General features: G+C 57.0%; 102 protein-coding genes (2 of these 102 only partly in view). 57 read left to right on the plus strand and 45 right to left on the minus strand.

What is annotated here, in order from left to right; all coding sequences use genetic code 11:
* The 5 genes from JQR90_RS03790 to JQR90_RS03810 form a co-directional block, all read left to right on the plus strand.
* On the plus strand, positions 1-301 hold the final stretch of the coding sequence (locus JQR90_RS03790) for an esterase-like activity of phytase family protein (protein WP_074823045.1). The gene continues 689 nt to the left of window position 1, outside the view; 301 of the gene's 990 nt are visible here — the last part of the coding sequence; the start codon falls outside the window, past its left edge; the stop codon is at positions 299-301.
* Positions 298-825, plus strand: coding sequence for a retropepsin-like aspartic protease family protein (locus JQR90_RS03795; RefSeq protein WP_037030000.1), 528 nt, complete (start codon positions 298-300; stop codon positions 823-825). Before JQR90_RS03790 ends, JQR90_RS03795 begins: the two co-directional genes overlap by 4 nt.
* Before the next feature lie 5 nt (positions 826-830).
* Positions 831-3,083, plus strand: a complete 2,253-nt coding sequence (gene parC / locus JQR90_RS03800) for a DNA topoisomerase IV subunit A (RefSeq protein ID WP_074823041.1) — start codon at positions 831-833, stop codon at positions 3,081-3,083.
* Between the two features lie 104 nt (positions 3,084-3,187).
* Complete coding sequence (locus JQR90_RS03805; protein ID WP_010797088.1) at positions 3,188-3,895, plus strand: PqiC family protein; 708 nt, start codon at positions 3,188-3,190, stop codon at positions 3,893-3,895.
* A gap of 84 nt (positions 3,896-3,979) precedes the next feature.
* The gene (locus tag JQR90_RS03810; RefSeq protein WP_010797089.1) at positions 3,980-4,558 is read left to right on the plus strand and encodes an LON peptidase substrate-binding domain-containing protein; all 579 of its coding nucleotides are present in this window, start codon (positions 3,980-3,982) and stop codon (positions 4,556-4,558) included.
* 9 nt (positions 4,559-4,567) lie between these two features.
* Here JQR90_RS03810 and JQR90_RS03815 read toward each other — a convergent pair whose 3' ends face one another.
* Positions 4,568-5,890, minus strand: coding sequence for a bifunctional DedA family/phosphatase PAP2 family protein (locus tag JQR90_RS03815; protein WP_010797090.1), 1,323 nt, complete (start codon positions 5,888-5,890; stop codon positions 4,568-4,570).
* Positions 5,891-6,131: 241 nt separating this feature from the next.
* On the opposite strand from JQR90_RS03815, the gene JQR90_RS03820 reads away from it, so the two are divergent.
* The 12 genes from JQR90_RS03820 (at position 6,132) to lipA (ending at position 17,184) form a co-directional block, all read left to right on the plus strand.
* Complete coding sequence (locus tag JQR90_RS03820; RefSeq protein ID WP_434140496.1) at positions 6,132-7,391, plus strand: glutamate-5-semialdehyde dehydrogenase; 1,260 nt, start codon at positions 6,132-6,134, stop codon at positions 7,389-7,391.
* Entirely contained in the window at positions 7,391-8,035 is a 645-nt protein-coding gene (gene nadD / locus JQR90_RS03825; RefSeq protein WP_010797092.1) for a nicotinate-nucleotide adenylyltransferase, read from the plus strand. Before JQR90_RS03820 ends, nadD begins: the two co-directional genes overlap by 1 nt.
* Positions 8,036-8,056: 21 nt before the next feature.
* Entirely contained in the window at positions 8,057-8,407 is a 351-nt protein-coding gene (rsfS, locus tag JQR90_RS03830; protein ID WP_010797093.1) for a ribosome silencing factor, read from the plus strand.
* A gap of 8 nt (positions 8,408-8,415) precedes the next feature.
* Complete coding sequence (rlmH, locus tag JQR90_RS03835; RefSeq protein WP_010797094.1) at positions 8,416-8,883, plus strand: 23S rRNA (pseudouridine(1915)-N(3))-methyltransferase RlmH; 468 nt, start codon at positions 8,416-8,418, stop codon at positions 8,881-8,883.
* Between the two features lie 18 nt (positions 8,884-8,901).
* Positions 8,902-10,791, plus strand: a complete 1,890-nt coding sequence (mrdA, locus tag JQR90_RS03840) for a penicillin-binding protein 2 (RefSeq protein WP_286788340.1) — start codon at positions 8,902-8,904, stop codon at positions 10,789-10,791.
* 38 nt (positions 10,792-10,829) lie between these two features.
* Positions 10,830-11,933 carry a rod shape-determining protein RodA gene (rodA, locus tag JQR90_RS03845; protein WP_019364043.1) on the plus strand — a complete coding sequence of 368 codons (1,104 nt, stop codon included), beginning with the start codon at positions 10,830-10,832 and terminating at the stop codon, positions 11,931-11,933.
* Positions 11,934-11,950: 17 nt separating this feature from the next.
* Positions 11,951-12,970, plus strand: coding sequence for a lytic murein transglycosylase B (mltB, locus tag JQR90_RS03850; protein ID WP_073449562.1), 1,020 nt, complete (start codon positions 11,951-11,953; stop codon positions 12,968-12,970).
* Positions 12,967-13,968, plus strand: coding sequence for a septal ring lytic transglycosylase RlpA family protein (locus JQR90_RS03855; protein WP_010797098.1), 1,002 nt, complete (start codon positions 12,967-12,969; stop codon positions 13,966-13,968). Before mltB ends, JQR90_RS03855 begins: the two co-directional genes overlap by 4 nt.
* Before the next feature lie 70 nt (positions 13,969-14,038).
* Positions 14,039-15,199, plus strand: coding sequence for a D-alanyl-D-alanine carboxypeptidase family protein (locus JQR90_RS03860; protein WP_010797099.1), 1,161 nt, complete (start codon positions 14,039-14,041; stop codon positions 15,197-15,199).
* Positions 15,200-15,258: 59 nt separating this feature from the next.
* Positions 15,259-15,537 (plus strand): DUF493 domain-containing protein, encoded by a 279-nt coding sequence (locus JQR90_RS03865; RefSeq protein WP_010797100.1) that lies wholly within the window; start codon positions 15,259-15,261, stop codon positions 15,535-15,537.
* A complete protein-coding gene (lipB, locus tag JQR90_RS03870) occupies positions 15,537-16,178 on the plus strand; it encodes a lipoyl(octanoyl) transferase LipB (RefSeq protein WP_010797101.1) in 642 nt (213 codons plus the stop codon). The genes JQR90_RS03865 and lipB overlap by 1 nt, the downstream gene beginning before the upstream one ends.
* A 73-nt stretch (positions 16,179-16,251) precedes the next feature.
* Positions 16,252-17,184, plus strand: a complete 933-nt coding sequence (gene lipA / locus JQR90_RS03875) for a lipoyl synthase (RefSeq protein WP_085985617.1) — start codon at positions 16,252-16,254, stop codon at positions 17,182-17,184.
* A gap of 47 nt (positions 17,185-17,231) precedes the next feature.
* Here the strand turns inward: lipA and JQR90_RS03880 are convergent, their stop codons facing one another.
* The 5 genes from JQR90_RS03880 to leuS all read right to left on the minus strand — a co-directional run bounded on the left by JQR90_RS03880 (position 17,232) and on the right by leuS (position 23,182).
* Positions 17,232-18,551, minus strand: coding sequence for a lytic murein transglycosylase (locus tag JQR90_RS03880; protein ID WP_010797103.1), 1,320 nt, complete (start codon positions 18,549-18,551; stop codon positions 17,232-17,234).
* 88 nt (positions 18,552-18,639) lie between these two features.
* On the minus strand, positions 18,640-18,798 hold the full coding sequence (arfA, locus tag JQR90_RS03885; RefSeq protein WP_010797104.1) for an alternative ribosome rescue factor ArfA: 159 nt from the start codon (positions 18,796-18,798) through the stop codon (positions 18,640-18,642).
* A 50-nt stretch (positions 18,799-18,848) separates the two neighbouring features.
* Complete coding sequence (gene holA, locus JQR90_RS03890) at positions 18,849-19,907, minus strand: DNA polymerase III subunit delta (protein WP_010797105.1); 1,059 nt, start codon at positions 19,905-19,907, stop codon at positions 18,849-18,851.
* Between the two features lie 36 nt (positions 19,908-19,943).
* Entirely contained in the window at positions 19,944-20,552 is a 609-nt protein-coding gene (lptE, locus tag JQR90_RS03895) for an LPS assembly lipoprotein LptE (protein ID WP_010797106.1), read from the minus strand.
* A gap of 23 nt (positions 20,553-20,575) precedes the next feature.
* The gene (leuS, locus tag JQR90_RS03900) at positions 20,576-23,182 is read right to left on the minus strand and encodes a leucine--tRNA ligase (RefSeq protein WP_010797107.1); all 2,607 of its coding nucleotides are present in this window, start codon (positions 23,180-23,182) and stop codon (positions 20,576-20,578) included.
* A 193-nt stretch (positions 23,183-23,375) separates the two neighbouring features.
* Between leuS and JQR90_RS03905 the strand changes: the two genes are divergently transcribed.
* Together JQR90_RS03905 and JQR90_RS03910 are read left to right on the plus strand one after the other, a co-directional pair.
* The gene (locus JQR90_RS03905) at positions 23,376-23,741 is read left to right on the plus strand and encodes a hypothetical protein (protein WP_073449560.1); all 366 of its coding nucleotides are present in this window, start codon (positions 23,376-23,378) and stop codon (positions 23,739-23,741) included.
* Between the two features lie 106 nt (positions 23,742-23,847).
* Positions 23,848-24,609, plus strand: a complete 762-nt coding sequence (locus tag JQR90_RS03910; protein WP_010797109.1) for a YdcF family protein — start codon at positions 23,848-23,850, stop codon at positions 24,607-24,609.
* 40 nt (positions 24,610-24,649) lie between these two features.
* On the opposite strand, the gene lnt is transcribed toward JQR90_RS03910, so the two are convergent.
* From lnt to miaB, 5 genes are all read right to left on the minus strand, one after another.
* On the minus strand, positions 24,650-26,179 hold the full coding sequence (lnt, locus tag JQR90_RS03915; RefSeq protein ID WP_434140500.1) for an apolipoprotein N-acyltransferase: 1,530 nt from the start codon (positions 26,177-26,179) through the stop codon (positions 24,650-24,652).
* A 129-nt stretch (positions 26,180-26,308) separates the two neighbouring features.
* Positions 26,309-27,148: an HlyC/CorC family transporter gene (locus JQR90_RS03920; RefSeq protein ID WP_019364055.1), complete on the minus strand. Its 840-nt coding sequence runs from the start codon at positions 27,146-27,148 to the stop codon at positions 26,309-26,311.
* A gap of 1 nt (position 27,149) precedes the next feature.
* Positions 27,150-27,614 (minus strand): rRNA maturation RNase YbeY, encoded by a 465-nt coding sequence (ybeY, locus tag JQR90_RS03925; protein WP_019364056.1) that lies wholly within the window; start codon positions 27,612-27,614, stop codon positions 27,150-27,152.
* Complete coding sequence (locus JQR90_RS03930) at positions 27,604-28,611, minus strand: PhoH family protein (protein WP_010797113.1); 1,008 nt, start codon at positions 28,609-28,611, stop codon at positions 27,604-27,606. Before JQR90_RS03930 ends, ybeY begins: the two co-directional genes overlap by 11 nt.
* 88 nt (positions 28,612-28,699) lie before the next feature.
* Positions 28,700-30,073, minus strand: coding sequence for a tRNA (N6-isopentenyl adenosine(37)-C2)-methylthiotransferase MiaB (miaB, locus tag JQR90_RS03935; RefSeq protein WP_073449558.1), 1,374 nt, complete (start codon positions 30,071-30,073; stop codon positions 28,700-28,702).
* Between the two features lie 125 nt (positions 30,074-30,198).
* Between miaB and JQR90_RS03940 the strand changes: the two genes are divergently transcribed.
* Entirely contained in the window at positions 30,199-30,519 is a 321-nt protein-coding gene (locus tag JQR90_RS03940; RefSeq protein ID WP_010797115.1) for a DUF1820 family protein, read from the plus strand.
* A gap of 48 nt (positions 30,520-30,567) precedes the next feature.
* On the opposite strand, the gene JQR90_RS03945 is transcribed toward JQR90_RS03940, so the two are convergent.
* From JQR90_RS03945 to JQR90_RS03960, 4 genes are all read right to left on the minus strand, one after another.
* Positions 30,568-31,110, minus strand: coding sequence for a tetratricopeptide repeat protein (locus JQR90_RS03945; RefSeq protein WP_010797116.1), 543 nt, complete (start codon positions 31,108-31,110; stop codon positions 30,568-30,570).
* A 224-nt stretch (positions 31,111-31,334) separates the two neighbouring features.
* On the minus strand, positions 31,335-32,621 hold the full coding sequence (gene hemL / locus JQR90_RS03950; RefSeq protein ID WP_010797117.1) for a glutamate-1-semialdehyde 2,1-aminomutase: 1,287 nt from the start codon (positions 32,619-32,621) through the stop codon (positions 31,335-31,337).
* 10 nt (positions 32,622-32,631) lie between these two features.
* Positions 32,632-33,267 (minus strand): thiamine phosphate synthase, encoded by a 636-nt coding sequence (gene thiE, locus JQR90_RS03955; protein ID WP_010797118.1) that lies wholly within the window; start codon positions 33,265-33,267, stop codon positions 32,632-32,634.
* Positions 33,264-34,061 carry a hydroxymethylpyrimidine/phosphomethylpyrimidine kinase gene (locus tag JQR90_RS03960; RefSeq protein ID WP_026003714.1) on the minus strand — a complete coding sequence of 266 codons (798 nt, stop codon included), beginning with the start codon at positions 34,059-34,061 and terminating at the stop codon, positions 33,264-33,266. Before JQR90_RS03960 ends, thiE begins: the two co-directional genes overlap by 4 nt.
* 173 nt (positions 34,062-34,234) lie before the next feature.
* Between JQR90_RS03960 and JQR90_RS03965 the strand changes: the two genes are divergently transcribed.
* From JQR90_RS03965 to amn, 4 genes are all read left to right on the plus strand, one after another.
* Positions 34,235-36,634, plus strand: coding sequence for a hybrid sensor histidine kinase/response regulator (locus tag JQR90_RS03965; RefSeq protein WP_037030756.1), 2,400 nt, complete (start codon positions 34,235-34,237; stop codon positions 36,632-36,634).
* Positions 36,635-36,677: 43 nt separating this feature from the next.
* Positions 36,678-38,411 carry an ABC transporter ATP-binding protein gene (locus JQR90_RS03970; RefSeq protein WP_010797121.1) on the plus strand — a complete coding sequence of 578 codons (1,734 nt, stop codon included), beginning with the start codon at positions 36,678-36,680 and terminating at the stop codon, positions 38,409-38,411.
* Positions 38,404-40,182, plus strand: coding sequence for an ABC transporter ATP-binding protein (locus JQR90_RS03975; RefSeq protein WP_010797122.1), 1,779 nt, complete (start codon positions 38,404-38,406; stop codon positions 40,180-40,182). The genes JQR90_RS03970 and JQR90_RS03975 overlap by 8 nt, the downstream gene beginning before the upstream one ends.
* 86 nt (positions 40,183-40,268) lie before the next feature.
* Positions 40,269-41,744, plus strand: coding sequence for an AMP nucleosidase (amn, locus tag JQR90_RS03980; protein WP_010797123.1), 1,476 nt, complete (start codon positions 40,269-40,271; stop codon positions 41,742-41,744).
* Positions 41,745-41,786: 42 nt separating this feature from the next.
* On the opposite strand, the gene nhaD is transcribed toward amn, so the two are convergent.
* From nhaD to JQR90_RS04000, 4 genes are all read right to left on the minus strand, one after another.
* Positions 41,787-43,154: a sodium:proton antiporter NhaD gene (gene nhaD, locus JQR90_RS03985; protein ID WP_010797124.1), complete on the minus strand. Its 1,368-nt coding sequence runs from the start codon at positions 43,152-43,154 to the stop codon at positions 41,787-41,789.
* A 136-nt stretch (positions 43,155-43,290) separates the two neighbouring features.
* Positions 43,291-45,129, minus strand: coding sequence for an ABC transporter ATP-binding protein (locus tag JQR90_RS03990; RefSeq protein WP_051370185.1), 1,839 nt, complete (start codon positions 45,127-45,129; stop codon positions 43,291-43,293).
* A 79-nt stretch (positions 45,130-45,208) separates the two neighbouring features.
* On the minus strand, positions 45,209-46,303 hold the full coding sequence (locus JQR90_RS03995; protein WP_434140506.1) for a glycerol dehydrogenase: 1,095 nt from the start codon (positions 46,301-46,303) through the stop codon (positions 45,209-45,211).
* A gap of 140 nt (positions 46,304-46,443) precedes the next feature.
* Positions 46,444-47,493, minus strand: a complete 1,050-nt coding sequence (locus JQR90_RS04000) for an MBL fold metallo-hydrolase (protein WP_434140508.1) — start codon at positions 47,491-47,493, stop codon at positions 46,444-46,446.
* A 120-nt stretch (positions 47,494-47,613) separates the two neighbouring features.
* Between JQR90_RS04000 and JQR90_RS04005 the strand changes: the two genes are divergently transcribed.
* Positions 47,614-48,225 (plus strand): pseudouridine synthase, encoded by a 612-nt coding sequence (locus tag JQR90_RS04005; protein WP_219650737.1) that lies wholly within the window; start codon positions 47,614-47,616, stop codon positions 48,223-48,225.
* Between the two features lie 26 nt (positions 48,226-48,251).
* Here JQR90_RS04005 and JQR90_RS04010 read toward each other — a convergent pair whose 3' ends face one another.
* The 5 genes from JQR90_RS04010 to JQR90_RS04030 form a co-directional block, all read right to left on the minus strand.
* The gene (locus JQR90_RS04010; RefSeq protein ID WP_010797129.1) at positions 48,252-48,644 is read right to left on the minus strand and encodes a globin; all 393 of its coding nucleotides are present in this window, start codon (positions 48,642-48,644) and stop codon (positions 48,252-48,254) included.
* Between the two features lie 168 nt (positions 48,645-48,812).
* Entirely contained in the window at positions 48,813-50,075 is a 1,263-nt protein-coding gene (locus JQR90_RS04015) for a cytochrome c (RefSeq protein ID WP_010797130.1), read from the minus strand.
* Positions 50,076-50,084: 9 nt separating this feature from the next.
* Positions 50,085-52,286, minus strand: a complete 2,202-nt coding sequence (locus JQR90_RS04020; RefSeq protein ID WP_073449554.1) for a xanthine dehydrogenase family protein molybdopterin-binding subunit — start codon at positions 52,284-52,286, stop codon at positions 50,085-50,087.
* Positions 52,287-52,300: 14 nt separating this feature from the next.
* The gene (locus JQR90_RS04025; RefSeq protein ID WP_010797132.1) at positions 52,301-52,756 is read right to left on the minus strand and encodes a (2Fe-2S)-binding protein; all 456 of its coding nucleotides are present in this window, start codon (positions 52,754-52,756) and stop codon (positions 52,301-52,303) included.
* A gap of 257 nt (positions 52,757-53,013) precedes the next feature.
* Positions 53,014-53,493 carry an Lrp/AsnC family transcriptional regulator gene (locus JQR90_RS04030; RefSeq protein ID WP_010797133.1) on the minus strand — a complete coding sequence of 160 codons (480 nt, stop codon included), beginning with the start codon at positions 53,491-53,493 and terminating at the stop codon, positions 53,014-53,016.
* A 448-nt stretch (positions 53,494-53,941) separates the two neighbouring features.
* On the opposite strand from JQR90_RS04030, the gene JQR90_RS04035 reads away from it, so the two are divergent.
* On the plus strand, positions 53,942-55,045 hold the full coding sequence (locus tag JQR90_RS04035; RefSeq protein ID WP_010797134.1) for a DUF6515 family protein: 1,104 nt from the start codon (positions 53,942-53,944) through the stop codon (positions 55,043-55,045).
* Positions 55,046-55,093: 48 nt separating this feature from the next.
* On the opposite strand, the gene JQR90_RS04040 is transcribed toward JQR90_RS04035, so the two are convergent.
* Positions 55,094-56,005 carry a cation diffusion facilitator family transporter gene (locus JQR90_RS04040; protein ID WP_010797135.1) on the minus strand — a complete coding sequence of 304 codons (912 nt, stop codon included), beginning with the start codon at positions 56,003-56,005 and terminating at the stop codon, positions 55,094-55,096.
* 6 nt (positions 56,006-56,011) lie between these two features.
* The gene (locus JQR90_RS04045; RefSeq protein WP_010797136.1) at positions 56,012-56,431 is read right to left on the minus strand and encodes a hypothetical protein; all 420 of its coding nucleotides are present in this window, start codon (positions 56,429-56,431) and stop codon (positions 56,012-56,014) included.
* 115 nt (positions 56,432-56,546) lie between these two features.
* Here JQR90_RS04045 and hrpB point away from each other — a divergent pair, with 115 nt between their 5' ends.
* Entirely contained in the window at positions 56,547-59,057 is a 2,511-nt protein-coding gene (gene hrpB, locus JQR90_RS04050) for an ATP-dependent helicase HrpB (protein ID WP_010797137.1), read from the plus strand.
* Positions 59,058-59,074: 17 nt separating this feature from the next.
* On the opposite strand, the gene JQR90_RS04055 is transcribed toward hrpB, so the two are convergent.
* The 5 genes from JQR90_RS04055 to JQR90_RS04075 all read right to left on the minus strand — a co-directional run bounded on the left by JQR90_RS04055 (position 59,075) and on the right by JQR90_RS04075 (position 66,747).
* Positions 59,075-60,154, minus strand: a complete 1,080-nt coding sequence (locus JQR90_RS04055; RefSeq protein ID WP_010797138.1) for an AbrB family transcriptional regulator — start codon at positions 60,152-60,154, stop codon at positions 59,075-59,077.
* 352 nt (positions 60,155-60,506) lie between these two features.
* Positions 60,507-62,504 (minus strand): choline BCCT transporter BetT, encoded by a 1,998-nt coding sequence (gene betT, locus JQR90_RS04060; protein WP_010797139.1) that lies wholly within the window; start codon positions 62,502-62,504, stop codon positions 60,507-60,509.
* Positions 62,505-62,789: 285 nt separating this feature from the next.
* Positions 62,790-64,610, minus strand: a complete 1,821-nt coding sequence (locus JQR90_RS04065; RefSeq protein ID WP_112297603.1) for a glycoside hydrolase family 15 protein — start codon at positions 64,608-64,610, stop codon at positions 62,790-62,792.
* Positions 64,603-65,406 (minus strand): SDR family oxidoreductase, encoded by an 804-nt coding sequence (locus tag JQR90_RS04070; protein ID WP_010797141.1) that lies wholly within the window; start codon positions 65,404-65,406, stop codon positions 64,603-64,605. The genes JQR90_RS04065 and JQR90_RS04070 overlap by 8 nt, the downstream gene beginning before the upstream one ends.
* A 114-nt stretch (positions 65,407-65,520) precedes the next feature.
* Positions 65,521-66,747, minus strand: coding sequence for an MFS transporter (locus JQR90_RS04075; protein WP_037030006.1), 1,227 nt, complete (start codon positions 66,745-66,747; stop codon positions 65,521-65,523).
* A gap of 343 nt (positions 66,748-67,090) precedes the next feature.
* On the opposite strand from JQR90_RS04075, the gene JQR90_RS04080 reads away from it, so the two are divergent.
* From JQR90_RS04080 to glsB, 5 genes are all read left to right on the plus strand, one after another.
* Positions 67,091-68,530 (plus strand): cytochrome ubiquinol oxidase subunit I, encoded by a 1,440-nt coding sequence (locus tag JQR90_RS04080; RefSeq protein ID WP_010797143.1) that lies wholly within the window; start codon positions 67,091-67,093, stop codon positions 68,528-68,530.
* A 2-nt stretch (positions 68,531-68,532) separates the two neighbouring features.
* Complete coding sequence (cydB, locus tag JQR90_RS04085; protein WP_010797144.1) at positions 68,533-69,558, plus strand: cytochrome d ubiquinol oxidase subunit II; 1,026 nt, start codon at positions 68,533-68,535, stop codon at positions 69,556-69,558.
* 2 nt (positions 69,559-69,560) lie between these two features.
* Positions 69,561-69,719, plus strand: a complete 159-nt coding sequence (locus JQR90_RS04090; protein WP_010797145.1) for a DUF2474 domain-containing protein — start codon at positions 69,561-69,563, stop codon at positions 69,717-69,719.
* Between the two features lie 118 nt (positions 69,720-69,837).
* Positions 69,838-70,305 (plus strand): DUF1348 family protein, encoded by a 468-nt coding sequence (locus JQR90_RS04095; protein ID WP_010797146.1) that lies wholly within the window; start codon positions 69,838-69,840, stop codon positions 70,303-70,305.
* Between the two features lie 97 nt (positions 70,306-70,402).
* Positions 70,403-71,317, plus strand: a complete 915-nt coding sequence (gene glsB, locus JQR90_RS04100) for a glutaminase B (protein ID WP_371106380.1) — start codon at positions 70,403-70,405, stop codon at positions 71,315-71,317.
* Here the strand turns inward: glsB and cls are convergent.
* Positions 71,314-72,753 (minus strand): cardiolipin synthase, encoded by a 1,440-nt coding sequence (gene cls, locus JQR90_RS04105; RefSeq protein ID WP_037030761.1) that lies wholly within the window; start codon positions 72,751-72,753, stop codon positions 71,314-71,316. The genes glsB and cls overlap by 4 nt on opposite strands.
* Positions 72,754-72,937: 184 nt before the next feature.
* Complete coding sequence (locus JQR90_RS04110; RefSeq protein WP_010797149.1) at positions 72,938-74,065, minus strand: methyltransferase; 1,128 nt, start codon at positions 74,063-74,065, stop codon at positions 72,938-72,940.
* Positions 74,066-74,238: 173 nt separating this feature from the next.
* On the opposite strand from JQR90_RS04110, the gene kduD reads away from it, so the two are divergent.
* Positions 74,239-75,000 carry a 2-dehydro-3-deoxy-D-gluconate 5-dehydrogenase KduD gene (kduD, locus tag JQR90_RS04115; protein WP_010797150.1) on the plus strand — a complete coding sequence of 254 codons (762 nt, stop codon included), beginning with the start codon at positions 74,239-74,241 and terminating at the stop codon, positions 74,998-75,000.
* Between the two features lie 97 nt (positions 75,001-75,097).
* Entirely contained in the window at positions 75,098-75,874 is a 777-nt protein-coding gene (locus JQR90_RS04120) for a ferredoxin--NADP reductase (RefSeq protein WP_122043394.1), read from the plus strand.
* 44 nt (positions 75,875-75,918) lie between these two features.
* Here JQR90_RS04120 and mscL read toward each other — a convergent pair whose 3' ends face one another.
* Positions 75,919-76,365 (minus strand): large-conductance mechanosensitive channel protein MscL, encoded by a 447-nt coding sequence (gene mscL / locus JQR90_RS04125; RefSeq protein WP_010797152.1) that lies wholly within the window; start codon positions 76,363-76,365, stop codon positions 75,919-75,921.
* A 203-nt stretch (positions 76,366-76,568) separates the two neighbouring features.
* Here mscL and JQR90_RS04130 point away from each other — a divergent pair, with 203 nt between their 5' ends.
* The 4 genes from JQR90_RS04130 (at position 76,569) to radA (ending at position 80,761) form a co-directional block, all read left to right on the plus strand.
* A complete protein-coding gene (locus tag JQR90_RS04130) occupies positions 76,569-76,805 on the plus strand; it encodes a YdcH family protein (protein ID WP_010797153.1) in 237 nt (78 codons plus the stop codon).
* 169 nt (positions 76,806-76,974) lie between these two features.
* On the plus strand, positions 76,975-78,516 hold the full coding sequence (locus tag JQR90_RS04135) for a catalase (protein WP_010797154.1): 1,542 nt from the start codon (positions 76,975-76,977) through the stop codon (positions 78,514-78,516).
* A 208-nt stretch (positions 78,517-78,724) separates the two neighbouring features.
* Positions 78,725-79,300 (plus strand): ankyrin repeat domain-containing protein, encoded by a 576-nt coding sequence (locus JQR90_RS04140; protein ID WP_208859636.1) that lies wholly within the window; start codon positions 78,725-78,727, stop codon positions 79,298-79,300.
* Between the two features lie 99 nt (positions 79,301-79,399).
* Positions 79,400-80,761 carry a DNA repair protein RadA gene (gene radA / locus JQR90_RS04145; RefSeq protein ID WP_434140516.1) on the plus strand — a complete coding sequence of 454 codons (1,362 nt, stop codon included), beginning with the start codon at positions 79,400-79,402 and terminating at the stop codon, positions 80,759-80,761.
* Between the two features lie 10 nt (positions 80,762-80,771).
* Here the strand turns inward: radA and JQR90_RS04150 are convergent, their stop codons facing one another.
* Positions 80,772-81,137, minus strand: a complete 366-nt coding sequence (locus JQR90_RS04150; protein ID WP_010797157.1) for a PilZ domain-containing protein — start codon at positions 81,135-81,137, stop codon at positions 80,772-80,774.
* A 308-nt stretch (positions 81,138-81,445) separates the two neighbouring features.
* Between JQR90_RS04150 and JQR90_RS04155 the strand changes: the two genes are divergently transcribed.
* From JQR90_RS04155 to yjiA, 3 genes are all read left to right on the plus strand, one after another.
* The gene (locus JQR90_RS04155; RefSeq protein ID WP_010797158.1) at positions 81,446-83,512 is read left to right on the plus strand and encodes a carbon starvation CstA family protein; all 2,067 of its coding nucleotides are present in this window, start codon (positions 81,446-81,448) and stop codon (positions 83,510-83,512) included.
* A 12-nt stretch (positions 83,513-83,524) separates the two neighbouring features.
* Positions 83,525-83,728, plus strand: a complete 204-nt coding sequence (locus JQR90_RS04160; RefSeq protein ID WP_010797159.1) for a YbdD/YjiX family protein — start codon at positions 83,525-83,527, stop codon at positions 83,726-83,728.
* Positions 83,729-83,796: 68 nt separating this feature from the next.
* Positions 83,797-84,774: a GTPase gene (yjiA, locus tag JQR90_RS04165; protein ID WP_010797160.1), complete on the plus strand. Its 978-nt coding sequence runs from the start codon at positions 83,797-83,799 to the stop codon at positions 84,772-84,774.
* A gap of 49 nt (positions 84,775-84,823) precedes the next feature.
* On the opposite strand, the gene glyA is transcribed toward yjiA, so the two are convergent.
* A complete protein-coding gene (glyA, locus tag JQR90_RS04170) occupies positions 84,824-86,077 on the minus strand; it encodes a serine hydroxymethyltransferase (protein ID WP_010797161.1) in 1,254 nt (417 codons plus the stop codon).
* 110 nt (positions 86,078-86,187) lie between these two features.
* On the minus strand, positions 86,188-90,357 hold the full coding sequence (locus JQR90_RS04175) for an EAL domain-containing protein (protein ID WP_010797162.1): 4,170 nt from the start codon (positions 90,355-90,357) through the stop codon (positions 86,188-86,190).
* Positions 90,358-90,653: 296 nt separating this feature from the next.
* On the opposite strand from JQR90_RS04175, the gene ettA reads away from it, so the two are divergent.
* Positions 90,654-92,318 (plus strand): energy-dependent translational throttle protein EttA, encoded by a 1,665-nt coding sequence (ettA, locus tag JQR90_RS04180; RefSeq protein WP_010797164.1) that lies wholly within the window; start codon positions 90,654-90,656, stop codon positions 92,316-92,318.
* 47 nt (positions 92,319-92,365) lie between these two features.
* Here ettA and JQR90_RS04185 read toward each other — a convergent pair whose 3' ends face one another.
* From JQR90_RS04185 to JQR90_RS04195, 3 genes are all read right to left on the minus strand, one after another.
* Complete coding sequence (locus JQR90_RS04185) at positions 92,366-92,863, minus strand: gluconokinase (RefSeq protein ID WP_010797165.1); 498 nt, start codon at positions 92,861-92,863, stop codon at positions 92,366-92,368.
* Positions 92,864-93,811 carry a threonine/homoserine exporter RhtA gene (gene rhtA, locus JQR90_RS04190; RefSeq protein WP_010797166.1) on the minus strand — a complete coding sequence of 316 codons (948 nt, stop codon included), beginning with the start codon at positions 93,809-93,811 and terminating at the stop codon, positions 92,864-92,866.
* A gap of 107 nt (positions 93,812-93,918) precedes the next feature.
* Complete coding sequence (locus tag JQR90_RS04195) at positions 93,919-94,299, minus strand: hypothetical protein (protein WP_010797167.1); 381 nt, start codon at positions 94,297-94,299, stop codon at positions 93,919-93,921.
* A 283-nt stretch (positions 94,300-94,582) separates the two neighbouring features.
* On the opposite strand from JQR90_RS04195, the gene JQR90_RS04200 reads away from it, so the two are divergent.
* The 5 genes from JQR90_RS04200 to JQR90_RS04220 all read left to right on the plus strand — a co-directional run bounded on the left by JQR90_RS04200 (position 94,583) and on the right by JQR90_RS04220 (position 99,238).
* A complete protein-coding gene (locus tag JQR90_RS04200; protein ID WP_010797168.1) occupies positions 94,583-97,015 on the plus strand; it encodes a Lon protease family protein in 2,433 nt (810 codons plus the stop codon).
* Between the two features lie 156 nt (positions 97,016-97,171).
* Complete coding sequence (locus tag JQR90_RS04205) at positions 97,172-97,513, plus strand: hypothetical protein (RefSeq protein ID WP_010797169.1); 342 nt, start codon at positions 97,172-97,174, stop codon at positions 97,511-97,513.
* A 120-nt stretch (positions 97,514-97,633) separates the two neighbouring features.
* A complete protein-coding gene (locus JQR90_RS04210) occupies positions 97,634-98,128 on the plus strand; it encodes a TIGR00645 family protein (RefSeq protein ID WP_010797170.1) in 495 nt (164 codons plus the stop codon).
* Positions 98,129-98,189: 61 nt separating this feature from the next.
* Positions 98,190-98,507 carry a DUF6482 family protein gene (locus JQR90_RS04215; protein WP_010797171.1) on the plus strand — a complete coding sequence of 106 codons (318 nt, stop codon included), beginning with the start codon at positions 98,190-98,192 and terminating at the stop codon, positions 98,505-98,507.
* Between the two features lie 113 nt (positions 98,508-98,620).
* Entirely contained in the window at positions 98,621-99,238 is a 618-nt protein-coding gene (locus JQR90_RS04220; RefSeq protein ID WP_010797172.1) for an FKBP-type peptidyl-prolyl cis-trans isomerase, read from the plus strand.
* 26 nt (positions 99,239-99,264) lie between these two features.
* Here JQR90_RS04220 and JQR90_RS04225 read toward each other — a convergent pair whose 3' ends face one another.
* Positions 99,265-99,519: a PA4570 family protein gene (locus JQR90_RS04225; protein WP_010797173.1), complete on the minus strand. Its 255-nt coding sequence runs from the start codon at positions 99,517-99,519 to the stop codon at positions 99,265-99,267.
* Positions 99,520-99,681: 162 nt separating this feature from the next.
* Positions 99,682-100,653, minus strand: coding sequence for a polyprenyl synthetase family protein (locus JQR90_RS04230; protein WP_010797174.1), 972 nt, complete (start codon positions 100,651-100,653; stop codon positions 99,682-99,684).
* Positions 100,654-100,964: 311 nt separating this feature from the next.
* Here JQR90_RS04230 and rplU point away from each other — a divergent pair, with 311 nt between their 5' ends.
* The 4 genes from rplU (at position 100,965) to proB (ending at position 104,020) form a co-directional block, all read left to right on the plus strand.
* Positions 100,965-101,276 (plus strand): 50S ribosomal protein L21, encoded by a 312-nt coding sequence (rplU, locus tag JQR90_RS04235; protein ID WP_010797175.1) that lies wholly within the window; start codon positions 100,965-100,967, stop codon positions 101,274-101,276.
* A gap of 23 nt (positions 101,277-101,299) precedes the next feature.
* Positions 101,300-101,557 carry a 50S ribosomal protein L27 gene (gene rpmA, locus JQR90_RS04240; protein WP_010797176.1) on the plus strand — a complete coding sequence of 86 codons (258 nt, stop codon included), beginning with the start codon at positions 101,300-101,302 and terminating at the stop codon, positions 101,555-101,557.
* 107 nt (positions 101,558-101,664) lie between these two features.
* On the plus strand, positions 101,665-102,891 hold the full coding sequence (cgtA, locus tag JQR90_RS04245; protein ID WP_010797177.1) for an Obg family GTPase CgtA: 1,227 nt from the start codon (positions 101,665-101,667) through the stop codon (positions 102,889-102,891).
* A gap of 10 nt (positions 102,892-102,901) precedes the next feature.
* Positions 102,902-104,020 carry a glutamate 5-kinase gene (gene proB, locus JQR90_RS04250; protein ID WP_037030764.1) on the plus strand — a complete coding sequence of 373 codons (1,119 nt, stop codon included), beginning with the start codon at positions 102,902-102,904 and terminating at the stop codon, positions 104,018-104,020.
* Between the two features lie 104 nt (positions 104,021-104,124).
* Here proB and rpsT read toward each other — a convergent pair whose 3' ends face one another.
* The gene (gene rpsT / locus JQR90_RS04255) at positions 104,125-104,403 is read right to left on the minus strand and encodes a 30S ribosomal protein S20 (RefSeq protein ID WP_010797179.1); all 279 of its coding nucleotides are present in this window, start codon (positions 104,401-104,403) and stop codon (positions 104,125-104,127) included.
* Positions 104,404-104,639: 236 nt separating this feature from the next.
* Between rpsT and murJ the strand changes: the two genes are divergently transcribed.
* The 6 genes from murJ (at position 104,640) to ispH (ending at position 111,984) form a co-directional block, all read left to right on the plus strand.
* Positions 104,640-106,178, plus strand: coding sequence for a murein biosynthesis integral membrane protein MurJ (gene murJ, locus JQR90_RS04260; protein WP_434140522.1), 1,539 nt, complete (start codon positions 104,640-104,642; stop codon positions 106,176-106,178).
* Positions 106,179-106,277: 99 nt separating this feature from the next.
* The gene (gene ribF, locus JQR90_RS04265) at positions 106,278-107,222 is read left to right on the plus strand and encodes a bifunctional riboflavin kinase/FAD synthetase (RefSeq protein WP_010797181.1); all 945 of its coding nucleotides are present in this window, start codon (positions 106,278-106,280) and stop codon (positions 107,220-107,222) included.
* 10 nt (positions 107,223-107,232) lie between these two features.
* Complete coding sequence (ileS, locus tag JQR90_RS04270) at positions 107,233-110,064, plus strand: isoleucine--tRNA ligase (protein ID WP_286790391.1); 2,832 nt, start codon at positions 107,233-107,235, stop codon at positions 110,062-110,064.
* Positions 110,057-110,560 (plus strand): signal peptidase II, encoded by a 504-nt coding sequence (lspA, locus tag JQR90_RS04275; protein ID WP_010797183.1) that lies wholly within the window; start codon positions 110,057-110,059, stop codon positions 110,558-110,560. The genes ileS and lspA overlap by 8 nt, the downstream gene beginning before the upstream one ends.
* A complete protein-coding gene (locus tag JQR90_RS04280) occupies positions 110,553-110,999 on the plus strand; it encodes an FKBP-type peptidyl-prolyl cis-trans isomerase (RefSeq protein WP_010797184.1) in 447 nt (148 codons plus the stop codon). Before lspA ends, JQR90_RS04280 begins: the two co-directional genes overlap by 8 nt.
* Positions 111,000-111,039: 40 nt before the next feature.
* Complete coding sequence (ispH, locus tag JQR90_RS04285) at positions 111,040-111,984, plus strand: 4-hydroxy-3-methylbut-2-enyl diphosphate reductase (RefSeq protein WP_010797185.1); 945 nt, start codon at positions 111,040-111,042, stop codon at positions 111,982-111,984.
* 56 nt (positions 111,985-112,040) lie between these two features.
* Here ispH and JQR90_RS04290 read toward each other — a convergent pair whose 3' ends face one another.
* Positions 112,041-112,499, minus strand: a complete 459-nt coding sequence (locus JQR90_RS04290; protein ID WP_312482355.1) for a type IV pilin protein — start codon at positions 112,497-112,499, stop codon at positions 112,041-112,043.
* 8 nt (positions 112,500-112,507) lie between these two features.
* On the minus strand, positions 112,508-115,343 hold the 3' portion of the coding sequence (locus tag JQR90_RS04295; RefSeq protein ID WP_434140525.1) for a pilus assembly protein. The gene runs 1,124 nt beyond the window's last position; only the last 2,836 of its 3,960 coding nucleotides appear in the window; its start codon lies off the right edge, out of view — the gene reads right to left on this strand; it ends in the stop codon at positions 112,508-112,510.

Genomic DNA, 115,343 nt, shown 5'->3' on the forward strand with positions numbered 1-115,343 from the left:
CGACTTTTCCGACATGGTCTATTACCACGGAAAGCTCTTTACCCTGGAGCGTGCGGCTCATCAACTCTGTCGTCGTAGCGCTGAGTCGGGTATTGCCGAACGCTGTTGGTCATTCGCTAAAACACTGCTGGCCCCTGTTCGGCATTACCGGCAGAACTGGGGATTGGCCGAGGCGCTATGGATAGACGAGCGAGGCGCCTGGATTGGCCTGGATACCGGTGATCTGGCGCGCGAGGATGGTGACAAGCGGCCTTACGTTCTGCATTACGCTGCACCCGCCGCGGGCTGGGACGCACCGTGAGTCATCAGACGGCAGGCCAGCGTGCCGGACGCGTCATGCTCTTTCTTGCGTGGGGGGCAGGGCTATGGCTCTTGGCGCACTGGTTTGGCGGCCTTGAGCTGCAGCGGCAGAACCCTAATCAGGTGCCTGTTTCCCAGCACGGCGATGGCTATATCGAGGTTAGTCTGGCCGGTAATGGTGCAGGACACTTTCTGGCCAACGGATCGCTGAATGGCAAGGACGTCACCTTTGTAGTCGATACGGGCGCAACTGATGTTGCCCTGTCAGCTGAGCTGGCGGCCACGCTGAAACTGCCCCATGGCGGCCCTGTTCTGTTGAGCACAGCCAATGGTCGGGCCGAAGGCTGGCGTACCCGTATCAATGAGCTTCGATTGGGCGATATCGTGCTGCACGACGTACGTGCGCTGGTTGCGCCCAATATCGATGGTGATCAGGTGCTGCTTGGTATGAGCGCCCTGCGCCAACTTGAATTCACCCAGCGCGGCGGCACCTTGCTGCTGCGCCAGTATACGAAACAAGAGTAAACCGCATGAGCGACTCTCTCGATCTGAGTATGGACGGTGTAGAACGCCGTTCGCTGGCCGATTTTACCGAGCAGGCGTACCTGAATTATTCCATGTACGTCATCATGGACCGAGCCCTTCCTCATATCGGCGACGGTTTGAAGCCTGTGCAGCGGCGCATCATTTATGCGATGAGCGAGCTTGGCCTGAGCGCCGATGCCAAGCACAAAAAGTCAGCCCGTACCGTAGGTGATGTGCTGGGTAAGTACCATCCGCATGGCGACAGTGCCTGCTACGAGGCCATGGTGCTCATGGCGCAGCCATTCTCCTACCGGTATCCACTGGTTGATGGCCAAGGCAACTGGGGCGCCCCTGACGATCCCAAGTCGTTTGCCGCCATGCGTTATACCGAGGCGCGGCTGTCCCGCTATTCCGAAGTCCTGCTGACTGAGCTGGGGCAGGGTACTGTGGATTGGGTGCCCAATTTCGACGGCACCATGGATGAGCCCGCGGTATTGCCTGCTCGGCTGCCCAATCTGTTGCTCAACGGCACGACCGGTATCGCCGTAGGGATGGCTACCGATATTCCTCCCCATAACCTTCGGGAAGTCGCCGCCGCGTGTATCCGTCTGCTGGATGAGCCGCAGTCAACGGTTAATCAGTTGACCGAGCATGTACCAGGTCCGGATTTTCCGACCGAGGCAGAGATCGTCACCCCACGTGCGGATCTTCTGAAGCTTTACGAGACAGGTCGCGGCTCCGTACGCATGCGTGCCGTATACCGCAAGGAAGATGGCGAGGTTGTCATCACAGCGCTGCCGCATCAGGTGTCGGGCGCCAAGGTGCTGGAGCAGATCGCTGCCCAGATGCAAGCCAAAAAGTTGCCGATGGTCGCTGACCTGCGTGACGAATCCGACCATGAAAACCCGACCCGTATTGTTGTGGTGCCACGCTCCAATCGGGTCGACCTCGACGAGCTGATGCAGCATCTGTTTGCCACAACCGATCTGGAGTCCAGCTATCGCGTAAACCTCAACGTGATCGGGTTGGATGGCAAGCCGCAGGTCAAGAACCTTCGGCAGGTATTGGGTGAGTGGTTGACGTACCGTATCGGCACTGTACGCCGTCGCCTGCAGTTCCGTCTGGACAAGGTCGAGCGCCGCTTGCATCTGCTCGAAGGTTTGATGATCGCCTTCCTCAATCTGGACGAAGTGATTCATATCATCCGTACCGAGGAGCAGCCCAAGGCTGTGCTGATGGCTCGTTTCGGGTTGAGCGAGACCCAGGCTGACTACATCCTCGATACCCGGCTGCGTCAGCTGGCGCGCCTGGAGGAAATGAAGATCAAGAGCGAGCAGGACGAACTCCTCAAAGAGCAGAAGCGACTTCAAGGGCTATTAGGCAGCGACAAGAAGCTACGCAAGCTGGTGCGCGATGAGCTGATCCAGGATGCCGAGGCGTATGGCGATGAGCGGCGTTCGCCGATTGTCGAGCGTGCGGAAGCGCGCGCGTTGTCTGAAACCGAACTTATGCCTACTGAGCCGGTAACGGTTGTCCTGTCTGAAAAGGGATGGGTTCGCAGCGCCAAAGGGCACGACATCGATGCCACCGGCCTTTCCTACAAGGCGGGAGATGGATTCAAGGCCGCGGCGCCAGGGCGATCCAATCAGTTTGCCGTCTTTATCGACTCCACAGGGCGAAGCTATTCACTGGCTGCACATTCGCTGCCTTCTGCGCGGGGACAAGGTGAGCCCTTGACGGGGCGTCTTACGCCGCCGCCGGGCGCTACGTTCGAAACGGTACTTCTGCCGGATGACGGGCAGCTGTATGTCATGGCATCCGATGCAGGATATGGGTTCGTTGTCAAAGGCGAAGATCTGCAGGCCAAGAACAAGGCGGGCAAGGCCTTGATTAACTTGCCGGCGGGGGCGCAGGTCATGGTGCCTAAGGTGGTTCGCAATGCTGAGCAGGATCTGCTTGCAGCAGTTACGACTGAAGGGCGTCTGCTGGTCTTCAATGTGTCTGATCTGCCTCAGCTGGCCAAGGGTAAAGGCAACAAGATCATTGGGATTCCCGGTGATAAGGTCGCCAGTCGTGAGGAGTACATGGTGGGCTTTGCCATCGTACCGCCAGGTGGTCAGCTGGTGTTGCAGGCAGGCAAGCGGACCCTGTCCCTCAAGGGCGATGACCTTGAGCATTACAGAGGTGAGCGCGGGCGTCGCGGCAACAAACTGCCACGCGGTTTCCAGCGTGTTGATGCCTTGGATGTCGAGATTTGATCGGATTGGCTGGAAGACGGCGTAAAATTCTAGGATGATTCGCCGTCTGTTTTCGTCCGACGTAATCGGTTTCAGCCAGGACGTGGCTCGACAGTAGGTACTCAATGAAGCGAACGTGTTTGATGGCATTGCTTGCAGCTACCATGACCTTGGGTCTGGGCGGCTGCGCTAGCCTATATCCGGCTCATTATTATCAGCTGGACAGCGGGACGGCTTCGGTCCCCAAAACCAGGGCCGGCACCGCCGTGCAAATTCGCAGCCTGAACATTGCCAATTATCTGCAGCACGACACCCTGCTGCAGCGGCACCCCGATGGTTCCTTATCGGACAGCAAGGCGCGCTGGGCAGGCTCTCTCACTGATGATATGCAGCATGTACTGCTCCGTCAGATGGCGTGGCGTCTCAACAGTAACAGGATCGTGATAGGAGATGCCCCCGAAGGGTACAAACCTGAGATCATGGTTGAACTGGAGATTTCTCGCCTGGACTCCGGCCCGAAGCAGTCTGCTGTGCTCGATGCACGCTGGCATCTGCTGGATAGTAATGAAAAGCTCAGGGGCAGTCGGATGGTTCACCTTGAGGAGAATCACAACGGAACAGAAGCAGATCAGGTCAGAGCCCAGAGCCTTCTGTTGCAGCAGCTGGCCAAGCAGCTATCCGGTGCGGTCACTGCGGCTGAGCAGGCTTCCAGGAAGGCCGCCAAGTCATCTTCCAGGCAGTCCAGGACACAAGTGGCTCAAGAAGTTGAGGCACCTGCAAAGCTTCCCAAGATCATTCCCATTCGTACGGGTGCGGAAGTTTATCGCTTCTAAATGTGACGTTTTTCGGGTCCGCCATTGCACGTGGCGGACTTAAAGGCGTCAATAGGCAATCCTGACGATAGATCGAGATGCCTTATGAAGCTTCCCTTGTTTCCCCTGTCGACCACACTTTTTCCAGGCTGCCCCTTGGATCTGCAGCTGTTCGAGCCTCGCTACCTCGACATGATCAGTCGCTGTCTCAAGCAGAACATCGGTTTTGGTGTGGTGACTATCCTTGAAGGAGAGGAAGTGGGTGCTGCACCAACCCGTCTAGGAGGCTTCGGTTGTGAAGCGGTAGTCAGGGACTGGCAGCAGCAGTCCAATGGGTTGCTGGGCGTCAGGGTCGAGGGTGTACGGCGGTTTCGACTGTTGGATACCGAAGTTCAGGATGATCAGCTGACTATAGGTATGGTTGAATGGTTGGACGAGCCGGCCGAGCGCCCTTTGAGCGATCAGCATGATGACTTGGCGGCCCTGTTGCAGGCATTGGCCGAGCATCCTATGGTGGCTGCGCTGGACCTGGATGGGACGGCCAGTGGGCAGCGCGAATTGGGTTACCAGCTAGGATACCTGCTGCCTTTTACGCCTGATCAGAAAAACGAGCTGCTTTCGCTCGACGATCCAGGTGAGCGCCTGGATCGCCTTCATGAACTGCTGTCCAGCCTGCAGGAGTGAGGTGGGCTATTACGTAGCAGGCATATAGCGTTCTATGGCAACCGGCAAGGCCCAGGCGGCTGCAAAGGTGAAGACCGCGAGTATGATTGGAATGAATATCCACCAGAAGCGAAGCGTCAGCGGCTGAAGCCTTGCCTGCCGTTGCATGACAGCCAGACTCAGGGCGCAGAAACTGCCCGCCAACAGTGCTCCTGCCAGGACATCGGTGGGCCAATGCACGCCTAGGTAGACACGCGTTGTGGCAATCGTGAGAGCGGGCAGGGCGGCTACGGCTAGCCATGTCAGTCTCACTCGCGGGGATTGGCCGCGCGAGACAAGAATACCCAGGGTCAGGAAGAAGGCAAACGATGCCGAGCTATGTCCGCTAGGCAAACTATAGGTTGTCAGTGGTTCGGCCAGGATGTCTGGACGCGCTCGCGCCAGCAGGTTTTTCAGTGTGCCGTTGGCTACCGCAGTTCCCAGCAATGAGCCCAGGGAAAAGAACATACCGCGCCACTGGCGCATCGCTCCCAGCAGCGCGATCAGAATGATTGCCGCAACCAATTGGGTTCGGAAGTCGCCCAGGCGGGTAATGATGACCGCAACACTGTTCAGGTAGGGCTGCCGGTGCTCCTGAACGAGGGTCATGATGCCTTCATCCAGCGAACGCAAATGCTGCCAGCCCAGTAACAAGGCAAGCAGAAGCACAAAGGTCAGCACAGCAATCATGAGGGTCGAGCCGCTGCGCTCGCGCAAGGTGGCATGCATGATGAATACAAGCAAAACGGCTGCACTGCCGGCTATGATTCCGGCTTGGGGCCAGAAGTCAGGCGGCAGAGGAAGGCGAAAGGCCGCACCGGTCATCCAGCCCGGGAGCAGGTATACAACCGACCAGCCTGCCGCGGCGATGAGGCTGACGACCGTAAAGCGGATGACAGGCATGTCCAGCATTCCGGCAATCATGGGCAGCATGGGCCTCAGCGGCCCAATGAAGCGGCCTATCAACAAGCTGGTAATGCCGTTGCGCTGGAAAAAGGTCTCCGCTGACGAAATCCATTCTGGATGGGTGCGCAGCCCGGGAAGGCTCCGGATATTCTGATGGAATCGTCTGCCCAGATAATACGAGGCGGCATCCCCCAGCAGACCACCCAGGTAGCCCAGGATAAGAGTCTCGCTAAGACCCAACACACCGCTGCCTGCCAGTACGCTGATGCCAAACAGGGCAAAGGTGCCAGGCACCAGTAGGCCTGCCAGTGCGAGGCACTCGAGAAAGGCCGTGATGAATACGGCAGCTCCCAACCAATGGGGATGCGCACTTAACCAGGCATTCAGGTCGGCAAGAAAGGCTGTCATGAGAGAGAGGGTAGGTCCTTTGCTATAACGCGTTTTCGACTAATCTGGCGATGAGCGGTTCAGTAGGCGTTATGTGGAATAGGAACCGGTTCGCCGTCTCGATAATACCCAGGCGCTTCCGTTTCGGGTCCAGGGCTGAAGCGTTAAAGCTTTTCAATCTATGACGGCTGCATGTCATGACTGTCCGTCTTGGGTTTACCCCGGTATAATTGTTTAATTTTCAGCCAAACTCATTTTTGCCATGACCGAGTCCGTGCACGACTATATGACCCGCTTGGGCCGTGCGGCCCGTGAAGCTTCGCGCCTTTTGGCCAGAGCTTCGACTGCACAGAAGAACAATGCGCTTCTATCTGTTGCAGATGCGCTGGATCGTGCGCGACCGTTACTGGTTGAGGCCAATGAGAGAGATCTGGCTGCAGGTCGCGTAGCAGGACTCGACTCAGCACTGCTGGATCGTCTGGCGCTGACCCCAGCGCGTATCGATGGCATGATCGCTGGATTACGTCAGGTCGCCGCCTTGCCGGATCTTGTGGGTGCTATCCGTGATATGAGCTATCGCCCTTCAGGTATCCAGATCGGTAAGATGCGTGTCCCGTTGGGTGTCATTGGCATCATTTACGAGTCACGTCCCAATGTGACCATCGATGCGGCCAGCCTGTGTCTGAAGTCCGGTAATGCCACAATTCTGCGAGGTGGCTCCGAAGCCATTCACTCCAATCGGGCCATTGCGCTGTGCATCCAGGAAGGGCTTGCTTCGGCAGGACTGCCGGCAGCAGCGGTTCAGGTTGTCGAAACAACGGATCGTGCTGCGGTTGGTGCCCTGATCACCATGCCCGAATATGTAGATGTGATCGTTCCCCGGGGCGGTAAAGGGCTGATCGAGCGAATCAGTCAGGATGCTCGGGTTCCTGTGATCAAGCACCTGGATGGTATCTGCCATGTTTATGTGGACGAGCATGCCGATCTGGAAAAGGCGCATCGCATTGCACTCAATGCCAAGTGCTATCGCTATGGTATCTGCGGGGCGATGGAAACTCTTCTGGTGCAAGCCGCAGTTGCCAATGCCTTTTTGCCGAACATGGCTGCCTCGTTGCGGGAAAAGGGCGTGGAACTCAGGGGATGTGAGCGCACGCGTGATATCATCAATGCCGTCCCTGCTCATGATGCGGACTGGAGTACTGAATATCTGGCTCCTGTGCTGTCAATCAAGGTAGTGGCCGACATCGAAGAGGCTATTACACATATTAACCATTATGGCTCGCATCACACCGATGCCATTGTAACGGAGCACTTGGGTCGTTCGCGGCAGTTCCTGGCGGAAGTGGATTCAAGTTCCGTGATGGTCAATGCGCCCACATGCTTTGCCGACGGGTTTGAATATGGACTCGGCGCAGAAATCGGAATTTCGACCGACAAGCTGCATGCCCGCGGACCGGTAGGGCTGGAAGGTCTTACCAGCGAAAAGTATATCGTCCTTGGTGACGGGCAAGTTCGTTCTTGATGGTCACACGTATCGGATTGTTCGGCGGCACTTTCGATCCGATTCACATCGGCCATTTGCGCAGTGCGCTGGAAGTGGCCGAACAGCTCGGGCTTGATGAGTTGCGGCTGATTCCCGGGGCGCGTCCACCTCATCGTAACGCTCCGCAGGTTTCGGCTCAGCAGCGGTTAGAAATGGTCAGGTTGGCCGTTGAAGGTGTCGAGTATTTGCGTGTGGATGATATTGAGTTTCGACGTGAACGCCCCTCCTATACGATCGAAACGCTTGAAGCGCTGCGCCGGGATATGGGGCCACATGTACAGCTTTTACTGATGTTGGGCTGGGACGCCTTCTGTGGATTGCCAGGATGGCATCGATGGACTGAACTCCTGGATCATTGCCACATTCTGGTCCTGCAGCGTCCCGATGCGGACAGCGAGCCACCCCAGGCACTCTGTGATCTGATCGCTGCGCGTACGCAGTCTGATCCCCAGGCGCTTTCCGGGCCAGCGGGGCAGATCACCTACATCTGGCAGACGCCCCTGGCGGTATCTGCCACTCAAATACGGGGCCTGCTTGCTGCAGGAAAGTCGGTACGTTTCCTCGTGCCGGACGCGGTAATGAACTATATCGAAACGCATGGCCTGTACCGTGCTACGACTTGAATATGAGGTTTATACGTAGTTATGCAAAGTGAACAACTCGTTCAGCTCGCGGTTGACGCGCTGGAAGACATGAAAGCCCAAGACATTACCGTGCTGGATGTGCGCGACAAGACCAGCGTCACAGATGTCATGGTTATTGCCAGCGGCACCTCGAGCCGTCATGTGAAATCACTGGCGGATAACGTTGTGGAAAAGGTCAAGAAGAACGGCGTCCAGCCCTTGGGTAGTGAAGGGTTGGAAGCAGGTGAATGGGCACTGCTGGATCTGGGTGACGTTGTGGTGCACGTCATGTTGCCGGCTACCCGTGAATTCTATGATCTGGAGCGCCTCTGGCGCGGTGCAGAGCAAAGTCGCGCAGCCCATGGCGAGTAAGTGATACCGTGCGTGTGCGATTGATTGCTGTCGGCTCGCGCATGCCGCGTTGGGTCGAAGAAGGCTGGCAAGAGTACGTCAAGCGTCTCCCGCCTGAACTGCCTCTGGAACTGGTGGAAATTCCACTTAATACCCGAGGCAAGAATGCTGATGTGGCCAGACTTATCCGTCAGGAAGGTGAAGCCATGTTGGCAAAGGTTCAGCCTGGAGAGCGTATAGTAACGTTGGAGGTGGGCGGTCGACCGTGGAGCACGGAGCAACTGGCCGAAACACTTTCCCGCTGGCGACTTGATGCCCGTAACGTCAATCTCATGGTCGGTGGCCCGGAAGGGCTCGCGCCGGAGGTCATGGCGCGCAGTGAGCAGCGTTGGTCATTGTCACCCTTGACCTTGCCTCACCCGCTTGTACGTATTCTGGTCGGCGAGCAGATTTATCGAGCCTGGACGCTTTTGGCTGGGCACCCTTACCACAAGTAATCTCGTTTCCACTCGTCGATGCCGCAACCGATTCGTCTCAAGGACCACGAAAAAGACGCTCGCCAGGTCCGTTCGCGCGTGTTCATCGGCATGGCCGTGATTGCGTTTTTGTCGTGCCTGCTGGTAGCGCGTATGTACTACCTGCAGGTTATGCAGTACGACTATCACTCTACGCTTTCTGAAAACAACCGCGTGCATGTTCAGCCGATTCCGCCGACGCGGGGGCTGATCTATGACCGAAACGGGGTCATTCTGGCGGATAACAGACCCAGCTTTAGCCTGACCGTGACACGTGAGCGGGCAGGTGACTGGAAGAAGACCCTCGACACGGTTGTTGAGGTGCTGGGGCTGCAACCCGAGGACAAGGAGCTTTTCGAAAAGCGAATGAAGCAGGGGCGGCGGCCTTTCGAGCCGGTTCCCATCCTGTTTGAGCTGACTGAAGACCAGATTGCCCGTATTGCAGTCAACCAGTTCAGATTGCCGGGCGTCGATGTCGCTGCCCAATTGGTACGGCATTATCCTCTGGGTGAGCACTTTGCGCATTCGGTTGGATATGTCGGCCGTATCAACGAGCAAGAGCTGAAAAAGCTGGACCCGGTCAACTACAGCGGTACCCACCATATCGGCAAGACCGGCATCGAACGGTTCTATGAAAGCGAGCTTCATGGACAAGTAGGGTATGAAGAAGTCGAAACCAATGCGCGGGGGCGCGTGCTGCGTGTTCTGAATCGTACCGATCCAAAGCCTGGAAAGGATATCGTTCTGACGCTGGATGCCAACCTGCAGGCCGCTGCGGAGAAGGCTCTGGGAGGACGACGTGGAGCCATAGTCGCTATCCAGCCACGTACTGGGGAAGTGCTGGCCATGGTCAGTCAGCCCAGCTATGACCCCAATCTGTTCGTGGCCGGCATCAGTTTCAAGGACTATGCAGAGCTTCGTGACTCTATTGACCGGCCACTGTATAACCGCGTCTTGCGCGGTTTATACCCGCCAGGCTCCACCATCAAGCCTGCTGTAGCACTGTCTGGGTTGGATGCCGGTGTGGTGACACCCAGTACCCGGGTATTTGACCCGGGCTATTACCAGCTGCCCAATTACGATCACAAATATCGCAACTGGAACCACAGTGGTGATGGATGGGTGGATCTCGAAACCGCCATCATGCGTTCCAATGACACCTATTTCTATGATCTTGCCCACAAGATCGGCATTGATCGGCTGCATGATTACCTGAGCCGTTTTGGCGTTGGGCAGCGGGTCTCGCTGGATATGTTCGAGGAGGCCTCGGGCCTGATGCCCTCTCGGGAGTGGAAACGTGTCACGCGCCGTCAGGTGTGGTTCCCCGGTGAGACGCTGATCCTGGGAATTGGCCAGGGCTATATGCAGACAACGCCTTTGCAATTGGCTCAGGTCACCAGCCTCATTGCTACCCACGGTAAGTGGATTCGCCCGCATTTGGCCAAGACCATTGAGAATCAAAAGCCCGTTGATCCAAACCCGATGCCGGATATCCTGCTCAAGGACCCTGCGAACTGGGAGCGCGTCACTCAGGGCATGGAGGCGGTAGTTCATGCCGCACGTGGTACGGCGCACAAGATGGGCGCTACTGCCGCTTACAGAATCGCAGGCAAGAGCGGTACTGCACAGGTGGTCGCGATTCGCCAGAACGAGCGTTACAACTCCGCCGCGCTCAAGGAACGCCACCGTGACCATGCGCTGTTCGTAGGGTTTGCACCAGCTGACAACCCGCAGATAGCCATCTCCGTTATGGTTGAAAACGGCGAATCCGGCAGCGGGATTGCTGCTCCCGTACTTAAGGAAGTGGCTGATGCCTGGCTGCTGGATGAAAACGGTAAGCTTAAGGCTGAATACGCCAAACCGGTTGTTGCGGAGTCAACCAAGCCATGAACACTAACTTCGACCGGACGATACCCGAAGGCGACGTCATGCGCCGCCGCTCCACCCTGCTGCAGCGGATGCACATTGATGGCCCATTGCTGTTGATATTGCTCATGCTCGGGGCTGTCGGTCTGTTTGTACTCTACTCAGCAAGCGGTAAAAGCTGGGACTTGGTGATCAAACAGGGCACATCGTTCGGGCTGGGTCTGGTGGCCATGATCGTGATTGCACAATTCGAGCCACGCTTCATGGCTCGCTGGGTGCCGTTGGGTTATCTCATTGGGGTGGCACTACTGGTGGTCGTGGATGTCATGGGCCATAACGCCATGGGGGCTACCCGCTGGATCAATATTCCGGGAGTCATACGTTTTCAGCCATCCGAATTCATGAAGCTGCTCATGCCCATGATGGTGGCCTGGTATCTGTCCAAGCGCAGCCTTCCCCCCAGCTTCAAGCATATTGTTGTCAGCCTGATCACAATCGGCATCCCCTTTGTGTTGATCCTTGATCAACCGGACCTTGGGACCGCCATGCTCATTCTCGCTTCGGGTGGCTTCGTCCTGTTCGTCGGAGGTATGCAGTGGCGCTGGCTTATCGGTGCAGTGGCGGCGGCGGCACCGGTTGCGGTAGCCATGTGGTTTTTCGTCATGCACGATTATCAGAAGCGGCGAGTACTAACGTTTTTGGATCCTGAAATGGACCCCCTAGGGTCTGGATGGAACATCATTCAGTCGAAAGCGGCCATTGGATCAGGTGGCGTATTTGGCAAAGGTTGGCTTCTGGGAACGCAATCTCATCTGGATTTTTTGCCCGAAAGCCATACGGACTTTATCATTGCCGTCCTCGGAGAAGAGTTCGGCATGGTCGGCGTATGTCTGCTGCTGTGCTTGTATCTGCTGCTGATAGGGCGAGGGCTGACGATTACCATCCAGGCGCAAACATTGTTTGGCAAGCTATTGGCTGGTAGCGTGACGATGACATTTTTCGTTTATGTCTTCGTCAATATTGGCATGGTCAGCGGTTTGCTGCCCGTGGTTGGAGTGCCGTTACCGTTTATCAGCTATGGCGGTACGTCCGTAGTGACGTTGCTGTGCGGTTTTGGAGTTTTGATGGCGATCCACACACATCGGAAGTGGATCGCCCAATCGTGATTTAAGTGAAGGACGCAATGCTGACACCGTTTGGATGGATGGGCCGCTGCCTTCAGTGCTTCGGTCTGCTGGGAGCGATAGGGATTACGGGCGCCGCAACGGCCGGCGACTATGATGATTCGCCTCAGGTTGCCAGCTTCATCAACGAGATGACGCGCAACTATGGCTTTGCCGGACAGCAGTTAAAGGAGCTGTTCGGTGAAGTCGAGCGCAAGCAGAGCATTCTCGATGCCATTTCTCGTCCTGCGGAGCGAGTAAAGCCATGGAGCGAGTACCGCCCTATCTTCGTAACCGACAAGCGAATCGATCAGGGCGTCACGTTCTGGAACGAAAATGCCGAGTCGCTGGCGAAGGCTGAGCGGGAATATGGCGTTCCGCCTCAATTCATCGTTGCCATCATTGGCGTCGAAACCTTCTATGGTCGAAACAAGGGCAACTACCGGGTGCTGGATGCGCTGTCGACGCTGGCCTTTGATTACCCTCAGCGAGCGCCATTCTTCAGAGATCAGCTGCGTGAATTCCTGCTTTTGAGTCGTGAGCAACAGTTCGATCCGCTCAGCTTGACCGGCTCTTATGCCGGTGCCATGGGCCTTCCGCAGTTCATGCCAGGCAGTTTCCGTGCCTACGCTGTAGATTTCGATAACAGTGGCCATATCGATATCTGGAACGACAAGGCCGATGCCATCGGCAGCGTCGCCAGCTATTTCAAACGCCACGGCTGGACTGCGGGTGGCAGCGTGGCGGTGCGCGCTCAGGTACGTGGCGATAAAGTGGAACAGGGTGTTGTTCAGGGTATCGAACCGGTTAAAAGCGTGGCAGAGTTGCGTGCGCTGGGCTGGAATCCATCCGAGCCGTTAAGAGATGACCTGCGTGTCACCTCATTCCGGCTGGACGGTGAGGCAGGTCCTGAATACTGGATGGGACTGCCCAATTTCTATGCAATCACACGCTACAACCGTAGCGTCATGTATGCCATGGCTGTAAATCAGCTGGCGGAGGCTATTGCTGAGCGTCATACGCATGGGGCGTCGCAATGAGTTATTTTAATCGCGGTTTGACCGCCGCAACCTGTCTTGCCCTGGCAGGGCTAGTGGCAAGTTGCTCAAGCCCATCCCCAAAAAGTCCGACCACCTATGGGGCCAATGCAAGTGCTGGTAGTTACTCACGCCCGCATAAGGACGGTGCTCCTTGGTGGGATGTGGATGTTTCACGTATTCCTGATGCCGTTCCGATGCCCAACTACGGGCCTATCAAGAACAACCCCTACACGGTGCTGGGCAAGACCTATTTCCCGCTGAACGATGCTACGAGCTATCGTGTCACCGGGACTGCCTCCTGGTATGGCACCAAGTTTCATGGTCAGGCCACGGCGAACGGCGAGACCTATGACCTCTATGGAATGACTGCCGCTCACAAGACCCTGCCGCTACCCAGCTACGTTCGTGTAACCAACCTGGATAATGGCAAAAGCGTTATTGTTCGGGTCAATGATCGTGGTCCGTTCTATTCAGATCGTGTGATTGACCTGTCTTTTGCGGCTGCCAAGAAGCTTGGTTATGCCGAGACAGGAACGGCCCATGTGCGTGTCGAGGGTATCGATCCGGCACAATGGTGGGCTCAGCAAGGCCGCCCGATGCCAATGGTGCTGGCGCAGCCGCAACGTGCGCCTGCCGCTCCGACACCTGTAAAACCACAGACAGTGGCTACGGTTGAAACCTATAATCCGCCTCCGCAACAGCATGCCGCGCCGGTTGTGCCGCTTGAGATCGACTCAAAAAAAAACGCTTCTGCACAAGCCGGTGGGCTGTATCTCCAGGTGGGCGCCTTCGCCAACCCGGACGCTGCGGAGCTCCTGAAGGACAAACTCAGCGAGCTGACAGCTGCCCCGGTCTTTATCAGCTCGGTCGTGCGCAACCAGCAGACTCTGCACCGCGTGAGACTCGGGCCGATCGGCACGCAGGGTGAGGCCAGTCAGCTGCAAAATACCGTGCGTCTTGCCAATCTGGGGCAAGCCTCGCTGGTACGTCCGGATTAGGAGCAAGGACGCTCTGTGTATATGCCCTCTGGGCTTGTTTAATTAGTCTGCTTAACCATTAGAGAGTCGGATGAACATCACCACCTTAGCTCAACGCGTCTTTTTGCTCGTTCTGCTCATCGCTGCGCCAGCCGCCTGGGCGGCCGAGCCGATGATTCCTTCGCCCCCGCAGCTTGCTGCCAAGTCCTGGGTTCTCATGGATGCGAGCAGTGGCCAGATCATCACGGAATATAATTCCGACCAGCGCCTGCCTCCAGCCAGTCTGACCAAGTTGATGACTGCCTACATCGCGACCTTGGAGATCCAGCGTGGCCGTATCAAGGAAAGCGATATGGTCAATGTGAGCGAGCATGCCTGGCGTACCGGTGGTTCCCGGATGTTCATTCAGGTGGGCAATCAGGTTTCGGTTAGCGATTTGCTCCACGGCATCATTATCCAGTCAGGCAACGACGCGAGCGTGGCCATGTCTGAGCATATTGCTGGCAGTGAAGACGCGTTCGCCGACATGATGAACACCACGGCGCAGCGTCTGGGTATGAGCAATACCCATTACATGAATGCTACGGGTCTGCCTAACCCGGACCATTACTCTTCTGCCCATGACATTGCCAAACTGTCTCGTGCAATCATCTATGAAGAGCCGACTCACTATGCCATTTACTCCCAGAAGGAATTCTTCTGGAATAACATCAAGCAGCCTAACCGCAATCTGCTGCTATGGCGTGACAAGACCGTTGACGGTCTGAAGACCGGCCACACTGATGAAGCAGGCTATTGCCTGGCCGCCTCTGCTGTCCGTGACGGTATGCGCTTGATCGCGGTGGTATTCGGTACGAACAGTGAGCAGGCCCGTGCAGCCGAAACCCAGAAGCTTCTAACCTATGGTTTCCGTTTCTTCGAAACCCAGTCCTTCTACAAGAAGGGTGTAGAGCTTGCGCGTGCGCCGGTCTGGAAAGGCACCGAGCATGAGGTTTCAGCGGGTCTGGCAGACGACCTGACCATGACGCTGCCCCGCGGTCAGCTGAAAAAGCTGAAAGCTGAAATTGTTATGAACCCGCAGATCACTGCACCGATTGCCAAGGGTCAGCCTATTGGTAAGGTGGAAGTGAAGCTGGATGACAAGGTCATGCACACAGCTGACCTGGTAGCCTTGCAGCCGGTCGAAGAGGGTGGTTTCTTCCGTAAGTTGTGGGATAGCATTCGTCTATTCTTCTACGGATTGTTCAACTGATCTCAAGACGCCCGCTTTAGCGGGCGTCTCTACCTTCGGGCCCCAGACCTGCGAATGCCATGACTGATACCGACACTCAAGCTCCAAAAATTGAATTTCCTTGCGATAACTATCCGATCAAGGTGATCGGTGATGCCGGAGACGGTTTTACTGATCTGGTAGTTGAAATCATTCAGCGCCACGCACCGGATCTGGACGTTACGACGCTGGTAACGCGTGATAGCCGTAACGGCCGCTTTCTGTCAGTACAGGTCCTGATCCGTGCTACCGGTGTCGAGCAGTTGCAATCGATCCATTCGGACCTGCGCACCACTGGCCGCGTCCATATGGTGCTGTAATGGATAAGACGCTCGGCTTCCGAGAGCTGGGCCTGGTCTCCTATGAGCCGACCTGGCAGGCCATGCGGCGCTTTACTGACGAGCGCAATCCTTCGGCGCTGGACGAGGTCTGGTTGCTACAGCATCCCGCCGTATTCACCCAAGGGCAGGCAGGCAAGGCCGAGCATCTGCTCAATGCCGGTGAAATTCCTGTCATACAGGTCGATAGAGGCGGCCAAGTAACGTACCATGGTCCGGGACAACTGATTGCCTATCTGCTTCTGGATGTCAGGCGATTGGGGTTGGGGGTTCGTGAGCTTGTATCCCGAATCGAGCAAAGCCTGGTTGGCGTGCTGGCCAGCTACGGGGTCGAGTCGTATGCAAAGCCTGATGCCCCTGGTGTTTATGTCAAGGGTGCAAAGATCGCATCCCTTGGCTTGCGTATCCGTAACGGACGCTCCTTCCATGGTCTGGCCTTGAATGTCGACATGGACTTGGCGCCGTTCCGTCGAATCAACCCCTGCGGTTATGCCGGCCTGGCCATGACCCAGCTACGCGATCATGCCGGGCCGATCGAATTTGCCGAGGTGACCCAGCGGCTGCGTGAGCAGCTCGTGTCACAGCTTGGCTATGCTGACCAGATCACCCTGGAAAAGAGCTGACATGACAACAGTGCAAGACAGTGTGAACGTCGAGACGCCCATCGCTGAAGCGCCTGCGCGCAAGAAAGTTGAAATGGGCGTCAAACTGCGTGGTGCAGAAAAGGTTGCCCGCATCCCGGTCAAAATCATCCCGACCGAAGAGCTGCCACGTAAACCTGACTGGATTCGCGTACGAATTCCAGTGACGCCAGAAGTGGAGCGCATCAAGCAGCTGCTTCGCAAGCATAAGCTGCATAGCGTCTGTGAAGAGGCCTCTTGCCCCAACCTGGGTGAATGCTTCTCTGGCGGTACAGCTACATTCATGATCATGGGCGACATCTGTACACGTCGTTGCCCCTTCTGTGACGTGGGGCATGGCCGTCCGAAGCCTCTGGATGTCGATGAGCCACGAAATCTGGCTGTCGCGATTGCCGACCTTCGTCTGAAGTATGTCGTCATTACATCGGTAGATCGTGATGACCTGCGAGACGGCGGCGCTCAGCATTTTGCCGACTGTCTGCGGGAGATCCGCCAGCTGTCTCCCGGCATCCAGCTGGAAACATTGGTACCTGACTACCGTGGCCGTATGGATATCGCGCTGGATATTACCGCTACCGAGCCGCCGGATGTCTTCAACCACAACCTGGAAACGGTGCCGCGCCTGTACAAGTCATCTCGTCCGGGCTCCGATTTCGAGTGGTCGCTGGACCTGCTGCAGAAGTTCAAGCAGCGTGTACCACACGTCCCCACCAAATCAGGCCTGATGCTGGGGCTTGGCGAGACAGACGATGAGGTCATTGAAGTCATGAAGCGCATGCGCGAGCATGACATCGACATGCTGACCCTGGGCCAGTATTTACAGCCTTCTCGTAATCACTTGCCGGTACAGCGCTTTGTTCATCCGGATACCTTCGCCTGGTTTGCCGAGGAAGGCGAAAAGATGGGCTTCAAGAATGTGGCATCCGGCCCGCTGGTTCGCTCCTCCTATCATGCCGACCAGCAAGCTCATGGCAGCAAGATCTCCTGATCGAACGGCAATAAAAAAGGCGCTTTAAGCGCCTTTTTTATTGCCTGTCAGGAACGTAAACGAGCCAGCAGGGATGGGGTAGGGTAGCCGTCTGCTGGCCAGCCAAGTGTCTGCTGGAACGCTCGTATGGCTTTGCGGGTATTGGCACCTATGATGCCGTCAGCAGCACCAGGCGTAAAACCTCGGTCTGCCAGGCGCTGCTGAAGTTCGACTCGCTCGCTGCGGCTGAGTGGAACGTCCTCAAGCGGCCAAGCTGCGCTGACTTTCCCGGCGCCCTTATAGCTATCTGATAGAAGCCCCACGGCTAGCGCATAGGATGATGAGTTGTTATATCGAAGAATGGTCCGGAAATTGTTGAAGACCAAAAAGGCTGGCCCTCGATGTCCCGCTGGAAGCAGTAGAGAAGCCTGCTCCATGGAGTACGCAGGGGAGAGGGGCGTCGTTGCGCCTTGAACACCCATGGCCTGCCAATCTGACAAGGGCTTGCGGATGTCCATGTCTGCTTGAGCATAATCGAAGCCCTGCGGCAGGCGAACTTCAAAACCCCATGGCTTTCCGTCCTGCCAACCGGAGGCTTTCAGATAGTTGGCCGTTGAGGCCAATGCATCAGCATTGGAGCCCCAGATATCCCGACGACCGTCACCATCAAAGTCGACGGCATGTTCATTGTAGGTCGTTGGAATGAACTGCGTTTGACCCATGGCACCAGCCCAGGAGCCAATCATGCGCTCAGGCGTAATATCGCCATTTTGGATGATGGTCAGTGCGGCCAGCAGTTGCGCCTGCGCGAAGGCGGGGCGCCGTCCCTCATAAGCCAGGGTTGCCAAAGAACGAATAACGCTCTTGGTGCCCATGTTGTTGCCATAGTTGCTTTCGATACCCCAGAAGGCCACAAGGCGTTCTGGCTCGATGCCGTAACGTGCCTCGAGTTGCGCCAGAAGGCTCGAATATTGGGTTAGTAGCTTCTGGCCGTTTGCAATGCGCTGCTGGGAAACTGCAGACGACAGGTATTCCCACACAGGACGGGTAAATTCGGGTTGGCTGCGGTCCGCTGTAATCACGGCATCGTCAGGAGTCACGCCTGCGAAAGCCTGATTGAAGGTTGCGGTAGTAATACCGGCCGCTTGAGCGTCCTGCCGGAAGCGGTCTCGCCATTGCTCGAAGCTTTCCTGAGGAGCAGGCTCAGGCGTCGTATTGGCGGAGCGGCTTTGTGAGGCAGAGGTAGGTGCGTTCGTGACGGCTGGCGTGGCCGTTTCGCTCTGCGTCTGTGTTTGTGCACAGGCAGCAATGACCCCTGTGATCAATGTCGCCAGAGTGCCTGCGATAAGGCTGCCGTGTTTCAGCCTGCGTTTTTTCCCGTGTTGCATGAATCTCCACCGGGTGCGTCAACAGACTCGTCACCATAACATGCCTGAATCGAGGCGTCTTCGTTTGGAGAAGGGAGTACGGATGGAATTATGCGGCTACCAATAAAAAAGCCTTCCCATCATCGATTGGGAAGGCTTCACGGCGATAACTGCCTTTGCCTTTTTTGGGCTTTTCCTGTCGACAGCGAAACAGGGGCTGGGCAATAGTGGATTTGGCCTTGTTGGGCCTTCGCTGTTTTTTGGTCATGAGAGTACTCGGTCTGAATGCGCGTTTGCGCGAAGACCGGCATCTTACGATTATCGTGAGAATGTATCCAGAGCGGCAGAAGGCAAGGAGAAGCGTTGACCCGCCAACAGCAAGGTCAACTGGCGCAGGGTTGTCCAGGTATCACCCGGGGCCTGGCCCTTGATCTGCGCATCCACAAGCTGGGCATCCAGCAATAGGCGACTCAGTTTGGCCGTGGAGTGTCGTTGCAGGGCGCGGCTTATAAGTGGACGTCTTTTCTCCCAGACCGGGGGCTTTGCCTGCGCAAACGCGCGGTCAAGTGGTATACCCTGTTCCTGCTGTTGCGCAAGGTTGGCCAGTTGCCGCAGCTCTCGGGCCAGTGCCCACAGGATCACTGGCGGCTCGACACCCTCGCCGCGAAGGCCCTCCAGAATACGTAACGCGTGATTGGCCTCCCCTGCTAGAACCGCATCGATGAGGCCAAAAACGTCGAAGCGGGCACTATCACCAACGCTTGCCTGTACAGTGGCGACATCAATTTGGTTGCCTTCGGCCAAGAGCTTGAGTTTTTCAATTTCCTGGGCGGCTGCAAGCAGGTTGCCTTCTACCCGGACGGCAATCAGTTCGACCGCTTCCTGCGAGGCGGCCAGACCTGCCTGGGAAAGGCGTTGGCGGATCCATTGAGGCAGTTGATGAACATCGATGGGCCAGATCTGAATGAACAGAACGTCAGCATGTTCAATCAGGGCCTTGGCCCATTTGGTCTTTTGGGCGCTGCCATCCAGCTTGGGCAGGCTAATGAGCAGCAATGTATCTTCAGCAGGGCGCGATAGGTAGCGTAGTAGCGCTTCGGCACCTTTGTCACCAGGCTTGCCGTTTGGAATGCGTAATTCGATCAGACGCTTCTGGGCAAACAGAGACAGGCTTGCCCCTGCTTCGTAAAGCAGGCTCCAGTCAAAGTTATTTTCTACGTTGAACACCTGACGTTCATCAAACCCCTGGCTTTTCGCCGAGGCTCGAATGGCATCGGTTGCCTCCTGGCAAAGCAGGGGTTCGTCGCCGCTGACTATATAAATTGGCGCCAGCTGTCCTTGCAGGTGCTTGGCGAGTTGAGCAGGGTTCAGTTTCATAGGATAAAAATACGGGGCCGTAAGGCCCCGTAGTCGTCAGCGGGTGGGTATTTCGATCGGAGATTGTTGTGGCGGCATGTTCTGCTGCGCTGCGCGTGCGGCCTCGGCCTCGGCACGCGCTCGTGCGTCAGCCTCGCTTTGCAACTTGTCGAGCCGCTGGGGCGTAATGGTCTGCAGGCGCGAAGCCAGCTGGCGGACCAGTTCTGCACGCATTTCCCGACGCAGCTGCTGAGCCTGTTGCTCGGAGCCGATGATGTTATTTTCATCCGTCACGTAGTAACGCTGCGTTTCCAGGTCATCATGCAGCAGCACGGCATCGTTGCGGCCACGAATTTCATAGGGCAGCTTGGTCGTCAGCTCGATTTCAGCACTACGTGCGCCCGCGGTATAGCTCGCAGTGCGTTGCGTCTGCTGCTCACCTGCCAGGTACAACGTATAGGTCGCGCCCGGGTTGACGTTTACATGATTGCTTTCAAGCATGGTTCTTACCTGCTTGACCGTTTCACCGTAGCTGTCACGGGCGGAAAGACTCAGCTCACGCAGCGACAGTTCGGTGTCGCCTGTACCTCGCAGCTGAAAACCACAAGCACTTAACAACACGGTCATTCCAATCGCCGCAAGGCAGGGAAAGCTCCGTTTCATCATGATCTTTTTCACTCCGTTCAGCCTCAATTGGCGACGATATTGACCAGCTTGCCAGGAACAACAATTACTTTGCGGATTGTCAGTCCCTCAGTAAAGCGCAGAACATTTTCGTTCGTACGGGCAGCAGCCTCGATGTCTTCACGGCTGGCTTGGGCTGCGACCTCAATGTGGCCACGCAACTTGCCGTTTACCTGAATCACGATCTGCAGGGTGTCCTGTACCAGGGCGCTTTCATCCACGCTTGGCCAGCGGGCATCGATAACGGCATCGGCATGCCCCAACTCATTCCACAATGCATGGCAGATATGGGGCGTAATCGGTGCCAGTAGCAACGCGACGGTTTCCAGACCTTCCTGCATCAACGCGCGGTCCTGCTCGGTGGTCTGCGGCGCTTTTTCCAGCACATTCATCAATGTCATCACAGCTGCAATGGCAGTGTTGAACTTGTGGTTCTGTCCAATATCCTGGCTGGCCTGCTTGATCGCAAGGTGAATGGCGCGACGGACTTCCTTCTGCTCGTTTGTCAGCATTGCCACATCCAGAGCAGAGGTAAGGCCCTGGCTGGTATGTGCCTGGGCGAGACGCCAGACGCGACGCAGGAAGCGGCTACCGCCCTCAACGCCGGAGTCGGACCACTCGAGGCTCATGTCCGGAGGGGAGGCAAACATCATGAACAGTCGGCATGTGTCGGCGCCGTACTGATCGATCATGGCCTGCGGGTCCACTCCGTTGTTCTTTGATTTGGACATCTTTTCAGTGCCGCCGATTTCTACCGGCAGACCGTCTGTCTTCAGCTTGGCACCAATAACCTTGGCCTTGGCGTCACGCTCGACTTCCACGTCAGCCGGGTTGAACCAGTCCTTACCGCCTTTTTCATCCATGCGGTAATAGGTTTCAGCGACTACCATGCCCTGGGTCAGCAGGTTCTTGAACGGCTCATCGGAGGAGAGAAGCCCCTCGTCACGCATCAATTTATGGAAGAAGCGTGCATAGAGCAGGTGAAGAATCGCGTGCTCGATACCGCCAATATATTGGTCGACGGACAGCCAGTAGTTGGCAGCATCCTTATCGACCATACCGCCTTCAAACTTGGGCGATGCGTAGCGGGCGAAGTACCAGGACGACTCGACAAACGTGTCCATGGTGTCGGTTTCGCGCTTGGCAGCGCTGCCGCATTTGGGGCAGGAGCACTCGTAGAACTCCGGCATTTTGGCCAGAGGAGAGCCTGCACCGTCTGGAATCACATCTTCTGGCAGAACGACCGGCAGTTGATCTTCCGGAACGGGAACATCACCACAGCTATTGCAGTGGATGATCGGGATCGGGCAGCCCCAGTAACGCTGACGGCTGATGCCCCAGTCGCGCAGGCGGAATTGAGTGCGCGGCTCGCCCAGACCTTTGGTCTGCAAGGTCGCAGCGATGGCTTCAAACGCCGCATTGAAGTCAAGGCCGTCATATTCGCCGGAGTTGATCAGCGTGCCGTGCTCGCCATAGGCAGCCTGCCAGGGAGCAGGGGTCTCGTCACCAGCGCTGGTACGTACGACCGGCTTGATGGGCAGATTGTATTTGGTCGCGAATTCAAAATCGCGCTCGTCGTGTGCCGGAACGGCCATGACCGCACCTTCGCCGTAATGCATCAGGACGTAGTTGGCGACCCATACCGGCAATTTTTCACCCGTTAACGGATGCTCGACGAACAAGGGCGTCGGCATGCCTTTCTTTTCCTGGGTGGCGATGTCGGCTTCTGCCACGCCGCCGCGCTTGCATTCGTCAATAAACGCCTGCAGCTCGGGATTGTTCTGCGCTGCCTGGGTAGCCAGCGGATGCTCGGCCGCGACAGCGACATAAGTGGCACCCATCAGGGTGTCGGCGCGCGTTGTGAAGACCTTGAGTGCGCCGGCATGACCAATGGAAGTCTGGTCATAGGGAAACTGAACTTCCATGCCGCGGGATTTACCAATCCAGTTGCGCTGCATGGTCTTGACCTGCTCGGGCCAGCCGGGCAGATCATCCAGAGACGCCAACAGTTCTTCCGCATAATCGGTGATGCGGAAGTAGTACATCGGAATCTCACGCTTTTCGATCAGCGCGCCGGAGCGCCAGCCGCGGCCGTCGATGACCTGCTCGTTGGCCAGTACGGTCTGATCGACCGGATCCCAGTTCACGGTGCCGTTCTTGCGGTAGATGATGCCTTTCTCGAACAGGCGGGTGAACAGCCACTGCTCCCAGCGATAGTAGTCGGGCTTGCACGTCGTGACTTCGCGCGACCAGTCGATGGCAAGGCCCAGGCTCTTGAGCTGGTTCTTCATGTATTCGATGTTTTCGTACGTCCACTTGGCAGGGGCGACGTTATTTTTCATCGCGGCGTTTTCCGCCGGCATACCGAAGGCATCCCAACCCATGGGTTGCAGGACATTCTTGCCCTGCATGCGGTGATAGCGGGCAATCACATCACCGATGGTGTAGTTGCGGACGTGCCCCATGTGCAGCTTGCCGCTTGGGTAGGGGAACATGGACAAGCAGTAGTACTTCTCCTTTCCCGGCTGCTCCGTCACAGAGAAGGCATTGTTCTGTTCCCACCAGGATTGGGCGGCGGCTTCTATCTCACGGGGTTGGTAATGTTCGTGCATGGCGTGATCTGCGGCTACGAAAAGCAATTAGATAAGCCGGTAAGCATACATGAACCGTCTCCACGCAAGGAACCTTTAGCCAGAAAGCGTTTTATTTCATAAAAGTGAAATTCGTCATTTTATCGGCTCGCGGTTTCGCCAATCGCGCACTACGCTTGGGTAACAGCAGGATAGGACTTTCCGGAGGCTATCTATGAGTCATGACACAGCGCAGCGCCTGGCGAGACTTCCGCTGGAGCGTTTGCAACGGCGTCTGGAGCGTGCTCTGGACGAGGCTGCCACGGCGGAGCGTTTGCACCGCAGGGCGCAGCAGGAAATAGAAATTTCCGGCCTTCATCAGGAGGATCTGGACATCATCAGGGAGTGGCTGGTCAGAAATGATCAATGGGTTCATGCCTGTCAGGAACTGATTTATCCGAGGCCTTCCCGTCTGGGAAAGTCGTCAGTGGCAGTGCGCTGCCTGCGTTGCGGGCTGCAAGTTAACGCTGGACAACAAATCGAGCGGTGCCCCCTGTGCATGACTCACAAGGTCTGCAGCACGGATACTTGCGCTATCTGACTCCGCTTCGGATGCCTGCACCTCGGTAATCCGCTTCCTACGCGTTATTATCACGTCTCGTTTTTCCAGCTAGACCAGGGATGTGCCTGACGTCATGGATGTCTCGATGTTGATTCGCTACGTTTGCAAGCAGCTATTGATGCCGCCAGGCCTGTTTTTGCTGCTGTTATGGGCCGGTATTGTGCTTCGCAAGCGTTGGCCCCGAATTTCGGTTGCCTGCCTGATCATGGGCGCGGGTGGTTTCTGGCTGATCAGTCTGCCGATTGCGGTTGAATGGGAGGCGCGCCTGATCGAGCGTGATCCGCCTCTGGCTCAGGCTGATTGGTCGTCTCTGGCTCAGCAGGCAGATGCCATTGTTATCCTGGGTGCTTCCCGGGAGCGTAACGATCCGGCGTGGGAAGGCGATGTCTCCAGCGCGATGGGCATTGAGCGTGTTCGCTATGCGGCACGTATCGCCAAGGTCTCTCAGCTGCCGATTCTTATTTCTGGAGGCTCACCTTTGTCTTCGCCTCCCAGCGAAGCGGAATTGATGACCGAGGTCATGGAAAAAGACCTGGGCGTATCGGTGCGGTGGCAGGAGAAAGACAGCCGTACCACGTGGGAAAATGCGACGCTCAGCGCGGCTATTCTCAAACCAGCAGGTGTTAAGCGAATCGTGCTGGTTACCCAGGCGTTTCATATGGCGCGTGCCCGGTGGTGCTTCGAGCGCCAGGGGTTCGAGGTAATCGCTGCGCCAATGGGATTCATGAGCACGCCTAACGGCAAGCCGCTGGGAGGATGGATGCCCGAGGCCAAGGCAATTGCCCAAAGCATGATTCTGTTGAACGAAGCGATAGGGCTCATAGCCTATCCGCTGGCCTACCGTTGAAGTAGGGCAGGCCAGGCAGCTGGCCTGCCACTGTCTGTCCTTAGACAATAGGGCGGGAGCGCTCAAGGCCTCTACGAGCCAGCGCCCAAAGCACCAGCAAGCCACACAGAATGGCCAGCGGCCAGAGGCGCCAGGTCAGGTAGGGTGTAGCTCCCTTCATCGGTACGACCGACCCGTGCAGCGTAGCCAACTGGAATGATGGGATCTGGGTGGTGATGCGGCCAAAGGGGTCAATCAGGGCCGTGACACCATTGTTGGTGCCCCGGATCATCCAGCGACCACTTTCCAATGCACGCATCCGGGCCATTTGCAGATGCTGCTGAGGACCGAATGATTTACCGAACCATGTGTCGTTACTTACCGTCAGCAGAAGATCGCTACGTGTGGCCATGTCTGCCACGAATTCCGGATAGACCACTTCATAGCAGATAAACGGGGCGATCTGGTATCCCTTGGCTGTTAATAACGGCTGCCCTTCTGGGCCCGGGACGAAATCGGACATCGGTAGGTTGAAGAAGGTGATCAGTCCGCGCAGCTGCTCCTGCAAGGGAACATACTCGCCAAACGGCACCAGCTTCTGTTTGTAATACGTGTTTGTATTGTCGCCATTGACCGTTAGCGCGTTATAAAAACGATCCTGGCCCTTGTCGTCACGCTCACGTACCGGAATGCCCGTGATAAGCGTTGCGCCGCGCTGGTTGGCGATAGCCGTAACGTCTTGTAAATAGCCGTCAGCATATTCCTTGAGCACTGGAATGGCATTTTCCGGCCAGACAATCAGGTCGGTCTTGCCTTCCCGAATAGTCATCTGGCGATACAGGGCCAGCGTATCCTGCACATGGCCCGGATCCCACTTGAGTTCCTGGGCAATATTGCCTTGCATGGCAGCTACCTTGAGCGGCTCGCCGGCTGGCTGAGTCCAGACTTGTCCTTTGAAGGCAATGGCGCCGAACCAGGGTGCAATCAGCAGGACGATACCTGCAACCAGGCTGACGGGTCTGCGAATCAGCCAGGGAATATTGACGAGCAGAGCGGCGATCAACGCCACGCTGAATGACAGAAGCCAGACACCTCCTACTGGAGCAAGGCTGGCCAGCGGGCCATCCATCTGGCTGTAGCCTGCAAACAGCCAGGGAAAGCCGGTCAGGAACCAGCTGCGGAACAGTTCCAGGCCAAACCAAAGCGCTGCAAAGGCCAGGGCGTCACTGGCAGGTGCATGATTGCGGCGCAAACAAAGCACCCATAACCAGGCTGGCAGCGCAAAAAACAGGGCAATACCGGCGCAGAACCCAAACGTGAGGCCCGCTGCCAACGGCATGGATGCCGCACCGTAGTCGTGGATGCTGACATATACCCAGCTCGTACCCGCCAGAAAGGCCCCCAGGCCATAGCACCAGCCTCGCAGAAAGGCCCATCCGGCGCGCAATTCGCGCAATGAAAGATAGAAGAGAGCAATCGATACTATTTCCAGCGGCCAGAAGTTGAACGGCGCCAGTGCGAGGGGCGTTAGTGCGCCGGCAACCAGTGCCAGCAAATTGCCTTTCCAGCCGGGAGTAACCATCCAGCGCATCGGAAATCCTTGGTCTATGCAGCGGTGCGCAAGCTTAATGGATGCCAGGTGCTGCTAGCTACTAAGAGAGGTATATACGGGGCTATTCAGCGGCTTGCCTGCTCAGGCGAGCAGACAGGCCGCTGCAGTTTATCGCTCGGTGAGCGGAGTCATGCGCAGCAGATGGATGCGACGACCGTCTGCGTTGAGTACACGAAAGCGGAAGTCGTCGATGACCACTTCCTCGTTTCGGCGAGGAAGATGACCGAAGGCGCTCATGACAAGACCGCCCACTGTATCTACATCCTGATCGGGGTACTCTGTGTCGAAGAAATCATTGATGGCCTGGACAGGTGTCAGCGCCTTGACGATGAAGTCCCCGCTGGGAAGCGGTTTGATGAAGCTCTCTTCCTCGACATCGTGCTCGTCTTCAATGTCACCCACGATCTGCTCAAGCACGTCCTCAATGGTGACAAGACCTGCCACACCACCATACTCATCCACCACAATGGCCATATGGTTGTGCGTGGTACGAAACTCACGCAGAAGCACATTAAGCCGCTTGGATTCTGGAACAAAGGTGGCCGGACGCAGAATAGTCTTAAGATCGAAGGCCTGATCCCCGTGAATGATCAAGGGCAGCAGATCCTTGGCGAGCAGGACGCCAAGGATATCGTCAGGCGTCTCGCCAATGACTGGATACCGGGAGTGAGCGGCCTCGATAACGGCCGGCAGAAACTCCTGGGGCGTCTGGTGGGCCTTAACGCTAATGATCTGTGAGCGCGGCACCATGATGTCGCGTACTTGCAGGTCGGCAACAGAGATAGCGCCCTCGACAATGGATAAGGCTTCACTGTCGAGCACCTTGTTTTCGTGAGCCTCACGGAGCAACTCCAGAAGTTCCTGGCGGCTCTTGGGCTCGTGGGCAAAAGCCTGGACAATCCGTTCCAGCCAGGACCTGTGCCCGTTACTCGATCGATCTTCGTTCATGTTAGTTTTGTTCGTCGCCATATGGGTCGGGATGACCTAGTTCTGCCAGCAATTCTCGTTCCAAGCTTTCCATTTCTTCCGCTTCTTCGTCTTCGATATGGTCATAGCCAAGCAGGTGCAGGCAGCCATGAATAACCATATGAGCCCAATGGGCCTTGAGAAGCTTACCCTGCTCGGCAGCCTCACGCGCGATGACTGGTGCGCAGATGATGACGTCACCCAACAGCGGAATATCCAGCAGCTCGTCGGGTACATCGGCCGGGAAAGTAAGTACGTTGGTGGCATAGTCCTTGTGCCGGTAGGTGCGATTGAGTTCGCGACCTTCCGGCTCATCCACCAGGCGGATGGTCAGTTCTGAATCAGCGGTGCGCTGGCGGAGGGCGACCTCACACCAGCGACGTAACTCAGGTTCCTCAGGTAGATCGGGCGCTTCGCTGGCGATTTGTACATCAAGCTCAATCGTCATTCGTGTTTTCCCGCGACTGACGTTTGTCAGTCTGCTGTTGTTCGAAGCGATCATAAGCTTCGACAATGCGCTGTACCAGAGGATGACGTACCACGTCCTTTGCCAGAAAGTGCGTAAATCCAATGCCCGGCACGTCTTTCAGGACGTTGATGACATGAGCCAGGCCTGAGCGCGTGCCGCGGGGCAGGTCGACCTGGGTGATATCGCCGGTGATGACGGCTGTAGAGCCGAAGCCGATACGTGTCAGGAACATTTTCATCTGCTCAACGGTAGTGTTCTGGCTCTCGTCAAGAATGATGAAGCTGTTGTTGAGTGTTCGACCCCGCATGTAAGCCAGTGGCGCCACTTCGATAACCTGCCGTTCGATCAGTTTGGCTACGGTCTCAAAGCCAAGCATCTCGTACAGGGCGTCATACAAAGGACGCAGATACGGGTCGATCTTCTGAGCCAGATCACCCGGTAGGAAGCCGAGCTTCTCGCCCGCTTCAACCGCGGGGCGAACCAGCAGGATACGGCGGATCTGCTCTCGTTCGAGAGCATCGACGGCACAGGCTACGGCGAGGTAGGTCTTGCCGGTGCCCGCCGGGCCAATGCCGAAGTTGATGTCATGATCGAGGATCGACTTGACATACCGCTGCTGATTGGCGCCGCGAGGACGAATCATGCCTTTACGGGTGCGCAGAGAAATATTCAGATCGCTCTGAGGCTCGGAAAGCCCTTCAAGACCGGATTCCTGCAGAAACAGGTGAACCATGTCAGGCGTCAGGTCATCTTCGGTCTTGGTCTCGCGATACAAACGTCGCAGCAGATTTTCAGCCGACTGGATACGCTCCGGCGGGCCGACCAGTTCGAACTGGTTGCCGCGGTTGCGGATTTCGATATCGAGCCGTTTTTCGATCTGCCGAAGGTTTTCGTCGAGCTGGCCGCAAAGCTTGGCAAAGCGTTGAGCATCAAACGGTTCGAGAGTAAAGCGCCGAGGTTCTTGAGGTGTATTCAAGGAAGGAGTAATCGCCCTATAGCTGATGATGTTTACTTGAAGAGTAATCGGTTGTGCGCACTTGGCAAAGTGCGCACTCTACCAATAGTCAGACAGTGACTATGGCACCGGAAGTTGCATGCGGCTGTGCAATTTCTGCCAGAAGGGTGCCTCGCAGGGAGTGGGGCAGTGCGTCATCAATATGAACCTGGACGAACTGGCCAATCAGCAGGGCATTGCTGGAGCGGAAATTGACGATGCGGTTGTTTTCCGTACGACCCTGGAGCATGCCTGGGTCCTTCTTGGAAAAGTCGCTGACCAGGATGGTCTGGACCGTGCCAATCATGCGACGACTGATCTCGAAGCCCTGCTGGTTGATGCGGGCTTGCAGGATCTGCAGACGCTGTTTCTTGACCTCTTCCGGGGTATCGTCCACCAGATCCGCTGCCGGTGTGCCGGGGCGTGCGCTGTAGACGAAGGAGTAGGAGAAGTCGAAGCCGACGTCCTCGATCAGCTTCATGGTCTGCTCGAAGTCTTTCTCGGTTTCGCCCGGAAAGCCAACAATGAAGTCAGAGCTGATGCAGATATCAGGAACCGCCGCCTTGAGTTTGCGAATACGTGATTTGTACTCGATGGCCATGTGGTTGCGCTTCATGGCTGCCAGGATTCGGTCAGAACCCGACTGCACCGGCAGATGCACGAATTTGGCCAGCTCCGGGATCTCGGCGTGTGCCTGGATCAGGGCGTCGGAAAACTCCAGCGGATGCGAGGTGGTGTAGCGAATCCGGTCGATACCATCAACGGCCGCCACCACGCGCAGCAGCTCGGCAAAGTCGGCGATCCGGCCATCATGGGTCAGGCCGCGATAGCCATTGACGTTCTGTCCGAGCAGAGTGACTTCGCGAACGCCGTTCTCGGCCAGGTGAATCACTTCGGCCAGGACGTCATCAAAGGGTCGACTGACCTCTTCACCACGGGTATAAGGCACAACGCAGAACGTGCAGTACTTGCTGCAGCCTTCCATGATCGAGACGAATGCGCTGGGACCATCGACACGAGGTTCGGGCAGGCGATCGAATTTCTCGATTTCCGGGAATGAAATGTCGACCTGTGGCGCGCGAGTAGCCCGGGCCGCGTCGATCATTTCAGGCAGGCGATGCAGTGTCTGAGGGCCGAACACCACGTCGACGTAGGGCGCACGATCACGAATCGCGGCGCCTTCCTGGCTGGCCACGCAGCCGCCCACGCCGATCACCAGCTCGGGGTTCTGTAACTTCAGTTCGCGCCAGCGGCCCAGTTGTGAAAAGACCTTTTCCTGAGCCTTTTCACGAATGGAGCAGGTATTGAGCAGGATCACATCGGCTTCGGCCGGATTTGCGGTCAGCTCCAGCGCCTGATGCTCACCGAGGAGGTCGACCATGCGGGACGAGTCATACTCGTTCATCTGGCAGCCGTGAGTTTCGATGAAAAGCTTCTTGGTCATGCGCGCTTCGTCGGGGAAAAAATTGAGGACCGCATATTATAAGGATGAGAGTCCTTGCTTCCTAGCACTGATCGTCTCCTCACTGCTATTATCCGTCCCCGTTTTCATTCCTGTTACCCATCATCATGAGCAAACCAGCGATCTATAAGGTGATTTTTCATAACCAGGGACAGGTTTACGAGATGTATGCCAAGCAGATCTATCAAAGTGATCTGTGGGGCTTTCTCGAAGTCGAAGAATTCGTCTTTGGCGAGCGTACGCAAGTCGTCGTAGACCCCAGTGAAGAAAAACTGAAGTCCCAGTTCGAAGGCGTTATCCGCAGCTTCGTTCCCTTGCACTCGGTCATCCGGATCGACGAAGTGGAGCGTCTTGGCCAGGCCAAGATCAGCGAAGCCAAGGGCGGAACGAACGTCATGCCATTTCCGGTACCAATGCCGGAGAAATAATGCCGCAAAACGCAGCCGTCATACCATGCGGCTGCGTCTACCGGTTTGTCAGGGAAGTGGCGCGAAAGGATTTCCGGTGCCTGCCGTCTGCAAATCCTGCAGGTAGTCTCTGAAAATCTGACCCAGCACCTGGGTTGCAATTTCCAGCTCATCCCTTCTCATCTGCTCAGCTACCAGATCCGCGGTGTCCATGGCGTCTTCCGAGCCGTTGATGGCGGCCATCTTGAGTACGATATAGGCCTGCACGGTATTGGCCTGAACACCTTCGCCACGGAAAAACATGGTGCCCAATCGGTACTGCGCATCAGCATGGCCCTTCAGCGAAGCCTGCTCGAACCAGATACGAGCCTGATTCAAATCCTTTGGGGTCTGTTTGCCATCGTAGTAAAAGCTGCCTAGCTCATATTGCGCCTGCGCATCACCGGCGCGGGCAGTCTGCTGGCACTTGGAGAGAGCTTGCGGAAGCTCTTCCGGGGCTGCATTGAGGTTGCAGCGGCTGGTGCTGGGAATGAGCAGGGAATTACCGCCCGCAAAGGCGAGCAGCGGGAACAGGAGCAAGCTGGTAATGATGAAACGGCCGGCGCGGTGCATGGAACGCCTCCAGGATCGAGGCAGGTTTTTCTGGAAACCCGACCGGCGAAACGCGCCGGCTCGCACATTATGAGTGAAGCCGATACCACCTTACAAAAAATTTACGCAGTTACGATGAACTTTTTTTGTAATTGCCTGATATCGGCTGTTTCAAACTGAGAGGCTCATTGCAAACGATGGTTCCGCTCCGTTTGCCTACAAGCGAAACCATCGATAGGCGGTACTCAGTTTTTCAGCGCGGCAAAAGCACGTTCGGCTGCCTTGAACGTGATGTCGAGTTCCGCTTCGCCATGTGCAATGGAGGTGAAGCCGGCTTCGAAAGCGCTGGGTGCGAGATAGACGCCACCTTCCAGCATCAGGTGGAAGAAGCGCTTGAAGCGCTCGACATCGCTGGCCATGACGTCATCGAAGGTCACGATGTCGTCTGCCGTGCTGAAATAAAGGCCGAACATGCCGCCTGCCTGGGTGGTAACGAACGGAACGCCTGCTGCCTGGGCACGTTCGCGCAACCCGATCAGCAGACGGGTTGTCAGGGCGGTCAGCTCGTCGTGGAAGCCGGGACGGCTGATGAGCTTAAGCGTCGTCAGGCCAGCTGCCATGGCGAGTGGGTTACCGGACAGCGTGCCGGCCTGATAGACCGGGCCAAGCGGTGCAATCTTTTCCATGATGGCGCGCTTACCGCCAAAGCACCCGACAGGCATGCCTCCACCCACGATCTTGCCAAACGTGGTGAGGTCCGGTGTGATTTCGTAATGAGCCTGGGCACCACCCAAGGCAACGCGGAAGCCAGTCATGACCTCGTCAAAAATCAGCACCACGCCATGTTCATCGCACAGGGTACGCAAGCCCTGCAGGAAGCCGGGGGCAGGCGGTACGCAGTTCATGTTGCCGGCCACGGGCTCGACAATGATACAGGCGATATCCGCACCTACTTTCTGCAGGGTTTCCTTGACGGCGTCCAGGTCGTTGTAGGGTAGGGTAAGGGTGTGCTGGGCAAACGCAGCGGGTACGCCAGGAGAGCTGGGAACGCCCAAGGTGAGGGCACCAGAGCCCGCTTTTACCAGAAGACTGTCCGAATGGCCGTGATAGCACCCTTCAAACTTGATGATGGTGTCGCGACCGGTATATCCACGTGCCAGGCGAATGGCACTCATGGTGGCTTCGGTGCCTGAGCTGACCATGCGCACCATTTCCATGGAGGGCACCAGCTGGCAGATCAGATTGGCCATTTCGGTTTCCATGGCAGTTGGTGCGCCATAGGACAAACCATGTTCAAGCTGGCGGCGCACAGCATCCAGTACGTCGGGATGACTATGCCCCAGAATCATCGGGCCCCAGGAGCCTACATAGTCAACGTAACGCTTGTCGTCTTCGTCGATGACATAGGCGCCTGCGGCATGCTTGAAGAAAAGGGGCGTGCCGCCCACGCTTTTGAAGGCGCGAACCGGGGAATTGACGCCACCTGGAATATGCTTCTGGGCATCGGCGAACAGTGTTTCGGAGCGTGACATGGCGAATTCTCTACGAAATGGGGTTGAACAGTGCACTGAATGCCCGGGCGCGGCGCTCTACCTCTTCGGCAGAGGGCGCGGAAAACAATGCATGAATGACGGCAATCAGACTGGCTCCACGCTCGATCAGTGAGGGGGCATTGTCGAGGGTAACGCCTCCAATGGCGCACACCGGCACGGTGAAGCGGCGTTGCGCCTCGATCAGCAGTTCAGGCGTGGCCGCCGGTGCGCCGGGTTTTGTGTTTGAGTTGAAGAAGCGACCAAAGGCGATGTAGCTGGCGCCTTCCAGGACAGCGCGTTCCGCCAGGGCCAGCTGGGCATGGCAAGTACCTCCCAGAATTGCCGCCTGACCTAACTGTTGGCGTGCTTCGGCGAGGGATCCATCTTCCTGCCCCAGATGCAGGCCCACACCCAATTGGAGTGCAAGCTCAAGGTCGTCATTGATGATGAGGTCTGCGCCGTGGCGTCTACACAGCTCGGACAGTGCCTGAGCTTCGTCCCGACGGCGGACCTGGTCGCTGGATTTGTCCCGATATTGAATCAAGCGGGCACCGCCCTTCAATGCGGCTTCCACATAGGGGAGAAGCTTGTCGTCGGCCAGGAGCTGGCTGTCAGTAATGGCGTACAGACCACGCAGTGGAGTCATGAGCAGAAGTCCAGTGGCAGGCGACGGGGAATATACTGGCCGCGGCCGGGACGCTCGGCATCACGCAGGGTGCGCCAGGTGTAGTCCAGGGCTGAGCGAACTGCGCTGGGCAGGGCTTCTCCCAAAGCCAGCCGCCCGGCCAGTGCGCTGGCCAGCGTGCAGCCCGAACCGTGATAGCTACCGGGAAGACGCTGGCAGATAAAGGTTTCCTGATGCCCGTCACGGGTGTACAGGCGATTGTGCACTTCCTGCTCGTCACCATGACCGCCTGTGATGAGCAAATGCTCGCAGTAGGGGAGAAGTTTGTCGGCACACGCGTCTGCCGTCCCTTCCGGCAGCTCGGCCAGGATGCGGGCCTCGGGGAGGTTAGGCGTGACAATCGTTGCGCGCGGCAACAGCCGCTCGCGGATGGCATAACCCACCTCATCCTTGCCAAGGGCTCCACCACCACCGGCGCGTAGCACCGGGTCGCACACCAGTGGCAACTGTGGATGATCCGCGAGGATATCCAGTACTGTTTCAACCATTTCGATAGAACCAAGCATGCCCAGCTTGACGGCTGCGACAGGAAGATCCGTCAGCACGGCGTTGGCCTGGGCCATCACCCAGGCACGGTCCAGTACACGAAAGTCGGACACGTTGATCGTATCCTGAACGGTCAGCGCGGTGACGGCGGGTGCCGCATGGCAGCCCTGGGCGATCAGGGCTTCGATGTCTGCCTGCAGACCAGCGCCGCCGCTGGGGTCATGACCGGAAAGGCAAAGGACGACGGGACGAGCGTTGTGTGTATTCATGGCAAAAAGCTTATCACTAAACAGGCTGAACAAAGGCTCCGGTCGGCAGTGTAGCTGCTGGGCCGGCCTGTGATAGAGTGCCGCACCTAACTCAATGCTTGAAGGGATGCGTCGCACGAGAGGGCAGTTTGTGCATGATGCTGCCTGCGGGCTTTTCTGGCGAAGCCTTTTATATGCGCAACTGGTTCTTTTTCATTCTGCTCGCATGGCCCTGGTGGGTACAGGCCGTTGAGTTTGATGAGTCGATCGAACGATTGTCCCTCGGGCAGTCGCTTGAGGTATTCGAGGATGTTCGTGGCACATCGACTATCGAAGACATCACATCACCGGCATTAAGTGGCAGCTTTATCCGGCATGGCGAAGATGTTTTTGGGGCCGGCTATTCACGCTCGGCCTACTGGATTCGCCTGGATCTTGCGTATCGACCCAAGACCGGCATTGGGCCCAAGAGCTGGCTGCTCGAACTCTCCTACCCACCACTCGACCGCTATGATATCTACACACCCGATGCGCAAGGTGTGTACCGATTGGCCCAGCGCATGGGGGATACACTGCCGTTCAGCAGCCGTCTGATTCGGCACAGCAGCTATCTGTATCCGCTGTCGTTTGCACCGGGAGAGACGAAGCGGCTGTATCTGCGGGTTGAAAGTCAGGGGTCCGTTCAGGCCCCGCTGGTGCTCTGGACCACCAGGGCGTTTATCGAGGCCGAGCCGGCACGTGTTTATCTGCTAGGTATCATCTACGGTGTTCTGCTGGTGATGATGCTCTATAACCTGCTTATTTTCCTCAGCGTTCGCGATCCCAGTTACCTGTATCACATCTTTTATGTCGGCTCGTTCGGCTGCTATCTGCTGTCGATCAACGGGACCGGCTCCGAGTACCTGTGGCCGGACAGTCCTCGCTGGGCCAACATCGCAACGCCATTCTTTGTCGGCATGGCAGGTATCTTTGGTAGCCAGTTCACCCGACATTTCCTGCAGACCCGCCAGTACAGTCGTCGAATCGACCTCTGCATGAAGGGCCTGATCCTGCTGGCCTGCCTGTGCGTCCTGACGTCACTGACCTGTGACTACGCGACGGCGATGCGGTTGGCCACGCTCCTGGCACTGATCTTTATCTTTGTCGTGTTCACGGCCGGTATCCGGGCCTGGTTCGACGGTATGCGTACCGCGCGTTACTTCATCATCGCATGGTCGATTTTCCTGCTTGGCGGGCTGGCCAATATTCTGATGGTAGCCGGTCTGTTGCCTTATAACTTCCTCACGGTCTATGCGAGCCAGATTGGCTCGGCGCTTGAGGTAGCCTTGCTTTCGTTGGCTCTGGCTGACCGGATCAATGCCATGCGCGAGGAACGGGCGCGGATTCTCGAAGAGTCTCGCCGTGCACTGGAGCGGTTGAATGAGGAGCTGGCCAACAGTAATCGCTTGAAGGATGAGTTTCTGGCTACCGTGACCCATGAGTTGCGAACGCCCATGAACGGCGTTATCGGCTCGCTGGAACTGATCCAGACGCAGCCCATGACGGTGGAGCTGGAGCAGTACCACCAGTCCGCCAGCGAGTCCGCGCGAGCAATGATGCGCATGGTGGATGACATCCTGACCCTCACCGAGCTGCGTGCCGGCAAGCAGGTAGCTCGGCGGGTGCCGTTCAGTCTGCATGGACTCTTTGACAGTTTACGCACGCGCTATACCTCGAGTGCCGAGGCCAAGCGTCTGGCGTTCCAGGTGGAAATCGACCCAGCATTGCCCGATACCCTGGAAGGTGACGCACCAAAGCTGGCCAGAGCCTTGGGGCATCTGATCGAAAACGCCATTAAGTTCACGCATGAAGGATCGGTAACGGTGCGCGTACAGGCGCATCCGGATGCGCAGGCAGATGCTTATCGCCAGCCGCTGTTGATTGAGGTGGTCGATACGGGGATTGGGTTTACGCCGGAGCAGAGCGAGCAGCTCTATCAGCGCTTCCATCAGCTCGATGGTTCCCTGACGCGCCGCTATGGCGGATTGGGAATTGGCCTGGCCCTGTGTCGCAAGCTGATCCATCTCCTGGGGGGAACGCTCAGCCATTCCTCGCAGGTGGGGACTGGAAGTCGCTTCCGCATGGCTATTACCTTGCCGCTACCGGGGCGTGTGGCGCTGCCGGCACCTGCGCGCCGCGCCTGTGTGCTGACGACACGGCAGCCCGCCAATTGCACGGTTCTGATCGTGGAGAGCAATGCTCATGACGAGATGATCCTGCGTGGCATGCTGCTCCGGCTGGGCTATCAGGTGCGGACTGCCGATTCCGGCTCTCAGGCACTTGAACTCCTGGATCAGGTAACGGTAGATGCCGTCCTGCTCGATTGCCAGATGCCGGTCATGGATGGGTTTGCCATCTGTCGGGCCATTCGGGCATTGCCCGATTGCAAGGAGTTGCCGGTGCTGGCGTTATCATCCCATCCACACCATGGTGATCGGGAGCGTTGCCTGGCGGCCGGGATGAGCGATTACCTGGCCAAGCCGGTCAGGCTGGGTGAACTGCAAACTCTTCTACAGGATTGGCTGCTCTGTCAGGCTCCGGTTCAGACGTCATAGAGGGCTATACTGGGCAGCTACTTATGTTCAGGTATTTCTTTACATGGCGCTTTGGACGTTACTGCGCGATTTTCTCTTTCGCCATCGACTGGCCTATTGCGGGGCAATCACCTGCCTGTTGGGCGTAGGCCTCTTGAATCTGACGCTGCCCTGGTGGGTAGGCAAAACCATTGATGCACTACGGGCCGGTGAGCTCGAGCGAACGGAGCTGCTAGGGCGTGTCGCCCTGCTGGCGGTGGTTGGTCTTGGGCTCTATGTGCTTCGTTATCACTGGCGGGTACGGTTGTTCGGAACCGCGTACAAGGTAGGCGTGGAGCTGCGCGATGCGTTTTACGCCAAGCTTACCCGACTAGATCCCGGCTTTTTTCAGGCGAGTCGTACGGGCGATCTACTGGCACGGGCTACCCAGGATATCGATGCAGTAGAGATGGCTGCCGGTGAGGGCGTGCTGTCCAGTTTTGACGGGGCCATGACCCTGGTGCTTGTACTGGCAGTCATGCTGGTCGGTATCGATGCGCCGTTGGCGCTCATGGCCCTGCTGCCGTTTCCGTTCATGGCCTGGGGGTTCTACCACGTGGCGAAGCGGGTTCAGCAACGCTTCGGGCAGACCTTGCAGCGCTTCTCAGACCTCAATGATCGCACTCAGGAGGCTTTGAGCGGGCTGCGTATGCTGCGACAGAACGCGCTGATCGAAGCGGAGCTGGATGATTTTGACGAGCGCGCCCGTGCGGCGGCCAAGGCTGACTACGCTGTTCAGCGAACCGAAGCCAAGTACGAGCCCATCATCTTCGTAGCGCTAAGCTGCGCCACGCTGCTGACATTGATCGTGGGCACCGGACGCTACATGCAGGGCGCCATTACGCTAGGACAGCTGACCAGCTTCAGCCTTTACCTTGTACAACTGATCTGGCCAATGTTTGCCATTGGCTGGTGCCTCAATATCCTCCAGCGCGGAGAGGCGGGAGGGCGTCGCCTGCGGGAGTTTTTTGCCTCTGTAGAAAGCATCCGAGACGAGGGGACACTGACGCCCGAGCCCGGATCGACGTTGAGCGTGAATATTCCTTCCTTTGTCTATCCTCAAGGCCAGACGCCTGCGTTGCAGGATATTCACTTCGAGCTTCCGGCAGGAAGTACGCTGGGCATTGTGGGCGCCACAGGCAGCGGGAAGAGCACCTTGCTGCGGCTGCTGCTCCGTCAGTACCCTTTGACGGACGGCGAGATTCGCCTGGGCGATCATCCTCTTGAGGCGTATTCACTGGAAGCGTTAAGGGCTCAGTTTGCATACGTTCCCCAGGATCCTTTCCTGTTTGCCCGCAGTCTGGCTGAAAACGTTGCACTTGGACGACCTGAGGCTACACCCGAGCAGATCCGGGGCGCTCTGACCGACGCGGCCTTTGCCACAGACCTCAAGCAGCTTCCCGAAGGGCTTGAAACGCCGGTGGGTGAGCGCGGTGTAACATTGTCTGGAGGTCAGCGACAGCGGGTAGCCCTGGCGCGTGCACTGTTATCCGATGCGCCTATCCTGCTGCTGGATGACACGCTGTCGGCCGTTGATACCGCGACCGAAACACGTCTGCTCGAGACGCTGGCTCGCCTGGGCAATCGGACGCGCATCATTGTGAGCCATCGTCTGTCTGCCGTACGGGAGGCTGATCAGTTGATTGTGTTGGAGGAGGGCCGTATCGCCGAGCGAGGCTCGCATGAACAGTTGCTGGCGCAGGGTGGTGTCTACGCCCGACTCTGGCAGCTGCAACAGGCAGGAGGCGAACATGCCTAAGCATCGTGTTATCAAATTGCTGCTGGGGCCGGTGCTGGCCAATCCGCGCCGGCTGATGGCGGCTGTGGCTATCCTGATTGGGGCAACTGTCATGGACGTGATGGGCCCCTGGCTAACTAAACATTATCTGGATACCTACCTGGTGCCTGGCGATCTGCGGGCTGAGCCCCTGATCGTACTGTTCCTGATCTATGTAGTAACTCAGGCGCTCGCCGCACTCGGGCGTTACCTGCAAAGCCTGCGGTTTGCTGGCATCGCCATGGATACGGTACTGCTGTTGCGTCGGCGGCTGTTCCGCCATGTTCTGCACTTGCCGCAGAGCTTTCATGACCGTACGGCAACCGGGGAGCTGGTCGCGCGGGTAACCAATGACACAGATGCCCTGCGTGAACTCTATGTCGCGTTTTTGGGCACTATTGTTGGCAATATTGTGCTACTGATCGGCATTCTGGTGGCCATGGCACTGATGAATGTCCATCTCATGATGATCGCCATGCTGCTTATCCCGGCGGCCGCCTTTATCGTCTGGCTGTATCAGCGCTTGAGCGGGCCGGCTGCCATGCGGGTGAGGGCGCTGCGCTCCGAGCAGAGCGCGCGTCTCAATGAGGCGATTGGCGGAATGGCTATTATCCAGGCCTTCAACCAGACCGCGCCGTTCCGCAAGCACTTCCATGATCTCAACCAGCAACAGTACGAGGCACGAATCAGTACGGTACGTTTCTCGGGCCTGCTCTTGCGTTCGGCGCTCGATCTGGTGAGCGTGATTGTACTGGCGGTATTGCTCCTGACCTATGGTCTGAATCACCTGGGTGGAGGAGCCGAGATCGGGGTGATGTACGCCTTTGTGACTTACCTGGGGCGAGTGACGGAGCCACTGATGGAAATCACTCAGCGGTTCAATCTCTATCAGCAGGCGAGCGTTGCCGGTACGCGACTGCTTAATCTGCTCGATCAGGCCCAGGCACTACAGGGTACCGATAGCCGGTCGGTGGACAAGGCCTGCTTTGAGCTCAAACAGGTTCGCTTCCGCCATGAAGGTGCGGATCACGACACGTTGAGCGATATCAATCTGGAGATTGCCCCTGGCACGTTCCTGGCGATCGTCGGGCCGACCGGCAGCGGGAAATCGACCCTGCTTGACCTTCTGGCCGGCTTGCAGCCGGTAACGGGTGGCCAACTCCTACTGGATGGCCGTGAGCTATCAAAACTGACGCCTGAGGCATTGGGAGCCGCCATTGCTACCGTACCGCAGGAGCCATTCATTCGTTCCAGCACCCTGCGCGATAACCTGCTGCTGGGCAGTGAGGCAGAGCCGTGGCGTCTTCAGGAGGCGCTTGATGATGCTCACCTGTCTCCCCTGATTGCACGGTTGCCCGAGGGGCTGGAAACCCGGCTGGGTGAACGTGGCTTTACGCTTTCCACGGGTGAGCGGCAATTGCTGGCGCTGGCGCGAGCCCTGCTGCGCCAGCCCAAGGTGTTGCTGCTGGATGAGGCGACGGCCAGTATCGACAGTGAAACCGAAACGCTCTTGCAGGAAGCGCTGCATGACTTGCGCGGCAAGGTGACGATGATTGTAGTGGCGCACCGGCTGTCGACGATCCGTGATGCCGATCGCATCATTGTGCTGCGGCAAGGACGGCTGGTGGAGGAGGGGAATCACGCACAACTCTTGGCCAACCCCGAAGGGCATTATCATCACCTGTGGAATCAGCGCAGGGATTCTGAGCAATTGTCAGATAACCGTGATCCAACTCAGCTACTCTCTGACTAAATGCTGGCAAAGGGGCTGTCTGGCCTGCTGATGAGTCGACGCAGGAGCCAGATTGCCTCGTTCATTCTTGAGTAAGGAAATCGTGCATGCCTCAGACGTTCGAAGATGGTTTTGTTGCAGCCCATTCGGCTAGCGAGGCGGTGGATCGGCTGGCTGCGCTGCATCAGCAGGCAACCCAGGCCTTGAGCAGTGCGCTCAAGCGCTACCTCAAGGATCGTATCGAGCCGACTGAGGCCGAGCGACAGCTGTTCCGGTATCCCGAGATCCGTCTGTGCTACCGCTCCTCCCAGGCGGTGCCGACTACCACGCGGGCCTATGCCAAGGTGCAGCTTCCGGGTACTTACCGGGCCACCGTTACGCACCCGGCTGCCTTTCGCAAATACCTGCTTGAACAGCTCGAACCGCTCATGGCGGAATACGACATTCTGGTCGAGGTGGGGCCGAGCGAGCAGGATATCCCCTATCCCTATGTGGTGGAGCAGGGGGATGAACTGGCCGGGTCGGGCGTGACGGCCGCCGAGCTGGCGCGCGTCTTTCCCAGTACCGACCTGTCCGCCGCCCACGACGATATCGCCGATGGCCTGTATGACTGGGCGCAGGAGACCATTCTTCCCCTATCGCTGTTCGATGCCGCCCGGACGGACTTTTCCCTGCGTCGTATCGTGCACTATACCGGCAGTGACTGGCGCCATGTGCAGCCCTGGATTCTCCTGACCAATTACCACCGCTATGTCGATCAATTCATTCGTCATGGCTTACAGCAGCTGCGGGACGATCCTCGGTTCGTGCGTATGGTGCTGCCGGGTAATGTCACCATCGAGCGCGGCCTGGATGATGGCGAGGCCCAGTCCATCATTGGCGGTATCGCCTGGCATCGCTTTCAGATGCCGGCCTATCACCTGATCGCCGCGGATGGTCATGGCGTTACCCTCGTAAACATCGGGGTGGGGCCATCCAATGCCAAGAACATTACGGATCATCTGGCCGTCTTACGCCCGCACTGCTGGCTGATGATCGGCCACTGTGGCGGGCTGCGGCAGTCACAGAACATCGGCGATTACGTACTCGCGCATGCCTATATGCGTCGTGACGGCATTCTGGACCGTGTATTGCCGCCTCACATACCAATCCCGGCCCTGGCCGAAGTGCAGGTGGCCCTGGCAGAAGCGGCAGCTCAGGTGACGGGCGACCGTGGCGAGGCGCTCAAGCGCCGGCTGCGAACCGGCACAGTGCTGACCTATGACGACCGTAACTGGGAGCTGAGATGGGCGCAGGAGCGGCCTGTCATCAATCTGGCCCGCGCCATTGCGGTGGATATGGAGAGCGGCACTATTGCGGCTCAAGGGTATCGACTGCGCGTCCCGTACGGCACTTTGCTGTGTGTGTCAGACAAACCCCTGCACAGCGAGATCAAGCTGCCGGGCTCGGCCAATGCGTTCTACGAGCGAGCCGTCAGTCAGCACCTGGCAATCGGTATCGCGGCATTGGACCTGCTCCGGGCGCAGCTGGATTCGCTGCACTCGCGCAAGCTGCGCAGCTTTGACGAACCGCCTTTCCGTTGATACCTGAAAACAAAAAGGCCAGCGTAAAGCTGGCCTTTTTTCTTATGCGCCTAGACTGGCCAGGCCGATGTAAGTGGCGGCACCACCCAGGTAACCCAATAGCGCCAGCAGGCTGATGCGTTTCAGGTACCACATGAAGTCGATCTTCTCCATGCCCATTGCTGCTACGCCAGCTGCCGAACCGATGATCAGACAGCTGCCGCCTGTACCGGCGCAATAGGCCAGCATTTCCCAGAATCGCCCATCGGCCAGGAAATGGGTGAGCCAGCCGGCGTCAGCTGAGCTGGCCGCCGTCAGCGCTTCAGGGGAGACCAGCGGATACATTTTCATGGCGCCTGCTACGAGCGGTACATTATCGACCACCGATGACAGGAGACCGATCGCGATATTGATGGCATAGACATCGCCTAAGCCGTCTTTCAGCCAAGTGGCGACCTGCACAAGATGGCCTGCCGTCGCCAGGCTGGAGACTGCCAGCAGAATGCCCAGGAAAAACAATACGCTTGGCATATCGATCCGGCGCAGTACGCCAATCACGGACAGCGGGTGCTTGTCTTCATCGTTCTTGCCGCGATGAATGATTTCAGTCACGACCCACAGTACGCCAAGGCCCAGCAGAACACCCATGTAGGGCGGCAGGTGTGTCACGGTCTTGAAGATCGGCACAAAGAGCAGGGCGCCAATGCCCAGCGCAAAGACAAGGTTGCGCTCGAACGGAGTGGTTGGATTCGCATTATTCTCATGCTCATCCATTGCCGGTCGCTCGGCTTCGCCCTTGAGCCTAAAGCTGAGCAGCACCAGGGGAACAAGCAGGCAGACCAGGCTGGGCAGGAACAGACTCATGACGATACCGCTGGCCGAGATCTGGTTTCCAATCCACAGCATGGTAGTCGTTACATCGCCAATAGGTGACCAGGCGCCACCCGCATTCGCGGCAATGACCACAATCCCGGCGTAGAACCAGCGCTCCTTGGCATCGGCAATGAGTTTGCGCAGCAGGGAAACCATGACGATGGTAGTCGTCAGGTTGTCTAGCGCGGCAGACAGGAAGAACGTGATCAGGCCTACCAGCCATAGCAGGCTGACGCGCTTGTTGGTACGAATACGGTCGGTAATGACCGTGAAGCCTTCGTGGGCATCGATCAGTTCGACGATGGTCATGGCGCCCATCAGGAAAAACAGGATCTCCGAGACCTCGCCCAGGTGGTGGCGCAGCTCCTCGACCACGAAATGAGTGTTGTCGCTGCCGGGCTGCAGATGCGGCAGGATTTGATCTGCGCCCAGCACCAGCAGCGTCCAACTGACAACGGCTGTTAGCAGCGCCGAGGCGGCTTTATCGATTTTCAGGGTGTGCTCGCAGGCGATACAGAGGTATCCGAGCACGAAGGTTAAGGCCATGAAGACATACATGAGCGGCTTTCCAGGGCAGGGAGTCAGGTCGAAACCTTTTCCAATCATTACAGGGAGGGCGCCGAGGATGCCTTATATGTTTCAAAAAATGAAGAAAAAGGCACAAAAAGGATTGCTTCTCGGGTCGTCAAACGGCCTATCGATACCCCTGGGCCTGCAGCTGGAATAGATGAGCGTACCGGCCATCCTGGGCGACCAGCGCGTCGTGGCGTCCCTGTTCGATGATACGGCCATGCTCCAGGACCACAATCTGATCAGCCGAGCGAACCGTAGAGAATCGGTGAGAGATCAGGATCGTCATCTTGCCTTGGGCATGCTGACGAAACTGCTCGAAAACCTCTGCCTCGGCGGCAGCATCCATGGCAGCCGTAGGTTCGTCGAGTACGAGAATGTCGGCCTGGGTACGCATGTAAGAGCGTGACAGTGCGATTTTTTGCCATTGTCCGCCTGACAGTTCTTGCCCGCCTTTGAACCAGCGACCCAGTTGTGTCTGATAGCCTTGGTCGAGCCGCTCGATGAAGTCGCTGGAGCGTCCACGTTCGGCTGCTTCCTGCCAGCGCTGCTCGTCGTCAAAGGCTTCGACATCGCCCACGCCCAGGTTTTCGCCAGCGCTGAACTGATAGCGAATGAAATCTTGGAAAATGACGCCAATGCGTTGCCTTAGGGCATCGGTATTCCACTCTTGAAGATCGCTGCCATCGAGCAGAATGCGGCCCTCGCTGGGCGTATAGAGTCGAGTAAGCAGCTTGATCAGCGTGGTCTTGCCTGAGCCGTTCTCGCCCACCAGGGCCAGGCTTTCACCGGGTCGCAAATGTAGATTGATACCCTCCAATGCTGCGCGCGAGACACCGGGGTAATGAAAGCCGACCTGTTCGAAGCGGATGCCGTCTCCAGGTGTTTTACCCTGTCTCAAATCGCCTTGCTCAGCAGCCACAGGCTGTTCGAGGTATTCATACAGGTTGGAAAGATAAAGGTTGTCTTCATACATGCCGCTAATGGCGGTAAGGCTGCTACTGACTGCCGTCTGGCCTTGCCTGAAAAGCAGCAGATACATGGTCATTTCACCCAAGCTGATACGCCCATGTACGGTATCCACTACGATCCAGACATAGGCGGCATAGAAGGCCAGGGTCCCGAGCAGGCCAAGCAGAAACCCCCAAGTGTCGCGCCGAATCGTCAGGGCGCGATCTTCTGCATAAAGCTGGGTGAAGATATCGCGGTAACGCTGGAGTAGACGTGGCGCAAGGCCAAAGAGTTTGACCTCCTTGATATGATCTTCCCGCGCCAGGACCGCTTCAAGATAACCCTGCATGCGGGCCTCAGGGGAGCGCCGCCGAAACAGGCGAAAGGCATCACCCGAAAACTTGGCTTCGGCAAAAAAGACAGGCAATGCCCCGACCACCAGGATAAGCAGCGCCCAGGGTGAAAAATGAATCAGCAGGATGGCAAAGCTGATCAGTGAAAGACCGTTCTGCATCAGGCTGAACAGCTTGTTGACCAGGGAGAGCGGGCGGATCGAGGCCTCGCGGCGGGCGCGGGTGAGCTTGTCGTAAAATTCCGAGTCTTCAAATTGGACCAGTGACAGTTGCTGGGCTTTTTCCAGGATCATCAGGTTGACCTTTTGCCCCAGCAGGACGCGGAGCAAGGACTGCTGGACGGAGAGGCCCCGCTGCGCCGCTGCGATCAAGGCGACCACGCCGGCTTCCATGGCCAACAGCCAGAGCACGGGCGACAGCAGAACGTTCCCCTGTGTCTGATGCAACTGCATGGCCGCCACGACCGAATCCACGATCTGCTTGCCGAGCCAGGCGGCCAGCGCTGGCAACACACCTGCTACCACGGTAGCCAGGGCAAGTCCCAGGGTCAGGGCAGGAGAGGTCGACCACACGAGGCCCAATGCCCGTGAGCTGTACTGAAAAAGGCTGAGCGCCCGGTGTCGCCAAGGCTGGCGCGGCGCAGGGGGTATGGCTGTCATGGGGTATTGGAGTGCATTCCTGGCGGGGAAATCCGTCAGGAATGCTGCCATGATCGTTATGGCGTCTGCCAGTTAATCATCAGGCCTGCTTGCGAAAACGTCCCTGGGCGTCGGCTGTCTTCATGGCGGCAACTACCGAAAGCGGATCGACCCTGAAGGGCTCGTTGTGAATGGTTTCCCCTTCCGCGCAGGCCAGTTCCGCAGCCTTGAGCAGGTCTGCATCAGACGCATTGGCCAGACCGATATCTGCCAGAGTAAGCGGCAAGCCGATTCGCTGACTGAACGTGAAGGCTTCATCAATGATGGCAGGCTTGCGGCCACTCAGGATCAACATGGTCAATACGCCAAACGCAACCTTCTCGCCGTGCCAGTAGCTGTGGGTCTGGGACAGGGCGGTGAAGCCATTGTGAATCGCGTGAGCAGCTGCCAGGCCGCCGCTTTCGAAGCCTAGTCCGGAAAGAAGGGTATTGGCTTCGACGATATGCTCCAAGGCTGGCGTGACGACCTGTTGCTGACAGGCATGCAGTGCGAGTGGGCCATATTCCAGAAGCGTGTCATAGCACAGGCGTGCCAGGGCATAGGCGGTGAGAGGGCCGGGTCTTCCTGTCATGTTGCCAGCGCCGCGGATACGGCAGTCTTCTGCCTCGAACCAGGTCGCCATGGCGTCGCCCATTCCTGATACCAGAAAGCGCGCAGGGGCCTGGGCAATGATACCGGTGTCTACCAGTACAAGATCCGGGTTTCGCGGCAGAAACAGGTAGCGCTTGAAAGCACCTTCTGCGGTATAGATTACTGAAAGCGCACTGCATGGAGCATCGGTAGAGGCCAGGGTAGGCACAACGGCCACAGGTATGTTCAGTTCGTGGGCCAGCGCCTTGGCGGTGTCGAGTGATTTGCCACCACCGATCCCGACGATAGAGTCAGGCAGGTGCTGACGCGCCATCCCAGCCAGCCGTGCGACTTCCTCGTCGCTGCACTCGCCGTTGAAGCGGATACGCTGGCATTCGAGCTGATGCTGACAGGCCTTGTCGAGTGCTGCCCCCAGATGGTCGTCGGCAAAGGGGTCAAGAAGGGCCAGGGTACGTTTACCGAAGCGTGCAAGCTCCTCACCCAGGTGGTTAAAGGCTCCGTTACCTTGAACATAGCGGGAAGGGAAAATCGCCGTCGTGAGCATGGGGCAGGCTCCTCTGAAGTGGATTAGCCTGACTATGGAGCGTTTGGGAGGGCGCGCTATTGTCCTGAATCAACGCTGTTGGCATCAGCGTCTATCGCTGGATGAAAGGCGCGGAGGAGTTACCGCCGCGCCCTGGATTATCAGTGTCCAGCCGTGATGACGGGCACTGCCCAGCTCTCGCCAGGCAGCGGTGCGCGGAAGGCCTCTTCCGGCAGTCCTTGGGCTTCGCGCTCCTTGGCAAGGTCCTGGGGAGGCGCAAACTGGGCTTCGTCACTGAGCGGGAAGGTACCGAAGTGAATGCCCATGCTGGTGCTGGAGTGAAGAATCTTGTGTGCGGCTACTGCCTCCTGTGGATTCATGTGGCTCGACACCATGAACCAGCGTGGCTCATAGGCCCCGATAGACAAAGCCGAAAAGCGCATGGGACCGAAACGGTCGTGAATCCGTTGGAAGTGCCCGCCCCATGCGGTATCGCCGGGGAAGTAGACAGGACCGCTGGCGGACTCCAGTACAAAGCCGCCCCATAAGGTACGGTTGGTATCGAAGCGGGTGCGGGCCGACCAGTGCTGTGAAGGCACGATATGCAAGGTTACCTGCTGGTTCAGGGGCTGACTCTGCCACCAGTCCATCTCCGTTACAGTGCCAAAGCCGGCTTCCTTGCGGATCAACTCGGCGTTACCCAGCAGCGTGACGACGGGCGTAAGCGGATTAATCTCGGCTAGACGGCGAAGCGTCGCCAGGTCCATATGATCGTAGTGGCTGTGGCTGACAAAGATCAGGTCAAGGGGCGGGAGTTTTTCCAGGGCTAAGCCCGGGTCGTGGTAGCGCTTGGGTCCTATGAAGCTGAACGGGCTAACCCGCTCGGACCAGACCGGGTCGGTCAGGATATTCAAGCCATGGTACTGAATGAGCAAGGTGGCATGGTTGATATAGGTGACGCGCAGCTCATCGCCTGTCACGCGCTCGGGCAGCTCCTCCTGGCGCGGCGGAAGCGCCTGCCAGACCCACTCGGGACGCTCGCGGGTCAGCTGCCATTTGATTAGAGTCCAGAAACTCTTTTTGGTAAAGGGCTCCTGGTTGTAAAACTGCTGCCCGTCGAAGTGATCCGAAGGCGGGCCTTTGTATTCTGGGCCGCCACAGCCTGCAAGAGCGAGAAGGTTGACCAGCCAGAGGGAGCGAAAGATTCTCATGAAGGACTCACGTTGCCGGTAAGTGAAAATCGAGTGCCGGTTTTTCGGTACACTCGCGGGTATCTTTTATCGTTGCACCGCGTTTTTAACGTGCCCGTGCCTCAAGTGCCAGTCTTCATCATGCCTCGTTCCTACCGCTCCCCTCAAACCCCGCGTCCTCGTCGTGTTGCCAAGGCCCCGCCGGCCGAGCCGCGGCTGATCTTGTTGAACAAGCCATTTGATGTGCTGACCCAGTTTTCCGATGGGGACGGGCGGGCTACGCTCAAGGACTTCGTTCCGATTCCAGGCATTTATCCGGCAGGACGGCTGGACCGCGACAGCGAAGGGCTGCTCCTCCTGACCAATGACGGGCGCTTGCAATCGCGCATTGCCGACCCTAGGCACAAACTGCCCAAGACCTATTGGGTTCAGGTGGAAGGCGCCCCTACAGAAGAACAGATACAAACGCTGCGAACAGGCGTCGAGCTGAATGACGGACCGACGCTTCCCGCAGAGGTGCGCCTGTTGGAGGAGCCGGAACTATGGGAGAGAAACCCTCCCGTACGCTTTCGCAAGAGTGTTCCAACGGCCTGGCTGGAGCTGGTGATTCGTGAAGGCCGCAACCGGCAGGTACGTCGCATGACGGCAGCCGTCGGCCTGCCTACATTGCGCCTGGTGCGAGTACGCATCGGCCCTTGGGCGTTGGAGGGTATGGCGCCGGGTGAATGGCGCGAGGTGCCGGCGCGGCTGTAACCGCGCCAGCGGATCAGCTGTAGCGATCAGTAATGTGACGTAATAACCGCGATGCCTTCGTTCAACACGTCCCGCCAGGCTTTGAGCGTCTCGTCCGTGCACTGCGGGTCGTGGCTTGAAATGGTGGCGAGCAAGGTATCGACCCAGATGCTGTAGAGTTCCGGGCGAATATCCATCTGATGGCGGCAATGGGTTTCGCCCAGCGCGCGCAACTTGGTATCCGGCATTCCGCGCGCCACCATGACCAGGTTCATGATGCCCTGTCGCAAGAGCTGCTTTTGGGCCTGCATGTTGGTATTGACGAACTTCTCGCGGATCAGCGGCGAGCTGGCAAGAAAGCGGGTATAGAAGTCATCGAAAAAGTCAGCGCTGGCGCAGCAGCGGCCGTAGCTCTGCATCACCTGGTCGGCGGGTTTCATGGCAAGTCCTTGCGAGTGTTTCGTCCACGTTTGTGGGTACAGCGGATGGGGAGCGAAGTGTAAACGGGTGGCAAGCCTATCAGGTTAAGACAATAGTCTTAAAGGCCTTTTGATATGGAGGGTTATTGGCCGTGCCCCTGTATGAGGCACGGCCGGCAGGTGAATGGCTTATTCGGGGTGACGACGCTTCTCGATCTCGTCAGCCGTCATCTCGCCCTGGGCATGGCCGAAATGCTCCAAGACAAAATTGGTGACCGCCGCCAGCTCCTGGTTGGAGTATCCGCGGGCAAAGCCCGGCATGAAATGATCGCCGTGGGGATTCTCCAGCTTGTCTCCTCCCAGCAGGACCTGCACCAGATTGGTTGCCTCTGGATCGTTCACCGTGCGCAGGCCACTAAGCGCGGCAAAGGTGCTCTGCCGGCCCGAACCATCCCACAGGTGACAGCTGACGCAGGCGTCGGCAAACACCTTCTGGCCCAGCGGGTTGTTTCCTTTGGCCGGTGCGTCAGATGACAGCGCCTTGGGCTCCGGTCGCATCAATCCATACGGCTGACTGGGGACCGACTTCAAGTACACCACCATAGCGCGGATATCCTCAGGCGTCAGGAAGCGCAGGCTGTGATTGACGGCTTCGGCCATGGGGCCAGCCGCAACGCCATACCCTTCGGCATGACCTGTAGACAGGTAAGAGGCCAGGGCCTCGTCCGGCCAGGCACCGATGCCGGTCTTCTGGTCACCGCTAATGTTGTAGGCCTTCCAGCCCTGAATCACCGCGCCACCCAGGTTTCGCGAGCTGTCACGCGCCTGAAAGATATTACGGGGGGTATGACATTCGCCACAGTGCCCCGCACCTTCCACCAGATACGCACCGCGGTTCCATTCAGCCGACTGGCTCGGGTCCGGCTCGAAGCGCTCGTTCGGGTTGAACATCATGTTCCAGAACATCATTCCCCAGCGTTGGTTGAAGGGGAAGCTGATGTCATTTTCCTTGTTCGGCTGCCTGATGGGCTCCAGGCTGAACAGATACGCCTTGATCGCCAGAATATCTTCCCGCGACATCAGCGTGTAAGACGTATAGGGAAAGGCTGGATAGTAGTGCTTGCCGTCCTTGCCGACGCCTTCCTGCATGGCGCTGACAAAGTCGTCATCGCTCCAGGTGCCGATCCCGGTTTCCTTGTCCGGCGTGATGTTGGGGGAATACAGCATACCGAACGGCAGCTTGAAACCACGACCGCCAGCGAACGGTTTACCGCCGTTCTCGTCAAGGTGACAGGCTACGCAGTCAGCTGCGCGGGCCAGGTATTCGCCGCGCTGGACCGTGGCCTCGTCAGCGGCCTGGGCAGACAGCGTTGTGAGGGCCAGCGCCACAGGCGCCACGCCGCTCAACACCGTACGCGTCATGGTGCCCCAGATAGAAGTGAAACGATTCATAGGAGCTCCTTAAGCCACGTGGTAACCGGCGCGAACCACCGGCAGACGACGAAGGCGCTTGCCGGTTGCCGCATACAGAGCATTGACCAGAGCCGGTGCAATCATGGCGGTACCGGCCTCTCCAATCCCGCCAGGTATTTCATGGCTTGGAATGATGTGCGTCTCGACCGGTGGGGCATCGCTCATGCGCAGCTGCCGGTAGTCGTGGAAGTTGCTCTGTTCCACATGTCCATTCTTGACGGTAATCTCATTGTAGAGCGCAGCAGACAGGCCAAACAGCGTGCCGCCCTCCAGCTGAGAGTGAACAGAGGTCGGATTGGTTACCTCGCCGCAATCTGCAATACAGATCAGGCGGGTGATGTGGATGCCGTTCTGCGCATCGACCTGCATTTCCACTACGGTAGCGAGGTAGCTGCCAAAGACTTCCTGTACGGCAATTCCCCGACCATGGCCCGCTGGCAGTTTCTGGCTCCAGTTGGCTTTTTCGGCGGCAAGCTTGAGTACCGCCTGCGCACGGGGATGCTCGCCGAGCAGCTTCATCCGGTAATCGACCGGGTCCTGCTTGGCTGCGTAGGCCAGCTCATCGATAAAGCTTTCCATCACATAGGCGCCATGCAGCGGGCCTACCCCACGCCACCAGGAATTGAGAATGGCCTTGGGCGCTTCAGGGACGTAACGGACCCTGAGGTTTGGAAGCGAGTAGACGGGTTTGTTGGAAACCTCTACTGCGTCGGCATCCAGCCCATTGGGTGGTACGGCGGCTGGCGCAAACCGCGCCATGACCGAGGCCCCGACAATGGTATGCGACCAGCCCACTGGCATGCCGTTGGCATCCAGGCCTGCGCTGAAGCGGTCGATATAATGAGGACGGTACAGGTCATGGGCGGTGTCTTCTTCACGCGTCCAGACCAGCTTGATGGGGTAGTCGACCTGCTTGGCTATGGCTGCGGCCTGACCGATGAAGTCCGCTTCCAGGCGACGGCCAAAGCCTCCACCGATGAGCTGGTTGTTGACGATGATCTTTTCCGGCGGCAGGCCGGTTGCCTTGGCAGCCGCCTGTTGGGCCATAACCGGCACCTGGGTGCCGACCCATAGTTCACAGGCATCCTCGCGGACCTGGGCCACACAGGTCATGGGCTCCAGCGTGGCGTGAGCCAGGAAGGGCATCTCGTATTCCGCCTCGATCTTGCTGGACGCACCGGCAATGGCCTTGTTGATGTCGCCAACCTCGGCGGCAATGGCGCCTTCGCGATCAAAGGCTGCATGCAGGGCGCGTTCGATCTGGGCGGAGTCGATACCGGCGTTCGGGCCTAGATCCCATTGGATCTCCAGCGCCTTCAAGCCTTTAAGGGCTGCCCACATGTGATCGCCGATCACGGCAACGGCATTTTCCAGCTTGACCACATCCCTGACACCGGGAACCGCACGAGCGTGACGGTCATCCACTGAGGCAAGCGTGCCACCCACGACCGGACAGGCGCTGACAGTAGCGATCTTCATGCCTGGCACGTGCAGGTCGATGGTGAACTTGGCGGAGCCGTCTACTTTGCCAGGCGTATCAAGGCGGCGCAGCGGCTGGCCGATGACCTTGTAGTCTTCCGGCTTTTTGAGCGGGACGTTTTCCGGAACGGGCAGTTTGGCAGCTGCATCCACCAGCGCGCCGTAGGCCAGTTCGCGATTGCCAGGGCCGATGATCTTGCCATTTTCGGCGCGGCATTCATCCGGCGACACCTTCCATTGGTTGGCCGCGGCCTGGATCAGCATTACGCGTGCCGCCGCAGCGGCTTCCCGCAGGGGTTGCCAGTTGCTGCGAGTCGATGAGGAACCGCCGGTGGCCTGAAAGCCCAGAAGCTTGTCCCCATACAGTTTTTCGTCTGGCGGTGCTTCCTGCACCCTGACCTGATCCAGAGTAACGTTCAACTCTTCGGCTACCATCATGGCAAAACCGGTCTGTACACCCTGGCCCATTTCGATCTTGGGCGAAATCAGCGTGATCTGCCCATCGTGGCCTATCCGAAGAAACGCTCCCAAGGCCGTAGGGGTGTCCAGCGGTGCGTCTTCTGGCCCTTTGTTGACATACTGTTCGGCATAGCTGCGGCGGGAAAAAGGCAGTGCGGTTGCCAACAGCAAACCACCTGCGGCGATACCACTGGCCTGAAGCAGCTTGCGGCGCGACAGGCTTATGGCCTGCGCCGATACATTCTTGGTCATGGAGTCTGCTCCGCTCAAGCCTGGGAAACGCTTTTGATCGCGCCGCGGATACGGGTATAGGTACAGCAGCGGCAGATATTGCCGGACATGCCCGCATCGATTTCAGCATCGCCTGCGTTCGGGTGCTGGGACAGCAGCGCCACGGCCGACATGATCTGGCCGGACTGGCAATAGCCGCACTGCACGACTTCATGCTCAAGCCAGGCATCCTGCACTTTCTTGCCCAGGTCGGACTCGCCCACGGCTTCGATGGTCACGATCTTCTGGCCTTGTGCAATGTTGCTCACAGGCAAGACGCAGGCGCGAACAGCCGTACCGTCCAGATGCACCGTGCAAGCGCCACACTGTGCGATCCCGCAGCCGTACTTGGTGCCGGTCATTCCCAGCACGTCACGTAGAACCCAAAGCAGGGGCATGTCGTCGGGGACGTCGACCTGATGGTCGGCCCCGTTGATGTTGAGCGTAAGCATTGCAACCTCATGAGCACGGTAGGACAGTCGACTCGTCATGCCGGAACGCCGTCAGGCAAGGTCATGCCGACGGGAAGGGCTGCGAGTCGATCGTTGGTTTATTCAGGACAGAATGAACGGTGCTTCATTCCGTGTCCTTGGAAAAATTTAGATAAATAAATCTGATTTATCCATCTTCTGGCAAGAAACACCAGTGTCGGCATCGAATTCGTGCAAATCCGCGGCCTCAGACAGGTCCATGTAAATCGCGACGATACTCAGCCACGCAGGTGCTCAAGCGGCAGCTCGGTACTGGAGATGACCTGGTTGAGAACGAAGCTTGAGCGCACGCTCGAAACGCCTTCTATACGGGTCAGGGTGCCCAGCAGTAGTTTCTGGTAGTGGTCCATATCCGGAACGACCACCTTGAGCTGATAGTCCGCATCCATGCCGGTCACCAGGCTGCATTCCAGCACCTCAGGGCACTGCCGAATGATCGACTGGAAATGCTCGAAGCGTTCAGGGGTATGCCGGTCCATGCCGATCAGTACGAAAACTGTCAGGCTAAGGCCCAGTTTCTTGCGGTCGAGCAGGGCAACCTGACGATTAATGTAACCATCATCTTCCAGCTGCTTGACCCGTCGTGAGCAAGGCGAAGGAGACAGGCCGATGCGTTCTGCCAGTTCCTGGTTCGAGATGCGTGCATCACGCTGAAGTTCGGCAAGAATACGTAGGTCGTAGCGGTCTAGTTTGTCCATTTTGAAACCAATCCTTTGGAAAATTGCGTTTAAAAGGTTTTTTTAGTGTTCTGTTGCTTAAACGGTAGAGGATATAGCAAAAAACGCAAACTTTGGTCGGTGCAACAGGGCTAAGCTGAACTCATTACTTCGATGGCCCGGACGAACAGTCCAACGGTGAGCTCCAGGAGGGCAAGCCGATAATGCCGCCGACCTATCAGGTCGTGCCGCTCCCGGGCCACTCACCGCCCAAAAGGCTGTGTGATCGCAGCAGTCGCCAAAAGCGACTCAGAGGACAGAATTCCGGAAGGGGGCGAAAGCCTCCTTTTTTGTGCGCCTGATAAAAGTGTACGCCTGTGCTCCGCCTATCCGTCAATGCTCGCCTCGCGCATACTCCTGGCTTAGATTGAGGATTCGACCGCCGCCTCGCCATTTGCGGAGCGACCGGCGGTAAGCAGGAGATAGGGTCATGAAGCGCCGCGGGCGTTTGACAGGTATCGGTCTGATAGTCGCATTGAGCGCAGGCCACGTGCTGGCAGGGCCTTTTGAGGCCGGACAGACGCAGTTCGGCAATCCGTCCGGCGGCGCTGCGCCTCAGCCTCAGGCGGGGCAGGGTCGCGTTGGAGATCACCCGGACTACTCGCCCTCTCGAGGAATGGATCCTAATGCCGGGCCTCGTCCGGGAGCGGGTCGCCCTATCGGGCAGGATGGCTCGCGCTGGCAGACCGGCAGTGGTCAGGATCTTCCCCATCAACGCTATGATTTTCCCCGGCGGCCTGTCGAGCGGGTCGATGAAAACGGTGTACGGTTTATTACCGCGCCTCCGCGAGAGGTCACAGGGCAGGCGAACCACTCTCGGGAAGACGGCTGGAATCGACCCGATGCCGTTCGGCGTGGCGATGAGCGTGCTCGCTGGGAGCAATCCGGGCCGAATGATCTGAATCGAGGCTGGGAAAATCAGCCCCGTGTCATTGATCATCCTGATTATGGGCCGTACGGCAACTGGAATCGCCCGCACAGGCACAACGACTTCGATCGTCGTGGCTGGGGACCAAATCCTGATTGGCGTCCCGGCTATGTGCTGCGGCGCCCGCCGCCTCGGTACACCCGTATCTGGCATCAACGCTATGAGTATTACTATTCCGACGGGTACTGGTACCGCCCACAAGGGTCGAGCTATGTCATCGTGACCCCGCCGCGCGGCGTGTATGTCAGTAATTTGCCCAACTATGCGCAGACGTTGGTGATCGGCGGGCTGACCTACTACTTTGCCGCTGGTACCTATTACCAGCCGCAACCGGAATACAACCGTTACATTGTCGTGGAGCCGCCTGTGCAAAACGGTGGCTATGCCATTAGCAGCAATGCCTTTGATGTCGCCATAACCCCTGCCTATGGTCAGACACAGGCCCAGATGGAGCAGGATCGTTATGACTGCCAGCGTTGGGCGGTCAGCGAGTCAGGTTTTGATCCATCCCGAGCAACCACTGCGCCACCGGCTGATGTGGCGGATCGTTATCGACGTTCGCTGGGCGCCTGCCTAAGTGGCAGGGGATATAACGTGACCTATTGAGGGGGGCCGTCTGCCTGTAATCTGATGAAGTCAGACGCCCTTGAGCCCTCAGCTCGGAGGCAGAGGATGCCGATGGGGGACATCGGGTGCATCCAGCGGGTCGGCATGTACCAGCACTTCGGCCTGCGGATACTCCGCCATGATCGCCGCTTCGGCCTCGTCGCACAGGCGATGGGCTTCGGACAGGGTCATTTCTCCCGGTAGCTCCAGATGCAGTTGGACGAACCAGTGGCTTCCCGAAATACGCGTGCGCAAATCATGAGCCCCCAAGACTTGGGGCACGCTGCACGCCAGCGTCAACATGTGCTCGCTGACTTCATAGGGCAATTCCTGATCCATCAGCACACTTAGCGAGTCGCGTGCGATTCCAATGGCACTCCAAAGGATATACAACGCAATACCCAGGCCAAAGATGGCATCCAACTGATCCCAGCCGTAGCTGGCAGCAATCAGGGCAATCAGGATGCTGGTGTTGAGCAGAAGATCAGAGCGGTAATGCAGAGAATCGGCGCGAATCACTGCGGACCCTGTAATCTGAATGACGTGCCGCTGTAGCATCAGCAGGCCCGCAGTCACAATCAATGAAAAGATCATGACTGCAATGCCCAGCAGAGGCGTTCCCAGGGGTTCAGGTTCTTTCAGGCGTCCGATGGCCTGCATGCCGATCAGGATTCCGCTAGCGCCAATGAACAGGGCCTGGGTAATACCCGCCAACGACTCCGCTTTGCCATGGCCGTAACGGTGGTCGTCGTCGGCGGGCTTTAGGGAATAGCGCACCGCCAGCAGGTTGAACAGGGAGGCCGCGCCATCAAGCACGGAATCGGTCAGCCCAGCGAGCAGACTGACCGATCCGCTGAACCACCAGGCGATGGCCTTCACGGTAATGAGCAGGCCAGCCACTGCGAGTGAAGCAGTGGTGGCCAGGCGCAACAGCCTGGCGTGTTCGGTACGGCTCTTCATCAGGTGTTATGCCGTAGGGCGCAACCCGAAGGCGGCCAATTGCTCAGGGCTGCCGCTGTGCTGAATCAGGCGTGGATCGGTCAGCGGCAGGGAGCGGCCGGTTTCCTGTTCGATAATGGCCTTGAGGCGCGCCTTGTCCACCTTGCCATCCGCGTCGATAGCATCTTTTAGCTTTTCCGGGTCGACCGAGGCGTGCTGGTCGTTGGGCAGGTAGATGGCTCCGGACGTAAAATCAACACCGAACGCAATCAGGCCGGGAATGATGTAGAACAGCAGGCCTACCGCATCCAGGATGGCAATGCCCGGGTCGATCTGGCCAGTAATTTGGCCGCGACGCTCAGGATAAAACAGCGTACCGCAGGCCGAAATCTGGGTCAGCACTGCTGCAGCAAGGGCGCCACAGATCAGGCGAGTGCGCATTGGCATAAACACCTCCATAGGTCAGGAAACCGCACTATAACCGGCGTTGCGAGAGGCCGGAAGCGGGCCGCTGGAGTCGTTATAATCAGCAGCCACCGTATATGACCACGTGCACAGCAGAATGACGCCATTACCCATCGATACCGTATTGCCTACCCTGCGCGCCGCCCTGGTCGAGCGCGACGAAGTTGTGCTGGAGGCACCTCCAGGTGCAGGCAAGACCACACGTGTACCGCTGGCGCTGCTGGATGAGCCCTGGCTAGCGGGTCAGCGGATTCTCATGCTGGAACCACGGCGCTTGGCCGCTCGGGCAGCGGCGGAGCGGCTGGCAGCCGAGTATGGCGAACCCGTGGGCGAGACGGTGGGGTACCGCATTCGCTTGGAGAGCAAGGTAGGGCCCAGGACACGGATCGAGGTCGTTACGGAAGGTATCCTTGCGCGTCGCCTGCAGGATGATCCTGCCCTCGAAGGCGTTGGCTTGGTCATTTTCGACGAATTTCACGAGCGAAGCCTGGATGCCGATTTGGCGCTGGCACTCACTCTGAATGGGCGTGAGCTCTTGCGTGACACTCCGCTCAAGGTCCTGGTCATGTCCGCAACCCTTGAGGGTGAGCGGCTTTCGGCCTTGCTGCAAGGGGCTCCGGTGGTGCGCAGCGAGGGGCGCATGTTTCCGGTGGAGATCAAATGGGGGCGGCCCACTTCGACGGACGAGCGCCTGGAGCCCAGGGTTGTTCAAACCATCCAGCAGGCACTGGATGAGCAGGACGGAAGCCTGCTCGTCTTTTTGCCGGGGCAGGCTGAAATCCGGCGGGTTCATGAGTTGCTGGATGATGCGCTGGCTGGCAGGGTGGATATCCGGATCGCGCCGCTCTACGGTGAGCTTGATCTGGCTGCCCAGAGAGCAGCGATTGAGCCGGCACCGGCCGGTATTCGCAAGATTGTGCTGGCGACCAATATCGCCGAAACCAGTCTTACCATCGAAGGCGTTCGGGTGGTGATAGATGCCGGACTTGCCCGGGAGCCCGCCTTTGATCCCGGCAGTGGCATGACGCGGCTAGCGACGCGACGCATCTCTCGCGCCTCGGCCACCCAGCGAGCGGGACGGGCGGGGCGCCTGGAGCCAGGGGTGTGCTATCGCTTGTGGTCGGAGACGCAGCATGACCAGCTACCCGCCTATGATTCACCGGAAATTCTGCAGGCTGATCTGGCAGGGCTTGCGCTTCAGCTGGCGCGCTGGGGCGCTGTTGCAGATGAGCTGGTCTGGTTGGATAAACCTCCTGCTGCGGCCCAAGCACAGGCTCAGAATCTGCTTGTGCGTCTGGGTGCGCTCAAGGCTGATCGAACGGCCCTGACAGCCCATGGACAGGCCATGAGCACCCTGCCGGCTCATCCGCGACTGGCTCATCTTCTGCTTCGGGGACAGGCCCTGGGGTTGGCGCCATTGGCGTGTGATCTGGCGGCTATTTTGTCCGAACGGGATATCGTGCGTGGCGAGGGTGCGGATATACAAACTCGCCTTGCGCTGCTGGCAGGCGAAGGGAAAGGGCCGCGAGGCGGTATTGCGCGCATTCGCCAGCTGGCAAGACAATTCAAGGGCTTGCTGCGTGGCGCTTCCGAAATGCCTGTGAGCGATCCGGATCATCCACGCTGGGTAGGGTGTCTGCTGGCTTTTGCTTATCCGGAGCGGATCGCACACCAGCGCCGATCCGGCGGTGCAGAATATCGGCTGGCCAATGGCCGTGCGGCACTGTTTGCCGATGTCGATTCGCTGATGAAATCACCGTGGTTGGTGATTGCCGATCTTGGGAGCCGACAAGGGCAGCGTGAAGAGCGTATCTATCTGGCTGCCGAGCTTGATCCTGCCTTGTTTGAAGGGCCCCTGGCCGAGCAGGTATCGACCCATGAGGAGGTGGACTGGGACGAGCGGGAGGGCGTACTGCGCGCCGAACGGCAGGTCCGAGCCGGTGAGCTGATCCTTGCTCGTGAGCCATTGAGTTCGCTAAGTGATGACGCGCGCAGCCGGGCATTACTGGGGCTAGTCAGGCGTAAAGGGCTTGAACTCCTGCCCTGGACACCGGAGCTGCGCCAGTGGCAGGCACGGGTCATGCTTCTGCGGCGGCTGGACCTGGAGCAGGGCGGTCTCAGCGAGTGGCCTGACGTGACCGACACGGCACTACTGGCAACGCTGGAGAACTGGCTGCTACTGTATCTGGGGCGGGTGACTCGCCTGTCCCATTTCGCTCAGCTCGATCTGGGCGCCATCCTGCAGGGCTTGTTACCCTGGCCGCTACCAAGCCGCCTGGACGAGTTGGCGCCCCGCTCGATAGAGGTACCTTCAGGTTCCCGTATCCGCCTGGACTACACCGAGGAGCCGCCCGTGCTGGCCGTCAGGTTGCAGGAGATGTTCGGCCTGGCCGACACCCCTCGGATCGCCGGCGGACGGCTTGCTGTAAAGCTGCACCTGCTGTCCCCTGCGCAGCGCCCGGTGCAGGTTACCCAGGATCTGGCTAACTTCTGGCGCAGCACCTATGCCGAGGTAAAGAAGGATCTGAAAGGCCGCTATCCAAAGCACTATTGGCCGGATGACCCGCTCGTTGCGGAGGCGACTGCACGGGCCAAGCCTCGGCGTTAGTGTCGAGGCTTTACAGATCAGACTCGCGCCACGCGGGCGATCTGTTTGGCCAGGAACGGCCCGGATGCGATCACGCCAATCAAGCGCAAGGCCTGCATGGCCAGTACCAGCCCGACGTCCGCATGGCTGTCCACGGCGATGATCGCCATCGAGTCTAGGCCGCCAGGACTGGTTGCAAGGTAGGCGGACAAAAAGTCCTTGTTCATTAGATGAGCCAGGAAGAGGGCCGAAAGAGCGCACATGGCGATCAACATCAGCGAGGCCATGATCATCTTGGGCAAGGCTCGGGTGACATAGCGCACCGTGGTTTTATCGAACCGCAAGCCTACATAGCAGCCCATCGAGCCAAACGCGATGGCCAGCAACCAATGGGGAAGGGTAATGGTTACCCAACCGTTGAGCTGCAATATGGTGCCCAATGCAATAGGCACCATCAAAGCGCCAGCCGGCAGGCGCTTGCCTAACCAGACACCTACCACCACGACGGCCAGCGTAATTCCAAATGACTGCAGGGTGTTCCAGTCAAAGGTGATCGCGGCCGAGTGAGAGGCTGCTCCTGTACCTTCAGCCCCTAAAAAGCGGCCAACCAGGGCACTGATCACGACCACACAAACAACACGTACATACTGCATGGTTGCCACGATGCGAGAGTCCGCCCCGTATTCTTCCGCCATGGCAACCATGGCGGAGGCCGCGCCGGGCGTAGTACCCCAGGCGGCGGTGGAGCCGGGTAAACCGCCGAAGCGAACCAGGATGACACCCACCAGTACGCTGAGCAGAACGGTAATGGCAGTGGCCAGCAGCATGACCGGCCAGTGCGTAGCGACCATAAGCAGAACGGCCGCTGTCATGGAGTGGGCGATCAGACAGCCCACCACGCCCTGGCTTAGCTGGAACAGTGGTTTGGGTAGACGGATCGTGGCCCCTTTGACGCCAAAGCAGATGGCGACCAGCATGGGCCCTAGGAACATGGCCGCAGGGATACCGGCACGATCAAGGCAAAAGGAAGCCAGACTGGATACAACAATCAGGGCAGCCCACTGCAGGGCAGGATGTCGTGATGGCGGTGCTGCAGATGAAACAGGGGCGTGAGGCAATGACGTCCTCCTCAAGAGGTGGCAGCCACAGACGGCGTAGCCGCGCTATAGCCTTATTATACGCGCCTTCCATCTAAAGTTTGATAGTAAGATAACTAACGAAACGATCACGAATCGTAATGGCAGTCCTGAAGCAATCGCAGGCATTGCCGGATGTATTTGGGTTATTCCTTGTGGGGAGGGCGTTACGACCACGAAACAAGGCATTCTCCCGGATCTTTATGCCTCGGCTGTTCGAGCCGTTCTTGCTAACAGCATTCGGGGCAAGAAGCATCATTCACCACTGCCATGCCCAGAAGGGCAACCCCGGTATTCACCCAGGCCGCCAAGTGACGGCCCGGGTAAGTTGAGGTCAGCGGACCAGGTGCAGGAACTGCAGGTGTCGCTCGTACTGGTCGAGCATGTCGTTGATGATTTGCTCCTTGGTGTAGCCCACCAGGTCATAATCCTGGCTGCCCTCAGCCAGATAGACCTCTGCACGGTAGTAGCGGCGGTTTTTCAGGTGCAGCCCGCCCATACCAGCTCGGGCAAAGCTCGGTGTGAAATACCCCTGCATGATGACCCGATAGATAAAGGGATGCTGTTCGCCATGACCAACCTCAAGGCTCAGGTTGGCATTGGTAGGATCAAGCTCGGTCTGTACGGCCAGTCCTTTTTCCCGGAATACCTCGGCCACTTCCTCAATCGCCGGGCGAACAATGGTGTCCATTACCCGATAGACCTCATCGCGCGACGGGAAGTGAACAGCCTTGGCAAGGCGCTGACGCCAGCCACCGCTGCGGCGTGGGTTGGCCTGGGATACCGGGGCCAGAGAATGTGATCGTGCCCGTTGCCGCTGCGATTCGGTGTAGAACGCCTTGTGCAGACCCCACATCATTAGCAGGGTTACTAGCGAGAAGGGCAGGGAGGTCAGGACCACCGCAGACTTTAGTGCATCCATGCTACCGGCGACCAGCAGACCACCGGTGACAAGGGCAGTAGCCGTTCCCCAGAAGACGCGCAGCCACTTGGGACCGTCTTCGTCCGCTTCGCCGCCTGTCGAGGACAGGGTCGACAGCACCACAGTGCCCGAATCCGCCGATGTCACGAAGAACACAAAGCTTACGAATACCGCCACCGCAATGACAATACGGCTGGCAGGATACGTTTCCAGGAGGTGATAGAGCGCCATGGACGGCTCGCGAATAGCCGTTTCGGCCAGGCTGGTCAGGTTGTGGTTTAGCACCTGATCCAGCGCGCTATTACCAAAGATGGACAACCACGCGAGGGTAAAGCCAAGCGGAATGAACAGTACGCCAAAGACGAATTCACGAATGGTACGACCACGGGAAATTCGCGCAATGAACAGGCCTACAAAGGGTGCCCATGCGATCCACCAGGCCCAATAGAATACGGTCCAGCCGCCCAGCCAGTCGGACGGTTTGTCATAGGCATAAAGGTCAAAGCTCTTGGTGGGAACAGCGCCCAGATAATCGCCGATGTTCTGGATCAGCGTATTGAGCAGGTGCTGGGTCGGCCCGGCAAACAGGACAAACAACAGCAGACCGACCGCCAGGAGCATGTTGATATCGGACATGACACGCACACCCTTGTCCACACCTGATACGGCAACAAGAATGGCGGCTCCCATCATCACGGCAATCAGCAGGGCTTGTACCCATTGGGTATGGGGTACACCGAACAGATAGTCCAGGCCCGAGTTGAGCTGAAGCACACCAAAGCCCATATCGGCGCCCAGGCCGAAAACGGTGGCAATGATACCAAAGCAATCTACCGCATGGCCAATAGGGCCGTTGATGCGCTTGCCGATCAGCGGGTATAGCGCTGAACGTAAGGCCAAGGGCAGGTTATGGCGATAGGCGAAATAGGCCAATGCCATGGCAACGAGTGCAAAGACCCCCCAACCATGCAGTCCCCAGTGCAGAAAGAGCAGTTGCATGGCCTGACGTGCAGCAGCCTGCGTGCCGCCTTCGCCTTGAGGGGGATGCATGAAATGCGTCAGGGGTTCTGACACGCAGAAAAAGAACAGGGTAATACTGATACCGGCTGCGAATAGCATGCCGGCCCATGAAAGGTAACTGAACTCAGGCTGATCGTGATCGGCGCCAAGCTTGATCTTGCCGTACCCTGAAAGGGCCGTGACGATGACAAAGACCAGATAAAGCGTCATGGCCAGTAGGTAGTACCAGCCTACCGTCTGTGAGGCCCATGTCTGAGCTTCCAGCAGCCAGGCTCCGGCGCGCTCGGGAAAGGCGATTACCACCAGAGCAAAGACCAGGATTGCTGTGGCCGCGCTGTAAAAGGCGGGCGGATTGAGTCGTACGTTACCGGATGGGGTCGTGCTGCTCATGGAGCATGTTCTCCTATAGGGCAGGTGCCAAAGAGTCCGTACAGTCGAGTCGCGGGTTTCCGGTCACTCGCGATGCTGTCGGGCTAGTAGCTCAAGGTGATTCGAAAAGGGGACATTCCTTGCCCGTCGTTTGTAGTCATTTTTTATTAATTGATCGTTCAATATAAAAAGATAACACGAAAAGACGTTCAAGCGGAGCTTGAATCGCCTCCATATGTCATTTTGCTATAGTCGGTCGAGGAGGGGCGAAACCGAAGGGCCTGAGTCAGAGCGGAAGCAGGCCTGCTACGGTTGCCATTGGGTATCACTGCCGGAGAGTTTGCGGTTCAGGAAGTAGGCGGCGCTGATCAGGGCCAGATGGGTCAGGGCCTGAGGAGTATTGCCCAGGTGACGTCCACGGGCGTCAAGCTCCTCGGCAAAGAGTCCCACAGGGCTTGCGTATTTCATGAGTTTTTCAAACTCCATATGCGCCTCGTCTATCCTGCCGGCCCGCGCCAGGCACTCCACATACCAGAATGAGCAGGCCGCAAAGGAGCCCTCTTCACCCGAGAGTCCATCGGACATTTCAGACTGATCGTAGCGCTTGACCATACCATCGCAGACCAGACGTTCCTTGATGGCATCTAGAGTTGCCAGCCACGCCGGGTCTGTTGCGCTGACAAAGCGCAGCAAGGGCATCAGGAGAAGAGATGCGTCCAACGTATCCTGGCCCAGAATGGCTGTGAAATGACCTTTTTTCTTGTTCCAGAAGTGGGTCCAGATATCTTCCTGAATATCGCCCCGTGCCTTGAGCCATCGTTCATAGGGCATGGCAAGGGAACGCTTCTGTGCCAGGCGAATGGCTCGGTCAATGGCAACCCAGCACATCAAGCGCGAGTGTAGGAAGTGCTTGGGCTCATCACGAATTTCCCAGATGCCGGCATCCTTGGTCTGCCAATGATTGCAGACATAATCGATGATACTGACAACATGTTTCCAACCGCGGTGTGATATGGCCTGGCCGTACTTGTTTGACAGGTAGACGGCATCCATCAGCTCGCCATAGATGTCGAGCTGAACCTGTCCGAATGCATCGTTGCCGATACGCACAGGCTTTGCCCCGCCGTGGCCGCTCAGGTGGTCCAGTTCCTGTTCGGGCAGTTCCCGTCCACCATCGAGGCGATACATGATCTGAAGCTTTTGCGGCAGATCGCTGCTGCGCTCGATACAGTCGCCCACCCAGCTCATGAAGTGGTTGGCTTCGTCGGTGTATCCCAGGCGCATGAAAGCATAGACGGTAAACGAGGCGTCCCGTATCCAGGTAGCCCGGTAATCCCAATTTCGCTCGCCACCTGGTGTTTCCGGCAGGCTGAAGGTTGCCGCAGCAGCAATGGAACCGTGCTGCTGCGAGACCAGAAGCTTGAGCACCAGAGCCGAGCGCGAGACCATTTCCCGCCAGCGGCCGGTATAGTTGCTTTGACGAGCCCATCGCTGCCAGAACCTGAGTGTATGCTTCAGGCAGAGATCAAGATCTTCTTCCATGACCTGTCGATCTTCGGCGCAGCCAAAGACGAATGTCGCGCTTTCTCCTTCCTTGAGGGTGAAGTCCGCTACGGCCGTATTCCCGTCGAGCGTAAGCGTCTCGGAACCGGCCAAGCGCATACTGCGCTGGCCCTCGGCCTGAAACACAATGCTGCCATGCTCTACCGTAGCCCTGGTTTCAGCCCGGGCGTAATCAAGCCGCGGTGAACACTTCAGACAAATGCGCGAGTCGCCTTTGACGGCATAAACCCTCCGCACCAGACGGGGCATGGTGTTCTCTTCCGTCAGGATGGGCATCCAGTCGGTCAACTCGACGGCGCCGTCGTCATCAAGCCAGCGGGTCTGCAAGACGTTACTGTCGGGGAGGTAGATCTGTTGCCGCCTGGCATTAGGGCGGTCGGGTGCAATCGTGAACAGTCCGGCCTCGTCACCATTGAGCAAGGCGGTAAAAACCGAGGGGCTATCTAGGTCAGGCCAGCAGAAATAGTCGATGCTGCCGTCATCGGCGACCAGCGCGCAGGTACGCATGTCGCCGATGACTCCATGGGCATCGATGGACCGGATTCCGGCGTTGTGATCAACCATTGTCCTGGAATCCTGGATACAGACACATGCCGCCATCGACAAAGAGGGTGGTACCTACCACGTAGTCAGACAGGTCGGATGCCAGCCAGACGACGGCATTACCAATGTCCTCCACATCCCCGACACGCTTGTAGGGGATCAGCTTGAGCAACTCGCGGCGACCTTCCTCGTTGCCAGTCACGTCTTCATTGATGGCCGTAGCGATAGCACCCGGCGCAATACTGTTGATGCGGATGCGCTTTTCGGCCACTTCCTGAGCCAGGGTTTTCATCATCAGGCTGACCCCACCCTTGGAGGCCGCGTAATTGACATGACCTGCCCACGGAATGACCTCATGTACCGAGCTCATGTGAATGATTTTGCCCGCCGCGCGTGACAGTTCGGCATTAACGCCTTGCTTCAGAAATTGCTGGATGGCGGCACGTGCGCAAAGGAATTGGCCGGTCAGGTTGGTCTGGATGACCATGTTCCAATCCTTGAGGGTCATCTCATGGGAGGGTGCATCGCGCTGAAGTCCGGAGTTGGCCACCAGGATGTCCAGACGGCCAAAGGCTTCGATCGTCTTGGCAAAGAGCTGTTCGACGGCCTGCTCATCACCGACATCAGCACCCACGGCAATGGCCCGACCGCCGGCCGCCTTGATTTCATCCGCAAGCTGTTCAGCCGGCTCGGCATTGGAGTGGTAATTGATGACAACGGCTGCGCCTACCTGAGCCAAGGCCTTGGCTGATGCGGCGCCGATCCCTGAACTGCCGCCGGTGACCAGTGCAACCTGGCCATCGAGTGAAATTTTCATGGCAAACCCTCAAGCAATTCGGTGAAAAGTCCTTGTCACCTGACCGTTGGCGGCATGCGAGAGTTCAGAGGGGTAAAGGGCTGCCTGCCGACCCGCAAGCAGCCCTCCAGCAGATCAGCTGTGTTTCAGGGTATGCAAGTGGTCGCGTTTGGCGAGGGTAGGGAAGAGCTTGATCCAAAGGCCTGTCACGATCAGCGTTCCTGCGCCGCCCAGCACGACCGCTTGCACTGTGCCCAGCCAGGCTGCCGTTACACCGGACTCGAACTCGCCTAGTTGGTTTGAGGCACCGATGAACAGGCCGTTGACGGCACTGACGCGGCCGCGCATTTCATCCGGCGTCTCCAGTTGCACAAAGGCGCCGCGAATGACCATGCTGATCATGTCAGCCGCACCCAGAACCGCCAGCACGGCCAGGCTGAACCAGAACGAGGTGGAAAGACCAAAGGCGATGGTTGCCACGCCAAACACACCTACCGAGATAAACATGATGCGTCCGACGTTTCGCTCGATGGGAAAGCGCGCGAGCCAAAACGACATCAGCAGGGCGCCCACGGCGGGTGCTGAGCGCAACAGGCCCAGCCCCCAGGGACCGGTCATCAGAATATCCCGGGCAAACACGGGTAACAGTGCCGTTGCGCCGCCCAGCAGAACGGCAAAAAGATCCAGGGAAATGGCGCCGAAAATATCGCGGCGGCTGCGAATGAAGCGAATCCCGGCCAGTAGCGAATCCAGACTGGCCTTTTCCTTACGCGGTTGCTGTTCACGCGCAGGCAGGCTCAGCACGAGGAGAATTGCCACACCATACAGGGCCGTTGCCGGTGCATAGACCCAGAAGGCACCCAAGGCGTACAGAAAACCACCCAACGCTGGCGCCACGATTGTCGCACCCTGCATGGCGGAGGCTGAGGCCGCAACGGCCCGGGGAAATAGCGAGGCGGGGACGATGTTGGGCAAAAGCGCCTGGGTCGCTGGCATTTCGAAGGCCCGGCAGGTGCCCAGCATGAAGGCCAGGATAAAGATCAGCTCACGAGTCACATTGTCGGTCAGGCTGCCATAGACCAGCACCAGTGCGGTAAGGGCCTGACCTGTCTGGCAGAGTGCGGCTACCTTACGTCGGTCGTAGCGGTCCGCCACATGCCCTGTATACAACATGAAGAACAGACGCGGCAGGAATTCCACCAGGCCGACCAGGCCCAGGTCGAGCACATTATGCGTCAGTGAATAGATGTGCCAGCCAATGGCTACGGTGAGCATCTGAAAGCTGCTGGCGGTACAGACGCGGGCAAACCAGAACGCCAGAAAGGGTCGATGATGACGCAAATATAAAGGGGCTGAGGTCATGATGGGGCTCTTCGAGAGGTCTCTCATCATAGTCTCGGCAAGCGGTTTTTGTGCACTGATCAGAGATATATTCTGAAACACTTGGTGGGTAACAAGTTGTGTGCGCCACCTTGACGCGCGACATCTGACCACGGACCCCACTGCGTTTTAGAGGTCTAGAATGAATCCAGACGTTGACCTACGTCAGAGCCTTGCGGCTTAAAATGCGATAGTCGGACCACCTTTCAAGCGTTCCGTTAGAACGAATTGAGCACGCAAGCGCTCGAAACATTGCCTTGTGATTTGCTTAACGTTATTGACCGCCTGCGTGATAAACGCACCGGCTGCCTGAAGAGGACCGCCTATGTTCGGCTTGGAGGCTCTGGATCTTGCGAGGATCCAGTTTGCATTCACCGTCTCGTTCCACATTATCTTCCCTGCCTTGTCTATCGGAATGGCGAGCTTTCTAGCCGTTCTCGAAGGACTGTGGCTCAAAACCAACGACTCTACCTATAAGGACCTGTACCACTTCTGGTTGAAGATCTTCGCGGTCTTCTTTGGAATGGGTGTAGTGTCCGGACTGGTCATGGCGTATGAGTTCGGTACCAACTGGAGCGGCTTTGTCGACTTCGCCGGTGCCGTAACGGGTCCGCTCTTGACCTACGAGGTGCTGACCGCCTTCTTTATCGAAGCGGGTTTTCTCGGGGTCATGCTGTTTGGCTGGAACCGCGTAGGACGTGGGTTGCACTTTTTGTCCACTATCATGGTGGCGATTGGCACCCTGATGTCCACGTTCTGGATTTTGTCCTCGAACAGCTGGATGCATACCCCGGCTGGGTACGAGATTGTCGATGGCCGCGTAGTGCCAGTCCATTGGCTGGAAGTAATCTTCAACCCGTCGTTCCCCTTCCGCTGGGCGCACATGACCATCGCGGCCTACCTGTCGGTGGCCTTCCTGGTCGGCGCATCGGCGGCCTGGCACCTGTTGCGTGGGAACAATAACCCGGCCATTCGCAAGATGTTCTCCATGGCCATGTGGATGGCCCTGTTCGTGGCGCCGATCCAGGCGTTCGTAGGGGATGCCCACGGTTTGAACACACTGGAGCACCAGCCAGCCAAGATCGCGGCGATCGAAGGCCACTGGGAGAATCCGCCCGGTGAGGCAACGCCGCTGATTCTGTTCGGTCTGCCGGATATGGAGCGTGAGGAAACCCGCTTCAAGGTCGAGATTCCTGTGCTGGGCAGCTTGATCCTCACGCACAGCTTTACCGAGCAGATTCCCGCACTCAAGGACTTCCCGAAAGAGGATCGTCCACCGGCGTATGTGGTGTTCTGGTCATTCCGCATCATGGTGGCTCTGGGGCTGCTCATGATTGCTGCCGGTGTGTGGAGCCTGTTCCTGCGCTGGAGACACAAGCTGTATGAAACCAAGGCCTTCCTGCGCCTGATCATGTGCATGGGGCCGGCTGGTCTGATTGCTCTGCTGGCAGGCTGGTTTACCACCGAAGTGGGTCGTCAGCCCTGGATCGTATATGGCCTCTTGCGTACCAAGGATGGTGTAGCCAATCACAGCGTGACGCAACTGAGCATCACCTTGGTCAGCTTCGTAATTGTGTATTTCGCGGTCTTTGGTATTGGTACGGTCTATGCGCTGCGCATGATTGGCAAGGGACCACATACCGGTGAAGGCGACCTTCCTACCCAGGGTGGACCGGGACACGATCGTCATCCGAAGCGCCCCCTTTCGGCTACTGATGAAGGTACCGAAAAGGCTCATTCCCATGATCAACTGACGGGGCACTGAACATGGCTTCTGGAATTGTTGGTATTGACCTCGCGCTGATCTGGGCGGTGGTCATCATTTTCAGCCTGATGATGTACGTAGTCATGGACGGCTTCGATCTGGGGATTGGCATTCTCTTCCCCTTCGTGAAGGGCAAGGAAGAGCGCGATGTCATGATGAACACCGTGGCTCCGATCTGGGACGGCAACGAAACCTGGCTGGTGTTGGGAGGGGCCGGGTTGTACGGCGCCTTCCCGCTCGCATATGGCGTCATTCTGCCGGCCCTCTACCTGCCGCTGATCTTCATGTTGATCGGCCTGATCTTCCGTGGCGTAGCCTTTGAGTTCCGCTTCAAGGTGCAGGAAGGCAAAGAAGGGCTCTGGGACAAGTCCTTTATCTTCGGCTCGCTCTTGGCAACCTTCTGTCAGGGGGTCGCGCTGGGTGCCTTCATCGACGGTTTCCATGTGGAGAATCGTCAGTATGCCGGTGGCTCGCTGGACTGGCTGACGCCTTTTTCGGTGTTCTGTGGTTTTGGCCTGATCGCTGCCTACGCACTGCTGGGCAGTACTTGGCTGATCATGAAAACCGAAGGCCCGCTACAGGCTTCCATGCGTCGCATGACCAAGCCGCTGGTGCTGTTGTTGCTGCTGTTCATAGTAGCCGTCAGCCTGTGGACGCCGCTGTCCCATGACGCCATCTCCCAGCGCTGGTTCACCATGCCGAACCTGTTCTGGTTCCTGCCTGTGCCAATTCTCGTGCTGGTAACAGTCGTGTTCCTGCTGCGCGCGATCCTGAAGGAAGAGGCTCATGTATCTCCCTTCGTACTAACGCTGATCCTAATCTTCCTGGGCTATAGCGGCCTGGGCATCAGCCTGTGGCCGAACATCATCCCGCCGGCGATTTCGATCTGGGAAGCCTCGTCGCCACCGCAGAGCCAGCTGTTCCTGCTCATCGGTACGCTGTTCATCATCCCGATCACATTGATGTACACGGCGTGGGGCTACTACGTGTTCCGCGGTAAGGTTCGTACAGGCGAGGGGTATCATTGATCATGGCCGGCAAAGAGCGTGAACCCAATCCAGCTGACAACCAACCGCTGATCAAGCGTCTCGGCTGGATGGTCCTGATTTGGGCCTGCAGTATCGTGGCCCTGGGCATTGTGTCCTACGGGCTGCGGCTGGTCATGACTGCCGCCGGCCTTAAATCCTGATACACCAGACCCCGGCACTCGCCGGGGTCTTATTTTGTCCGTTTCTCCAGGCAGATTGTCCGCTTGCACGGTAGGCTTTCATCTACGCTATCTGTCTTACCGTTTTGGAGACACGTCCATGGAAAGCAGACCCCCATTGCCACCCTTTACGCAGGAAACTGCACGCCAAAAGGTCCGCGCAGCGGAAGATGGCTGGAATGGCCGCGATCCCCACAAGGTTGCACAGGCCTATAGCAACGACAGTGTCTGGCGTAACCGGGCCGAGTTCATCAAGGGACGCGAAGCCATCGTGGATTTTCTCACGCGCAAGTGGCAGCGCGAGCTTGATTACCGGCTGATCAAGGAGCTATGGGCCCATGAGGGCAACCGGATCGCCGTACGCTTCGCCTATGAATGGCATGACGATTCCGGCAACTGGTTTCGCGCCTATGGCAATGAGAACTGGGCGTTCAATGAGCAAGGGCTCATGGTGGAGCGGCATGCCAGCATCAACGATCTGCCGATCACCGAGGCCGAGCGCCTGTTCCGCTGGCCGCAGGGACGTCGACCGGATGATCATCCAGGACTGAGTGATTTGGGACTTTAACGACAGATCACTAGGCGTTGCGGCTGCGCTTTCTTACACTGGCACTCCTTTGTAAGCAGCGAAGCCGCCCATGCCCGAGACATGCTCCCCTGAAGTCCTGCAAACCCTGCTTGATCGTGTTGCCCAGGAGGCACGGCAAGACATGGGAGAAGGCAAGGTTGCTGACTATATCCCGGCACTGGCCCAGGTAGAACCCGATCAATTCGGGATTGCCCTATGCGATGTAGAGGGTCGAGTCTTCCAGGCGGGGGCAGGGGATACACCGTTTTCCATCCAGTCCATTTCCAAGGTGCTCAACCTGGTCATTGCCATGCAGCGGCTGCCGGAAGAGGACATCTGGACGCGTGTAGGCCGGGAGCCCTCCGGTCAGGCGTTCAACTCCATCGTACAGCTGGAAGTGGAGCGGGGCGTCCCGCGCAATCCCTTCATCAATGCCGGTGCGTTGCTGGTAACCGATATCCTGGTGTCGCGCATCATGTCCATCCAATACCTGATGCGCGAACAGGCGCGGCGGTTAAGTGCCAATCCGACCATCAACTTCGATACGCGGGTGGCGCGTTCAGAGATGGATCACAAGGCGCGTAACGCTGCACTGGCCTACCTCATGAAGGCTTATGGAAACCTGCATGGCGAAGTAGATGAGGTGCTGGAAACCTATTTCCATGGCTGTGCGCTGTCCATGAGCTGTGTGGATGTAGCCCGCGCGTTCGCCTTTCTGGCTCACCGGGGCATCAATCCCCACGATGGGAGCGAGGTATTGTCGCCTCAGCAGACGCGGCAGCTCAACGCATTACTGTTGACGTGCGGCCTGTATGACGCCGCGGGGGATTTTGCCTGGCGCGTCGGGCTGCCCGGCAAGAGCGGCGTGGGTGGCGGTATTGTGGCCATCGTTCCCGGCCGCATGAGCATTTGCGTCTGGTCGCCCCGCCTGGACAGCTACGGCAATTCCGTTGCCGGTCTGCGTGCCCTGGAGCGACTCGTGGATGGCCTGGGTGTCGCTCCACTGGGCTAAAGGACCGGCGAGAACAGTCGGGCTACCCGCATGGCTGCCTTGTGCAGGCGCCGAACATTGGCATTGTCCTTGGGCGTTAGCTCGACCGACTTGGAGAAGTCGACTTCCAACATCGAGCGCACTTCCCAGGCGAAGTCAGTATCCACGGTCATGACCATGATCTCGAAATTCAGCCGGAACGAGCGATTATCCAGATTGGCGCTACCGATGGCGGAAACCTCTTCATCGATCAGCACCACCTTCTGATGTAGAAAGCCTGGTTGATAACTGAAGACTCGAATGCCCGCATCCACCGCCTTGAAGGCATATAGGTAGGATGCGGCGTACACGACCTTGTGATCCGGGCGTGACGGCAGAAGGATGCGCACATCGACGCCGCGTAGAGCGGCCAAGTGCAGTGCGGCTGAGACGGCCTCATCAGGGATGAAGTAGGGCGTTGTGATCCAGATTCGCCGCTGCGCCGAGTGAATCGCCTCGACAAAAAACAGCGAGCAGGTCTCCTGATCGTCCGCCGGACCGCTGGCAACCACCTGGCACAGCATGCCGCCATCCTCATAACGTTCAGGCAGCACCAGGGTTGGAAGCTTTTTGGTCACCCAGAACCAGTCCTGGGCAAAGGTTTCCTGCAGGGTCGCCAGAGCGGGCCCACGAATTTCGATATGGGTGTCACGCCAGGGAGCCAACGGTGGCTTGTGCCCCAGGTATTCCTCACCCACGTTGTGTCCGCCGACAAATCCTACTTCACCATCCACCACAACGATCTTGCGGTGATTGCGGAAGTTGACCTGAAAGCGGTTGATCAGTCCTCGGCGGTTGCTGAATGCCTTGACCTGCACGCCTGCCTCACGAAGCTTTGACACGTAGCTCCGCGGCAGGGCATGGCTGCCAATGGCATCGTAAAGGAGAAACACCTCGACACCCTCCCTGGCCCGCTCGATCAGCGTGTTTTGCAGTGCCCGGCCAAGAGCGTCGTCATGAATGATGAAGAACTGCACCAGCACGACCTGCCGGGCTTCCCGAATAGCGCCCAGAATGGCGCTGAAGGTTTCCGATCCGTTGACCAGAAGACGCACCTTGTTGCTGGCTACACAGGGGGTGCGGGTCAGCGCCGTCATGGCTTTGAGCTTGCGGTTTGCCGCGCTGCATTGCTGGGCAGCCAGGGCCTCAGCGATCCACGGGCGCCAGTTCAGCTCGGCAGCAACGCGGGCCATCTCTTCATCGGCCTGTCGGCGCGCCTTTACATAACCATCGAAACGACGCCGACCAAAAACCAGATAAGGCAACAGGCTCAGAAACGGCATGAAGACCAATGCAATGGCCCAAGCCATGGCGCCCTGAGCCGTACGAACGGTGATGACGGCATGGATAGCCGCCAGAACGCCGCAGATCTCTATCAAAATGGCAAAGATGTGAAGATCGAAAGGTAACCCTGGCACGTAAGATCCCATCCGGTGCGTATATTCGTCCTGTCAGTAGGCAAAAGGCATCACCTGGCGCCTATCTTAAAACGGTGGCGACCCAGCCTAGGCGGAATCATCCAGTCTGGATACTGCTCTGAGGCACGTTACCCGCTATGCCAGCCTGCTTGAATAAGGTCTGGCATAGGGCATAGCATCACGCTCAGTTAGCTTCGACCGCACGCAGCACCACGAATTTCGGGGTGGCAGCAACCTGTTCTACGCGCTTGAAGAGCCGCTTGAGCTTGAGGTGATAACCGAGGTGGCGATTGCCGACGATCCAGAGTTCACCCTGGTGGTCGAGAGCAGCACGCGCCTGTTGAAACATCCGCCAGGCCAGAAAGTCCCCCACCACCTGTTGCTGGTGAAACGGTGGGTTGCATAGGACTACATCCAACGAGCGAGCCGGTTGGCTGGCCAGCCCATCATCGGCGCGCAACGTGACGGGACGATCACCCAGGGCGGCACGCCAGTTTTCATGTGCCGACTGGATCGCCATATAGGACTCATCTACCAGCGTGTACTGCGCTTGGGGATTGGTCAGTGCACTGGTGATGGCCAATACGCCATTGCCGCAGCCCAGGTCGGCCACGCGTGCATTGCCCAAGTCAGTAGGCAGATGTGGAAGAAAGGCGCGTGTCCCGATATCGAGCCCTTCTCGGCAGAACACGTTGGCGTGATTGATCAGTGTCAGCGCTGGGTCGTCCAGTCGGTAGCGGGTCGGGTAGGGTGAGGCTATCCGCTCCCTGGGTTCGGGGGTGGCAAACAGCAGGCGCGCCTTCTTGACTGCCAGCGATGCCTGGACACTGCCGATATGACGCTCCAGCAGATCTCCTGCCGCACGCGGCAGATGCTTGATCATGGCTGCTGCGATGACTCGCGCACCCGGTGCCAGCTGATCATGCAGGCGAATCAGCTGCTCCTCCAGCAAGGCCAGGGTTTTTGGAATACGGATCAGCACCAGGTCAAAGGGGCCTTTAACCGGCTCGCTGGATGGCACGAATAGCACCCGACCATCACGTCCGTTGCGCTGCAGGTTATCGTTAAGCGCGAGGGCTGCAAGGTGGGAATCTCCACTGGAAACAACGTGACCCTGATCAGCCAGGCTTGCTGCCAGGGCGCCGAAGCTATCGTTTAACACCAGAATTCGGGCGTTGTCTGGCAGGCCCTGTTCGGCCAGATGATTAAGCAGGTATTCATCCGCCGCATCGAAAGCCTGTAACGGATCGTCCCGGCGGGGTGGCTGGCGGTGCAGGTCAAGCTGGGCAAAGGGTGTGGACAGTAGAACCATGGCAGAAGATCGGAGCTGACGACAAAGGCGTCAGTGTAGGGGAGCGGCATTGCTTATGCTGCTCTTTTCTCTGGATGCCGGCTGAACGCGCCGGGCGTCTGGCGGGTCGAACAGACGTTTTGCGGGCTCAGGATGACAGGTCAGCCCGCGTTTACCACCCCTCAGGAGGCATCATGGTGGCTAACCCATTCGATTTGTCAGGCAAGGTCGCGATCATCACCGGGTGTGATGCCGGATTGGGAAGGAGCATGTGTGTAGCTCTGGCCAGTGCCGGTTGCGATATTGTTGGGATCAGCCGGCGCGAACCCCATGAGACGCAAAGTGAAGTAGAGGCCAAGGGCCGGCGATTCGTGAGCATCCGGGCAGATCTCAGCGCCACGGATGCGGTGCCCTTTATTGTGGATGAGGCGCTACAGGCTTTTGGTCGTATCGATATCCTGGTCAACAATGCCGGAACGATCCGGCGTGAGGATGCACTGAATTTCACCGAAAAAGATTGGGATGATGTCATGGGCGTCAACCTCAAGACGGTGTTCTTTCTTTCTCAAGCCGTGGCGCGTCAATTCATAGCGCAGCAGGGCGGCGGCAAAATCATCAATATCGCTTCGATGCTGTCTTTCCAGGGCGGCATCCGTGTCCCATCCTACACAGCCTCCAAGAGTGGCTTAATGGGGCTGACCAAGGCGCTGGCCAACGAGTGGGCCAAGCACGGTATCAACGTCAATGGCATTGCGCCCGGCTATATGGTAACGAACAACACGGCAGCCTTGCGTGCCGATGAGCAGCGCAACGCAGAAATCCTGGGGCGCATTCCGGCAGGTCGCTGGGGCGAGCCAATCGACCTGGCAGGGCCTGTGGTGTTTCTGGCGTCGTCTGCCTCGGATTATGTCCACGGTCATACTCTGGCCGTGGACGGTGGTTGGCTGGCGCGTTAGTCCGGCCGGTTATACCTACAGTTTGTCCGTTGAAAACCAGTGCCGGGCTTGTTTTCATGACAGCCTGATATCGGCCCGGAAAACGAGGTAGCCCAGCATGACCGCCAGTGACGAGAAATACACCCGCCAGACCATCACGGAGGTGTGGCCCTGGGCCGATAACCTGTTCAGCCTGCGTACGACGCGTGATCCGCGCTTTCGCTTCAGTGCCGGCCAGTTTGCCCGCCTGGGTGTCGAAAAGGCAGACGGCGAAATCGTCTGGCGTGCCTATTCAATGGTCTCAGCGCCTCATGACGAATTTCTGGAGTTCTTTTCCATCGTCGTGCCTGGCGGAGCCTTTACCAGCGAGCTGAGTCGCCTCAAGCCGGGTGATACGTTGCTGGTGGAAAAGCAGCCCTATGGGTATCTCACCCTGGAGCGCTTTACCGGCGGACGCGATTTATGGCTGTTATCCACCGGTACGGGATTGGCACCGTTTCTGTCCATGCTTCAGGAGCCGGATGTCTGGCAGCGGTATGAGCGTATCGTGCTGGTGTATAGCGTCCGGGAAGCAAAGGACCTGGCCTATCAGGAAATGATTAAGGGGCTGGCGGAGCTGGAGTACCTGGAAGGGGTTGCACAGAAGCTGATCTATATTCCTGTTGTAACCCGTGAGGATCATCCCGGCGCGCTGAGGGGGCGAATCACGACCCTGATCGAAAACGGTGAGCTGGAGAAGGCCGCAGGGCTTGAGCTTTCAACAGAGCACTCCCGCATCCTGATCTGTGGTAATCCTGAAATGGTAGATGACACGCGAGCCGTGCTCAAGGCACGTGATTTCCAGCTGGCCCTGACGCGCCGGCCTGGACAGATCGCGGTAGAAAATTACTGGTAAAAGATGCGAATGGGGCCCGCAAGGGCCCTATTTGTAGCGAACAGTCACGAAGAGGTCGGAGGGTCATTACGTGTGACGGTGGCCTCAGGCTTCTGGCTTTGTTCCTTGAGCAGGTCGCGAATTTCAGTCAGCAGTACTTGATCCTTGGTAGGGCCGGCCGCTGCCTTCTTTTCCTCATGCAGGCGCAGTCGATTCAGAACCTTGATGGCGCTGAAAATGGCGAATGCAATGATAATGAAGTCGAAGATCGATTGCAGGAACTTGCCGTAAGATAGCAGTACTGCCGGTTTATCGCCTTGGGCAGCCTGCAGCGTAATGGCGAGGTGCGAAAAGTCCACGCCACCTAAAAGAATCCCGAGAGGTGGGGTAATCACATCGGCAACGAATGATGACACGATCTTGCCGAAAGCGCCGCCAATGATGATACCAACAGCCAGATCGACGACGTTGCCCCTCATGGCGAACGATTTGAATTCGCTGAAAAAGCTCATAAGCACTCCTTTTGCGGTGGAATGGTAGTGACGCCATCGCTAACGTCTCGGGCACTTTGAACCGCAAAAACGTCTGGTTGTTTCGAAATGCTTCCTGAAAAAGTGTGCTGCCTCTCGTTGCTGCACTTTGCCGAACGGCTGCGGTCCACCATATGGATGGGCTGAAAGGCTCAAGATATTCAACCTGCCTCAGGAGGTCACACATGGTTGCCGAGCACAACTTGCACAAGGATTTTCCAGACAAGGTTCAGAAGTTTGAAGAGCTGCGCCAGAACAATCCAGAGTTTGCCAAGCTGATCGAGCAATACGATGCGCTGGATCAGGAGATCCTGGAAATCGAAGGGATGGTCGAGAACAGTGGCGATGAGGAATTGAATCGATGCCGACGAGAACGCGTCGTGATCAAGGACAAGATCGCACGCGAGCTGCAAGGTAGCTGATCAGCTCTAGGCCGCTGCCCCTGCGTAGCGGCCATAACTTAAAACGCTTGGCTTGGGTATTGATTCTGCTAATAGCGGAACAAAAGGTATTCAATTTAGCGAAGCGGTCCGGGTTCCTTACTCTTTACGTGCTTGGAACAGAGCACTTAAAAAAGAGAGGAACCCAACAATGTCCATTCGGACCTTTTCCGGATATGCCCTGAATCTGCTTGCAGCGGGCATCCTGTCTGCCACAGTCGCTTCGGCGGCCTATGCAGGTACCCTGACGCGTGACAACGGTGCGCCAGTCGGAGACAACCAGAACTCCCAGACCGCTGGAGCCACAGGCCCGACGCTCCTGCAGGACGTGCAACTGGTACAAAAGCTTCAGCGCTTTGACCGTGAGCGTATTCCAGAGCGTGTCGTTCACGCGCGTGGCGCGGGTGCCCACGGAGAGTTCGTCGCCTCGGCCGACGTTTCTGACCTGACCAAGGCCAAGGTTTTCCGCCCAGGCGAGAAAACACCGGTCTTCGTACGTTTCTCTGCGGTGATCCATGGTAATCACTCACCGGAAACCCTGCGCGACCCGCGCGGCTTTGCCACCAAGTTCTACACTGCTGACGGCAACTGGGATCTGGTAGGCAACAACTTCCCAACATTCTTCATCCGTGACGCCATCAAGTTCCCGGACATGGTTCATGCGTTCAAGCCTGACCCACGTACCAACCTGGATGACCCGCGTCGTACGTTCGACTTCTTCTCTCACATTCCGGAAGCGACCCGTACCCTGACCGAGCTGTACTCCAATGAAGGTACACCGGCCAGCTACCGCACCATGGATGGCAATGGCGTACATGCCTACAAGTTCGTCAATGCCAAGGGTGAAGTTCACTATGTGAAGTTCCACTGGAAGAGCTTGCAGTCCGGCAAGAAGAACCTGGATCCGAAGGAAGTGGCCGAAGTTCAGAGCAAGGACTACAGCCATCTGACCCGCGATCTGGCCAACGCCATCGACAAGGGCGACTACCCGAAGTGGGACCTGTACGTTCAGGTGCTCAACCCGGAAGATCTGCCCAAGTTCGACTTTGACCCGCTGGATGCCACCAAGATCTGGCCGGGCGTGCCCGAGCGCAAGATTGGTCAGATGGTCCTGAACAAGAACCCGGACAACTTCTTCCAGGAAACCGAGCAGGTTGCCATGGCGCCTGCCAACGTTGTGCCTGGCATTGAGCCCTCCGAGGATCGTCTGCTTCAGGGGCGTGTGTTCTCCTACGCCGATACGCAGCTCTATCGCGTTGGCACCAATGGTCTGCAGTTGCCGATCAACAAGCCTCACGTAGAGGTGAACAACGGCAACCAGGACGGAGCGATGAACATCGGCCACACGGCGACCTCCGTGAACTACCAGCCGAGCCGCCTGCAGCCGCGTGAGGAAGACACTTCCGCACGTTACAGCCAGCTGCCGCTGTCCGGTACGACCCAGCAGGCCAAGATCCAGCGCGAGCAGAACTTCAAGCAGGCGGGTGATCTGTATCGCTCCTACAGCAAGAAGGAGCGTCAGGACCTGATCGAAAGCCTGGGCGGTGATCTGCGTGTTGTGGATGACGAAAGCAAAAACATGATGCTGGCGTACTTCTACAAGGCTGACGCGGAATATGGCGAAGGCTTGACCAAGGTGGCCAAAGGCGACCTCAAGCGCGTCAAGGAAGTGGCCGCGACCCTCAAGGACTGATGTCCTCCGGGCAGGCTAATCCTGCCCGTGCTCCCTTGTCGGCTTGCCTGCCTGGATAGGCAAGCCTGACAAATTGCCTGGCGAGTGTCCACGCCAGCCGGGTAACCATAGACAGTGCACAAGCCAGATCATGCCCAATGCCGCTCGCGCACGGGCAGCCCTGACCGCGAGAGAACACGCTATGCGCTTATTTTTTCTTGGCATTACGATGCTTTCCCTCACCAGCACATTGGTATTGGCTGATCCGCCACCTGAGGCGTCGGTAGCCGAGCCGGCTGCAGTCGAGGCGAAAACACCTGATCAGCCCTCACCCGACGCGGTAAAGGCACAGCTCAAAAGCTATTTCTTCGATGCGGCCCGTGATGGCCGTCAGGAGATGCTGGAAGAGTTCATCAAGGCTCATTATGACCTCAATACCCAGGATGAAAAAGGCTACACTGCCTTGATTCTGGCGGCCTACCATGGCCACAAGGAAGCCGTCGAGCAGCTGCTGGCTGCAGGCGCAGACCCTTGCATACAGGACAACCGAGGCAATACCGCATTGATGGGCGCCATCTTCAAAGGGGAGATTACCATTGCCCACCGCCTGGTTCAGGCCACGTGCAACCCCGACCAGCGTAACAATGCCGGCCAGACGGCCGCCATGTACGCTGCGCTTTTTCAACGCAAGAGTGTGCTGGACGATCTGGCGGCCAAGGGCGCAGACCTTAATGCCAGGGATGCGATGGGCAACGATGTCGAAAAGCTCAAGCGCGGTGAATTCAGCCAGCCCCCGACCCGTTGACCCTAGCGCTGCAACAGATCTTGGACTGGAAACGCGAATCGAGTTAACTGTAAATTCATACAGTGGTGTATAATCAGGCTTTGTTTTCAGGAGCCTGGAATGGCCAAAGCCAAGCGCATGTACGGCTGCACAGAGTGCGGCGCAACGTTTCCCAAATGGGCAGGGCAGTGTGGCGAGTGCGGCGCCTGGAACACGCTTGTCGAAACGGTTGTCGAGTCGGCAGCCGGTGCCTCCGGCCGTGGCGGCTGGGCGGGCCAGCAGACCGTGCTCAAGACATTGGCCGAGGTCAGCGTTGAGGAAACTCCACGCTTCACTACAGACTCCACAGAGCTGGACCGCGTATTGGGTGGTGGCTTGGTCGATGGGTCGGTTGTGCTGATCGGCGGTGATCCAGGCATTGGTAAATCCACCATTTTGCTACAGACGCTTTGCCGCATTGCCGAGCGTATGCCAGCACTTTATGTGACAGGCGAAGAGTCCCAGCAACAGGTGGCCATGCGGGCCCGGCGCCTTGGGCTGCCGGAAGACAAACTCAAGGTCATGACCGAGACGAGCATCGAGAGCATCATTGCCGCGGCACGTCAGGAAAAGCCGCGGGTCATGGTAGTGGACTCCATCCAGACCATTTTTACTGAGCATCTCCAATCCGCACCGGGTGGCGTTGCCCAGGTGCGTGAAAGCGCGGCACTTCTGGTGCGTTTTGCCAAACAGACCGGAACGGCTGTGTTTTTGGTCGGACATGTGACGAAGGAAGGTGCCCTGGCGGGTCCGCGCGTGCTTGAGCACATGGTGGACACTGTTCTGTATTTCGAGGGCGAATCGGATGGCCGTCTGCGTTTGCTTCGGGCAGTGAAAAACCGCTTCGGTGCTGTAAATGAGCTGGGTGTTTTCGGAATGACCGATAAAGGCCTGAAGGAAGTATCCAACCCGTCGGCCATTTTTCTGACCCGTGCACAAGAGGCCGTGCCAGGCAGTGTGGTCATGGCGACTTGGGAAGGCTCTCGACCAATGCTGGTTGAGGTGCAGGCGCTGGTCGATACCAGTCACTTGGCCAACCCGCGTCGGGTGACGGTCGGTCTCGATCAGAACCGTCTGGCCATGCTGTTGGCCGTACTGCACCGCCATGGCGGCATTCCCACCTATGACCAGGACGTGTTTATAAATGTCGTTGGCGGTGTGAAGGTGTTGGAAACAGCTGTGGACCTGGCCTTGATGGCAGCGGTTATCTCCAGCCTACGTGACCGCCCCTTGCCCCACGACCTGCTGGTCTTTGGCGAGATCGGTCTTTCGGGTGAGATTCGTCCAGTGCCCAGTGGACAGGAGCGCTTGAAGGAAGCCGCCAAGCATGGCTTCAAGCGCGCCATCGTACCTAAAGGCAATGCGCCCAAGGAGGCACCCGCTGGTCTTGAAGTGGTCGCAGTGACCCGTCTTGACCAGGCGCTGGATGCCTTATTCGAGTAAGCCGCCTGGGTCAGTCCTTGCCAAGGGCCGCCAGTTCGCGCTCAAGCAGGGACTGGTCGCCCAGGTTGAGCTCGACCAGACGGCGCAGGTGGCTGATGGAGTCGAGATCGATCTGCTGGCAGGCAAAGCCCAGCTGTTCGGCTTCTAGCCGTACCAGTTCGGCGCTCATCTCGACCTGTGTTTCCGCGTCCAGTGTAATGACGATCTGGAAGGGCACCTCCTGACGGCCGCTCCAGTCGTCAGGCTTTTGTGTCAGTAATCCCTTCAGGGAAATGTCGTTGACCAGCGCTGTCCAGTGCTGTTCGCCCTGTTGAATCCGCGCCGTGGCGTCAAACGCGAAGCGCTTGAAACGCCGACGTTCGGTTGAATCAGTCATGTCGCTACTCCTGAATGCGATAGAGGTGACTTCACCTCATTCTATCGGCCCAAGGCGCGGCGTCTAAAGTATTGCCGCTTAGCGTTACAGCTTAGTCAACGAACGGCAGGTTGTTCGACAAAAGGTCCGGGCTTGGTCTGCTGATGCAAGCGGGTGTCGGCATGACTATCCGGCATCTGCCTTCTGCGGTATGAATATTCAAATGACCACTACAAACCAAACGCTCTAGACCAAGGTCTGATGGCGGAATTGCTAGCTTGAACTAAGCTTGAGCGGCAGCTTCTTTGTCCGTTTGTCATGGAGCCTTTATGAATAATAACAAGAGTGTATTCCGCCACGTGCCCTGGGCCGTGGTCGCGGCTGTAGGGGCTTGCGCCTTGGGAGTGGTGGCCTTGCGCCGTGGAGAGACGATCAATGCGTTATGGATCGTCGTTGCAGCCGTCGCGCTCTATCTCGTTGCCTATCGCTATTACAGCCTGTTCATCGCTACCAAAGTCATGCAGCTGGACCCGAACCGGGCAACACCGGCTGTTCTCAATAACGATGGTCTGGACTACGTACCGACCAACAAGCACATACTGTTCGGTCACCATTTCGCTGCCATTGCAGGCGCAGGCCCGCTGGTCGGCCCGGTACTTGCCGCGCAAATGGGCTACCTACCCGGCACACTCTGGCTGATTGCCGGCGTGGTCTTTGCCGGTGCGGTCCAGGACTTCATGGTGTTGTTCATCTCCACCCGCCGTAACGGCCGCTCGCTGGGCGAGATGGTCCGCGAGGAGATGGGGCAGATACCGGGAACCATTGCCTTGTTTGGCTGCTTCCTGATCATGATCATTATCCTGGCGGTGCTGGCCCTGATTGTGGTGAAAGCGCTGGCCCACAGCCCATGGGGGATGTTTACCGTTCTGGCAACGCTGCCCATCGCGGTATTCATGGGCGTTTACATGCGTTATATCCGCCCGGGCCATATCGGTGAGATTTCTGTGGTCGGCCTGGTATTGCTTCTGGCCGCCATCTGGTTTGGTGGCGTGATTGCGGCTGATCCGGTATGGGGGCCGCGGCTCACCTTTACGGGTGAACAGATTACCTGGATGCTGATCGGCTATGGCTTCGTGGCTTCCGTGCTGCCCGTCTGGCTGCTGTTGGCGCCCCGTGATTATCTGTCGACCTTCCTTAAAATCGGCACCATCATCGCGCTGGCTATCGGTATTCTCTTCATTGCACCTGAGCTGAAGATGCCAGCTGTTACTCAGTTTGTAGACGGTACCGGCCCGGTCTGGAAGGGTAGCCTGTTCCCGTTCCTCTTTATCACCATCGCCTGTGGCGCTGTTTCCGGTTTCCACGCGCTGATCTCGTCAGGCACCACGCCCAAGCTGCTCAGCCGTGAGACAGATGCCCGTTACATTGGGTATGGCGCCATGTTGATGGAATCCTTTGTGGCGATCATGGCCATGGTGGCAGCATCGGTGATCGAGCCGGGCGTCTACTTTGCCATGAACAGTCCGGCGGCCATTGTGGGCGCCGATGCCGCAAGCGTTGCTGCCACGATCAGCTCCTGGGGCTTTGCGGTAACACCTGAGATCCTGACCCAGACCGCACAGGACATTGGCGAAACCACCATCCTGACGCGGGCCGGCGGTGCTCCCACACTGGCGGTCGGTATCGCGCAGATCCTGCATCAGGTGCTGCCGGGTGAAAACACCATGGCCTTCTGGTACCACTTCGCGATCCTGTTCGAGGCGCTCTTTATCCTGACGGCTGTTGATGCCGGAACCCGTGCGGGTCGCTTCATGCTGCAGGATTTGCTGGGCAATTTCGTACCGGCACTCAAGCGTACCGACTCCTGGATCGCCAATATGATTGGCACAGGTGGCTGCGTTGCGCTCTGGGGGTATCTGTTGTACCAGGGCGTTGTCGATCCGCTGGGCGGCATCAATACGCTCTGGCCGCTGTTCGGTATCTCCAACCAGATGCTGGCCGGTGTTGCCTTGATGTTGGGTACGGTCGTGCTGATCAAGATGAAGCGTCAGCGTTACGCCTGGGTAACTGCATTGCCGGCCGTGTGGCTGCTGATCTGCACAACCACGGCCAGTCTGATCAAGCTGTTTGACAGCAACCCGGCGGTTGGCTTCCTGGCTCAGGCGCACAAATACCGTGATGCGCTGGCGGCTGACCAGATCCTGGCACCGGCCAAGTCGGTTGAGCAGATGCAGCAGATCATGATCAACAGTTATACCAATGCGACTCTGACCGTACTGTTCCTGATCGTAGTCGCCAGCGTGCTGTTCTATACCGTGAAGGTGGGTTATGCCGCTTTGTCCAAGCCTCAGCGCACGGACAAGGAAACGCCTTTCCAACCGCTGACAAATGTCTGATGGGAGCTGCGCATGTTCAATGACCTCGCCAATCTTGGAAAGTACCTGGGGCAGGCGGCTCGCCTCATGGTCGGAATGCCGGATTACGACACCTACGTCGAGCACATGCGCGGCAAACATCCGGACCTGCCTGTCATGACCTACGAAGAGTTCTTTCGTGAGCGGCAGGAAGCGCGTTATGGTGGCGGCAAAGGCAAGACCTTCCGCTGCTGCTAAGCACGTCAAGGTGTGATTCAACCGGGCCAGGCCTTTTAGCCTGGCCCGTTTCATTTAAGGCCGCTTATATGTCTACAACCCCCATCCCTGTAACGGTTTTGACCGGCTTTCTCGGTGCTGGCAAGACAACCCTGCTGCGTTACCTGCTTGAAGGTGATCATGGCCTCAAGATCGCTGTCATCGAAAATGAGTTCAGTGAGGCCGACATTGACGGCGCCTTGCTGGGCGATAAGGCTGTACGCATCGTAAAGGTAGCCAATGGTTGCGTCTGCTGTACCGGTAGTAAAGACTTGTCCTACGCGCTGACGGTATTGCTGGAGCAGCTCGACCAGGGCGAGATCGAATTCGACCGACTGGTGATCGAGTGTACCGGCCTGGCCGATCCAGGCCCGGTTGCTCAGACCTTCTTCATGGATGAGGATCTGCGCGAACGCTATCTGCTGGATGGCATCATTACGCTGGTGGATGCTGTTCATGCCCAGGAGCAGCTATCCAGACCCATTGCCCAGGCCCAGGTGGGCTTTGCGGATCGCCTGTTGGTTAGCAAGCGCGATCTGGTGGATGAGACTGCCTTCACGGCTTTGAGCGAACGTTTGCAACGCATCAATCGAAGGGCGCCGGTTCATGTGGTGGATCATGGTCAGGTTGACCTGAGCGTCCTGTTGGATATCAGAGGGTTCAATCTGAACGATCAGCTGGATCGTCAGATGCTTTTCCGCCCGCTAACGCCGGTGCGTACCCAGAAGCCGGACAACATCACTTCGCTGGCGCTCAAGGCCGAACGTCCGCTCGATATCGACCGCGTCAGTCGCTTCATGGAAGGGGTACTTGAGCGGCACGGCAGTAATCTGCTGCGTTACAAGGGTATTCTGGATATTGCCGGAGAGCCTCGAAAGCTCTTGTTTCAGGGTGTTCAGCGGCTGTACGGCGCTGACTGGGACCGGGAGTGGGAGGAGGGCGAAGTGCGAGAAAGCGTGATCGTCTTTATTGGCATGGAATTGCCGGAGGCCGAGCTGCGCGAAGGTCTCGAGGCGGCACAAGTCTGAGGCATATGAAAAAGCCCGGCATAAGCCGGGCTTTTCGTAAGGCTTGAGCTTACTGACCGTAAACCGGCAACTTGGCGCAGATAGCCTGGACTTTTTCGCGTACGCCATCGATCACGGACTCATCGCCCATGTTATCGAGGATGTCGCAGATCCAGCCGGCCAGCTCACGGCATTCAGCTTCCTTGAAGCCGCGGGTGGTAACGGCCGGAGTACCGATACGCAGGCCCGAGGTCACGAAGGGGGAGCGGGGATCGTTCGGAACGGAGTTCTTGTTTACCGTGATGAATGCACGACCTAGAGCCGCATCGGCATCCTTACCGGTGATGTCCTGCTTGATCAAGGACAGCAGGAAAAGGTGGTTCTGAGTACCGCCAGAAACCACATCGAAGCCACGCTGGATAAACACCTCGGCCATGGCCTGGGCATTCTGGATGACCTGCTGCTGGTACTGCTTGAACTCAGGCGCCAGCGCTTCCTTAAAGCATACGGCCTTGGCGGCGATCACATGCATCAGCGGACCACCCTGGGCGCCCGGGAAGACAGCCGAGTTCAGCTTCTTCTCGATTTCCTCATTGGCCTTAGCCAGGATCAGGCCGCCACGAGGACCACGCAGGGTCTTGTGAGTCGTCGTGGTCACGACATCGGCGAACGGAACCGGGTTCGGGTAGATACCTGCAGCAACCAGACCGGCAAAGTGAGCCATGTCAACGAACAGGTAAGCGCCCACCTTGTCCGCAATTTCACGGAAGCGGGCGAAATCCAGTACCTGCGAGTATGCCGAGTAACCGGCCACGATCATCTTCGGCTTGTGCTCAACCGCCAGGCGCTCGACTTCATCGTAGTCGATCAGGCCGTTTTCATTGATACCGTACTGAACTGCGTTATAAATCTTGCCGGAAGAGCTGACGCTGGCGCCGTGGGTCAGGTGACCACCATGGGCCAGGCTCATGCCGAGGATCGTATCACCAGGCTGCAGCAGTGCCAGGTAAACCGCAGAGTTGGCCTGCGAGCCTGCGTGGGGCTGAACGTTGGCGTAGTCGGCACCAAACAGCTGCTTGGCACGGTCAATTGCCAGTTGCTCGACCTTGTCGACGAATTCGCAACCACCGTAGTAGCGCTTGTGTGGATAGCCTTCGGCGTATTTGTTGGTCAGGACAGAGCCCTGGGCTTCCATGACAGCCGGGCTGGTGTAGTTTTCCGAAGCGATCAGTTCGATGTGATCTTCCTGACGCTGGGCTTCCTGCTCCATAGCGGCATACAGATCGGCGTCGAAGCGGGCGAGGGTTAAGTCACGGCTGAACATGGGGTTCCCCTGAAAAGCGACTGGGCTAAAAGAGGGCGCATTCTATCCCAATCCACAGTGGACTGGGTATGAGCACCCGTCATGCAGCGGTCGAACAGCATTCATGGCGGCTACATCAGCCGCAATCGGGCCTCGATCAGCTCGGGTGACAGCGGTTTGTCAAACAGATACCCCTGAACTTCGTCGCATTCATGGTCACGCAGGAATTTGAGCTGCTCTTCATTTTCCACCCCTTCGGCAATGACCGACAGGTTGAGGCTGTGGGCCATGGCAATGATGGCGCGCGCAATCTGGGCGTCCTGCTCTCCATGGGGCAAGCCATCCACAAAGCTGCGGTCGATCTTGAGAATGTCGATGGGAAGCTGCTTCAGGTAGTTGAGCGAGGAGTAGCCGGTTCCAAAGTCATCTACCGAAATGCATACACCCAGCTCTTTCAGGCTTTTGAGTGTCATCAGCGCATCATCCACGTTCTGCATGAGGATGCTTTCCGTGAGCTCAAGCTCAAGACAGGCGGGGGGTAAGCCCACTTCCTGCAGGATCTGGGCAATATGTTCGCCCAAGCGATTGTCGGCGAACTGTCGGGCCGAGAGGTTGACGGACACCTTTGGAATGCGAACCTTTTCATCATGCCAGACGCGCAGCTGGCGACAGGCTTCCTTGATGACCCAATCCCCAACCTGAATGATCAAACCGGTTTCTTCGAGCACTGGAATGAAATCGACAGGCGAGACGTTGCCGCGGCGCGGATTGCTCCAGCGGAGTAGGGCCTCAAGGCCGGTCAGCTGACCATTGGAGCACCGGTACTGCGGCTGGTAATGCAGGGTAAATTCATTTTGCAGCAAGGCGTGTCGCAGATCGGCTTCAAGCTCGATGCGCTCCAGCGCACGGGCGTTCATTTCCGCCTGGTAGAACTGGAAGTTGTTCTTGCCCATCTCCTTGGCGTGGTACATCGCCGTGTCCGCGTTTTTCATTAGCTGACTGAGCTCACTGCCATCCTGAGGCGATAGCGCGATCCCGATACTGGCGCTGACGAAAAACTCACGATTTTCCAGAATAAATGCTTCGGACAGGCTTTCCAGGATATTTTCGGCCACGCGGATAGCACAGGCCATGGCCTCCTCCCGACTACCTAGGTTGGCCAGCAGCAAGGTGAACTCATCGCCACCCATGCGAGCCACGCTATCCTCCGTTCCTACACAGGCGGTTAGGCGTACAGCTACCTCCTTGAGCATTCGGTCGCCAGCAGCGTGCCCCAACGAATCGTTGATCGGCTTGAAACGATCCAAATCTAGGAACATCAGCACAACCCAGCTGGCATGGTGAACCGCCTGCTCCAATGCAGTGTGGAGGCGATCCTGGAACAGCGTGCGGTTTGGCAGGAGCGTCAGGGCATCGTAATAGGCCAGACGGTGAATATGTCGCTCACTGGCCTTGCGCTCACTGATATCCACGAAGAAACACACGAAGCTGACCAGATCACCTTCATCGTCGCGTACGCCGGTAATGCCGATCCAGGACGGGTAAGGCTCACCATCCTTGCGCTTTTGCCACAGTTCACCTTCCCAGCTGCCCTGTACCGCCATATGGTTCATGATATGAGAGAGCTGGTTGGCTTCCTGAAGGTCTGCACATAGCATGCGCGGTTGCTGGTCGATGACTTCCTCTGGCTCGTAACCGGTCATACGGGTAAACATCTGGTTGACGCGTACGATGTAGCCAGCCGGATCGGTGACCAGAATGGCGGCTGCCGAGTGATCGAAAACGGTAGCGGCCATCCGCATGTCTTTTTCCGCGCGTCGCTGGGCGGTAATGTCCCGGCAGATGCCCAGCAGCCCTTCGAAACGACCATGCTTGTCCCATAGCGTTTCCAGACGCATTTCCAGGCTTAACTTGTGCCCGTCGGCGTGGAGGCAGTCCAGGATAATGACCTGACTGGATTCCTGATCTACTTCCGCCATTAACTGGGTTGACCTAAGCGATCGACGCAGCTTTTTTATCCAGTCCCGCAGTTTCTTGAGTTGCTGGGAGTGCGTCGCCAGATCATAGGGGTTGAGCTGGTAGAGCGTTTCGAGTTTGTAGCCCAGAAGGTTTTCAGCCGAAGAACTTATGTAGTTGATAGCCAGCTGCTGGTCCGTGCTGAAAATGATGTCGCTGATACTTTCCGCCAGCAGGCGATAGCGCCGCTCCTGGTCACGCAGCAGATCATTGGCGTTGACCATCTCGGTAACATCCAGCGCAAGGCCGATGATCTGGCGCATCTGACCCTGGCTGTCACGTTGGAACGCCTGCTCGCGCAGATCGAACCAGCACCAGTGGCCATTCTTGTGATGCCAGCGAACCAGGCAGTCGTTCACCTGGCCTTCCTGAATGATCTGCCGCATGGTGCGCAGGCGCTCGTACAACTCATGGTCATCCGGATGCAGGAGCGTGGTCAGGTAGTCCGGGCCCAACGCGTCCAGTTCGGCTTCGCTATAACCAAGCTTGAGTCCCAGCGGATGGTTTTGATAATCAATGGTCTGGGTCTTGAGGTCATAGGTATAAAGCGTGTCCGGCGCCGCTTTGACCAAGTCGGACCAGAAGCGCTCCCGCTCGATCAGCGAGAGTTCGGTGCGTTTGCGCCGTGATACATCCGTTATGCTCAGCGGTACGGCCTCGTATCCCATTTCTGCCGGAGGAAGGTGGACAGAGAACCAGAGATGGCGATCACCTTGCGGTGTTATGAGGCGGCCTTCCACATCCAGGGTCTGCTGTCCTTCAGCCAACGCGGCAATCATCTTCATGCGCTTGCCATGGGCGTTGGGTTTGCTATCGCCGATCAGGTTGGCCAGTGCCTGATCAATGGTCTTAATGCCTAGCAGGGTCAGCGCCATCTGATTCATTTCAGTGATGCGAATCAGGCCAAGCAGCTCATGGCCCCGTGAAGGGTTGATCTCAAGCCATTGATAGAACGTCCGGGCACTTGTGATGTGATGTGCTAGCAGGACCTGCTGCAGGCGGGAGAAGTCCAATACACAAATGCCGGTGTTGATGCCTTCGAAAATGCTCTGGTAGCGCTGGCGTGTACTTTCTATCGTCCGGAGCGCCTGCTGCTGCTCGGTGACGTCCCGCAGTATCCAGGCGCACCCGGTAAAGGCTGACGTATGATCTTCCAGTTCCTCCAGGGAACGATTCGAGCCTACGCCGTAGCGGCTGACGGCAAACAGTCTGCGCTGGCCGTCAGGTTGGGATAGCTCGACGATCCAATCCTTGTCGGCCTCTTGCGGAGTTGATAGGTCTAGTGCAGGGAGCAGACCCCTCAAGGTGTGCTGCTCCGCATCTGTCTGTTCGATGCCCAAAAGAAGGGAGGCTTTCCGGTTGAGGTAAAGCAGGCGGCCCTCTTCATAGGTGACCAGTACGCACTCATCTACCGCATTCAGGGCTTGCATCATCAGGCGCAGGCTCTGCCGTGACGAGCGTGAGGAAAGATGAAAGCCGGATTGCTCCCGCTGCAGGCAGTACACCAGAAGGGACGCGCATAGGGTCAGCAACACAAACGTGGCAACTCGCCACAAAAACAGGGTTTTCCAGGTCAGGACCGAAGGGCTCAAATGGCTACGGAGCTGCCAGTTGGTGCCATCTAATGTGAGGGCAAAGGTCTGGCTGTCCGAAACGGCAGGCTCCTCAGGCATATCCCTGGCCAACGTGGCGCCGCTTGCCTTGTCTGTAATAGTCCAGATCAGTTCATGGGTGTGGTTTTTCAGCCTTTCCAGCCCCAACCCGGCTTCGCCCGTAATCAGCCACCAGCCCTGATCGCTCTGGCTTCTCTGCCTGAGGAGCACATAGCTACCGTCGTGAGGCGTATAGCCGTAGTAAAACGGTCTCGCCTCCAAACGTCGTAGGGCAGGGCTCAGGTAGTTTGGGTCGACTGCTGACGGAAATAAGGACGGGTCTTCAAGCGCGTCGGCTGGAACCCAATAGAGGTGGTTGGCCTTAGGATAGATAGCCTGCAACTGTGCCGGTAGCGCCTCGATGCCTGTCTCCGGCGTTACGTCATCAAGCTCTGCCGCCGCTTGGTGAGCAAGAAACGCAAGGGCTTGCTCGATATATTCGGCCTTTTGCAGGCTCTGCTCCCGAGCGAAGCTGCCCAGCATGGCACTTCGCTGATTCAGCTCCTTATGGAGTTGCCAGGACAATACACCCAGCAATAACAGAATCAGCCCAGCCAGCACCCACTTCAACATACGGAGTGCAGGAGAGCGCGTCAGCAGGTTTTGTAAGGGTAGGCCGGCAGAAGCTTTCACATCGGTTTTCCAAAAGAGTGCAGTTACAAGCGGTAACCGCACACGCTATAGACAGTCCTGTCACTGGGTGAGGCGCTCATGGAAGGTATCGTCATCATCCTGTCCACCATTACAAAAGAGAATTTGGGATATCCTTTGCGTTATCGCCCGCGGGGTGCAGATTCTTGAATGATTGTTTGGCTGTCGTCTGAAGCGATAACCTGCAATCCATCAAATAGTGTGTGAGGGACTTCGACAGCTTGGCTCAGTCCCGCCATACTATTCGCCTACTTTTGCATCAGTACCAAGGTTCATCCATGGCTCAATACGTTTACTCCATGCATCGGGTCAGCAAGATCGTGCCCCCGAAGCGAGAGATTTTGAAAGACATCTCCCTGTCCTTCTTTCCTGGCGCCAAGATCGGCGTGCTGGGCTTGAATGGTGCGGGTAAGTCTACCCTGTTGCGCATCATGGCCGGGGTCGATACGGAGATCGACGGCGAAGCTCGCCCGATGCCCGGTATCAACGTAGGTTATCTTCCGCAGGAGCCGCAGCTCGATCCGAGCAAGACGGTTCGGGACATTGTCGAAGAGGCCGTTGGTGCGATCAAGGACGCTCAGGATCGCCTGAACGAAGTATACGCCGCTTATGCCGAGCCGGATGCCGACTTTGATGCGCTGGCTGCTGAGCAGGCGCGTCTGGAAGCCATCATTCAGGCCTCTGACGGCCACAATCTCGAGCGGCAGCTGGAAGTGGCCGCCGATGCCCTGCGCCTGCCGCCATGGGATGCGAAGATCGAGCACCTGTCCGGTGGTGAAAAGCGTCGCGTGGCGCTGTGCCGTCTGCTGCTGTCTGCACCTGACATGCTGTTGCTCGACGAGCCTACCAACCACCTGGACGCCGATTCCGTTGCCTGGCTCGAGCACTTCCTGCACGACTTCGCTGGTACTGTCGTAGCCATCACGCATGACCGCTACTTCCTGGACAACGTGGCTGGCTGGATTCTCGAACTGGACCGTGGCCACGGTATCCCGTTTGAAGGTAACTATTCCGGCTGGCTGGAATCCAAAGCCAACCGTCTGGCGCAGGAAGCCAAGCAGGAAGCGGCTCACCAGAAGGCCATGAAAGCGGAACTGGAGTGGGTGCGCTCCGGTGCCAAGGCCCGTCAGTCCAAGTCCAAGGCTCGTCTGCAGCGTTTCGAGGAATTGCAATCTCAGGAATTCCAGAAGCGCAGCGAGACCAATGAAATCTACATCCCGGCTGGTCCGCGCCTGGGTGACAAGGTTATCGAGTTCCATAACGTCACCAAGGGCTACGGTGATCGCGTTCTGATCGATAATCTGAGCTTCAGTGTGCCCAAGGGCGCGATTGTTGGTGTGATCGGGGGTAACGGTGCCGGTAAATCCACACTGTTCCGCATGATCACCGGCAAAGAGCAGCCAGATTCGGGCACCATCGAGATCGGTGAAACCGTACAGATCGCCAGTGTCGATCAGAGTCGTGATAGCCTGGAGGGCAACAAGACCGTATGGGAGCAGGTCTCCGATGGTCTGGACATGATTCGCGTGGGTAACTATGAAGTGCCTTCCCGCGGCTATGTCGGTCGCTTCAACTTCAAGGGTGCCGATCAGCAGAAGTTCGTCAAGGACCTGTCCGGTGGTGAGCGTGGCCGCTTGCATATGGCGCTGACGCTGAAGCAGGGCGGTAACGTACTGCTGTTGGACGAACCGTCCAACGACCTCGACATCGAAACCCTGCGCGCACTGGAAGAAGCATTGCTGGACTTCCCGGGCACCGCCATCGTGATCTCGCACGATCGCTGGTTCCTCGACCGTATCGCCACTCATATCCTCTCCTATGAAGACAACTCTCAGGTGGTGTTCTTCGAAGGGAACTACACTGAGTACGAAGCGGATCGCAAGAAGCGTCTTGGCGATGCTGCCACGCAGCCCAAGCGAGTGAAATACAAAAAGCTGAGCTGATCAGCCCTTTTGTACCCAAAGGCCGCCGCGTAATGCTGCGGCCTTTTTTATTTCTTGTGCTGAGTGGCCCGGAGAATGCTGTCTATGATTTCATCCGGAGACTGGCGAATATCAACCAGTAGCGCCTCCTGCTCACCGGGCGGCTCAAGTGTGTCGATCTGACTTTGTAGTAGCCGTGGATCGAAAAAGTGCCCGCGTCGATTGAGGATGCGCTCGCTGAGTACCTCGGCCGGTCCATTCAAAAAGACCAGAACGATCCCGTCGGTGGCGGTTTGCAGCCGTTCCCGGTACTGCTTCTTCAGGGCTGAGCAGGCAAATACCTGGGTTCGCTGATGGCGATGGGCATCCTGCATCGCAGTGCGAATGGCATCCAGCCACGGCCAGCGGTCCTCATCATCAAGAGGAATGCCCTTGGCCATTTTTTGCCGGTTGGCGTCGCTGTGGAACTCGTCGGCATCGGAAAACTGGCAGCCCAGACGCTGGGCCAGGCGTTCCCCTATAGTGGTTTTTCCACTGCCAGATACACCCATGATCAGATAAATCATTCATCCTCCACGATTGGGTTTCGATCCTTTAAGGGTAGTCCCTTCACCCGCAAGCGCCTCCCCGGATTCAGGGGGAGGTGCATCAGAAGATTTCCCGATGGTAAGTGTCGTCCCGATAGAGGCAGCTACAATACAGGCCAGCGCCGTCCATTGGCCGAGGGTCAATGTTTCGCCGAGAAAGATAAAGCCTGACAGGGCACCCAAGGCCGGTGACAGGCTCATCAAGGTGCCAAAGGTCTGGGTAGGCAACTTTGTCAGCGCCATCATTTCCAGAACGTAGGGGAGCGCGGAGGACATGACGGCGATTGCCAGAATGACCGGCAGTGTTTCCACCGCAAACAGACCGGGACCTGTCTCATAAAGTCCAAGTGGCAGAACTCCCAGTGCTGCGATGCACGAGCCCAGCGCAACGGTGCTCGCACCATAGACGGCCCCGGCTTTCTTGCCGAATACAATGTAGAGGGCCCAGCAGGCACCTGCCAGCAAGGCGAAAAACGCGCCCAGTAGATCTACACCGCTGGCAGCATGCCCGACCGGCAAAAGCAATACCAGCCCTAAAATGGCCAGGATGATCCAGACAAAATCGATCAGCCGGCGAGAGGCAATTATGGCGACAGCCAGGGGGCCTGTGAACTCAAGGGCGACTGCGATTCCAATGGGAATCCGCTGCATGGCCAGATAAATCGAAACATTCATGATGCCTAGGGCAATGCCATATACGACCAGAGATTTCCATGGCTTCCCTTTGCCAAGGACTTTCCACGGTCGAAGAACAGCTACAAGCAGCAGGGCGGAAAAGAGAAGGCGCAGCGCGGTTACACCAATCGGACCCAGGACAGGGAAAAGACTTTTGGCCAAGCTGGCGCTGCTTTGAAGAGAGATCATTGCCACCAGTAACAGGCAGACCGGTATGAGAGTAGCCAGGGGGCGAGCGTTTAGTTGAGACATTCTGCTAGTGCTTATCCGTTTTGATTGAGCAATAGCAGAATGGGAAAGCCAAAGCGAGCACTACTTAGTAGCGTCACGCCAGAGCGTCGGATGTTTCTGATGTGCTTTCAATTGCTGTCTTTCTGTTCCTTGCTGTCGCCGCGCAGGGCCCGGGCCATTCCACGGCGTTTGCTGCGTTCCCAGTCCTCCTCGTGCTCACTCCAATGTTCTTCATAGTAGCGACGGGTCTGTTCGTTCTGAGCCGTGCTGGCACACTGGCGGTAGCCGTCCTCCCACCCCTGCGCGTAATAACGCTCCTGGTCATAGCGGGGGACGTTCTTATGGAGGGCCCCAATGCCATTTACCGCCTGTTTACCTGTCAGACACCCGTCGTGATAGCCATCGGCATAAGGAGGTGGATAACCCTTTGCAACCAACTGGTCATGGTAGCTCTCACAGCCGCTCAGCCCGGTAAGTAGCGTTACAGCCAATAACATTCTCATCCACATGGTCTTACTCCTGCGCAAACTTCGTCGCTGGCGCAGTACGAAGACCCTTGGATTGACTGCGCATAACCTGTTTCTTTTCCTGCTCCCTTCCCTTAAGCGTAGCCCCGGACTGGCGAGTCGGTGTTATTTCTGAAGTTAGGCACTTCCATGTCACAAATTCGTCAAAACGGTGTGACCGCTTCGTGTGCCATGATGACCGGGTAGGCAGTGCCATGCCTTGCTCTTATCCGGCTCGCAACGCCAGAATGCGGACAGATATGTCCGAACGACACAAGGATTTCCGATGCATGATCCTGTAGCTGCCGGCCTGCGCCTGGCACCTGACGAATTGACCAGTCCCTTTGATCCCGCCCAGCTGTCCTTTAGTACTACCGATGAGCTAGACCCATTCCGGGGTATTCTCGGACAGGAGCGCGCTGTAGAGGCCCTGCAGTTTGGTGTGGCGATGCCACGTCCAGGCTATAACGTATATGTCATGGGAGAGCCGGGAACGGGACGGTTTTCCTTCGTGCAACGGTTTCTGAAAGCGGAAGGCAAGCGCTTGCCTACGCCCTCGGACTGGGCCTACCTGAACAATTTCGAAGAGCTGCGCGAGCCCCGTGCTGTCGAGCTGACCCCAGGCAATGGCGATGACTTCATCGCTGATATCGAGCAGCTGATCGATAACCTGCTCTCCACATTTCCAGCGGTGTTCGAGCATCCTGCCTATCAGCAGAAAAAGAGCGCCATCGATCGAGCCTTCAACCAGCGCTACGACCAGGCGCTGGATGCGGTAGAACGTGCAGCGTTGGAAAAAAGCGTAGCGCTCTACCGCGACAGTACCAATATTGCCTTTACGCCCATGAAGGAGGGCAAGGCTCTGGATGAGGCTGAATTCGCCCAGTTGCCTGAAGCGGAGCGCGAACAGTTCCATGCCGATATATCCTCACTAGAGGAGCGGCTCAATGAGGAGCTGGCCAGTCTGCCGCAATGGCGTCGCGAGTCCAGCAATGAGTTGCGCCGCCTGAATGAAGAAACCATCACGTTGGCTCTCCAGCCGCTGCTGGCTCCGCTGGTTGAGAAATACAATGACAACCCGGGTGTATGTGCCTATTTGCAGGCCATGCAGGTCGACTTGCTCAAAACGGTGGTCGATCTGCTGATCGACGATGCCAAAACGGACACACAGCGCCGTAAGGATCTGAAAGAGCAATACCTGCCCAATCTGGTTATTGGGCACCATGCGACCAGTGGTGCACCGGTCATTTTCGAGCCTCATCCCACCTACGACAATCTTTTCGGTCGCATTGAGTACAGCTCTGATCAAGGCGCGCTCTACACCAGCTACCGACAGTTGCGTCCAGGGGCACTGCACCGGGCCAACGGCGGCTTTCTGATCGTCGAGGCGGAAAAGCTGCTTACCGAACCCTTTGTCTGGGATGCCCTGAAGCGTGCCCTGCATTCACGTCAGCTCAAGATGGAGTCGCCGCTGGCTGATCTTGGTCGCTTTGCGACCGTCAGCCTGACCCCCCAGGTTATTCCGCTAAACATCAAGGTCATCATTATTGGCTCGCGGCAGCTCTATTACACCCTTCAGGAGCTCGACTCGGAGTTCCAGGAGATGTTTCGTGTGCTGGTGGACTTTGATGAAGAGATTCCGCTGCGTGACGACAGCCTTGAGCAGTTTGCACAGCTCCTCAAAACACGGACCTCCGAAGAGGGCATGGCGCCCCTGACCGCAACGGCAGTTGCGCGTCTTGCCACTTACAGCGCTCGCCTGGCCGAACATCAAGGTCGATTGTCGGCTCGAATCGGTGATCTGTTCCAACTGGTCAGCGAGGCGGATTTCATTCGTCAGCTGGCAGGTGACGAAGTGACCGATCGAGGCCACGTAGAGCGTGCGTTGAAAGCCAAGGAAACCCGTACAGGTCGTGTCTCGGCCCGTGTGTTGGACGACATCATGGCGGGTCAGATCCTGATTGATACAGAAGGCGCCGCGGTTGGCAAATGCAACGGCCTAACCGTTCTTGAGGTAGCAGACTCGGCCTTTGGTATGCCTGCTCGTATCTCCGCTACGGTCTATCCCGGCGCCAGCGGCATTCTCGATATCGAGCGAGAGGTCAGTCTTGGGCAGCCGATCCACTCCAAGGGTGTGATGATCCTGACAGGCTATCTGGGGAGTCGCTACGCCCAGGAATTCCCCCTGGCCATTTCTGCCAGCATTGCCCTTGAGCAGTCCTATGGCTATGTGGATGGTGACAGCGCCTCTCTGGGAGAAGCCTGCACCTTGATTTCCGCGCTTTCACGTACACCGTTGAAGCAGTGTTTTGCCATAACCGGCTCCATTAACCAGTTTGGTGAGGTGCAGCCTGTTGGCGGCGTCAACGAAAAAATCGAAGGCTTCTTCCGCTTATGTGCTGCTCGCGGCCTCACCGGCGAGCAGGGCGTGATCATTCCTAGGGCCAATGTAATCAACCTCATGCTTGATGAGCGCGTGGTAGAGGCGGTTAGAGAGGGGCGCTTCCACATCTATGCCGTTCGTCAGGCAGACGAAGCGCTAAGCCTTCTGGTCGGTGAGCCGGCAGGTGCACCAGACGCACAAGGGCGTTTTCCTGAGGGCAGCGTGAATGCTCGGGTTGTCGAGCGGCTTAAAGACATCGCTGAACTCGAGATAGAAGATGAACTGGCCGACAAATTGAAAGATAAGAGCAAAAAGGACACGCACGACGAGAACTGAGTACATAGCGGTCAGGTCGGAAGAATGAGAGATGTGCCATGGCCTGCGGGTCATGGCACACCGCAGCTGGCTTGCGCTGCTGAAGTTCGTTATCGCTCCTCGATAACTCCTCGGGCACGACAGGCTTATTAGAAAAAACAGATCGAGGAAGATGCCATGCCGCGCAGCATCACTCTAATTCGTCCTTGCCTGGGTCTTGTTACCCGTATCGAATGTGAAGTCAAACCATTGGCTCATCAGCCAGGAATGTGGACTCTACTGTGTGCTGCTGGTCTGACGGGTCAGCATCCAACGGCGATCAAGGCGCAAGGGCCTTTTCACGGACCGGTTGTCGCTGAGGCAGTCATGGCAGCGATTGCCGAGAATCTGCAGGAACAAGGCTATGTTCCTGCGTCTGATCCACAGATCTGGCGCTTGCACATTCAAGGTGAACTCCGTCGAATGAACGGAGAACGTGCACAACCTGTCATGAAGTACCAAGCTCGACCCGAGCTGTGAGCAAATTGGCCTAAAAGGGTTGGGCCTCTCATGATTTGCCATGATTTGTACCGTTCCAGGCGTTTGTCGGGGCTGTATGCGCCGGTATACTCGCCGGATCACTTGTCATGAGCGAGTTACATGGAACGCTTTTTCGAAAATGCTATGTATGCTGCCCGCTGGCTGCTGGCACCTATCTATTTTGGCCTTTCGCTAGCCCTGGTCATGCTGGCCATCAAGTTTTTCCAGGAAATCTTTCATTTACTTCCGCATATATTCGAACAAACTGAAGCAGATCTGATCCTGTTGGTCCTGTCGCTGATCGATATGGCTCTGGTGGGCGGTTTGCTAGTCATGGTCATGCTGTCAGGCTACGAGAACTTTGTGTCTCAACTTGAGTTGGGAGATGACAAGGAAAAACTCAGTTGGCTCGGCAAAATGGATTCCAGTTCATTGAAGAACAAGGTCGCCGCTTCCATTGTTGCGATTTCATCGATTCACCTGCTGCGAATCTTCATGGACGCAAAAAATGTCGATACCACCTATCTGAAATGGTACGTGATCATTCACCTGACCTTCGTGCTCTCGGCATTTGCCATGGGTTATCTAGACAAGCTCACCAAGCATGACCATTAACGGGTCATAAGAGGTCAAGACAGTTGTTAGCCGTGCTGGCAGCTACTTTCCCGGAGGCGCTATGAGACTCGAAGAGTTAAAGGCATTAGCCCAGGCAGGTCGCATTCAGGAACTCAACCTTCTATCGCTGGAAGGAGGGTTCTATATCCTTGACATACTCGGCGTAGAGACTCGCAGCTGTCTTCAGGAAAACGATGGCAAGACCATGCACTTGCGCTCGCCCGGCCATGCCCAGCATGTGCTCAGGGAGATACCGGAGCTTCCCTTCTACCTTGTGCAGTATTCTCCCTATGACGAAATGGTGGGCGCTGCGCCGCGTAGCGAGGCGCCTTTAAAGACGCGCCTTGGTTTCAACCGTAACGGTGAAGCAAGCGTTTGAGCCTGAGCGGTAGCTCAAAGAGAGACAGTATCACCCGTCATTTACCTGCCGCATGCACGCTGAGCCTTGCAGTCGTCTGTGTTAGGCTGGGCGTTTTGTAGCCGAGGTAACTAATGAGCGAACTCAATCTGGACACGCATGAAAGTCGTGTGAGCTACGGCATTGGCCGTCAACTGGGCGATCAGCTTCGTCAGAATCCGGTACCTGGCATGTCTCTTGAGGCTGTGCTAGCGGGTTTGTCGGATGCCTACACCGAGCAAGACAGTCGTGTGTCGGTTGATGATCTGAATGACAGCTTCAAACACATTCGCGAGCGTATGCAGGCTGAAGCGCAGGCCAAGGCTGCTGCAGCCGCAGAAACCGGTGCCGCCTACCTGCTGGAAAACGCCAAGCGCGACGGCGTTGTGCTGTTGCCTTCTGGCCTTCAGTACGAAGTGCTGGTTGAAGGGCAGGGCGACAAGCCTAGCCGCCAGAGTCATGTGCGTACCCATTACCATGGCACCCTGATCGACGGCAGCGTCTTTGACAGCTCTTATGAACGTGGCCAGCCTGCCGAATTTCCCGTCGGTGGCGTCATTGCAGGCTGGACCGAAGCGTTGCAGCTGATGAGTGTAGGCAGCAAATGGCGCCTAACCGTGCCGAGTGAGCTGGCTTATGGCGCTCAAGGTGTTGGCAGTATCCCGCCCCATAGCGTACTGGTCTTCGATGTAGAGCTGCTCGAGATTCTCTGAGTCTTAGGGCTGGCCGCAAGACCAGCTTAGCCAAAGCTCTGCTGACTGCTGTCCTCCGGCCGCAAGGCGCGTGCATAGCAGAACAGAAAGAGTTGGCGGACCTGTTCCTTTTGGCGAGCAGGTTCGCTGCTGCTCAAACTTTGCACATCAAGCTCGCCCATCTCCCACAATTCATTCAATGCGTCTTCATCCAGTACAACGCATACCTGTCCAGTCTCGCGATTGAGTATGCGAAGGTAGGGGTGTGGGCGGTCCAGCCAAGCATCGATCAAATAAGTCATGACATATCCCTCCATATCGGGTGTATGAATGAGAATAATTCTTGTTATTGATTAATCAAGGGTTAATCCGAATTTTTCTGGCCAAGGCGACCAGCAGCACAAAACAGACATAAAAAAACGCCACGAGCCTGACGGCAGGTGGCGTTCTTTTTGGTTGCTATATCAGTGCGTACGCGCTACTGCAAATTGGCTTAGCTCGATGAGCGCATCACGGTGAACGCTGTCAGGCAGGCTTTCCAGGCAGGCAATGGCCCGCTCGGCATAGTCACGTGCCAGATTGGCGGTGTAGTCAAGCGCGCCGGCGGCTTCGACTGCAGTGCGAATACCCTCCAGGTCCTTGCTGCCACCTTGCTGGATGGCCTTGCGAACCAGGGTCGCCTGTTCCTCGGTGCCTTCTCGCATGGTTACGATCAGGGGAAGGGTAGGCTTACCCTCTGCCAGGTCATCACCCACATTCTTGCCTAGCGTCGTAGCGTCGCCGCGGTAATCCAGCAGGTCATCGACCAGCTGGAAGGCGATACCAAGATAATCCCCAAACTGCCGAAGGGACTCTGCCTGCGCACTTGAGGCGCCACACAGGGCCGCAGCACTGTGTGTTGACGCTTCGAACAGCATGGCGGTCTTACCCCGAATGACCTCCATATAGATCTCTTCGGTTGTGCTGGCGTCACGGACCTTGGAAAGCTGTAGCACTTCCCCTTCGGCAATAACGCGTGTTGCCTGGGAGATAATGCGCATGACCTCCATGGAGCCCAGCTCGACCATCATCTCGAAGGAGCGGGCATAGAGAAAATCACCCACCAGCACGCTAGGGGCATTACCCCAAAGGGCATTGGCCGTTGAGCGTCCGCGACGTAGACCTGAGGCATCGACAACGTCATCGTGCAGCAGGGTTGAGGTGTGCAGGAACTCGATGGTGGCTGCAAGTAGCCGAATCGGGTAATCGCTATGGCCCAATGCATTTCCAGTCAGCAGGACCAGGAGGGGACGTAGGCGTTTCCCGCCAGCGGAGACGATGTAGTCTCCGATTTTTTCGACCAGGGGCACGCGGGAGGTGAGTTGTCGGCGAATGATGCCATCGACTGCGGCGAAATCATCAGCCACCACGCGATAAAAGGCCTGGGGTTGCGTCATGTAGGGCGTATCCAAGTGCGGTGCGTTGTTACAGCACAGTGCGCGCCGGGGCGGAGCGCTGGGCGCGTAACCTGCCGGGGCTCCAATAGGGTTGCGCGGCATGCTAGGGGGGAGGGGTGGCACTGTCAAGGCAGAGTAGTGCAGCCCTTGCTACATTATCCCTTCTTGCGTAGAATTGCTGGCCCTGAAATCCCAAGGGTTAACCCCCTGTCTTACGCAATTGCCTGGGCGTCTATCCACCCCATGCAGCCATGCCGGTCAATCACTCTTTTTATAAAGCACCGGGTGAGCAGGTTAAACGGAGATATTCCATGTACGCAGTAATCGTTACCGGTGGCAAGCAGCACAAAGTCACCGAAGGTGAATTCCTGAAAGTCGAGAAGCTCGACATCGCAACTGGCGAAACCGTGACTTTTGATCGCGTTCTGCTGGTTGGCAACGGCGATGACGTCAAGATCGGTCTGCCGGTAGTTGATGGCGCCAAAGTAACTGCTGAAGTAGTTGCTCAGGGTCGTCACGACAAGGTCAGCATCATCAAATTCCGTCGTCGTAAGCATCACATGAAGCGTCAGGGCCACCGTCAGTGGTTCACTGAAATCAAAATCACCGGCATTCAGGCCTGATTGCCTTTTCGGAGAATTGACACATGGCACACAAAAAAGCTGGCGGTTCCACCCGCAACGGTCGCGATTCAGAATCTAAACGCCTTGGCGTGAAGCTGTTCGGCGGCCAGGTTGTTAAAGCAGGTAACATCATCGTGCGTCAGCGCGGTACTCAGTTCCACCCCGGTTACGGCGTTGGTCTGGGCAAGGATCACACTCTGTTCGCTAAAGTCGACGGCGTGATCAAGTTCGAAGTGAAGGGCGCCTTCGGCCGTCGCTATGTAAGCGTCGTTGCTGCCTAAGCGCAGATTCACCGAAAAAGCCCTGTCTTAACGACGGGGCTTTTTTGTTTCTGTATTCTATTCTTTTCCAGTTATTTTCAGTCGGCCCGCTCCGGCGGGAGGTTTTAATGAAATTTGTCGACGAAGTTTCCATTCACGTGCAAGCCGGCGATGGCGGTAATGGCATGATGAGTTTCCGCCGGGAAAAGTTCATCGAGAAAGGTGGGCCGAACGGTGGTGATGGTGGTGACGGTGGCTCTGTATGGTTGGAGGCCAACGTCAACCTCAATACCCTGGTGGATTATCGGTACACCCGCCGTTTCCAGGCGCAGCGTGGCGAAAACGGTGGCAGTACGGATTGTACGGGTGCCAAGGGTGAAGATCTGGTTCTCCAGGTGCCTGTAGGTACGACTGTTATCGATGCGGGCACCCAGGAAGTGATTGGCGATCTGACCCAGCCGGGACAGCGTCTGCGTGTAGCGCAAGGCGGCTGGCACGGGTTGGGTAACACGCGCTTCAAGTCCAGTACCAACCGTGCTCCCCGTCAGACCACCAAAGGTAAGCCTGGTGAGGCGCGTGATCTCAAGCTTGAGTTGAAGGTCTTGGCAGACGTAGGTCTGCTTGGTCTGCCAAATGCGGGCAAGAGTACATTTATCCGGGCGGTGTCGGCAGCCAAGCCCAAAGTAGCGGATTACCCCTTTACAACGTTAGTGCCTAACCTGGGTGTTGTGAGTGTGGGGCGCCTCAAGAGCTTTGTTGTGGCGGATATTCCCGGTCTGATCGAAGGCGCTTCCGAAGGTGCAGGGCTAGGGATTCGCTTCCTCAAGCACCTGGCTCGTACACGCCTGTTATTGCATCTGGTCGATATGGCGCCGCTGGATGAAAGCGATCCGGCTGATGCGGCTGAGACGATTCTCAATGAGTTGAACAAGTTCAGTCCGGCGCTGATGGAGCGTGACCGCTGGCTGGTTCTGAACAAGGCTGACCAGATCCTGGATGAGGAAGAGCGTGATGCTCGGGTCAAGGCTGTCGTTGAGCGTCTGAACTGGGAAGGGCCTGTCTTTGTGATCTCGGCCCTGGAGCGTAACGGCACCGAAGCGTTGTGTCAGGCTATCATGCGTTATCTGGATGAGCGTGCCGAGCGTATCGCTGAAGATCCAGCCTTTGCTGAGGCGGCGCAGGAGCTGGATCAGCAGATCGAGGATGAGGCCCGTGCTCGCCTACAGGCGTTGGACGATGCGCGTGCGCTGCGTCGTGCTGGCATAAAGAGCGTCGATGATGAAAGTCTCGACGATGACTTCGATGATGATGACGAAGACGATGGTGAAGGGCCAGAGATCATCTATGTCAGATAAAGAGCTTTCGATACGCGATCGGGTGACTCGCTCCGAGCGTTGGGTGGTAAAGATTGGCAGTGCCTTGCTGACGGATGATGGGCGCTGCCTTGATGGCCGTGCCATGTCGGGCTGGGTCGAGCAGATGGTTGCTCTGCATCGTGCGGGTGTTGAGCTTGTCCTCGTATCCTCTGGCGCAGTGGCGGCAGGCATGAGTCGATTGGGCTGGGCTTCGCGGCCCAGTGCCATTCACGAGTTGCAGGCTGCTGCGGCTGTTGGTCAAATGGGCTTGGTTCAGGCATGGGAGTCCAGTTTTGCCGAGCATGATGTGCAAACGGCACAGGTGCTGCTTACCCATGATGACTTGTCCGACCGAAAGCGTTATCTGAATGCTCGAAGCACCCTTCGAACCCTGGTTGAGTTGGGGGTGGTGCCTGTCATCAATGAAAACGATACGGTCGTTACGGATGAGATCCGTTTTGGTGACAACGATACATTGGCTGCTCTGGTGGCAAACCTGGTTGAAGCGGATCTGTTGGTTATCCTGACGGATCGTGATGGCATGTTCGATGCCGACCCGCGACATAATCCTGAAGCCGCGCTAATCAGCGAGGCTCGTGCAGACGATCCTGCGCTGGATGCGGTGGCTGGTGGCTCTGCAGGGGCGTTGGGGCGTGGTGGTATGCAGACAAAGCTGCGTGCGGCTCGTTTGGCAGCTCGCTCTGGTGCCTGTACGGTTATCGTAGGTGGGCGCATTGAGCGCGTACTGAGCCGGTTGCGTGAGGGTGAGCGGCTGGGTACGTTGCTTTCCCCTGAGCGGGGCTTGGTGGCGGCTCGCAAGCAATGGCTGGCAGGTCATCTTCAAATGCGTGGCACATTGGTGCTGGACGCGGGGGCGGTAAAGGCCCTTACTGAAGACCATAAGAGTCTCTTGCCTGTAGGTGTTAAAGCGATAGAAGGCAGTTTCCGTCGTGGTGAGATGGTGGCGTGTGTGGGGCCTGACGGAAATGAAGTGGCGCGCGGACTGGTAAATTACAGTGCTGCCGAGGCACAGAAGATCATGGGGCAGTCCTCGGAGTTCATTGGTCAGGCGCTTGGGTATGTCTACGAGCCTGAACTTGTTCATCGAGACAATATGGTGCTGGTGTAACGTCACCCGCATAAAAAACGGCGCCGATGGGCGCCGTTTTTTATGCCTGAAAACGCAGGCAATAAAAAACCGGCTTTCGCCGGTTTTTTATTGCAAGCTAAGCCTTAAGCGGCAGCAGCTTGGCTCATAGCCTTGATATGGGCATTCAGGCGGCCTTTGTGACGAGCAGCCTTGTTCTTGTGAATGATGCCCTTGTCGGCCATGCGATCAATCACAGGTACTGCAGCGGCGTAGGCAGCTTGTGCTTTTTCCAGATCTTTAGCGTCGATCGCTTTAACTACGTTCTTGATGTAAGTACGAACCATTGAACGCAGGCTAGCATTGTGGCTGCGACGCTTCTCAGCCTGTTTGGCGCGTTTTTTGGCGGAAGGTGTGTTTGCCACCGTCGAGCTCCTCGAAAAACTGGGGGGGTACCACGCAAATAAGGCCGCGAATCATGCCGATGTGTTAATCGATTGTCAAGGTTATAAAGACGGCTGGACGAGTGGTTGATAACAACTGCATCTGTACGTGCTTTATCTGTTTGATCGTCCTACACTCGCGGGCTTGCCTATGAGGCATCTTCTTGAGGCTTGGAGATACACAGGCCCTGTCATCGGTATGTATAGAATCCAAACGCATGAACCTTCTTAAATCGCTAGCTGCGGTTAGCTCAATGACGCTTGTTTCCCGGGTGTTGGGCTTTATTCGCGATACCATCGTAGCACGTATTTTTGGCGCAGGGATCGCCACTGATGCTTTCTTCGTAGCGTTCAAGCTGCCGAATCTGTTGCGGCGCATCTTTGCAGAGGGCGCATTCTCCCAGGCGTTTGTCCCGATTCTGGCAGAATATAAGAGCCAGCGCGGAGAAGAGGCGACCCGAACCTTTATCGCCTACGTATCAGGCCTGCTGACGCTGGTCTTGGCGATTGTGACCTTGGTGGGCATGGTAGCTGCGCCCTGGGTTATCTGGATTACCGCCCCTGGCTTTAGCGATACGCCTGAAAAGTTTGCGCTGACCACTTCACTTCTTCGCATAACCTTTCCGTATATTCTGTTGATTTCCCTGTCATCGCTTGCCGGTGCAGTGCTCAACACGTGGAATCGCTTCTCCGTCCCGGCGTTTGTGCCCACGCTCCTAAACGTCAGCATGATCTTTTTTGCTGTCTTCCTGACGCCATACTTTGATCCACCGGTCATGGTGCTTGGATGGGCTGTACTGGCGGGCGGTTTTCTACAGCTGGTGTACCAACTGCCACACTTGAAAAAAATTGGCATGCTTGTGCTGCCTCGCCTCAATCTACGGGACAGCGGGGTCTGGCGGGTATTGAGGCAAATGATCCCGGCCATTATCGGAGTGTCGGTTAGCCAGATTTCCCTGATCATCAACACCATCTTTGCCTCTTTTCTGGCCGCCGGTTCGGTTTCATGGATGTATTACGCCGACCGCTTGATGGAGCTGCCTTCCGGTGTTCTGGGTGTTGCGCTCGGTACTATCCTTTTGCCGGCGCTAGCCAAGACTTATGCTAAGGATGATCGGCACGAGTACTCCCGTCTTTTGGATTGGGGACTTAGGCTTTGCTTTCTTTTGGTTCTGCCGTGCTCGTTGGCACTAGCGATTCTGTCCGAACCGTTGACTATTTCCCTGTTCCAGTACGGTCGTTTTACGGCTCATGATGCACAAATGACCCAGCATGCCTTGATCGCCTATTCGGTAGGTTTGGTCGGAATCATTTTGGTCAAGGTACTGGCCCCTGGGTTTTATGCTCGACAGAACATCAAGACCCCTGTTCGGATCGCTATTTTCACATTGGTAGTAACCCAGCTCATGAACCTGGCCTTTATTGGTCCGCTTCAGCATGTAGGTCTGGCCTTGGCGATCGGGCTGGCCGCCTGTATCAACGCAGGTCTTCTTTATTGGCAGTTGAGAAAGCACAAGCTTTTCGAGCCGCAGCCCGGATGGACCTTGTTCCTGACCAAGCTAGTGGTTGCGGTTGTGGTCATGTCGACCGTACTTCTAGGGCTGCTTTATGTCATGCCCGCATGGGATCAGGGCAATATGCTGGCGCGCTTTTCACGGCTTGGGCTAGTCGTTGCTGCTGGAGTGATCGCTTATTTTGGCGTGTTGGCGGCATTTGGATTTCGTATCAAAGACTTCACGAAAAAAGCGCTGGCATGACCAATGGTTTGATGTTCATGGGCAAGCTTGTCAGTGACTGCCTGTTGTCTGCGGGCAAGCGTGCGTATAATCGTAGAATTTGCAAATAGAACGCGTGCTATGCAGCTGGTTCGAGGCCTTCATAATCTCAGTCCCCTGCCGCAGGGCTGTGTTGCCACCATAGGCAATTTCGACGGAGTACACCTGGGACATCAGGCGATTCTGGCTCGTCTGCATGAACGAGCAATAGAGCTCAGAGTGCCTAGTTGTGTAGTTATATTCGAGCCACAGCCGCGTGAGTACTTTGCGCCTGAACAAGCTCCAGTGCGGTTGACGCGCCTTCGCGAGAAGCTGGAGTTACTATCCAGGGCAGGCGTAGACCGTGTTGTGTGTCTGGCCTTCAACCGTCGACTGCGCGAGCTTTCAGCACGAGCCTTTATCGATCAGGTGCTTATCCAAGGATTAGGCATCAAGCACCTTGAGGTCGGAGATGACTTCCGCTTTGGCTGTGACCGTGCCGGCGACTTTGATTTTCTGGTCGATGCAGGGCGGATCAACGGGTTTACGGTTGAGGCCGCTACTACGGTCGAGTTGGATGGCATGAGAATAAGCAGTACGCGCATTCGAGAAGCGTTGGCTTCGGGGGATCTGTCTCTTGCAAATCGAATGCTGGGACGCCCCTATACCTTATCCGGGCGTGTACTGCATGGACAGAAGCTTGCTCGCCAATTAGGCTGGCCTACTGCTAATGTTCAGCTGAAGCGCCGTCTGCCACCTATGAAAGGGGTTTATCTGGTCAACGTGGATATTCATGGCCAGATCCGGGGAGGCGTTGCAAATATTGGTCTTCGTCCTACTGTAAAAGGCGATGGCCGTCCCCATCTTGAAGTACATCTTCTCGAATATGCTGGCGATCTGTATGGTCAGCATCTGACTGTTGTTTTTCACCGCAAGCTGCGAGACGAGCAGCGTTTCGCCTCTCTGGAGGCATTGAAGGCGGCGATTGATGCCGATGTCGCCGCCGCCCGAGCTTATTGGCTGGGCCAACCGCTTGATGAGATCTGAAGAGCCCGAAATGACCGATTACAAAGCCACGCTTAACCTTCCAGCTACCGATTTCCCCATGAAAGCCGGCTTGCCGCAACGCGAGCCTGAAACCCTTAAGTACTGGAATGGTATTGGTCTCTACCAAAAGCTGCGCGAAATTGGCAAAGGGCGTCCTACCTTCATCCTTCATGATGGCCCGCCCTATGCCAACGGCAATATTCATATTGGTCATGCGGTCAACAAGATCATCAAGGACATTATTGTCCGCTCCAAAACCCTGTCGGGTTATGACGCACCCTATGTTCCCGGCTGGGATTGCCATGGCCTGCCTATCGAACACAAGGTTGAGATCACCCACGGCAAGAATCTGCCAGCCGACAAAACCCGCGAACTCTGCCGTGCCTATGCGGCTGAGCAGGTAGAAGGGCAGAAAGCCGACTTCATCCGCTTGGGTGTGTTGGGTGAGTGGGATAATCCCTACAAAACCATGGATTATGCCAACGAGGCGGGAGAAATCCGTGCGTTGGCTGAAATGGTTCGTAAGGGCTTTGTATTCAAGGGTCTGAAGCCGGTCAACTGGTGCTTCGATTGCGGTTCTGCATTGGCCGAAGCTGAAGTGGAGTACGCGGACAAGCAGTCCATGACGATCGATGTGGCCTTTCCCAGCGCCGAAGATGACAAGCTTGCTGCTGCCTTCGGCCTGGAAGCGCTGCCCAAGAAAGCCTATATCGTCATCTGGACTACCACACCCTGGACCATCCCGGCCAACCAGGCGCTTAATGTGCATCCCGAGTTTGACTATGCACTGGTGGACGTGGGTGACAAGCTGCTTCTGCTGGCTGAGGAACTGGTCGAGAGCTGCCTGAAGCGGTACTCGCTGGAAGGAAAGGTCATCGCGACGGCCAAGGGTGAAGCGCTGGAGCTGATCGCCTTCAATCATCCTTTCTACGATCGCCGTTCGCCCATTTATCTTGCTGACTATGTTGAGCTGGGTGCTGGTACAGGTATTGTGCACAGTGCGCCTGCTTACGGTGAGGATGACTTCCGGTCCTGCAAGCGCTATGGCATGACTAACGATGACATCCTGAGCCCCGTGCAGAGCAACGGCGTTTATGTCGAGTCGTTGCCCTTCTTTGGTGGCCAGTTTATCTGGAAAGCCAATCCCGCCATTGTCGAGAAGCTACGCGAAGTCGGCTGCCTGATGGCCAGCGAGAATATTACTCACAGCTACATGCATTGCTGGCGTCACAAGACCCCGCTGATCTACCGTGCGACCGCGCAGTGGTTTGTGGGCATGGACAAGCAGCCGGTAGAGGGCGGCACCCTTCGTGAGCGTGCCTTGGCAGGCATCGAGCAGACCCAGTTTGTGCCCGCCTGGGGGCAGGCGCGTCTGCATGGCATGATTGCCGGTCGGCCTGACTGGTGTATCTCGCGTCAACGCACCTGGGGTGTTCCGATTCCATTCTTCCTGCATAAGGAAAGCGGAGAGCTGCATCCTCGCACGGTAGAATTGATGGAGGAGGTTGCTCAGCGCGTTGAGCAGGCCGGTATCGAGGCGTGGTTTAAGCTGGATGCCGCCGAGTTGCTGGGTAATGAAGCCGCCCAATATGAGAAAATCGCCGATACGTTGGACGTCTGGTTCGACTCGGGTACTACCCACTGGCATGTGCTGCGTGGCTCGCATCAGCTGGGCCATGATCAGGGGCCAGTTGCTGATCTGTATCTGGAAGGCTCCGACCAGCATCGTGGTTGGTTCCACTCATCGCTGCTGACCGGTTGTGCCATCGACGACCACCCACCCTACAAAGCATTGCTCACGCACGGGTTTACCGTCGATGAGAATGGCCGCAAGATGTCCAAGTCGCTGGGCAACGTGATTGCACCGCAGCAGGTAACGGATACGCTGGGCGCTGACATTCTGCGCCTATGGGTTTCGGCGACTGACTACTCGGGTGAAATGGCGGTTTCCCAACAGATCCTGCAGCGTTCGGCTGACTCTTATCGCCGTATCCGCAATACTGCACGTTTCCTCCTTTCCAACCTGAACGGCTTCGATCCTGAGCGGCATCTGCTGGCATCGGAAGACATGATCGCCATTGATCGCTGGGCTGTGGATCGCGCGCTCCTGTTGCAACATGAGCTTGAGGAAGCCTACAACGAGTATCGTTTCTGGAACGTGTACCAGAAAGTGCACAACTTCTGTGTGCATGAACTGGGTGGCTTCTATCTCGACATTATCAAGGATCGCCAGTACACCACGGGCACTGACAGCCGTGCTCGCCGTTCCTGCCAAACAGCCATGTTCCATATTGCGGAAGCACTGGTTCGTTGGATCGCGCCCATCCTGGCCTTCACTGCCGAGGAAATCTGGCAATACCTGCCAGGCAAGCGCAACGAGTCTGTCATGCTTAATACCTGGTATGACCAGTTGACCGAACTGCCAGCTGACACTGAGCTTGATCGCGCATTCTGGGATCAGGTGATGGCGGTCAAGGCTGCTGTCAACAAGGAGCTGGAAAACCAGCGTAACGCCAAGACAATCGGCGGCAACCTTCAGGCAGAAATCACGCTGTTCGTTGACGGCCCGCTGAGTGCGGTACTGAAGAAACTGGGTGAAGACCTGCGCTTTATCCTGATCACTTCTCGGGTCGAGGTTGCAACGTTTGACGAGGCGCCTGACGAAGCGGTAGAGAGCGAGGTGGCAGGTCTCAAACTTCTAGTTCGCAAATCAGGCAGCACCAAGTGTGCCCGTTGCTGGCACCATCGTGATGACGTAGGAGTTGATCCCAACCACCCTGAAATCTGTGGCCGTTGCGTCAGTAACGTCTTTGGCAATGGTGAGGTGCGCCGCTATGCCTGAGGCAGGCCGTTTTGGCCGTCTGGCCTGGTTATGGTTGAGTGTGGTCGTCGTTGTGTTGGATCAACTGAGCAAGGCTTATTTTGAAGGGCAGCTCAGTCTGTATCAGCGCATCGAGGTGATTCCTGATCTGTTCAGCTGGACGCTCGCCTATAACACAGGCGCAGCGTTCAGCTTTCTGGCGGATCATTCCGGTTGGCAGCGTTGGCTTTTTGCTGCGATTGCCATTGCAGTCAGCATTACCCTGGTAGTCTGGCTCAAGCGATTGGGACGCAACGATACCTGGATTGCTATTGCCCTGGCGCTGATCCTGGGCGGCGCTATCGGTAACCTGTACGACCGTATCGTGTTGGGGCACGTTATTGATTTCGTCCTTGTACATTGGCGGGAACATCTGTTTCCCGCTTTCAACCTGGCAGACAGCGCCATTACCGTAGGTGCCATCATGCTTGCCCTGGATATGTTCCGTACCAAAAAGACAGGAGAAGCCCATGTCTGAGATAACGGTTGGTCCGGAAACGCGCGTAACGCTCAATTTCGCGATCAAGCTGGAAAACGGCGATATTGTTGACACGACCTTCGACAAGGCGCCCGCAACGTTCAGGGTAGGGGACGGTAATCTCCTGCCTGGCTTCGAGCAAGCGTTGTTCGGCTTGCCTGAGGGCGCGCGTAGTAGCCTGACGATTCTGCCTGAGCAGGGGTTTGGTCAGCCAAACCCGCAAAATCTGCAGCAGATGCCTCGAGACGATTTCGAGAATATGGACTTGTCCGAAGGGTTGCTGATTATCTTTACCGATGCGGCAGGAGGCGAAATGCCCGGCATCGTTAAATCCTTCGATGATCATGCGGTGATTATAGACTTCAACCACCCGCTTGCTGGGCGCACGTTGACGTTCGAAGTCGAAATTATCGCCATTGAGCCGGTTGTTGCCCATTGAGGCCTGCTCAGTAGCAGACGCTGAGCGAAAGGAATTCAACATGCAAATCAAATTAGCCAACCCTCGCGGATTTTGCGCAGGGGTTGATCGCGCAATCGATATCGTCAATCGCGCGCTTGATGTGTTTGGCCCGCCGATCTATGTCCGACATGAAGTGGTGCATAACAAGTTCGTCGTAGAAAACCTACGCAACCGTGGCGCTGTTTTTGTCGAAGAGCTGGATCAGGTGCCTGATGACGTTATCGTGATCTTCAGCGCCCATGGCGTTTCCCAGGCGGTACGCAAGGAAGCTGAAAGCAGAGGGCTCAAAGTCTTCGATGCTACTTGTCCGCTGGTGACCAAGGTTCACATGGAAGTAGCCAAATACAGCCGTGACGGCCGCGAATGCATTCTGATTGGCCATGAAGGTCATCCGGAAGTAGAGGGCACTATGGGCCAGTACGATACGCGTAATGGCGGATCGATCTACCTTGTAGAAGACGAGGAAGACGTTGCGGCGCTTCAGGTCCGCAACCCTGACTCGCTAGCTTTCGTTACTCAGACTACGCTGTCTATGGACGACACAAGCAAGGTCATCGATGCCTTGCGCGGCAAGTTTCCGAACATTGGCGGCCCACGTAAAGACGATATTTGCTACGCCACTCAGAACCGCCAGGACGCGGTTAAAACACTAGCAACTGAGTCTGACATCGTTCTAGTCGTTGGAAGTCCTAATAGCTCCAATTCCAACCGTCTGCGTGAGCTCTCCGAGCGTATGGGTACGGCTGCCTACCTTATTGATGGTGCGGAAGATCTCAAGCAGGAGTGGTTTAGTGGGGTAGAGCGGATCGGTATCACCGCAGGCGCGTCAGCTCCTGAGATTCTGGTCAAAGGCGTTATTGACCAGCTGAAAGCCTGGGGCGCAAGCGAGGGCCTTGAGCTTGAAGGGCAGCCAGAGAATATTACGTTCTCGCTGCCGAAGGAGCTTAGAGTAAAAGCTATATAATGTTTAAAACCGCCTTTGAAGACTCAAGGGCGGTAGTCGTTCCTTCACTTATTGTTTTATCGTCGCCAACACTCAGTCGAAGTTCCTGTCGCTGCTTGTCCTCTTACACCTGTGTTTGTAATCGTTAATGTTCCACAACGATCACTTGCCATCACTTTTCCGGCAACCGGCACCGCTTGTAGTGTGAAACTACTTTTAGTTACCGAACTTAGCTCTAGATTGTAAACGGCATTTCCATCTCTTGGAGAGGTTGTAAACGGTAAAGCCGGAGCTGTTCCGTCCGAATTGGAATACATTCCAGTTGAGGTGTAATTTCTTTCCATAAATTGCACAAGCTCCATTAAAGAAGCTTGTGCAGCTGTTCTGTTTGTTTTACGTATATGCTCGGTGTAAGACGGATAAGCTATTGCTGCAAGTATTCCAATAATAGCAACTACTACCATTACCTCGATTAAAGTAAAACCACGCTGAATAGTGCGGCGAGGGACAGCTTTGCCTAATCGCATTTTGCTCATAACTTTTATCATCTGATTTCTCGCCATGAAACTCTGTCAGACGTTCTTGATCCTGGAGGCGCAGGACTGCAGACGGGCTGATCTGCATTTGCGGACCCCGCAAAACAGATGAGGTCGGTACTACTTTCATTAGTAGCGTTGTCACTAGCTTCATTAGTAGCATTGCCATTGAAATAGCTAGGTGTATCTATGGCACCTAAATCGGGATTGGAAATTCCAGAAAAAGGAATCTTATTTCCATTAGAGTCGGTGAAATAGTCATTATTATTGATAAGCCCGTCGCCGTTGAAATCAAAATAGTTGTACGCCAATCGAGCACCAGTAAATACGTCTAGAGACATTACCCAACTAGTGGCCCCGCCTGAACAGGGATCATCAGAGGGTGTTAATGTACTGAATGTGATGGTGCCATTTCTTAAAACACCTGCTGAAACAACCCGTTCACCAGTAAGCGAATTGGATCCACCCTCAGAGGCCTTCCATAATAGATCTAATACCCAACCAGACTTACCGGACATGTCCCCAGTGGCTGCTTCGCTCAAAATTCGGCCTTTTTGGCCGTTTACGTTTACTTCTTTTAGAATCTTACGTTCAGCTAGGTTCGTTCGGTTAACCGAACTCTCTCTGTCAATGATGGCGTAGTAGGACTCAATGCGTTGATTCTGCAAGAGATCAGTATCGACGGTTTGGTAGAAACTACCTGTACCAAATAGAATAATTGGTTTGCCATCGGTATTAAGAGCGGCTGTAAGAGGTGCTGTAATAGGCTGGACTCTACCTGAGCTATCCCGTGCCGAGAAAATGGGAATGATGTTTTGGTTACCATTTCTAAAACCATCCCACTTACTTACGTCCTCCCCTGTTATATCGAATCGCCAAAGATTGCCTTGGGTATCGCCTACGTAAATGCGATCCGCTAATCGGTCATTATTAATATCGATTGCTAAGGGTTGTGCCATTCCGCCAGTAGTATTGACTGTGAATTTTTTCAGCACATTCCCGTTAGCCGCATCAAGTACCCAAACATGACCTTTAGTAACGGATGAGTTTGTAAATCCACTACTAACGATAACGCCAAATTTTCCATTTGCTAATGCAACCACTGAGGGCTTCTGGACTGGATAAGACATGTCAGGTGCGGTGAACTCCCACATTACACTCCTGGCAGACATAGTGTCCGGGTTGGTGGCGTCTAAAGCGAAAACGCTTTTGCCTCCAGCACCGGTTGTGCCCACAACAATAGTTTTCCAGCTACCGTTTATCCAGGCGTCAGAGCTCGTCGGCGAGCCATCTACATAATACTGGTGGGAGTAATTTGGGTCGGTAAGCTTATATAAGTCACCTGTTATGCTTCGAGGTATATAGGCAAAGAGCTCACTACCTCCAGTTGACGAAACGGTCGCGTCAAATCCATGCAGCATCCCATCATTTGTACCTACCACCACCATGGGCTTACGATTGATATAGTCAGTGCTGCGACGAAAGCTCAAATAGCTACTGCCTGCACCGCCCCACATTGAGCCGGTCAGTAAGTTATAGCCATAATCTTGATTAGAAACATATTGGGGATCTGAGTTAATAATATCGCCCAATCGGCTGCCCCTTGAGCGGAACGGGTTAGAAGGAGTCGTTTTGGTTTTTTCTAGGTTTCGCTCGCCACGTAAGTAATTTAAGCGATTCTGGCCGGTATCACCTTCTACAGTAACGCCATTCGCTCTAGGTGTCTGAAGAGCGGTTTTGGCGTCATTGTCCAGATTATTATTCCAGAAAAAGTCTATACCTCCGATGGATGTAGAGTAGACCCCTTGCTCTCTGGCAGTAAATCCATTCGATAGGAATATTTTTCGTGTACTGAGATTAGTTAACGCATCTAGTTTAGACGCAGCGCTCCACGTTGGCGTTGCCGCAACTGAGCCAGAACCGCTGACAGTTTTTGCGAGAAGGTCTCCACTCCAGTTGGAGCTATTATAGAGAGTCTGAAAAACAGCGCTTTCCGTATTAAGCTGAGTCGAGTTGGTAGCAAGAGACGTAGATGTGCTTCTAACCTCTTTAACAATTTGGGAGAAAGCTGTTTTTAAGCTGGCTGTCATGTTGGCCGCGTCGCTTGCTACGAAAAAGTTATCAGGCCGCTTATCTCCAGTGGACAGTTTTTCACCATTTGTCCACCAAAGATCATCTGTAATGATGGCGCTGGTGGTCTCGTTTGAATAAGGAGAAAAGTTAGATGGTACTTTAAAACCGCCATATTTAGCGGCAAGCCAGTATTGGTTCGACGCACGCCCCGCCAAACTCTGGTTCTCTCTTACGTCTACCCAATATGTAGAAAGTGTTTGCTTGCCGCCCATATTGGGTCTGAGATCAACAGTATGCGAGTCGTAAGCTAAGCCTGCTATATAAGCTGAGTTAGAACGTCCAGTATAGCTACTCGACGTTTCTTTAAGGTTGACGCCTTCAAGACTGCCAACTTTTGCTGTGGCGGTAACGACGTTAACTGTCGTATCTTCTACGACCTCTTGTGGCTTAGGGCTAACTTCATCTACTGAGCTGGTTGGGCCGGGGAGGTTTTTATCTCTATGAGTGTTTGTGTCGCCAATGCCTAAAATAACATTTTTTTGGCATGAATAGTTAATAGGATCCTGCCAGTTTGTAATAACAGGAAAACCATCTGCTTCTGCGTATCGCTCTGCTGTGGTTTTTCCAGAGAAATCGCTATATGCTGAGACGTTTTTTTGATTTTTATAATATCTTACAGCTGTATAATAAAGCTCACTGACAGGGTCATGGCTTTTAAGTTTTTTATAAGCAGTTGGGTTTGTTTGATAAGGCATTGAGCCAAATTTGTTT

It is taken from the genome of Pseudomonas sp. JZ114, from assembly GCF_051027705.1.
Classification (GTDB): domain Bacteria; phylum Pseudomonadota; class Gammaproteobacteria; order Pseudomonadales; family Pseudomonadaceae; genus Chryseomonas; species Chryseomonas luteola.

What these genes read in the sequence shown, in the direction of transcription:
- parC (WP_074823041.1), top strand. Translation starts at nt 831, where the DNA reads ATGAGCGACTCTCTCGATCTGAGTATGGACGGTGTAGAACGCCGTTCG.
- JQR90_RS03805 (WP_010797088.1), top strand. Translation starts at nt 3,188, where the DNA reads ATGAAGCGAACGTGTTTGATGGCATTGCTTGCAGCTACCATGACCTTG.
- JQR90_RS03810 (WP_010797089.1), top strand. Translation starts at nt 3,980, where the DNA reads ATGAAGCTTCCCTTGTTTCCCCTGTCGACCACACTTTTTCCAGGCTGC.
- JQR90_RS03815 (WP_010797090.1), bottom strand. Translation starts at nt 5,890, where the DNA reads ATGACAGCCTTTCTTGCCGACCTGAATGCCTGGTTAAGTGCGCATCCC.
- JQR90_RS03820 (WP_434140496.1), top strand. Translation starts at nt 6,132, where the DNA reads ATGACCGAGTCCGTGCACGACTATATGACCCGCTTGGGCCGTGCGGCC.
- nadD (WP_010797092.1), top strand. Translation starts at nt 7,391, where the DNA reads ATGGTCACACGTATCGGATTGTTCGGCGGCACTTTCGATCCGATTCAC.
- rsfS (WP_010797093.1), top strand. Translation starts at nt 8,057, where the DNA reads ATGCAAAGTGAACAACTCGTTCAGCTCGCGGTTGACGCGCTGGAAGAC.
- mrdA (WP_286788340.1), top strand. Translation starts at nt 8,902, where the DNA reads ATGCCGCAACCGATTCGTCTCAAGGACCACGAAAAAGACGCTCGCCAG.
- rodA (WP_019364043.1), top strand. Translation starts at nt 10,830, where the DNA reads ATGCGCCGCCGCTCCACCCTGCTGCAGCGGATGCACATTGATGGCCCA.
- mltB (WP_073449562.1), top strand. Translation starts at nt 11,951, where the DNA reads ATGCTGACACCGTTTGGATGGATGGGCCGCTGCCTTCAGTGCTTCGGT.
- JQR90_RS03855 (WP_010797098.1), top strand. Translation starts at nt 12,967, where the DNA reads ATGAGTTATTTTAATCGCGGTTTGACCGCCGCAACCTGTCTTGCCCTG.
- JQR90_RS03860 (WP_010797099.1), top strand. Translation starts at nt 14,039, where the DNA reads ATGAACATCACCACCTTAGCTCAACGCGTCTTTTTGCTCGTTCTGCTC.
- JQR90_RS03865 (WP_010797100.1), top strand. Translation starts at nt 15,259, where the DNA reads ATGACTGATACCGACACTCAAGCTCCAAAAATTGAATTTCCTTGCGAT.
- lipB (WP_010797101.1), top strand. Translation starts at nt 15,537, where the DNA reads ATGGATAAGACGCTCGGCTTCCGAGAGCTGGGCCTGGTCTCCTATGAG.
- lipA (WP_085985617.1), top strand. Translation starts at nt 16,252, where the DNA reads ATGGGCGTCAAACTGCGTGGTGCAGAAAAGGTTGCCCGCATCCCGGTC.
- JQR90_RS03880 (WP_010797103.1), bottom strand. Translation starts at nt 18,551, where the DNA reads ATGCAACACGGGAAAAAACGCAGGCTGAAACACGGCAGCCTTATCGCA.
- arfA (WP_010797104.1), bottom strand. Translation starts at nt 18,798, where the DNA reads ATGACCAAAAAACAGCGAAGGCCCAACAAGGCCAAATCCACTATTGCC.
- holA (WP_010797105.1), bottom strand. Translation starts at nt 19,907, where the DNA reads ATGAAACTGAACCCTGCTCAACTCGCCAAGCACCTGCAAGGACAGCTG.
- lptE (WP_010797106.1), bottom strand. Translation starts at nt 20,552, where the DNA reads ATGATGAAACGGAGCTTTCCCTGCCTTGCGGCGATTGGAATGACCGTG.
- leuS (WP_010797107.1), bottom strand. Translation starts at nt 23,182, where the DNA reads ATGCACGAACATTACCAACCCCGTGAGATAGAAGCCGCCGCCCAATCC.
- JQR90_RS03905 (WP_073449560.1), top strand. Translation starts at nt 23,376, where the DNA reads ATGAGTCATGACACAGCGCAGCGCCTGGCGAGACTTCCGCTGGAGCGT.
- JQR90_RS03910 (WP_010797109.1), top strand. Translation starts at nt 23,848, where the DNA reads ATGTTGATTCGCTACGTTTGCAAGCAGCTATTGATGCCGCCAGGCCTG.
- lnt (WP_434140500.1), bottom strand. Translation starts at nt 26,179, where the DNA reads ATGCGCTGGATGGTTACTCCCGGCTGGAAAGGCAATTTGCTGGCACTG.
- JQR90_RS03920 (WP_019364055.1), bottom strand. Translation starts at nt 27,148, where the DNA reads ATGAACGAAGATCGATCGAGTAACGGGCACAGGTCCTGGCTGGAACGG.
- ybeY (WP_019364056.1), bottom strand. Translation starts at nt 27,614, where the DNA reads ATGACGATTGAGCTTGATGTACAAATCGCCAGCGAAGCGCCCGATCTA.
- miaB (WP_073449558.1), bottom strand. Translation starts at nt 30,073, where the DNA reads ATGACCAAGAAGCTTTTCATCGAAACTCACGGCTGCCAGATGAACGAG.
- JQR90_RS03940 (WP_010797115.1), top strand. Translation starts at nt 30,199, where the DNA reads ATGAGCAAACCAGCGATCTATAAGGTGATTTTTCATAACCAGGGACAG.
- JQR90_RS03945 (WP_010797116.1), bottom strand. Translation starts at nt 31,110, where the DNA reads ATGCACCGCGCCGGCCGTTTCATCATTACCAGCTTGCTCCTGTTCCCG.
- hemL (WP_010797117.1), bottom strand. Translation starts at nt 32,621, where the DNA reads ATGTCACGCTCCGAAACACTGTTCGCCGATGCCCAGAAGCATATTCCA.
- thiE (WP_010797118.1), bottom strand. Translation starts at nt 33,267, where the DNA reads ATGACTCCACTGCGTGGTCTGTACGCCATTACTGACAGCCAGCTCCTG.
- JQR90_RS03960 (WP_026003714.1), bottom strand. Translation starts at nt 34,061, where the DNA reads ATGAATACACACAACGCTCGTCCCGTCGTCCTTTGCCTTTCCGGTCAT.
- JQR90_RS03965 (WP_037030756.1), top strand. Translation starts at nt 34,235, where the DNA reads ATGCGCAACTGGTTCTTTTTCATTCTGCTCGCATGGCCCTGGTGGGTA.
- JQR90_RS03970 (WP_010797121.1), top strand. Translation starts at nt 36,678, where the DNA reads ATGGCGCTTTGGACGTTACTGCGCGATTTTCTCTTTCGCCATCGACTG.
- JQR90_RS03975 (WP_010797122.1), top strand. Translation starts at nt 38,404, where the DNA reads ATGCCTAAGCATCGTGTTATCAAATTGCTGCTGGGGCCGGTGCTGGCC.
- amn (WP_010797123.1), top strand. Translation starts at nt 40,269, where the DNA reads ATGCCTCAGACGTTCGAAGATGGTTTTGTTGCAGCCCATTCGGCTAGC.
- nhaD (WP_010797124.1), bottom strand. Translation starts at nt 43,154, where the DNA reads ATGTATGTCTTCATGGCCTTAACCTTCGTGCTCGGATACCTCTGTATC.
- JQR90_RS03990 (WP_051370185.1), bottom strand. Translation starts at nt 45,129, where the DNA reads ATGACAGCCATACCCCCTGCGCCGCGCCAGCCTTGGCGACACCGGGCG.
- JQR90_RS03995 (WP_434140506.1), bottom strand. Translation starts at nt 46,303, where the DNA reads ATGCTCACGACGGCGATTTTCCCTTCCCGCTATGTTCAAGGTAACGGA.
- JQR90_RS04000 (WP_434140508.1), bottom strand. Translation starts at nt 47,493, where the DNA reads ATGAGAATCTTTCGCTCCCTCTGGCTGGTCAACCTTCTCGCTCTTGCA.
- JQR90_RS04005 (WP_219650737.1), top strand. Translation starts at nt 47,614, where the DNA reads ATGCCTCGTTCCTACCGCTCCCCTCAAACCCCGCGTCCTCGTCGTGTT.
- JQR90_RS04010 (WP_010797129.1), bottom strand. Translation starts at nt 48,644, where the DNA reads ATGAAACCCGCCGACCAGGTGATGCAGAGCTACGGCCGCTGCTGCGCC.
- JQR90_RS04015 (WP_010797130.1), bottom strand. Translation starts at nt 50,075, where the DNA reads ATGAATCGTTTCACTTCTATCTGGGGCACCATGACGCGTACGGTGTTG.
- JQR90_RS04020 (WP_073449554.1), bottom strand. Translation starts at nt 52,286, where the DNA reads ATGACCAAGAATGTATCGGCGCAGGCCATAAGCCTGTCGCGCCGCAAG.
- JQR90_RS04025 (WP_010797132.1), bottom strand. Translation starts at nt 52,756, where the DNA reads ATGCTTACGCTCAACATCAACGGGGCCGACCATCAGGTCGACGTCCCC.
- JQR90_RS04030 (WP_010797133.1), bottom strand. Translation starts at nt 53,493, where the DNA reads ATGGACAAACTAGACCGCTACGACCTACGTATTCTTGCCGAACTTCAG.
- JQR90_RS04035 (WP_010797134.1), top strand. Translation starts at nt 53,942, where the DNA reads ATGAAGCGCCGCGGGCGTTTGACAGGTATCGGTCTGATAGTCGCATTG.
- JQR90_RS04040 (WP_010797135.1), bottom strand. Translation starts at nt 56,005, where the DNA reads ATGAAGAGCCGTACCGAACACGCCAGGCTGTTGCGCCTGGCCACCACT.
- JQR90_RS04045 (WP_010797136.1), bottom strand. Translation starts at nt 56,431, where the DNA reads ATGCCAATGCGCACTCGCCTGATCTGTGGCGCCCTTGCTGCAGCAGTG.
- hrpB (WP_010797137.1), top strand. Translation starts at nt 56,547, where the DNA reads ATGACGCCATTACCCATCGATACCGTATTGCCTACCCTGCGCGCCGCC.
- betT (WP_010797139.1), bottom strand. Translation starts at nt 62,504, where the DNA reads ATGAGCAGCACGACCCCATCCGGTAACGTACGACTCAATCCGCCCGCC.
- JQR90_RS04065 (WP_112297603.1), bottom strand. Translation starts at nt 64,610, where the DNA reads ATGGTTGATCACAACGCCGGAATCCGGTCCATCGATGCCCATGGAGTC.
- JQR90_RS04070 (WP_010797141.1), bottom strand. Translation starts at nt 65,406, where the DNA reads ATGAAAATTTCACTCGATGGCCAGGTTGCACTGGTCACCGGCGGCAGT.
- JQR90_RS04075 (WP_037030006.1), bottom strand. Translation starts at nt 66,747, where the DNA reads ATGACCTCAGCCCCTTTATATTTGCGTCATCATCGACCCTTTCTGGCG.
- JQR90_RS04080 (WP_010797143.1), top strand. Translation starts at nt 67,091, where the DNA reads ATGTTCGGCTTGGAGGCTCTGGATCTTGCGAGGATCCAGTTTGCATTC.
- cydB (WP_010797144.1), top strand. Translation starts at nt 68,533, where the DNA reads ATGGCTTCTGGAATTGTTGGTATTGACCTCGCGCTGATCTGGGCGGTG.
- JQR90_RS04090 (WP_010797145.1), top strand. Translation starts at nt 69,561, where the DNA reads ATGGCCGGCAAAGAGCGTGAACCCAATCCAGCTGACAACCAACCGCTG.
- JQR90_RS04095 (WP_010797146.1), top strand. Translation starts at nt 69,838, where the DNA reads ATGGAAAGCAGACCCCCATTGCCACCCTTTACGCAGGAAACTGCACGC.
- JQR90_RS04110 (WP_010797149.1), bottom strand. Translation starts at nt 74,065, where the DNA reads ATGGTTCTACTGTCCACACCCTTTGCCCAGCTTGACCTGCACCGCCAG.
- kduD (WP_010797150.1), top strand. Translation starts at nt 74,239, where the DNA reads ATGGTGGCTAACCCATTCGATTTGTCAGGCAAGGTCGCGATCATCACC.
- JQR90_RS04120 (WP_122043394.1), top strand. Translation starts at nt 75,098, where the DNA reads ATGACCGCCAGTGACGAGAAATACACCCGCCAGACCATCACGGAGGTG.
- mscL (WP_010797152.1), bottom strand. Translation starts at nt 76,365, where the DNA reads ATGAGCTTTTTCAGCGAATTCAAATCGTTCGCCATGAGGGGCAACGTC.
- JQR90_RS04130 (WP_010797153.1), top strand. Translation starts at nt 76,569, where the DNA reads ATGGTTGCCGAGCACAACTTGCACAAGGATTTTCCAGACAAGGTTCAG.
- JQR90_RS04135 (WP_010797154.1), top strand. Translation starts at nt 76,975, where the DNA reads ATGTCCATTCGGACCTTTTCCGGATATGCCCTGAATCTGCTTGCAGCG.
- JQR90_RS04140 (WP_208859636.1), top strand. Translation starts at nt 78,725, where the DNA reads ATGCTTTCCCTCACCAGCACATTGGTATTGGCTGATCCGCCACCTGAG.
- radA (WP_434140516.1), top strand. Translation starts at nt 79,400, where the DNA reads ATGGCCAAAGCCAAGCGCATGTACGGCTGCACAGAGTGCGGCGCAACG.
- JQR90_RS04150 (WP_010797157.1), bottom strand. Translation starts at nt 81,137, where the DNA reads ATGACTGATTCAACCGAACGTCGGCGTTTCAAGCGCTTCGCGTTTGAC.
- JQR90_RS04155 (WP_010797158.1), top strand. Translation starts at nt 81,446, where the DNA reads ATGAATAATAACAAGAGTGTATTCCGCCACGTGCCCTGGGCCGTGGTC.
- JQR90_RS04160 (WP_010797159.1), top strand. Translation starts at nt 83,525, where the DNA reads ATGTTCAATGACCTCGCCAATCTTGGAAAGTACCTGGGGCAGGCGGCT.
- yjiA (WP_010797160.1), top strand. Translation starts at nt 83,797, where the DNA reads ATGTCTACAACCCCCATCCCTGTAACGGTTTTGACCGGCTTTCTCGGT.
- glyA (WP_010797161.1), bottom strand. Translation starts at nt 86,077, where the DNA reads ATGTTCAGCCGTGACTTAACCCTCGCCCGCTTCGACGCCGATCTGTAT.
- ettA (WP_010797164.1), top strand. Translation starts at nt 90,654, where the DNA reads ATGGCTCAATACGTTTACTCCATGCATCGGGTCAGCAAGATCGTGCCC.
- JQR90_RS04185 (WP_010797165.1), bottom strand. Translation starts at nt 92,863, where the DNA reads ATGATTTATCTGATCATGGGTGTATCTGGCAGTGGAAAAACCACTATA.
- rhtA (WP_010797166.1), bottom strand. Translation starts at nt 93,811, where the DNA reads ATGTCTCAACTAAACGCTCGCCCCCTGGCTACTCTCATACCGGTCTGC.
- JQR90_RS04195 (WP_010797167.1), bottom strand. Translation starts at nt 94,299, where the DNA reads ATGTGGATGAGAATGTTATTGGCTGTAACGCTACTTACCGGGCTGAGC.
- JQR90_RS04200 (WP_010797168.1), top strand. Translation starts at nt 94,583, where the DNA reads ATGCATGATCCTGTAGCTGCCGGCCTGCGCCTGGCACCTGACGAATTG.
- JQR90_RS04205 (WP_010797169.1), top strand. Translation starts at nt 97,172, where the DNA reads ATGCCGCGCAGCATCACTCTAATTCGTCCTTGCCTGGGTCTTGTTACC.
- JQR90_RS04210 (WP_010797170.1), top strand. Translation starts at nt 97,634, where the DNA reads ATGGAACGCTTTTTCGAAAATGCTATGTATGCTGCCCGCTGGCTGCTG.
- JQR90_RS04215 (WP_010797171.1), top strand. Translation starts at nt 98,190, where the DNA reads ATGAGACTCGAAGAGTTAAAGGCATTAGCCCAGGCAGGTCGCATTCAG.
- JQR90_RS04220 (WP_010797172.1), top strand. Translation starts at nt 98,621, where the DNA reads ATGAGCGAACTCAATCTGGACACGCATGAAAGTCGTGTGAGCTACGGC.
- JQR90_RS04225 (WP_010797173.1), bottom strand. Translation starts at nt 99,519, where the DNA reads ATGACTTATTTGATCGATGCTTGGCTGGACCGCCCACACCCCTACCTT.
- JQR90_RS04230 (WP_010797174.1), bottom strand. Translation starts at nt 100,653, where the DNA reads ATGACGCAACCCCAGGCCTTTTATCGCGTGGTGGCTGATGATTTCGCC.
- rplU (WP_010797175.1), top strand. Translation starts at nt 100,965, where the DNA reads ATGTACGCAGTAATCGTTACCGGTGGCAAGCAGCACAAAGTCACCGAA.
- rpmA (WP_010797176.1), top strand. Translation starts at nt 101,300, where the DNA reads ATGGCACACAAAAAAGCTGGCGGTTCCACCCGCAACGGTCGCGATTCA.
- cgtA (WP_010797177.1), top strand. Translation starts at nt 101,665, where the DNA reads ATGAAATTTGTCGACGAAGTTTCCATTCACGTGCAAGCCGGCGATGGC.
- murJ (WP_434140522.1), top strand. Translation starts at nt 104,640, where the DNA reads ATGAACCTTCTTAAATCGCTAGCTGCGGTTAGCTCAATGACGCTTGTT.
- ribF (WP_010797181.1), top strand. Translation starts at nt 106,278, where the DNA reads ATGCAGCTGGTTCGAGGCCTTCATAATCTCAGTCCCCTGCCGCAGGGC.
- ileS (WP_286790391.1), top strand. Translation starts at nt 107,233, where the DNA reads ATGACCGATTACAAAGCCACGCTTAACCTTCCAGCTACCGATTTCCCC.
- lspA (WP_010797183.1), top strand. Translation starts at nt 110,057, where the DNA reads ATGCCTGAGGCAGGCCGTTTTGGCCGTCTGGCCTGGTTATGGTTGAGT.
- JQR90_RS04280 (WP_010797184.1), top strand. Translation starts at nt 110,553, where the DNA reads ATGTCTGAGATAACGGTTGGTCCGGAAACGCGCGTAACGCTCAATTTC.
- ispH (WP_010797185.1), top strand. Translation starts at nt 111,040, where the DNA reads ATGCAAATCAAATTAGCCAACCCTCGCGGATTTTGCGCAGGGGTTGAT.
- JQR90_RS04290 (WP_312482355.1), bottom strand. Translation starts at nt 112,499, where the DNA reads ATGAGCAAAATGCGATTAGGCAAAGCTGTCCCTCGCCGCACTATTCAG.